This is a genomic window from Roseomonas sp. USHLN139, from assembly GCF_037145735.1.
Lineage (GTDB): Bacteria > Pseudomonadota > Alphaproteobacteria > Acetobacterales > Acetobacteraceae > Pseudoroseomonas.
Genome location: NZ_JBBCWY010000002.1, coordinates 57332 through 167423, shown reverse-complemented (window position 1 = coordinate 167423; position 110092 = coordinate 57332). Strand labels below are relative to the sequence as shown.

105 protein-coding genes (2 of these 105 cut by a window edge) are annotated in these 110092 nt (G+C 72.4%); 55 read left to right on the top strand and 50 right to left on the bottom strand.

The features are described 5' to 3' along the window. Nucleotides 1-500, top strand: partial view of a DUF47 domain-containing protein gene (locus WFI16_RS08085; protein ID WP_419897307.1) — the 3' portion only. It extends 145 nt beyond the left edge of the window; only the last 500 of its 645 coding nucleotides appear in the window; its start codon lies beyond the left edge, outside the window; its stop codon occupies nt 498-500. 5 nt (nt 501-505) lie between these two features. Next, nucleotides 506-1510 carry an inorganic phosphate transporter gene (locus WFI16_RS08080; protein ID WP_419897306.1) on the top strand — a complete coding sequence of 335 codons (1005 nt, stop codon included), beginning with the start codon at nt 506-508 and terminating at the stop codon, nt 1508-1510. Between the two features lie 49 nt (nt 1511-1559). Here WFI16_RS08080 and WFI16_RS08075 read toward each other — a convergent pair whose 3' ends face one another. Together WFI16_RS08075 and WFI16_RS08070 are read right to left on the bottom strand one after the other, a co-directional pair. Further along, a complete protein-coding gene (locus tag WFI16_RS08075) occupies nt 1560-2576 on the bottom strand; it encodes an alpha/beta fold hydrolase (protein WP_419897305.1) in 1017 nt (338 codons plus the stop codon). Next, the gene (locus WFI16_RS08070) at nt 2573-4093 is read right to left on the bottom strand and encodes a M81 family metallopeptidase (protein WP_419897304.1); all 1521 of its coding nucleotides are present in this window, start codon (nt 4091-4093) and stop codon (nt 2573-2575) included. Before WFI16_RS08070 ends, WFI16_RS08075 begins: the two co-directional genes overlap by 4 nt. 90 nt (nt 4094-4183) lie before the next feature. Here WFI16_RS08070 and WFI16_RS08065 point away from each other — a divergent pair, with 90 nt between their 5' ends. After that, on the top strand, nt 4184-4645 hold the full coding sequence (locus tag WFI16_RS08065; RefSeq protein WP_442970659.1) for a YqaA family protein: 462 nt from the start codon (nt 4184-4186) through the stop codon (nt 4643-4645). A 16-nt stretch (nt 4646-4661) separates the two neighbouring features. Here the strand turns inward: WFI16_RS08065 and WFI16_RS08060 are convergent, their stop codons facing one another. From WFI16_RS08060 to WFI16_RS08040, 5 genes are all read right to left on the bottom strand, one after another. Further along, nucleotides 4662-5942: an ArgE/DapE family deacylase gene (locus WFI16_RS08060; RefSeq protein ID WP_419897303.1), complete on the bottom strand. Its 1281-nt coding sequence runs from the start codon at nt 5940-5942 to the stop codon at nt 4662-4664. 199 nt (nt 5943-6141) lie between these two features. Continuing rightward, the gene (locus WFI16_RS08055; protein ID WP_419897302.1) at nt 6142-6858 is read right to left on the bottom strand and encodes a ribonuclease activity regulator RraA; all 717 of its coding nucleotides are present in this window, start codon (nt 6856-6858) and stop codon (nt 6142-6144) included. 75 nt (nt 6859-6933) lie between these two features. After that, entirely contained in the window at nt 6934-8682 is a 1749-nt protein-coding gene (araD, locus tag WFI16_RS08050; protein ID WP_419897301.1) for an L-arabinonate dehydratase, read from the bottom strand. 28 nt (nt 8683-8710) lie between these two features. Continuing rightward, nucleotides 8711-10288, bottom strand: a complete 1578-nt coding sequence (locus WFI16_RS08045; protein ID WP_419897300.1) for an aldehyde dehydrogenase (NADP(+)) — start codon at nt 10286-10288, stop codon at nt 8711-8713. 118 nt (nt 10289-10406) lie between these two features. Beyond that, complete coding sequence (locus WFI16_RS08040) at nt 10407-11390, bottom strand: Bug family tripartite tricarboxylate transporter substrate binding protein (RefSeq protein WP_419897299.1); 984 nt, start codon at nt 11388-11390, stop codon at nt 10407-10409. Nucleotides 11391-11545: 155 nt separating this feature from the next. Here WFI16_RS08040 and WFI16_RS08035 point away from each other — a divergent pair, with 155 nt between their 5' ends. From WFI16_RS08035 to WFI16_RS08020, 4 genes are all read left to right on the top strand, one after another. Beyond that, a complete protein-coding gene (locus WFI16_RS08035) occupies nt 11546-12286 on the top strand; it encodes a GntR family transcriptional regulator (RefSeq protein ID WP_419897298.1) in 741 nt (246 codons plus the stop codon). Between the two features lie 113 nt (nt 12287-12399). Further along, on the top strand, nt 12400-14007 hold the full coding sequence (ggt, locus tag WFI16_RS08030) for a gamma-glutamyltransferase (RefSeq protein ID WP_419897297.1): 1608 nt from the start codon (nt 12400-12402) through the stop codon (nt 14005-14007). 98 nt (nt 14008-14105) lie between these two features. Next, entirely contained in the window at nt 14106-14801 is a 696-nt protein-coding gene (locus WFI16_RS08025) for an SDR family NAD(P)-dependent oxidoreductase (protein ID WP_419897296.1), read from the top strand. Between the two features lie 190 nt (nt 14802-14991). Then, nucleotides 14992-15936: an NAD(P)H-dependent flavin oxidoreductase gene (locus WFI16_RS08020; protein ID WP_419897295.1), complete on the top strand. Its 945-nt coding sequence runs from the start codon at nt 14992-14994 to the stop codon at nt 15934-15936. 146 nt (nt 15937-16082) lie between these two features. Here WFI16_RS08020 and upp read toward each other — a convergent pair whose 3' ends face one another. The 3 genes from upp to WFI16_RS08005 are packed head-to-tail and all read right to left on the bottom strand — an operon-like array spanning nt 16083 to nt 19302. Next, nucleotides 16083-16724: a uracil phosphoribosyltransferase gene (gene upp / locus WFI16_RS08015; RefSeq protein WP_419897294.1), complete on the bottom strand. Its 642-nt coding sequence runs from the start codon at nt 16722-16724 to the stop codon at nt 16083-16085. A gap of 35 nt (nt 16725-16759) precedes the next feature. Beyond that, entirely contained in the window at nt 16760-17998 is a 1239-nt protein-coding gene (locus WFI16_RS08010) for a DUF1688 family protein (protein ID WP_419897293.1), read from the bottom strand. Further along, nucleotides 17995-19302: a GTP cyclohydrolase II gene (locus WFI16_RS08005; RefSeq protein ID WP_419897292.1), complete on the bottom strand. Its 1308-nt coding sequence runs from the start codon at nt 19300-19302 to the stop codon at nt 17995-17997. Before WFI16_RS08005 ends, WFI16_RS08010 begins: the two co-directional genes overlap by 4 nt. A gap of 132 nt (nt 19303-19434) precedes the next feature. On the opposite strand from WFI16_RS08005, the gene WFI16_RS08000 reads away from it, so the two are divergent. After that, entirely contained in the window at nt 19435-20097 is a 663-nt protein-coding gene (locus tag WFI16_RS08000) for a TetR family transcriptional regulator C-terminal domain-containing protein (protein WP_419897291.1), read from the top strand. Here WFI16_RS08000 and WFI16_RS07995 read toward each other — a convergent pair. The 7 genes from WFI16_RS07995 to WFI16_RS07965 all read right to left on the bottom strand — a co-directional run bounded on the left by WFI16_RS07995 (nt 20087) and on the right by WFI16_RS07965 (nt 25341). Then, nucleotides 20087-20413: a nitrile hydratase accessory protein gene (locus WFI16_RS07995; protein WP_419897290.1), complete on the bottom strand. Its 327-nt coding sequence runs from the start codon at nt 20411-20413 to the stop codon at nt 20087-20089. The two genes, WFI16_RS08000 and WFI16_RS07995, sit on opposite strands and share 11 nt — an antisense overlap. Beyond that, the gene (gene nthB / locus WFI16_RS07990) at nt 20400-21056 is read right to left on the bottom strand and encodes a nitrile hydratase subunit beta (protein WP_419897289.1); all 657 of its coding nucleotides are present in this window, start codon (nt 21054-21056) and stop codon (nt 20400-20402) included. Before nthB ends, WFI16_RS07995 begins: the two co-directional genes overlap by 14 nt. Continuing rightward, nucleotides 21053-21715, bottom strand: a complete 663-nt coding sequence (gene nthA, locus WFI16_RS07985) for a nitrile hydratase subunit alpha (protein ID WP_419897288.1) — start codon at nt 21713-21715, stop codon at nt 21053-21055. Before nthA ends, nthB begins: the two co-directional genes overlap by 4 nt. A gap of 181 nt (nt 21716-21896) precedes the next feature. Further along, entirely contained in the window at nt 21897-22193 is a 297-nt protein-coding gene (locus WFI16_RS07980) for an HU family DNA-binding protein (RefSeq protein WP_076959866.1), read from the bottom strand. A 204-nt stretch (nt 22194-22397) separates the two neighbouring features. Further along, nucleotides 22398-23123 carry an acylneuraminate cytidylyltransferase family protein gene (locus tag WFI16_RS07975; RefSeq protein ID WP_419897287.1) on the bottom strand — a complete coding sequence of 242 codons (726 nt, stop codon included), beginning with the start codon at nt 23121-23123 and terminating at the stop codon, nt 22398-22400. A 63-nt stretch (nt 23124-23186) separates the two neighbouring features. Continuing rightward, nucleotides 23187-24692 carry an N-acetylneuraminate synthase family protein gene (locus tag WFI16_RS07970; RefSeq protein WP_419897286.1) on the bottom strand — a complete coding sequence of 502 codons (1506 nt, stop codon included), beginning with the start codon at nt 24690-24692 and terminating at the stop codon, nt 23187-23189. Continuing rightward, nucleotides 24631-25341, bottom strand: coding sequence for an inositol monophosphatase family protein (locus tag WFI16_RS07965; RefSeq protein WP_419897285.1), 711 nt, complete (start codon nt 25339-25341; stop codon nt 24631-24633). Before WFI16_RS07965 ends, WFI16_RS07970 begins: the two co-directional genes overlap by 62 nt. A gap of 296 nt (nt 25342-25637) precedes the next feature. Here WFI16_RS07965 and WFI16_RS07960 point away from each other — a divergent pair, with 296 nt between their 5' ends. The 6 genes from WFI16_RS07960 (at nt 25638) to WFI16_RS07935 (ending at nt 34835) form a co-directional block, all read left to right on the top strand. Then, nucleotides 25638-26639: a KpsF/GutQ family sugar-phosphate isomerase gene (locus tag WFI16_RS07960; protein WP_419897284.1), complete on the top strand. Its 1002-nt coding sequence runs from the start codon at nt 25638-25640 to the stop codon at nt 26637-26639. A 27-nt stretch (nt 26640-26666) separates the two neighbouring features. After that, entirely contained in the window at nt 26667-27515 is an 849-nt protein-coding gene (locus WFI16_RS07955) for a hypothetical protein (RefSeq protein ID WP_419897283.1), read from the top strand. Nucleotides 27516-27520: 5 nt separating this feature from the next. Further along, on the top strand, nt 27521-28723 hold the full coding sequence (locus tag WFI16_RS07950; protein WP_419897282.1) for a glycosyltransferase family 4 protein: 1203 nt from the start codon (nt 27521-27523) through the stop codon (nt 28721-28723). Continuing rightward, nucleotides 28720-31302, top strand: a complete 2583-nt coding sequence (locus WFI16_RS07945) for a glycosyltransferase (protein ID WP_419897281.1) — start codon at nt 28720-28722, stop codon at nt 31300-31302. The genes WFI16_RS07950 and WFI16_RS07945 overlap by 4 nt, the downstream gene beginning before the upstream one ends. After that, complete coding sequence (locus WFI16_RS07940; RefSeq protein ID WP_419897280.1) at nt 31299-34007, top strand: DUF6212 domain-containing protein; 2709 nt, start codon at nt 31299-31301, stop codon at nt 34005-34007. Before WFI16_RS07945 ends, WFI16_RS07940 begins: the two co-directional genes overlap by 4 nt. A 75-nt stretch (nt 34008-34082) precedes the next feature. Further along, nucleotides 34083-34835 (top strand): hypothetical protein, encoded by a 753-nt coding sequence (locus tag WFI16_RS07935; RefSeq protein WP_419897279.1) that lies wholly within the window; start codon nt 34083-34085, stop codon nt 34833-34835. 24 nt (nt 34836-34859) lie between these two features. Here WFI16_RS07935 and WFI16_RS07930 read toward each other — a convergent pair whose 3' ends face one another. Together WFI16_RS07930 and WFI16_RS07925 are read right to left on the bottom strand one after the other, a co-directional pair. Further along, entirely contained in the window at nt 34860-35978 is a 1119-nt protein-coding gene (locus tag WFI16_RS07930) for a hypothetical protein (RefSeq protein WP_419897278.1), read from the bottom strand. Between the two features lie 2 nt (nt 35979-35980). Then, nucleotides 35981-37006: a glycosyltransferase family 4 protein gene (locus WFI16_RS07925; protein WP_419897277.1), complete on the bottom strand. Its 1026-nt coding sequence runs from the start codon at nt 37004-37006 to the stop codon at nt 35981-35983. 156 nt (nt 37007-37162) lie between these two features. Between WFI16_RS07925 and WFI16_RS07920 the strand changes: the two genes are divergently transcribed. The 4 genes from WFI16_RS07920 to WFI16_RS07905 are packed head-to-tail and all read left to right on the top strand — an operon-like array spanning nt 37163 to nt 43244. Next, the gene (locus tag WFI16_RS07920) at nt 37163-39478 is read left to right on the top strand and encodes a glycosyltransferase (RefSeq protein WP_419897276.1); all 2316 of its coding nucleotides are present in this window, start codon (nt 37163-37165) and stop codon (nt 39476-39478) included. 13 nt (nt 39479-39491) lie between these two features. Then, nucleotides 39492-40973, top strand: a complete 1482-nt coding sequence (locus tag WFI16_RS07915) for a hypothetical protein (RefSeq protein WP_419897275.1) — start codon at nt 39492-39494, stop codon at nt 40971-40973. Continuing rightward, nucleotides 40970-42250: a glycosyltransferase gene (locus WFI16_RS07910; RefSeq protein ID WP_419897274.1), complete on the top strand. Its 1281-nt coding sequence runs from the start codon at nt 40970-40972 to the stop codon at nt 42248-42250. The genes WFI16_RS07915 and WFI16_RS07910 overlap by 4 nt, the downstream gene beginning before the upstream one ends. Before the next feature lie 19 nt (nt 42251-42269). Beyond that, on the top strand, nt 42270-43244 hold the full coding sequence (locus tag WFI16_RS07905) for an asparaginase (RefSeq protein ID WP_419897273.1): 975 nt from the start codon (nt 42270-42272) through the stop codon (nt 43242-43244). 14 nt (nt 43245-43258) lie between these two features. Here the strand turns inward: WFI16_RS07905 and WFI16_RS07900 are convergent, their stop codons facing one another. The 4 genes from WFI16_RS07900 to repA all read right to left on the bottom strand — a co-directional run bounded on the left by WFI16_RS07900 (nt 43259) and on the right by repA (nt 48999). After that, on the bottom strand, nt 43259-45241 hold the full coding sequence (locus WFI16_RS07900; protein WP_419897272.1) for an AI-2E family transporter: 1983 nt from the start codon (nt 45239-45241) through the stop codon (nt 43259-43261). A gap of 88 nt (nt 45242-45329) precedes the next feature. Then, nucleotides 45330-46298 (bottom strand): replication protein RepA, encoded by a 969-nt coding sequence (locus WFI16_RS07895; RefSeq protein ID WP_419897271.1) that lies wholly within the window; start codon nt 46296-46298, stop codon nt 45330-45332. Between the two features lie 496 nt (nt 46299-46794). After that, nucleotides 46795-47775 (bottom strand): plasmid partitioning protein RepB, encoded by a 981-nt coding sequence (gene repB, locus WFI16_RS07890; RefSeq protein ID WP_419897270.1) that lies wholly within the window; start codon nt 47773-47775, stop codon nt 46795-46797. After that, nucleotides 47776-48999 (bottom strand): plasmid partitioning protein RepA, encoded by a 1224-nt coding sequence (repA, locus tag WFI16_RS07885; RefSeq protein ID WP_419897269.1) that lies wholly within the window; start codon nt 48997-48999, stop codon nt 47776-47778. It lies immediately after the preceding gene. A 169-nt stretch (nt 49000-49168) separates the two neighbouring features. Here repA and WFI16_RS07880 point away from each other — a divergent pair, with 169 nt between their 5' ends. From WFI16_RS07880 to WFI16_RS07865, 4 genes are read left to right on the top strand one after another with little or no spacing between them, the layout of a single operon-like run. Further along, nucleotides 49169-50194, top strand: coding sequence for an efflux RND transporter periplasmic adaptor subunit (locus tag WFI16_RS07880; RefSeq protein WP_419897268.1), 1026 nt, complete (start codon nt 49169-49171; stop codon nt 50192-50194). After that, on the top strand, nt 50191-51369 hold the full coding sequence (gene devC, locus WFI16_RS07875; RefSeq protein WP_419897267.1) for an ABC transporter permease DevC: 1179 nt from the start codon (nt 50191-50193) through the stop codon (nt 51367-51369). Before WFI16_RS07880 ends, devC begins: the two co-directional genes overlap by 4 nt. Beyond that, entirely contained in the window at nt 51369-52070 is a 702-nt protein-coding gene (locus tag WFI16_RS07870; protein ID WP_419897266.1) for an ATP-binding cassette domain-containing protein, read from the top strand. The genes devC and WFI16_RS07870 overlap by 1 nt, the downstream gene beginning before the upstream one ends. Nucleotides 52071-52085: 15 nt before the next feature. Beyond that, on the top strand, nt 52086-54254 hold the full coding sequence (locus tag WFI16_RS07865; RefSeq protein WP_419897265.1) for a putative bifunctional diguanylate cyclase/phosphodiesterase: 2169 nt from the start codon (nt 52086-52088) through the stop codon (nt 54252-54254). 27 nt (nt 54255-54281) lie between these two features. Here the strand turns inward: WFI16_RS07865 and WFI16_RS07860 are convergent, their stop codons facing one another. Together WFI16_RS07860 and WFI16_RS07855 are read right to left on the bottom strand one after the other, a co-directional pair. Then, nucleotides 54282-55109, bottom strand: coding sequence for an aspartate dehydrogenase (locus tag WFI16_RS07860; protein ID WP_419897264.1), 828 nt, complete (start codon nt 55107-55109; stop codon nt 54282-54284). A gap of 29 nt (nt 55110-55138) precedes the next feature. Beyond that, entirely contained in the window at nt 55139-55567 is a 429-nt protein-coding gene (locus WFI16_RS07855; protein ID WP_419897263.1) for an acyl-CoA thioesterase, read from the bottom strand. A 110-nt stretch (nt 55568-55677) separates the two neighbouring features. Between WFI16_RS07855 and WFI16_RS07850 the strand changes: the two genes are divergently transcribed. Then, the gene (locus tag WFI16_RS07850) at nt 55678-56883 is read left to right on the top strand and encodes an MFS transporter (protein WP_419897262.1); all 1206 of its coding nucleotides are present in this window, start codon (nt 55678-55680) and stop codon (nt 56881-56883) included. Nucleotides 56884-56928: 45 nt separating this feature from the next. Here the strand turns inward: WFI16_RS07850 and WFI16_RS07845 are convergent, their stop codons facing one another. The 3 genes from WFI16_RS07845 to WFI16_RS07835 form a co-directional block, all read right to left on the bottom strand. Further along, entirely contained in the window at nt 56929-57564 is a 636-nt protein-coding gene (locus WFI16_RS07845; RefSeq protein WP_419897261.1) for a hypothetical protein, read from the bottom strand. Continuing rightward, complete coding sequence (locus tag WFI16_RS07840; protein WP_419897260.1) at nt 57561-58277, bottom strand: ParA family protein; 717 nt, start codon at nt 58275-58277, stop codon at nt 57561-57563. Before WFI16_RS07840 ends, WFI16_RS07845 begins: the two co-directional genes overlap by 4 nt. Before the next feature lie 112 nt (nt 58278-58389). Next, a complete protein-coding gene (locus WFI16_RS07835) occupies nt 58390-59166 on the bottom strand; it encodes an IclR family transcriptional regulator domain-containing protein (protein ID WP_419897259.1) in 777 nt (258 codons plus the stop codon). Between the two features lie 186 nt (nt 59167-59352). Between WFI16_RS07835 and WFI16_RS07830 the strand changes: the two genes are divergently transcribed. The 9 genes from WFI16_RS07830 (at nt 59353) to glk (ending at nt 66890) form a co-directional block, all read left to right on the top strand. Beyond that, nucleotides 59353-60480, top strand: coding sequence for an ABC transporter substrate-binding protein (locus WFI16_RS07830; RefSeq protein ID WP_419897258.1), 1128 nt, complete (start codon nt 59353-59355; stop codon nt 60478-60480). After that, nucleotides 60480-61349, top strand: a complete 870-nt coding sequence (locus WFI16_RS07825; protein WP_419897257.1) for a branched-chain amino acid ABC transporter permease — start codon at nt 60480-60482, stop codon at nt 61347-61349. The genes WFI16_RS07830 and WFI16_RS07825 overlap by 1 nt, the downstream gene beginning before the upstream one ends. Beyond that, complete coding sequence (locus tag WFI16_RS07820) at nt 61346-62215, top strand: branched-chain amino acid ABC transporter permease (RefSeq protein ID WP_419897256.1); 870 nt, start codon at nt 61346-61348, stop codon at nt 62213-62215. Before WFI16_RS07825 ends, WFI16_RS07820 begins: the two co-directional genes overlap by 4 nt. Continuing rightward, on the top strand, nt 62215-62961 hold the full coding sequence (locus WFI16_RS07815; protein WP_419897255.1) for an ABC transporter ATP-binding protein: 747 nt from the start codon (nt 62215-62217) through the stop codon (nt 62959-62961). The genes WFI16_RS07820 and WFI16_RS07815 overlap by 1 nt, the downstream gene beginning before the upstream one ends. Continuing rightward, entirely contained in the window at nt 62958-63677 is a 720-nt protein-coding gene (locus WFI16_RS07810) for an ABC transporter ATP-binding protein (protein ID WP_419897254.1), read from the top strand. Before WFI16_RS07815 ends, WFI16_RS07810 begins: the two co-directional genes overlap by 4 nt. A gap of 14 nt (nt 63678-63691) precedes the next feature. Then, on the top strand, nt 63692-63967 hold the full coding sequence (gene catC / locus WFI16_RS07805; RefSeq protein ID WP_419897253.1) for a muconolactone Delta-isomerase: 276 nt from the start codon (nt 63692-63694) through the stop codon (nt 63965-63967). A gap of 12 nt (nt 63968-63979) precedes the next feature. Then, nucleotides 63980-64900 (top strand): SMP-30/gluconolactonase/LRE family protein, encoded by a 921-nt coding sequence (locus WFI16_RS07800; RefSeq protein ID WP_419897252.1) that lies wholly within the window; start codon nt 63980-63982, stop codon nt 64898-64900. A gap of 70 nt (nt 64901-64970) precedes the next feature. Continuing rightward, nucleotides 64971-65855: an MBL fold metallo-hydrolase gene (locus WFI16_RS07795; protein ID WP_419897251.1), complete on the top strand. Its 885-nt coding sequence runs from the start codon at nt 64971-64973 to the stop codon at nt 65853-65855. A gap of 90 nt (nt 65856-65945) precedes the next feature. Then, entirely contained in the window at nt 65946-66890 is a 945-nt protein-coding gene (gene glk / locus WFI16_RS07790; RefSeq protein ID WP_419897250.1) for a glucokinase, read from the top strand. A gap of 63 nt (nt 66891-66953) precedes the next feature. Here glk and WFI16_RS07785 read toward each other — a convergent pair whose 3' ends face one another. Continuing rightward, nucleotides 66954-67331, bottom strand: coding sequence for a hypothetical protein (locus WFI16_RS07785; protein ID WP_419897249.1), 378 nt, complete (start codon nt 67329-67331; stop codon nt 66954-66956). Between the two features lie 252 nt (nt 67332-67583). Between WFI16_RS07785 and WFI16_RS07780 the strand changes: the two genes are divergently transcribed. Beyond that, nucleotides 67584-67976 (top strand): hypothetical protein, encoded by a 393-nt coding sequence (locus WFI16_RS07780; protein WP_419897248.1) that lies wholly within the window; start codon nt 67584-67586, stop codon nt 67974-67976. 25 nt (nt 67977-68001) lie between these two features. Next, entirely contained in the window at nt 68002-68646 is a 645-nt protein-coding gene (locus WFI16_RS07775; RefSeq protein WP_419897247.1) for a general stress protein, read from the top strand. A gap of 99 nt (nt 68647-68745) precedes the next feature. Here the strand turns inward: WFI16_RS07775 and pcaB are convergent, their stop codons facing one another. Together pcaB and WFI16_RS07765 are read right to left on the bottom strand one after the other, a co-directional pair. Then, nucleotides 68746-70098 (bottom strand): 3-carboxy-cis,cis-muconate cycloisomerase, encoded by a 1353-nt coding sequence (pcaB, locus tag WFI16_RS07770; protein ID WP_419897246.1) that lies wholly within the window; start codon nt 70096-70098, stop codon nt 68746-68748. 55 nt (nt 70099-70153) lie between these two features. Beyond that, nucleotides 70154-71080, bottom strand: coding sequence for a LysR family transcriptional regulator (locus WFI16_RS07765; protein ID WP_419897245.1), 927 nt, complete (start codon nt 71078-71080; stop codon nt 70154-70156). A 98-nt stretch (nt 71081-71178) separates the two neighbouring features. On the opposite strand from WFI16_RS07765, the gene WFI16_RS07760 reads away from it, so the two are divergent. Next, nucleotides 71179-72384 carry an MFS transporter gene (locus WFI16_RS07760; RefSeq protein WP_419897244.1) on the top strand — a complete coding sequence of 402 codons (1206 nt, stop codon included), beginning with the start codon at nt 71179-71181 and terminating at the stop codon, nt 72382-72384. Between the two features lie 54 nt (nt 72385-72438). Here WFI16_RS07760 and hemH read toward each other — a convergent pair whose 3' ends face one another. From hemH to WFI16_RS07745, 3 genes are all read right to left on the bottom strand, one after another. Then, entirely contained in the window at nt 72439-73470 is a 1032-nt protein-coding gene (hemH, locus tag WFI16_RS07755) for a ferrochelatase (protein ID WP_419897243.1), read from the bottom strand. Beyond that, the gene (gene hemC, locus WFI16_RS07750) at nt 73467-74516 is read right to left on the bottom strand and encodes a hydroxymethylbilane synthase (protein WP_419897242.1); all 1050 of its coding nucleotides are present in this window, start codon (nt 74514-74516) and stop codon (nt 73467-73469) included. The genes hemH and hemC overlap by 4 nt, the downstream gene beginning before the upstream one ends. Before the next feature lie 126 nt (nt 74517-74642). After that, nucleotides 74643-76142 carry a catalase gene (locus WFI16_RS07745; RefSeq protein ID WP_419897241.1) on the bottom strand — a complete coding sequence of 500 codons (1500 nt, stop codon included), beginning with the start codon at nt 76140-76142 and terminating at the stop codon, nt 74643-74645. A 170-nt stretch (nt 76143-76312) separates the two neighbouring features. On the opposite strand from WFI16_RS07745, the gene WFI16_RS07740 reads away from it, so the two are divergent. The 8 genes from WFI16_RS07740 to WFI16_RS07705 all read left to right on the top strand — a co-directional run bounded on the left by WFI16_RS07740 (nt 76313) and on the right by WFI16_RS07705 (nt 87689). Then, entirely contained in the window at nt 76313-77572 is a 1260-nt protein-coding gene (locus tag WFI16_RS07740) for a M20/M25/M40 family metallo-hydrolase (protein ID WP_419897240.1), read from the top strand. Continuing rightward, a complete protein-coding gene (locus WFI16_RS07735) occupies nt 77569-78306 on the top strand; it encodes a TSUP family transporter (protein ID WP_419897239.1) in 738 nt (245 codons plus the stop codon). Before WFI16_RS07740 ends, WFI16_RS07735 begins: the two co-directional genes overlap by 4 nt. A 76-nt stretch (nt 78307-78382) precedes the next feature. Beyond that, the gene (locus tag WFI16_RS07730) at nt 78383-79312 is read left to right on the top strand and encodes a LysR substrate-binding domain-containing protein (protein WP_419897238.1); all 930 of its coding nucleotides are present in this window, start codon (nt 78383-78385) and stop codon (nt 79310-79312) included. 90 nt (nt 79313-79402) lie between these two features. Further along, complete coding sequence (locus WFI16_RS07725) at nt 79403-80446, top strand: ABC transporter substrate-binding protein (RefSeq protein WP_419897237.1); 1044 nt, start codon at nt 79403-79405, stop codon at nt 80444-80446. Between the two features lie 12 nt (nt 80447-80458). Beyond that, nucleotides 80459-82672, top strand: a complete 2214-nt coding sequence (locus tag WFI16_RS07720; RefSeq protein WP_419897236.1) for an ABC transporter permease — start codon at nt 80459-80461, stop codon at nt 82670-82672. Next, the gene (locus WFI16_RS07715; RefSeq protein ID WP_419897235.1) at nt 82669-83745 is read left to right on the top strand and encodes an ABC transporter ATP-binding protein; all 1077 of its coding nucleotides are present in this window, start codon (nt 82669-82671) and stop codon (nt 83743-83745) included. Before WFI16_RS07720 ends, WFI16_RS07715 begins: the two co-directional genes overlap by 4 nt. Before the next feature lie 57 nt (nt 83746-83802). After that, on the top strand, nt 83803-85956 hold the full coding sequence (locus WFI16_RS07710) for an ATP-binding protein (protein WP_419897234.1): 2154 nt from the start codon (nt 83803-83805) through the stop codon (nt 85954-85956). Beyond that, complete coding sequence (locus tag WFI16_RS07705) at nt 85953-87689, top strand: EAL domain-containing protein (RefSeq protein WP_419897233.1); 1737 nt, start codon at nt 85953-85955, stop codon at nt 87687-87689. Before WFI16_RS07710 ends, WFI16_RS07705 begins: the two co-directional genes overlap by 4 nt. Nucleotides 87690-87734: 45 nt before the next feature. Here the strand turns inward: WFI16_RS07705 and WFI16_RS07700 are convergent, their stop codons facing one another. Then, nucleotides 87735-88349 (bottom strand): cysteine hydrolase family protein, encoded by a 615-nt coding sequence (locus tag WFI16_RS07700; RefSeq protein ID WP_419897232.1) that lies wholly within the window; start codon nt 88347-88349, stop codon nt 87735-87737. Nucleotides 88350-88392: 43 nt separating this feature from the next. Then, the gene (locus WFI16_RS07695; RefSeq protein ID WP_419897231.1) at nt 88393-90435 is read right to left on the bottom strand and encodes an NAD(+) synthase; all 2043 of its coding nucleotides are present in this window, start codon (nt 90433-90435) and stop codon (nt 88393-88395) included. A 131-nt stretch (nt 90436-90566) separates the two neighbouring features. Here WFI16_RS07695 and WFI16_RS07690 point away from each other — a divergent pair, with 131 nt between their 5' ends. From WFI16_RS07690 to WFI16_RS07680, 3 genes are all read left to right on the top strand, one after another. Then, nucleotides 90567-91460 carry a hypothetical protein gene (locus tag WFI16_RS07690; protein WP_419897230.1) on the top strand — a complete coding sequence of 298 codons (894 nt, stop codon included), beginning with the start codon at nt 90567-90569 and terminating at the stop codon, nt 91458-91460. 137 nt (nt 91461-91597) lie between these two features. Continuing rightward, nucleotides 91598-93814, top strand: a complete 2217-nt coding sequence (gene katG, locus WFI16_RS07685; protein ID WP_419897229.1) for a catalase/peroxidase HPI — start codon at nt 91598-91600, stop codon at nt 93812-93814. Nucleotides 93815-93902: 88 nt separating this feature from the next. Further along, complete coding sequence (locus tag WFI16_RS07680) at nt 93903-94190, top strand: hypothetical protein (protein WP_419897228.1); 288 nt, start codon at nt 93903-93905, stop codon at nt 94188-94190. Between the two features lie 39 nt (nt 94191-94229). Here the strand turns inward: WFI16_RS07680 and WFI16_RS07675 are convergent, their stop codons facing one another. The 3 genes from WFI16_RS07675 to WFI16_RS07665 are packed head-to-tail and all read right to left on the bottom strand — an operon-like array spanning nt 94230 to nt 96941. Beyond that, on the bottom strand, nt 94230-94991 hold the full coding sequence (locus WFI16_RS07675; protein WP_419897227.1) for a heme ABC transporter ATP-binding protein: 762 nt from the start codon (nt 94989-94991) through the stop codon (nt 94230-94232). Beyond that, nucleotides 94988-96064, bottom strand: a complete 1077-nt coding sequence (locus WFI16_RS07670; protein ID WP_419897226.1) for a FecCD family ABC transporter permease — start codon at nt 96062-96064, stop codon at nt 94988-94990. The genes WFI16_RS07675 and WFI16_RS07670 overlap by 4 nt, the downstream gene beginning before the upstream one ends. 1 nt (nt 96065) lies before the next feature. Then, complete coding sequence (locus WFI16_RS07665; protein WP_419897225.1) at nt 96066-96941, bottom strand: heme/hemin ABC transporter substrate-binding protein; 876 nt, start codon at nt 96939-96941, stop codon at nt 96066-96068. 183 nt (nt 96942-97124) lie between these two features. Here WFI16_RS07665 and WFI16_RS07660 point away from each other — a divergent pair, with 183 nt between their 5' ends. Continuing rightward, nucleotides 97125-98012 carry an MBL fold metallo-hydrolase gene (locus WFI16_RS07660; RefSeq protein ID WP_419897224.1) on the top strand — a complete coding sequence of 296 codons (888 nt, stop codon included), beginning with the start codon at nt 97125-97127 and terminating at the stop codon, nt 98010-98012. Between the two features lie 66 nt (nt 98013-98078). Here WFI16_RS07660 and WFI16_RS07655 read toward each other — a convergent pair whose 3' ends face one another. Continuing rightward, complete coding sequence (locus WFI16_RS07655) at nt 98079-99605, bottom strand: DegQ family serine endoprotease (RefSeq protein ID WP_419897223.1); 1527 nt, start codon at nt 99603-99605, stop codon at nt 98079-98081. A 230-nt stretch (nt 99606-99835) separates the two neighbouring features. On the opposite strand from WFI16_RS07655, the gene WFI16_RS07650 reads away from it, so the two are divergent. The 7 genes from WFI16_RS07650 to pcl all read left to right on the top strand — a co-directional run bounded on the left by WFI16_RS07650 (nt 99836) and on the right by pcl (nt 104307). Further along, complete coding sequence (locus WFI16_RS07650) at nt 99836-100345, top strand: hypothetical protein (protein WP_419897222.1); 510 nt, start codon at nt 99836-99838, stop codon at nt 100343-100345. 45 nt (nt 100346-100390) lie between these two features. After that, a complete protein-coding gene (gene pyp / locus WFI16_RS07645) occupies nt 100391-100765 on the top strand; it encodes a photoactive yellow protein (protein WP_419897221.1) in 375 nt (124 codons plus the stop codon). A gap of 26 nt (nt 100766-100791) precedes the next feature. After that, nucleotides 100792-101358, top strand: a complete 567-nt coding sequence (locus WFI16_RS07640) for a hypothetical protein (protein WP_419897220.1) — start codon at nt 100792-100794, stop codon at nt 101356-101358. Further along, nucleotides 101355-101858 (top strand): hypothetical protein, encoded by a 504-nt coding sequence (locus WFI16_RS07635; protein WP_419897219.1) that lies wholly within the window; start codon nt 101355-101357, stop codon nt 101856-101858. Before WFI16_RS07640 ends, WFI16_RS07635 begins: the two co-directional genes overlap by 4 nt. A gap of 88 nt (nt 101859-101946) precedes the next feature. Continuing rightward, the gene (gene gvpJ, locus WFI16_RS07630) at nt 101947-102171 is read left to right on the top strand and encodes a gas vesicle protein GvpJ (protein ID WP_419897218.1); all 225 of its coding nucleotides are present in this window, start codon (nt 101947-101949) and stop codon (nt 102169-102171) included. Between the two features lie 125 nt (nt 102172-102296). Further along, entirely contained in the window at nt 102297-103073 is a 777-nt protein-coding gene (locus WFI16_RS07625) for a hypothetical protein (RefSeq protein ID WP_419897217.1), read from the top strand. Nucleotides 103074-103110: 37 nt separating this feature from the next. Continuing rightward, nucleotides 103111-104307 (top strand): 4-coumarate--CoA ligase, encoded by a 1197-nt coding sequence (gene pcl / locus WFI16_RS07620; RefSeq protein ID WP_419897216.1) that lies wholly within the window; start codon nt 103111-103113, stop codon nt 104305-104307. 10 nt (nt 104308-104317) lie between these two features. Here the strand turns inward: pcl and WFI16_RS07615 are convergent, their stop codons facing one another. Genes WFI16_RS07615 through gvpN form a run of 10 tightly spaced genes read right to left on the bottom strand, consistent with a single transcriptional unit; the run spans nt 104318 to nt 109600 of the window. After that, nucleotides 104318-104599: a gas vesicle protein K gene (locus tag WFI16_RS07615; protein WP_419897215.1), complete on the bottom strand. Its 282-nt coding sequence runs from the start codon at nt 104597-104599 to the stop codon at nt 104318-104320. Continuing rightward, nucleotides 104596-104802: a gas vesicle protein gene (locus WFI16_RS07610; protein ID WP_419897214.1), complete on the bottom strand. Its 207-nt coding sequence runs from the start codon at nt 104800-104802 to the stop codon at nt 104596-104598. Before WFI16_RS07610 ends, WFI16_RS07615 begins: the two co-directional genes overlap by 4 nt. Beyond that, nucleotides 104799-105581: a GvpL/GvpF family gas vesicle protein gene (locus tag WFI16_RS07605; protein ID WP_419897213.1), complete on the bottom strand. Its 783-nt coding sequence runs from the start codon at nt 105579-105581 to the stop codon at nt 104799-104801. The genes WFI16_RS07610 and WFI16_RS07605 overlap by 4 nt, the downstream gene beginning before the upstream one ends. Next, nucleotides 105571-106590 (bottom strand): GvpL/GvpF family gas vesicle protein, encoded by a 1020-nt coding sequence (locus tag WFI16_RS07600; RefSeq protein WP_419897212.1) that lies wholly within the window; start codon nt 106588-106590, stop codon nt 105571-105573. Before WFI16_RS07600 ends, WFI16_RS07605 begins: the two co-directional genes overlap by 11 nt. Continuing rightward, nucleotides 106587-106844, bottom strand: coding sequence for a gas vesicle protein GvpG (locus WFI16_RS07595; RefSeq protein WP_419897211.1), 258 nt, complete (start codon nt 106842-106844; stop codon nt 106587-106589). The genes WFI16_RS07600 and WFI16_RS07595 overlap by 4 nt, the downstream gene beginning before the upstream one ends. After that, nucleotides 106844-107611: a GvpL/GvpF family gas vesicle protein gene (locus WFI16_RS07590; protein WP_419897210.1), complete on the bottom strand. Its 768-nt coding sequence runs from the start codon at nt 107609-107611 to the stop codon at nt 106844-106846. The genes WFI16_RS07595 and WFI16_RS07590 overlap by 1 nt, the downstream gene beginning before the upstream one ends. Then, nucleotides 107608-107925, bottom strand: coding sequence for a gas vesicle protein (locus WFI16_RS07585; protein WP_419897209.1), 318 nt, complete (start codon nt 107923-107925; stop codon nt 107608-107610). The genes WFI16_RS07590 and WFI16_RS07585 overlap by 4 nt, the downstream gene beginning before the upstream one ends. Nucleotides 107926-107972: 47 nt before the next feature. Further along, nucleotides 107973-108257, bottom strand: coding sequence for a gas vesicle protein GvpO (gvpO, locus tag WFI16_RS07580; RefSeq protein ID WP_419897208.1), 285 nt, complete (start codon nt 108255-108257; stop codon nt 107973-107975). 3 nt (nt 108258-108260) lie between these two features. After that, nucleotides 108261-108641, bottom strand: a complete 381-nt coding sequence (locus WFI16_RS07575) for a hypothetical protein (protein WP_419897207.1) — start codon at nt 108639-108641, stop codon at nt 108261-108263. Then, nucleotides 108638-109600, bottom strand: coding sequence for a gas vesicle protein GvpN (gvpN, locus tag WFI16_RS07570; protein ID WP_419897206.1), 963 nt, complete (start codon nt 109598-109600; stop codon nt 108638-108640). The genes WFI16_RS07575 and gvpN overlap by 4 nt, the downstream gene beginning before the upstream one ends. A gap of 213 nt (nt 109601-109813) precedes the next feature. Between gvpN and WFI16_RS07565 the strand changes: the two genes are divergently transcribed. Then, nucleotides 109814-110092, top strand: partial view of a methyl-accepting chemotaxis protein gene (locus tag WFI16_RS07565; protein WP_419897205.1) — the start only. Its footprint extends 1236 nt past the window's final position; 279 of the gene's 1515 nt are visible here — the first part of the coding sequence; it begins with the start codon at nt 109814-109816; the stop codon falls past the right edge of the window.

The window sequence follows — 110092 nt, the reverse complement described above, 5'->3', positions numbered from 1 at the left end:
CCGTGCTGGCCGCCGAGGACGAGGCGGATGCGGTGACGCGCGAGGTGGTGCAGGCGGTGCGGCGCACCTTCGTCACCCCCTTCGACCGCGGCGACATCCAGGCGCTGATCGGGCGGATGGACGACACCGTCGACCAGATGAAGAAGACCGCCAAGGCCATCGTCTTCTTCGAGATGACCGAGTTCGACGCCGACTACCAGCGGATGGGCGACCAGGTGCTGCGCGCCGCCCAGCTGATGCGCGAGGCGGTACCGCTGCTGGCGAAGATCAGCGCCAATGCCGGGCAGATCGGCGTGGTCTGCGAGTCCATCCGCCAGGTCGAGGGCGCGGCGGACGACATCCATGATGCCGGCGTCACCGCGCTGTTCCGCCATGCCCAGCCGGACCAGGTGCTGCGCTTCATCGCGGCGCGGGAGGTGTTCGACCTGCTGGAGAAGACGGTCGACCGCTTCGACGATGCGGCGAACGAGATCGAGAACATCGTCGTGGAGCATGTGTGAGCGCGATGGACGCCACCCTTGCGCTGCCACTGCTGATCGGGCTGATCGGCGTGGCGCTGCTGTTCGACTTCCTGAACGGCCTGCATGACGCGGCGAATGCCATCGCCACCATCGTCTCGACCCGGGTGCTGCGGCCGCAATACGCGGTGATGTGGGCCGCCTTCTTCAACTTCATCGCCTTCCTGTTCTTCGGCCTGCATGTGGCCGGCACGATCGGCACCGGGATCGTCGAGGCCGGCATCATCGATCCCGCGGTGATCTTCGCCGCGCTGATGGGCGCCATCGCCTGGAACCTGATCACCTGGGCCTATGGCATCCCCTCCTCCAGCTCGCATGCGCTGGTCGGCGGCATCCTCGGCGCCGGCACCATGAAGGCCGGCTTCAGCGTCATCGTCTGGTCGGGGCTGGGCAAGACCCTGGCGGCGATCGTGCTGTCGCCGCTGGTCGGGCTGCTGCTCTCGCTGCTGCTGGTGCTGATCGTCTCCTGGGTCTTCGTGCGGCAGACACCCTTCGTGGTCGACAGCAGCTTCCGGCTGCTGCAGTTCGTCTCGGCCTCGCTCTATTCGCTGGGGCATGGCGGCAATGACGCGCAGAAGACCATGGGGATCATCGCCGTGCTGCTCTATTCCCAGGGCATGACGGGGGGCGAGTTCCATGTGCCGCTCTGGGTGGTGCTGTCCTGCCACACGGCGATGGGGCTGGGCACGCTGATGGGCGGCTGGCGCATCGTGCACACCATGGGCTCGAAGATCACCCGGCTGACGCCGATGCAGGGGTTCTGCGCCGAGACCGGCGGCGCGATCACGCTGTTCGTCGCGACCGGCCTCGGCGTGCCGGTTTCCACCACGCACACCATCACCGGCGCCATCGTCGGCGTCGGCGCGGCGCGGCGGGCCTCGGCGGTGCGCTGGGGTGTCGCCGGCAATATCGTCATCGCCTGGGTGGTGACGCTGCCCGCCGCGGCGCTGATCGCCGCCGCGACCTATCTGCTGGTCGGCTTCGTGGGATAGAAAGAAGAAGGGGTCCAGGGGAATTCCTTCCCCTGGCCTTGCTTCCCGCTCAGCCGAGCCAGTTGCGCACCGCCGCCCGGATGAAGGCGATATCCTGCGGATTGCCGATCGGATTGCCGGCGCGGTGCCCCCAGATGCTGGGGATGGGGCTGAGCTGCGCGTGCCGCAGGAAGGGCAGCTCGGCCTCGTTGTCGGCGGTGCGGAAGTAGAGGTCGGTCGCCCCCGGCATCAGCAGCACGCGGGCCTCGATGGCGCGCAGCGCCTTCTCCAGGTCGCCCCCGTAGAGCGGATTGGCGCTGATGTCGCCGGCATTCCAGCAGCGCAGCTGGGCATACAGATTGGCAGCGTCGCGCGCCAGGTAGCGCTCCTCCCAGCCGGTCAGGAAGCTCTCGAGGTCCGGCGCGCCGGAGGTCGAGAGATGCAGCCCGGCGCGGTAGAAATCCTGGCTGAGCGCCCAGCCCGCATAGATCCGGCCGAAGGCGCGCAGCGCCGCGACGGGCGGCGCCGAGAAGCGGCCCTGGCCGATATGCTCCGGCGCCGCTTCCAGCACCGCCAGCAGGGAGCGGAGGAACACCTGGTTGTGGATGGCGGTGCGGGCGCTGCCGCAATTGACCACCACGGCGCCGACGGCCTTGGGGAAGCAGGCGGCCCAGTGATAGGCCTGCTGCGCGCCCATCGACCAGCCATAGACGGCGTGCAGCCGCTCGACCCCGAAGACCTCGCCGATCAGCCGCCGCTGGGCGTGGACATTGTCCCAGGCGGTGACCAGCGCGGGATAGTCCGGCGTGTTCGACGGGCTGGAGGAGAGGCCGTTGCCGAACATGTCGACCTGCAGGATGCAGAAGCGGGCCGGGTCGAGGATGCCCTCCGCCCCGATCAGCCATTCGAGCTCGGGATGCTGCGCGCCATAGCTGGTCGGATAGAGCACCAGATTGTCGCGCGCCGCGTTCAGCCTGCCGTGGCGCTTCCAGCCGAGCGTGGCGCCGGCGATGCGGCCGCCCTGCAGCACCGGAAAGTCGCCGAGGGCGAAGCGGCCGGTTTCGCTGCTCACGGTCTCGCCGGTCATGCCATGCCTCCGGTGGTGCTGGACGGATCGCCGGCGCGCAGCCGGAGGCCGGGGCGCAGGTGGCGGAAGGGCAGTGTCGAGGGATCGGCGATCACCGGGCCGGGCGCGGCCGCGACGATGATCCGCTCGGCGATCGGGGCGTAGTCGGCGCGGAAATGCACCGAGGATTTCAGCGCCACGATCGGGCAGCCGGCAGGGTCCACACCCAGATGCCGCAGGATCGCCTGGTCATAGGCCTGGGTCTTGCGGCTGGCGACCATGACGCGGATGCCGGGAGCGAATTCCAGCAGCGTGCAGGGGCCGAGCCGCGCCCGGTTGCCCTGCCCCATCGGCCCGGTCAGGACGAAATCGCCATCGCCCAGCGCCAGCACCCGCGCCCGGCCGCGGAACGGCACCCCGTCCGACTTGCCGCCCAGCGCCAGGTCGAGCTCCGCCCCCTGCCCCGCGGCATGGGCGGCGGCGGCGGAGTCCGCGTCGTTGATCAGGCAGAGCACGGCGCCGCGCGCGCCCTGCGCCACCAGCTCGGCCAGCAGGCCGGTGGTGTCGGCATGGCCGCCGCCACCGGGATTGTCCTGGGTGTCGGCGATGATCACCGGCCGCCGCGCGCCCATCGCCGATTGCAGCGCCAGCGCCACCGCCTGCTTCACCGGCATGGCGTCGGGGGTGAATTTCTTCTCGGAAGCCTCGAGCAGCGCGGCCAGCTCGGCGGTCGCCGCCTCGGCCTGCGCCAGGGTCTCCGCATGGCAGGAGATGGCGACGCCACAGTCAGGAAAATCGGCATAGGGGAAGCCGAAGCAGAAGCCGAGTTCGGCCACGCCATGCTGGTCGGCGATGGCGGCGCGGGCGGCCATGATGCCCTGCATCGGCTCGGCCATGGTGCATTGCGCGCCGAGGCCCATCCAGTAGTCGATCTGGCGGAACACCTTCTCCCACGGCATGCCGCGGGCGATGCGCGCCAGCAGCAGTTCCGCCGTGCGGGCGCCGGTCTCGCGCTTGTCGACATGCGGATAGGTGCGATAGGGCACCACCACATCGCTCGCCGCCACCATCGCCGCGGTCAGGTTGGCATGCGGGTCCAGGCTGATGGCGACCGGCACATCGGGGCCCAGGATGCGGCGCAGCCGGATCAGCAGCTCGCCCTCGACATCGGGGATGCTGTCGGCCAGCGCCGCGCCATGCAGGTCGAGATAGACGCCGTCCAGCGGCCCCTCGAGCAGCGCGTCGGAAACATCGGCCAGCAGCATGGCGGCGATGCGCTCGAAGGCGGCATCCTCGATCGGCCCGGCCGGCATGGCCAGGCACCAGAGCAGCGGGATCTGCGTGGCACCCGCCGCCGCCAGCACCGGCATGGCGCCGGCCAGCGCGGTCTGGGTGCCATCCAGCGCCGCCGGCAGGCCAGGGCCCCGGGTCAGCGGCGGGAAGCCGCCGGGGCGCTGGAAATCGGCGAAGACGGTGGGCTGCGGCGCGAAGGAATGCGTCTCGTGCTGGAAGCCACCGATGGCGATGCGGAGCGGCATGCGGGTTCCTCAGGCTGCAACCCCTCCCATTGAGCAGATCGCGGCGCCCGGGTCGAGGGGGGGGCCGGATCGGCAAGGCTGGCGGCGGCGATGCCAGAGGCTATGCTGCGCGCCATGCCGGACCTCGCCGCCTATGCCGGCCTCTTCCTGGCGGCGCTGCTGGCCGCCTCGCTGCTGCCCGCCCAGTCGGAGGCGGCGCTGGCCGGGCTGCTGCTGACCGGGCGCTATTCCGTGCCGCTGCTGCTGCTGGTGGCGACCGCCGGCAATGTGCTGGGCTCGCTGCTGAACTGGTGGCTGGGGCGGCAGATCACCCGCTTCCAGCACCGCCGCTGGTTCCCGGTCGGCCCCGCGGCGCTGGCGCGGGCGCAGCGCTGGTATCGCCGCGCCGGCCGCTGGTCGCTGCTGCTGAGCTGGCTGCCGCTGGTCGGCGACCCGCTGACGTTGGTCGCCGGCACGCTGCGCGAGCGGCTGCTGCCCTTCCTGATCCTCGTCACCCTGGCCAAGGGCGGCCGCTACCTGGTGCTGGCCTGGGTGACGCTGGGCTGGGGCTGATCCGCCAGCCGGTGGATCAGGCCTCCTCGACGCCGCACCAGCCGGCGACGAAGGCGGCGATGGCGCGGGTGGTGTCGCGGATCGAGGCGATCTCGACTCGCTCGTTGAAGCCGTGGATCTGCTCGGCGCGCGGGCCGTAGCAGAAGGCCGGGATGCCGTAGAAGCGCGTGTAGAAGCGGGCATCGTTAAGCCCGGTGCCGGCGCGGCTGGCCAGCGGCCGGTCGGTCACGGTCGCATGGGCGGCACGCAGCATCTCGACCGGCGCCTCGGCCTTCTCCAGCACATAGCCGTGGCTGAGATAGCCGGACCAGACCAGCTCCGGCGGGTTGTTGGCCAGGAAGGGATCGGTCTGCGCGGCGGCGCGGACGCAGGCCTCGATCTCGCGCTGGCAGGTGGCGACGTCCCAGCCGGGCAGGATGGCGATGCGGCAGTCGAGGTCGCACCAGGCCGGCACGCTGGAGGCCCAGTCGCCACCGCGGATGATGCCCGGGTTGAAGTTGATCGGGCGCGGGATGCTGGCGTAGTGCGGGTCGGATTCGGCGCGCCTGTTCCACTCGGCTTCGAGGCCCTCGAGCCCGCCGATCAACCGATAGGCGGCCTTGATGGCATTCGACCCGGTGCCGGCATAGGCGACATGCACGGGGACGCCGCGCACCTTCAGGCGGAACCAGAGGACGCCGACGCAGACATCGGTGATGGTGCCGGCGCTGGGCTCGGGCAGCAGGGCGCAATCGGCGCGGTAGCCGCGCTGCAGGGTGGAGAGGGCGCCGACGCCGGTGCTCTCCTCCTCGATCACCGACTGGAAATGCAGCCGGCCCTTCAGCTTCAGCCCCGCCGCCTGCAGCGCGTCGACCGCATAGAGCGCGGCGATGGTGCCGGACTTCATGTCGCCGGCGCCCCGGCCATGCATCCAGCCGTCGCGGATGACGGGGGCGAAGGGCGGCGTGTCCCACATTTCCAGCGGGCCGGCGGGGACGACATCGCAATGGCCCTGCAGGATCAGCGAGCGCCCGGTCTCCTGCGCCGGGCGCAGCGTGCCGACGACGGTGCGGGCCCTGGAGAAGTCATGCTCGATGACGCCGCAATCGGGCAGCGGCTTCAAATCCTCCATGTCGATCTGCCAGTCATCGACCGTGTAGCCGCGGGCGCGCAGCAGGTCGGCCATCATGTCCTGCGCCGGGCCCTCGGCGCCGCGGGTCGAGGGGATGGCGGAGAAGCGCAGCGTGGTGTCGATCTGCGCGTCGAAATTCCGATCCACCGCGGCGGCGATGCGGGCGGCAAGGGCGGGGTCGATCATGCGGCAAGCCTCCTGGGATGCAGGAGCCTTGCAGAGTTTCTCCCAGATGATCAGGGGAGGATTGGCCAGCGCCGGCCAAGAGCCTGAAAAATACACCGCTTCCGGCGCGGGGTGGCGCCGGCAGCGGGGCACCGCGCGAGTCGCCGCATCGCTCTGCGATTCCCGGCACCTCGGAAGGAGGTGCCGGGAGGCCAGCGGATCAGCGGTTGTTCGCCTTCCGCCATGCCGCGAAGACTTCCAGATTCGACTCATCCGTCGGCGGATAGAGCCCCAGGATGCTCTGTCCCCCGCGCACCTTCTCAGTAACAAAGTCCTCGAAGGCGGTCATCTCGGTCGCCTCGTCGGCGATCTCGTCCGCCAGATGCGCCGGGATGATGATGACGCCGTCGGAATCGCCCACCACCACGTCGCCCGGGAAGACCGGGGCATCGCCGCAGCCGATCGGCACGTTGATGTCGATCGCCTGGTGCAGGGTCAGGTTGGTCGGCGCCGAGGGGCGGCTGTGATAGGCCGGCATGTCCAGCGTGGCGATCTCGGCCGAATCACGGAAGCCGCCATCGGTGACGACGCCGGCGACGCCGCGCTGCTGCAGCCGGGTGACCAGGATGCCGCCGGCCGAGGCCGCCCGCGCATCCTTGCGGCTGTCCATCACCAGCACGGCGCCGGGCGGGCAGTCCTCGACCGCCTTGCGCTGCGGATGGGCGCGGTCGCGGAACACCGAGAGGTTGTTCAGGTCCTCGCGCGCCGGCATGTAGCGCAGGGTGAAGGCCTCGCCCACCATGCTCTCGCTGCGCTCGCGCAGCGGGCGGACGCCCTGCACCATCTGGTTACGGAAGCCGCGCTTGTAGAGGGCGGTCGCGAGCGTGGCGGTGCTCACCTGCTTCAGCTTGTCACGGGTCTCGGGGCTCAGGGCCATGGTCTTGTCTCGATCTGGCAGCGGTTCGGAGGAGGCGCGCGGCCGGCCTGCGGCCGGCCGCGACAGACAGGAAGATCAGTAGATGGCGGGCTCGGGCACCGGCGCGCCGAAATCGGTGCGCAGGAAGTCGAAGTCGCAGCCCTCGTCGGCCTGCTGGATGTGCTTGGTGAAGACCCAGCCATAGCCGCGCTCGAAGCGGACCGGCGGCGGCACCCAGGCGGCGCGGCGGGCGGCGAGCTCCTCCTCCGAGACGCGCATGTTGATGGTGCGCGCATCGACATCGACCTCGACGATGTCGCCGGTCTTCAGCAGGGCGAGCGGCCCGCCGATATAGCTCTCGGGCGAGACATGCAGGACGCAGGCACCGTAGCTGGTGCCGGACATGCGCGCATCCGACAGCCGCAGCATGTCGCGATGGCCTTCCTTCAGCAGCTTCTTCGGCATCGGCAGCATGCCCCATTCCGGCATGCCCGGCCCGCCCTGGGGGCCGGCGTTGCGCAGCACCAGGACATGGTCGGCGGTGACGTCGAGATTCTCGTCCTCCACCGCCTTCTTCATCGAGGGATAGTCGTCGAAGACCAGCGCCGGCCCGGCATGCTTGAGGAACTTCTGGTCCATCGCCGCCGGCTTGATGACGCAGCCGCTCGGCGCCAGGTTGCCGGTCAGCACGGCGAGCGACCCCTCGCCATAGATCGGCTTGTCCAGCGGGCGGATGACGTCGTCGTTATAGACCTTGGCGTCGGCGATGTTGTCTCCCAGCGTCTTGCCGGTGACGGTGATGCAGCTCAGGTCCAGGTGCTCGCGGATGACGCCCATCAGGCCCTTGATGCCGCCGGCGTAGAAGAAATCCTCCATCAGGTAGGTGCTGCCGGAGGGGCGCACATTGCCGATGACGGGGACCTTGCGGCTGTAGCGCTCGAAATCCTTCAGGCCGATATCCTGGCCGGCGCGGCGGGCCATGGCGATCAAATGGATGATCGCATTGGTCGAGCAGCCCATGGCCATGGCGACGGCAATGGCATTCTCGAAGGCGGCATGGCTCTGGATGCGGGCCGGGGTCAGGTCCTCCCACACCATTTCCACCACCCGCCGGCCGCTCTCGGAGCAGAGGCGGATGTGGTTGGCATCGGCCGCCGGGATCGAGGAGCCGCCCGGCAGCACCATGCCCACCGCCTCGGCGATCGCCGTCATGGTGCTGGCGGTGCCCATGGTCATGCAGGTGCCGTGGCTGCGGGCGATGCCCTTCTCGACGCCCAGCCAGTCCTGCTCGGTGATCTTGCCGGCGCGCAGCTCATCCCAGTACTTCCAGGAATCCGAGCCGGAGCCCAGCACCTTGCCGCCCCAGTTGCCGCGCAGCATCGGCCCGGCGGGCACGAAGATCGCCGGGATGTTCATGCTGGTCGCGCCCAGCAGCAGGCCCGGCGTGGTCTTGTCGCAGCCGCCCATCAGCACGGCGCCATCGACGGGGTGGGAGCGCAGCAGCTCCTCCGTCTCCATCGCCAGCATGTTGCGGTACATCATGGTGGTCGGCTTGACGTAGCTCTCCGAGACCGAGATCGCCGGCAGTTCGACCGGGAAGCCGCCGGCCATCAGGATGCCGCGCTTCACATCCTCCACCCGCTGCTTGAAGTGGGTGTGGCAGGGGTTCAGGTCGGACCAGGTGTTGATGATGGCGATGACCGGCTTGCCGGTCCATTCCTCGGGGGAATAGCCCATCTGCATGGCGCGCGAGCGGTGGCCGAAGGAGCGCAGATCGGCCGGGCCGAACCAGCGGGCCGAGCGCAGCTCGGCCGCCGTCTTGCGGGGCGGGGGAACAGAGGACATGGGCAGGGTCCTTACAGTCTCGCGGATCTCAGTGCCGGCCCAGCGCGCCGTCGAGGCGACGCCAGAGGCCGAGGGGATTGCCGTCGCGCAGCGCCTCGGGCAGCAGGGCCGCGGGCAGGTCCTGGTAGCAGACCGGGCGCAGGAAGCGGCCGATGGCCAGCGTGCCGACCGAGGTGCTGCGGCCGTCCGACGTGGCCGGGAAGGGCCCGCCATGCACCATGGCGTGGCAGACCTCGACGCCGGTGGGCCAGCCATTGGCCAGGATGCGGCCGGCGCGGCGCTCCAGCGTCGGCAGCAGGGCGCGGGCAGCCTCGGTATCGGCCTCGACCAGGTGCAGGGTGGCGGTCAGCTGGCCTTCCAGCTTTTCGGCCAGGGCCTGCATCTCGGCCAGGTCGCGGCAGCGCAGGATCAGGCTGCTGGAGCCAAACACCTCTTCCTGCAGATGCGGATCGGCCAGGAAGTCGGCGGCGCTGGCGCTGAACAGCGCGGCGCTGCCGGTGCAGGCCTTGGCCGCCTGGCCCTCGGCCAGCCTGGTCACGCGGCTGCTGCCGGCGAGCTGGGCGGTGCCGCGCTCATAGGCCTGCAGGATGCCGGGCGTCAGCATGACCTGCGGCGCCGCGGCGCTGACCGCCTCGGAAGCGGCGGCGATGAAGCGCTCCAGCGCCGGGCCCTCGACCGCCAGCACCAGGCCGGGATTGGTGCAGAACTGCCCGGCGCCCATGGTGAGCGAGCCGACGAAGGCCTTGCCCAGGGCCTCGGCCTTCTCTTCGAGGGCGGCCGGCAACAGGAAAACAGGATTGATGCTGGACATCTCGGCATAGACCGGGATGGGCTCCGGGCGCTCGGCCGCGGTCTTCATCAGCGCGGTGCCGCCGGCGCGCGAGCCGGTGAAGCCCACCGCCTTGATGCGCGGATCGGCGACCAGCCCCTGCCCGACCACGGCGCCCGAGCCGAACAGAAGCGAGAAGACGCCCTCGGGCAGGCCGCATTTCGCGACCGCCGATTGCAGCGCGCGGCCGACCAGCTCCGAGGTGCCGGGATGCGCCGAATGCGCCTTGACGATCACCGGGCAGCCGGCGGCGAGCGCCGCCGCCGTGTCGCCGCCGGCCACCGAGAAGGCGAGCGGGAAGTTCGAGGCGCCGAAGACCGCGACCGGGCCGAGCGGGATGTTGCGCAGCCGCAGGTCGGCGCGCGGCAGCGGCTGGCGCTGCGGCAGGGCCGGGTCGATGCGGGCCTCGAGGAAGGAGCCCTCGCGCAGCGTCGCGGCGAAGAGGCGCAGCTGGCCGACGGTGCGGCCACGCTCGCCCTCGATGCGGCCGCGCGGCAGGCCGCTCTCGGCGCAGGCGCGCTCGACCAGCTCGTCGCCGATGGCCAGGATCGCCTCGGCGCAGGCCTCGAGGAAGGCCGCGCGGGTCTCCAGGCTGGTCTCGCGATAGGTGTCGAAGGCGGCCCAGGCGAGCGCGCAGGCGCGCTCCACCTCGGCCGCCGAGCCGCCGCCGAAGCCGGGCTCCAGCTTCTGGCCGGTCGCCGCCTCGACGGCATGGATGGGGCGGTCGCTCCCGCGGAGCGCCGTGGCGCCGATCAGCATTTCGCCGGTGATGGTCATTGGTTTCTCGTCCGTTCCTGGCGGCGCCAGTCTGCCCAGTCGTCGGAGGTCATACAACCTCCCCCACCCACTCGTGCTCGGCCGCGCCGCCCCAGCGAGGGCGGCGCCACCGACAAAACTATTCGATGCGGATCTGGGCCTTGCGGGCGACCTCGCCCCAGCGCGTCGTCTCGGCGGCGACGAAGCTGCGGAAATCATCCGGGGTGCTGCCGACGGCGGTGATGCCGAGCTCGCTCAGCCGCGTCGCCACCTGCGGCGCCTTCAGCGCGGCGACCGCCTCCTGGTGCAGCCGGGCGATGATCGCCGGCGGCACCGCGGCGGGGGCGAAGAAGCCGTGCCAGGACAGGCTCTCGAAGCCGGGCACGCTGTCGGCGATGGCCGGGATCTCGGGGGCGGCGGCGTTGCGCTCCTTCGAGGTGACGCCGAGGATGCGCAGCTTGCCCTCCTTGTGGAAGGGCAGCACCGAGGAGAGGTTGTCGAAGGCCATCGGCACCTCGCCGGTCAGCAGCGCCGTGGTCACCTGGCCGCTGCCGCGATACGGGATGTGCTCGATCGTGGTGCCGGTCATCTGCGCGAAGAGCGAGCCGGCCAGATGCACCGAGGTGCCGACGCCGGAGGTGGCGAAGGAGGTCTCGCCGGGCTTGGCCTTCAGATAGGCGATCAGCTCCGGGATGCTCCTGGCCGGGAAATTGTTGGTCACCGCCAGGGCATTGGGCTGCGCCGCCAGCTGGGTGATCGGCGCGAAGTCCTTCTGCACGTTGTAGGGCAGCGACGGGTAGATCGACGGGTTGATGGCGTGGCTGCTGATGGTGCCGAGGCAGAAGGTATAGCCGTCGGGCGTCGCGCGGGCGCAGGCCTCGCTGCCGATATTGCCGCCGGCGCCGGCGCGGTTCTCGACCACCACGGGCTGGCCCAGGGCCTTGCTCATGCCCTGGCCGACCAGGCGGGCGATGGTGTCGGAGGTGCCGGCGGAGAAGGGCACGATCAGCCGGATCGGCTGGTTCGGGTAGCTGGCCTGGGCGAAGGCGGCGCGGGGCAGCAGGCCAGCGAGGCCGGAACCGGCGAGCAGCGCGGCGGCGCCACGGCGGGAGAGGCGAAGCATGCGAGGGCTTCCTTGATGGTGCCGTTGTCCGGCACGGGCTTGCTTGGACGTCGACGGCACAGGGACCGCCTGGGCGCAAAACTGATATATTAGATTTTTCCAGTCAAGCGGCCGCTTTCCGGTCCCCGCCCCCTTTGCTAAGCAGCGGGACGACGATGCCCGATGCCGAAGCCCCCCCTGTCCTGGAGCGCGACCCCGCTGGCCCGGCGCGGCCGGAAGACGCGCTGCCGAGCTTCGGCCGCCGCCCCTCCGCCGCCGAATTCGCCTATGAATCGCTGCGCGAGGCGGTGATCTCGCTGGCCCTGCCGCCCGGCGCTGCGCTGTCCCGCGCTGCCCTGGCCGCCCGCTTCGGCACCAGCCAGACGCCGGTGCGCGAGGCCATCATCCGGCTGCAGGCGGAAGGCCTGGTCGAGGTGGTGCCGCAATCCGCCACCCGCGTCGCCCGCATCGACCTGGCCAGCGCCCGCGAGGCCAGCTTCCTGCGCCTGGCGCTGGAGCTGGAGATCGTCCGCCGGCTGGCCGCCGCGCCCGAGGCACCGGAGCTGGCCGCCACCTTGCGGCAGGAGCTGGCCCGGATGCGCGACCGCCTGGCGGCCGGCGACCCGCCCGGCTTCACCGCGGCCGACGAGGCCTTCCACGCGGCGCTCTATGCCGCCGCCGGCGTGCCCCGCCTGCACGAGCTGGTGCGCAGCCGCAGCGGCCATCTGGACCGCCTGCGCCGCCTGCACCTGCCGAGCCCGGGCAAGGCCGAGGCGGTGATGCGCCAGCACGAGGCCCTGGCCGAGACGATCCTGGGCGGCGACCCGGCGGCGGCGGCGGCGCATCTGCAGCAGCACCTGTCGGGCACCTTCGCGGAAGTCGAGCGGATCAGGGGGGCGTTCCCGGCGTTCTTCTGAGGGGAAGATTCCGGAGATCGCCCCGGGGGAATTCAATCCCCGAGCCTGTCCCTGCCTTGCCCTCCCCCTTCTCTTCCCCCTGAATGCCCCGGCATGAGGACGAGGAGATCCCGATGAACGGCATGGTGGTCGCCGCCCAGCCCGAGGCGGCGGAAGCGGGTGTCGAGGTATTGCGGCGTGGTGGCAATGCGGTGGATGCCGCGATCGCCTGCGCCTTCAGCCAGGGCGTGGTCGATCCGCAGATGTGCGGCATCGCCGGCTTCGGCGCCATGCAGATCTGCCTGCCGCGGCAGGGCGTGCACACGGTGCTGGAGTTCTTCGCCCGCGCGCCCCTGGCCGCCACGCCCGACATGTGGGCGCGGAAGTTCATCGGGCAGTCTCGCGACGGCTTCGTCTTCCTGCTCGACGACCAGAGCAATGATTGCGGCTATGGCGCCATCGGCGCGCCGGGCAATGTCGCCGGCTATTGCGAGGCGCTGTCGCGCTTCGGCACGCTGCCGCTGGCCGAGGTGATGCGGCCGGCGATCGACCAGGCGCATCGCGGCGTCATGGTGCGGCCCTACATGCACTACTACTGGGCGATGGACCATGGCGGCGACGGCCAGGTCAATGTCGAGGACAAGCTGCGCTTCAGCGAGACCGGGCGGCAGGTGTATTTCCGCCCCGATGGCCGGATGAAGAAGCCGGGCGAGATCCTGCGCAACCCGGAGATGGCGCGCACCCTGGAGCGGCTGGCCGAGGGCGGCGCCGAGAGCTTCTATCGCGGCGCGCTGGCGGCCGAGATGGTCGCCGACCTCGAGCGCGGCGGCAGCCTGCTGCGCGCCGAGGATTTTGCCCAGTACCGCGTCAAGGAGAAGGCGCCGGTCTGGGGGCGCTATCGCGGGCACCGCATTGCCAGCAACCCGCCGCCGGCCGGTGGCGGCTCGCTGCTGGAGCTGCTGCAGATCCTCGAGCATTTCGACCTGGCCAGCCTGCCGCACAATGGCCCGGAGCATCTGCGCATCCTGGCCGAGGCGATGAAGTGGATGACCATCGACCGCGACGCGCATATGGGCGACCCGGATTTCGTCGATGTGCCGCTGGACCGGCTGCTCTCGGCCGAGCACGCGGCGGGGCTGGCGGCGCGCATCCGCGCCGGCGAGAAGGCGCATGTCATCCGCGCGGAAGAACCGAAGGACCCGCCGGACACCACCGTCGTCTGCGTCATCGACCGCGACGGCAATGCGGTCTCGCTGACGCACACGCTGGGCATTCCCTCGGGCGTCATCACCCCGGGACTGGGCTTCATGTACAATGGCTGCATGAGCGGCTTCGACCCGCGGCCGGGGCGCGCCGCCTCGATCGCGCCGGGCAAGAGCCGCGCCAGCGCCATGGCGCCGACCATGCTGTTCGAGGGCGACCGCCCCAGCCTGGTCCTCGGCGCGCCCGGTGGCACCTATATCGTGCCGGCCATCGCCCAGGCGCTGATGAATGTCGTCGATTTCGGCATGAGCATGAGCGACGCGGTGGCGGCGCCGCGCATCGTGGCGCTGAGCGACACCATCGATGTCAGCAACCGCATCCCGCATGGCGTTACCGCCGCGCTGGAGGCGATGGGCTACCCGGTCGCGCGGTCCTACCAGAGCCATGCCTTCGGCGCGGCGCATGGGCTGCTGGTCCGGGACGGCGTCATCACCGGCGGCGCCGATCCGCAGCGCGACGGCATGGCGATGGCCGTCTAGCGCCGCGCTGCCCTTGGCGGGGCGACCGGGCGGCGGCAGGATGGCGGGGCGCGCGCCGCGCCATCCTGCCGGGCGCCTGATCCAGGAACGCCGGAAGCATGCTGAACCCCGAAGGCCGCGTCGTCATGCTCTCCGGCGCCAATCGCGGCATCGGCCGCGCGGTGCTGGACCGCCTGCTGGCCGCCGGCTGCACCGTCAGCGCCGGGCTGCGCGACCCCTCCCGCCTGCCGCAGCATGCCAGTCTGTCGCATGCCCGCTACGACGCCGAGAAGCCCGGCAGCGCCGAGGCCTGGGTCGAGGCCACGCTGCACCGGCACGGCCGCATCGACGCGCTGGTCAATGCCGCCGGCATCAATCCGCGCGGCACGCTGTTCGACACGGATGAGAGCGTCTTCGACACCAGCTGGACGGTCAATGCCAAGGGGCCGATGCGCGTCATCCGCGCCGCTTGGCCGCATCTGGTCGCCTGCGGCAGCGGGCGCGTGGTCAATATCGCCTCGCTATCGGGCAAGCGCGTCAAGAACGACAACCTCGCCTATGCCATGAGCAAGTTCGCCGTCATGGCCCTGACCCAGGAGGTGCGCCGTGCCGGCTGGGACAGCGGCATCCGCGCCACCGCGCTCTGCCCCGGCTTCGTCGACACCGACATGACCGCGCATGTCACCCGGACGCCGCGCAGCGCCATGTCGCGCCCCGAGGACATCGCTGCCCTGGTGGAGACCGTGCTGCACCTGTCCAACAACGCCACCGTGGCCGAGCTGCTGGTCAATTGCCGGCATGAGGAGCTGGTGTGAGGCGGCGGCCGGGCGCCGCCGCCGCGGCGCTTGGCAAGGGCCGCCACCCCGCCTAGGCTCCTCGGCCAAGGACCGGTCGAGAGTCCCCGGGAGCATGCCGTCCATCGCCCTGCCGCCTCGCGCGGCGCCGCGGCCTGGCGCGGGGGCCGGGGGCCCGGCGGGCCACCCACAGCGAAAGGCTGCCCGTGCCATGCCCTTGCCCGCCGCGCTGCAGAACCGCCTGGCCATCCCCGCCGTCGCCGCGCCGATGTTCCTGGTCTCCGGCCCCGATATGGTCGTGGAGACCTGCAAGGCCGGCGTGCTGGGCACCTTCCCGACGCTGAACCAGCGCAGCACGGCGGCCTATGTCGACTGGCTGCAGGAGATTGCCGCCCGGCTGGCGGCGCTGCCGGCCGCGGCGCCTTTCGGCGTCAACCTGATCGTCCACCGCAGCAACAAGCGGCTGGAGGCCGATCTGCAGGCCACCGTCGAGAACCGGGTGCCGCTGGTGATCACCTCGCTCGGCGCGGTGAAGGAGGTGGTGGAAGCGGTGCATGGCTATGGCGGGCTGGTGTTCCACGACGTCATCAACCTGCGCCATGCCGCCAAGGCGGCCGAGGCCGGGGTCGACGGGCTGATCGCCGTCTGCAACGGCGCCGGCGGCCATGCCGGCACGCTGAACCCCTTCGCCTTCCTGACCGAGCTGCGGCAGATCTTCGACGGCACGCTGCTGCTGGGCGGCTCGATCGGGCATGGCCGGCAGGTCGCGGCGGCGCAGCTGATGGGGGCCGACCTGGCCTATATCGGCACCCGCTTCGTCGCCACCGCCGAGAGCATGGCGCCGCCGGACTACAAGCAGATGGTGCTGGAGGCCACGGCCAAGGACATCGTCTATACGGCGGCGATCAGCGGGGTGAAGGCGAACTTCCTGCGCGCCTCGATCGCCGCGGCGGGGCTGGACCCGGACAATCTGGACGAGGGCGCCGGGGTGAACCTGTCCGACCACGAGAAGCGGCCGTGGAAGAACATCTGGTCGGCCGGCCATGGCGTCGGCAGCATCCACGACGTGCCGACCATCGCGGCGCTCTGCGCCCGGCTGATCGAGGAGTATCGCGCCGTCGCCCCGCGCGCCCTGCTGGCCGAGGCCGCCAACTGACCGGGCCGATGGGCCCGTCCCGGCGTCCCGCCGTGATGCCCTGATATCCTGCCTGCAGGGCGCTGGCCCAAAAACCGCCGTTGATCAGAAAAAAGATGGGGGTGCGGGGGAATTCATTCCCCCGCCCTGCCTGTCTTCCCGGCCCCTCACTTCGTCCCGTAGAGCCGATCCCCCGCATCCCCCAGCCCCGGCCGGATATAGGCGTGGTCGTCGAGTTCCCGGTCGATGCTGCAGGTGAAGACCGGCACATCTGGATGCGCCTCGGTCAGCACGTCGAGGCCGACGGGCGCGGCGAGCAGGCAGGCGAAGCGCAGCTGGTCGGCGCCGGCCTGCTTCAGGCGGGAGAGCGCTGCGGCGGCGGAATGGCCGGTGGCCAGCATCGGATCGACCACGATGACCAGGCGGTCGGCGATGTCGTCGGGCAGCTTCAGGTAGTATTCTACCGGCACCAGCGTCGCCGGGTCGCGGTAGAGGCCGATATGGCCGACGCGGGCCGAGGGGACGAGGTCCAGCATGCCCTCCATGATGCCGTCGCCGGCGCGCAGGATGGAGACGATGCAGAGCTTCTTGCCGGCCAGGATCGGCGCCTGCATCGGCTCCAGCGGGGTCTCGATGGCGGTCTCGGCCAGCGGCAGGTCGCGGGTCAGCTCATAGGCCATCAGCAGGCTGATCTCGCGCGCCAGGCGGCGGAACTCGCCGGTCGAGGTCTGCTTCTGCCGCATCAGCGTCAGCTTGTGCTGCACCAGCGGGTGCCGGATGACGGTGACGGCGCGCGGGGCGTCGGGCATGGGCGTTCGGGCTTTCAGGGTCGGAAGAGGCAGGGTCAGAAGACAGTGCCGTCGCTGGCGACGGTCAAAGGTGGGGCGCCGTCGGGGCGCAGCTCGCGGGCGATGCGGCGGCCGGCGGCCCAGCTGCCGCCCTCCAGCACGCGGGCCAGCGGCAGGGAGGCGGCATCCAGGCCGAGCCGGTCGCGCACCGCCCCGGCCAAGCGGTCGAGCAGCGCCACGGTCAGCGCGCGCCATTCAACGATGGCCGGGTGGTCGACGGGCAGGCTTTGCCGCGAGAGGCCCGGGTCGCGCAAGCCCAGCAGGCCAAGATCCAGGAACAGCCCGCCATTGCGGTATTCCGGCAGGCCGGTCAGCGCGTCGAGGGCGAGCACGGGGATGCCGGCCTCCTCCAGCACCTCGGCCAGCGAATAGCTCATCCATTGCGACAGCTTGTGGAACGGCACCAGCCCCTGGCCCGGGCCGCCGGGCGCGGCCAGCGGATGGTGCCAGACATCGCCGAGATTCTCGCCATGCAGGGTCAGGCGCTGCGGCCAGACCGGCGCCAGGGCCTCGAGCAGCAGGGCCAGGATCCGCTCCGCCGGCAGGCCGCGCGGCCGCGCCTCGGCGGCGAGGACATCGAACAGCCCGCCCGGGCGCGGCGCCGTCGCGCCGAAGCAGTCCGGCGCGGCGCGCAGCGCGGCGCCGAGGTTGCGCATCAGCGCGGCGCGGCCCTCCAGCCCGGCCAACGGGTTCCGGTCGGAATGCTGGAAGGCATGGCCCAGCCGCGCGCTATCGAGGCTTTCCAGCGCCTCGGCATCGACGCGCAGCGGGTCGGCGGGATCGGCGGAGAAAAGGCCTTGGGCGAAGGCCTCCAGGCTGGCGACGCCGAGCCCCTCTGAGCGCGCCAGCACCTGCCCGCCGGCGTCGCAATAGCGCCATTGCGGCCCGGCGCCGGCATCCAGCAGCACCGCGACGACGGCCAGGTCGAAGCGGCGCCGCGCGATTTCGGTTGGCGGCTCGCCCGCCAGCCTCGCCGCCAGCATTCCCCAGCGATCGACGCCGCCCGCGGAAAAATGCCGCCAGCGCGCGTGATAGGGGATGCGCAGGTCCGGGTAGTTCTGCCGGATCGTCGCGACGACATAGTCGGCGACCACCTCCATGCGCTCGGGATGCAGGGAGAAATGCGGCAGCGCGTCCTGCTCGGCCAGGGCGAGCAGCGCCTCGCAGCGGCTGCGGATGCAGGCGGGCTGGCGCAACAGGGCGACGGTCGGGTGGCTGCGCGTCGCCAGGCTCACAAGCCGCGCCCCTTGGCGACCGCCAGCTCCGCCGCATCGGGGACGTGGTCCGAGAAATAGCCGGCGGCCTTCTTGGCATCCATCTCGACCTGGGCGTCGGGCGGGATCAGCGCCTCCGGGATGGCGATGCGGTCGATGACGGCGATGCCGCTCTGCACAATCGGGGCGAACTTCATGTTGCTCATCGAGACCAGGCGGTCGATGCGGGTGATCCCCAGCCAGTGCAGCACATCGGGCATCAGCTCCTGGAAGCGCATGTCCTGCACGCCGGCGACGCATTCGGTGCGGGCGAAATAGGCCTCGGCGCGGTCGCCGCCCTCCTGCCGCTTGCGCGCGTTGTAGACCAGGAACTTGGTCACCTCGCCCAGCGCCCGGCCCTCCTTGCGGTTGTAGACGATGACGCCGACGCCGCCTTCCTGCGCCATGCCGATGCAGGCCTCGATGCCATGCGCCAGATAGGGGCGGCAGGTGCAGATGTCGGAGCCGAAGACGTCCGAGCCGTTGCATTCGTCATGGATGCGGCAGGCGATCCGGGTCTCCGCCTGGCCGAGCTTTTCCGTGTCGCCGAACAGGTAGACCGTCATGCCGCCGATCGGCGGCAGGAAGACCTGTAGGTCGGGGCGGGTGACCAGCTCGGGGAACATGCCGCCGGTCTGCTCGAACAGATGGCGGCGCAGCTCGGTCTCGCCGATGCCGAAGCGGGCGGCGACGCCGGGCAGGTACCAGACCGGCTCGATGGCGATCTTGGTGACGCGGGCATCGCCATTCGGCAGCAGCACCTCGCCATCGGCGCGGAGGCGCCCCTCCTGCATCGCCGCGGTCAGCTCGGGCATGTTGATCCGGGCGCGGGTGACGGCGATGCTCGGCCGCACATCCAGGCCGCTGCCGGCGAAGAGCTCCGGCGCCAGATGGCCGAAGGGATCGATCGAGACGATCTTCTGCGGATCGCCCCAGGCGGGGAAAGGACCGATGGCGCTGGCCGGGCGGGTGTTGTGGAAATCCGGCCGGTGATCCGCCTTCAGCTGCCCGGCAGCGACGGCCAGGGCGCGGTACAGCGCATAGGCGCCGGAATGGGTGCCGATGGCGTTGCGCGCCGCCGCGTCCTGCAGCGTCGCCACCACCGGGCCGCGCCGCAGCGGATCGGCCGCCCCCCAGTGCAGCGCCGGCGCCCCCTTCGCCGCCCCCCGCTGCGGATGCGAGGTCAGGATGATCGGCCGCGGGATCGGACCATTGCCGCGCAGCCTGTTGAGCGGCAGGGCGTCGGCGGAGGGAGCGGGCACGCCAGGCGGGGTCAGGCCAGTCATGGTTGCAGGACAACCTCCGGCAGCGCGCCGGGCCGGGATGACCCAGCGGCGGGCTTGGTGCGGCAGCGGAAGAAGGCTAGGGTTATGTTGACCGTCCGGTCAAGCTTTCCTGCGCTGCCTGGAGATGCCTCGATGGACCATCGCCCCCCGGACCATCGCCCCTTGGACCATCGCCTCCTGGGCCGCCGCGCCCAGCAGCGGCAGCAGCGCCGGGCGCAGATCCTGGCGGCCGCCGAGCAGGTCTTCGCCGCCGCCGGCTTCGAAGGCGCCAGCATGGCGGCGATCGCGGGCGCGGCGGGGCTGCCGAAAGCCAATCTGCATTATTATTTCGGCACCAAGGAAGCGCTCTACGCGGCGCTGCTGGAGGAATTGCTGCAGCTCTGGCTCTCGGCCACCGAGGCGATCCGCCCGGAGAGCGAGCCGGCCGCGGCGCTGGAGGCCTATATCCGCGCCAAGATGGCCTGGTCGCGCCGCCGCCCGCAGGCCTCGAAGCTCTTCGCCAACGAGGTGCTGCGTGGCGCGCCACTGCTCTCGGCACATCTGGCGGGCGGCCTGCGCGAGCTGGTCGAGGCGAAATCCGCCGTGCTGCGCGGCTGGATGGCGGAGGGCCGCATGGCCGCCGTCGAGCCGCGCCACCTGTTCTTCGCCATCTGGGCGATGACGCAGACCTATGCCGATTTCGAGACGCAAATCCGGCTGGTGCTCGACGTGCCCGCACTGGGCGAGGCGGAATTCGAGGCGGGCGTCGCCACCGTGCTGCGCCTGGTGCTGGGGGGCTTAGCGCTCAGAGCGTGATCGGCTGACCATGCGGCGTGCGCGCCGCCGCCGCTTCCCAGGCCAGGCGCCGCTGCTCCAGCGCCTCGCCGGCGACGATGTCCTTCTCTGTCACGATGCGTTCCAGCGCCGCCAGCCAGTGCTCGTAATAGGGGCGCTCGGCCGAGGCGATCTCGGCGCCCAGGCATTGCGCCCATTCGCCCCAGGTGAAGCAGCCGGCCTCGTGCAGGGCGAGCGTCATGGCGAAGGCCTGCGCCTCCCAAGGGGCGGCGAAGACCGGGCCCTCCGCATCCTGCGGCAGGCCGGGCAGGTCGCGCGGATTGTCACAGGCCGACAAGATAGGACTCCCAGGCATCGATGGAGACTTCCAGCGTCGGATCGGCGCCCTCGCCCCAGAGTTCCTCGCCGGTGAAGCGGAGGGTGTAGAGCCATTGCGGCGCCTCGCCGCCGCCATGCGCATGGCTGTCGGGGAAGACGAAAACGCCGCGCACCGCCTCGACCACGCCCTCGCGGCCGCGGGCATAGCGCGGCAGCCGGGTGTGATGCGCCGTGTTGAAGCGGCGGGTGCGCACCCGCTCGCCGACGGCGAAGCGCGCCGGCGCGGTGGCGGGGCGGTCATAGGGCGTGCCGCGGGCGAGCGCGGCATCGACCTGGCCGGCGGCCAGCGGCGTCACCGGCTGGCCCGGCCCCTGGGCGCGGCCGTCGCGGATCTCGTCCGGCGTCACCAGACCGGCCTGCAGCAGCAGCTTCTCCAGCCCCTTCACCCAGATCTCGTAGTAGCTGGAGGTCAGGTACTCGCCCGGCGGCAGCGTCTCCCGCGCATGGCGCGAGATGTCGATGTTCCACCGGCCCAGGGCGCCCGCCGCCAGGGTGACGGCCAGTGCCCGCTTCTCCCATTCGCCATGGAAGATCTCCGCCTCGGGTTCCGGAATGACGCGGCCGAAGCCCATCATGCCGCCGAGATCCTGGGCGCCGTTCATGGCGCGGCGTCCTGCGGCGCGCGGGCGAGCGCGGTGCCGATCATGGAATCGCGGCTGACCAGGCTGGCCAGGCGTTCGGCGTCCCAGCCCTCGGTGCCGGCGGGGCGGGCGGGGATCACCAGGTAGCGCGTCTCGGCGGTGGAATCCCAGACGCGGATGCGCGTCGTCTCCGGCAGGGTCAGGCCGAAATCGGCCAGCACGCCGCGCGGGTCGATCACCGCGCGCGAGCGGTAGGCCGGCGCCTTGTACCAGGTCGGCGGCAGGCCGAGCACCGGCCAGGGATAGCAGGAGCAGAGGGTGCAGACGACCAGGTTGTGCGTGTCGGCAGTGTTCTCCACCGCCACCATGTGCTCGCCCTGGCGGCCGCTGAAGCCCATCGAATGGATCGCCGCCGAGGCGTCGCGGCGCAGCCAGGCGGCGAAGTCCGGCTCGGTCCAGGCGCGGGCGACGACGGCAGCGCCGTTGCGCGGCCCGATCCGCTTCTCGTAGGTCTCGATCAGCCGGTCGAGCGCGGCGGGCTCGGCATAGCCCTTCTCGACCAGCAGCGATTCCAGCGCGCGCACGCGCAGCTCGATCGGCGAGAGCTCGCTGCCATGATCGTGCGCGTGATCATGGTGATGTGGCGCATGATCGTGATGATGGTCGTGGTCGTCGTGCATGGCGTCACCCCCCGCTCGATCGGCGAAGGTTCCGCCCTCGCGGCCCGCCGGTCAAGCGGGGGCCGCGCCAGGGCGGGCACGGCGCCCTGGTGGCGCGGCGTGCCGCCGGGGACCGAAAGGTCCCCGGCTCGTCGTCAGCGCGCGCGGTGGACGCCCGTCACAGGCGACCGCGCGCCGGGCGTCACTCGCCCAGCTTTTCCTTGAGGTCCTTGGCCGGCTTGAACTTCACCGACTTGGACGCAGCGATCTCGACCACCGCGCCGGTGGCCGGGTTGCGGCCCTGGCGGGCGGCGCGCTGGCTGACGGCGAAGCTGCCGAAGCCGGCGAGACGGACTTCGCGGCCCTCGCCAAGCGCATCGCCGAGCGTGGCCAGCACGGCCTTCAGCAGGGCGTCAGCCTGGGTCTTGGGCAGGCTGGTGGCGGCGGCAGCGGCGTCGACCAGGTCCTGGCGGCTGAGCGGGCGGGTTTCTTCGGTCAAAAGGCGAACTCCACGAAAACAGGAAGACGGGGCAGCAGAGACACATTCCGCCCGGCCCGGTCAAGCGCGCCGGCGGCACGGCGGCGGCTCTGATAGCGGCAAGGAATGCAAATGGCTACATTGTCATGCGGAAAAGCCGCTGCGGCGCCCTGCATCGCCGCGCCGTCGCACCGCCCGGCGCCTGCCGGGCGGCGCTGCCGGGGTTCAGACGAAGCCGGGCTGCGGCACCTTGTGCTCGCGGATCCAGTTCTCGGTGTGAACGATATCCTCGAGCGAATGGATGTCGAGGCAGCCTTCGGTCAGATAGGGCTTGATGCGCTGGCCCATGCAGACCCAGGGGCCCTGGCCGTCCGGATCGCGGATGGCGCTGGCGCGCAGCGCCCAGATCGAATGGTCGAAGAAGTAGCAGGCCGGCAGGTCCTGGCGGTTGGCCGAGACCCGGTCCATGCCCGGCACGAAGGGCTTCAGGATACCGTCGGCGGTGACACCCTTGCCGCGCAGCGGGTGGTATTCCGCCTTCTCATGGCAGGGCACCACGGCGGAGAGGCTGGGGTCTTCCAGCAGCCCGTCGATGCAGGCATCGATGATCGCCTCGGTGATGGTGCCGACATTGGCATGCTGCACCACGACGATATCGGCCGGGCCGTCCTGCTCGATGATGTCGAAGGCATGGCGGACGGCGTCGCAGCTCTGCGCCGTGGCGCTGGCCAGCGCGTCGGGGCGGCGGATCTGGACGTAGCCGGCCTGGCCGGCGGTCGCCAGGATCTTGTCGTCGTCGCTGCTGATGTAGTAGCGGCCGATATGCCGGCTGCGCACCGCGGCGGCGGCCGCCCAGTGCAGCAGCGGGGCGCCGAGCACCGGCAGGATGTTCTTGTCGGGCAGCGAGCTGCCGCCCCGGCCGATCATCAGGGCCACGATGCGCTTATTCATTGCCTTCCCCTGGCTTTCTCTCAGAGCATCGCCGCGCCCGGTCGCCAGGGCGCGGCGCCGTGCTTACTTGCGGAAGTACTTGTGGTGCTCGCTGGCGTTGACGCGCTTCTCCTCGGTGCCGAGGATCAGCTCGGTCTCGCGGATGGCGTCGACATATTCCTTGAACTTCGGGGTGGTCAGGTCGACCGCCACGGCATCGAAATGCGCCCATTCGGTGTTGCCGAGCTTGACGTGCTTCTCGACCATCCGCGCCCCGGCGGCGACCGCGAGGGACGAGGCCTTGGCGCCGAAATCATGGCTGGAATAGGCCGGCACGATGCGCGGATTGCTGCGCGCCAGCACGTCGTAATGCCGCACCACCGCGACGTTGCAGTCGTTCAGCGGCGTCGGATAGGCCGAGTTCGCCTGCATCAGGTAGAGCTTCTCGCAGCGCGTGAAGGTCTCCAGCACCCATTTCTCGTAGACCGTGTCGGTCATGCCGGTCGAGAGCACGATGCCCTTGTCGTAGTTGCCGGCGACGAAGCCCAGATAGTCGGTGTGCTCGGAAATGGTGGAGGGCAGCTTCACCAGCTCCGGGCTGAACTGCAGCATGAACTCGAAGGAGGGCTGGTCCAGCACCGAGGCGAACCAGCGGATGCCGAGGCTGCGGCAGAGCTGGTCGACATAGGCGAAGTCGTCGGCGGAGAGCTCCAGCGCGTGGCGGTAGTCGCCGAAGGTCTTGCCGAAGGGCGAGCGGTAGGCGCTGGCCAGCTGCTCGGCGCTGTAGAAGCTCTCGACGTCGCGCTTCTGCAGCTTGACATAGTCGGCGCCGGCTGCAGCGGCGGCGCGGATCATCCGTTCCAGCCGGTTGCGGTCGCCGAAATGGTTGGTGGTGATCTCGGCGATGACGGCGACCAGGCTGTCGCGCGGCGCGCCGGAGGTCTCGCCCAGGATCTCGCGGTTCAGCGCATCGGCGGAGAGCGCGCTGAAGGCGCGGTCGCCGACATGCTTCACCGTCAGCGGGCTGTTCTGCAGGAAGTAGAGGGTGTTGAGGAAATAGAATTCCTGCAGCGAGATGCGCGCCTGCCGCTCATCGGCGACATGCGGGGCGAAGTCGGTCGCGATCTGGTGGCTGTAGCCGCGCTCGGCGGCGAAGTCGAAGCCGACCATGTAGACGGTCTGCGGCCGGCCGCGCTGCTCGGCGATCAGCCGCGCCAGCTTCAGCGCCGAGAGGAACAGGATGTCCTCGATGCCGAAATCGTCGGTCATGAAGCGCTGCATGACCAGGTCGGAGGATTCCTGGGTCAGCAGGTAGTGCGGCGCGCGCACCACCTGCCGGCCCGGCGCCGTGAAATCGGTCGAGGTGATGTAGAGCTGCGAGCGGTAGCCCGCCTCGGCGATGCCCTGCTTCACCCAGTCGGCATGGAAGATGCTGATGTCGACGGGCACGATGCGCTCGGCATCGTTCAGCCCGATCACCAGCGAGGAAGACAGCACCTCCGGCCGCACCAGGTCGGCCGAGGGCCCCTTACCCAGGATGAAGATCGTGTCGGTGGAGTATGTCGACGCGATACTTGCGACCGGGCTCAAGAAGGCTTCCATCGAAAATCTCTCCATCGACCTTGACGTCGCAACCATGTTCCAGGGCCAGCATCAGCCCGGGCAGCAGATCCCAGGCATAGGCGCCCTTGGGATTGCTGAAGCGGCGATAGGCACCGCGCACCACATTGTAGAGGTTGTACACCGCGCAGCCCATGATGCGCGATTCCACCTCGCCGCGCATCTGCTCGAGGATCTGCTCGGAGAAGGAGGAGGAGAAGCCGGTGATGCGCGAGCGCACCTTCTGGATCGGCTCGCCGGTGATCATCCGCTCGCCGAGCTCGGGCAGCAGCAGCATCGAGCCCAGATGCTGCCCCGCCCGCCACAGCCCGAAGGAGACGCCCCATTCCTTCAGCCCGGAACAGAAATTCTCGGTGCCGTCGATCGGGTCGAGCAGCGCCATGTAGGTGCCGTTGCCTAGCGTGGCCGGGTCGAAGCTTTCCTCGCCGACGAAGGTCAGGTCGTCGATGCGCTCTTTCACGTAAGCGTGAATGAGCTGCTCCAGCATGATGTCGGCCTGGGTCACCGGGCTGCCATCGGGCTTCAGGGTGATGTCGTAGCGCCGTGCCTGGATCTGCGGCATCTCGGCGGCGACGAGCGCGGCAATCCCGTGCAGCAACTCGCGTGTCTGAGGCTCCATGCCGATCCCACTCATGATGACGGGGCAGGGACAGGCCGAGCCGCCGGCGCCTTCGCGCCGCGATCCCCGCCCGTTTACCTGCCCTCTGCGTTGGGCGTGATTGTGCGGGGGCCGGGGGTCCGGCACAAGGGGGGCCATCCGCCGGGGGATGTCCGCCCGGGATGCGGCCCGGCCTTGCTGGGCAAGCCCGGCGCCATGCGCTAATGCCGCGGCAAAGGGCCCGGCGCGGCCCGGATGACGCGATCCTTTCACGAAACACCCCCGGGAGGCGCTGCCCCCCTGCCTGGAGAGACCGGATGGCCCTGGCCCCCCCTAGCCCTGGCGACAGCCTCGCCGCGGCGGCACTGACCGCCGCCCGCCGCACCCTGACCCTGGAGATCGAGGGCCTGGCCGCGCTGCAGGCGGCGCTGGATGGCGAGCTCGGCGCCCGGCTGGCCGAGGCCATCGCGCTGATCCGCGCCAGCCAGGGCCGGGTGATCCTGACCGGCATGGGCAAGTCCGGCCATGTCGGCCGCAAGATTGCCGCGACCCTGACCTCGACCGGCACGCCCTCCTATTTCGTGCATCCCGGCGAGGCCAGCCATGGCGACCTCGGCATGATCCAGGCGGCCGACATCGTCGTCGCCCTGTCCTGGTCGGGGGAGGCGCCGGAGCTCTCCGACATCGTCGCCTATTGCCGCCGCTTCGGGGTCAAGCTGATCGCCATCACCTCGCGCGCCAGCGGCACGCTGGGGCTGGCGGCGGATATCCCGCTGATCCTGCCGGCGATGCCGGAGGCCTGCCCGAACGGGCTGGCGCCGACCACCTCGACCACCATGCAGATCGCGCTGGGCGATGCGCTGGCGGTGGCCCTGCTGTCGCTGCACGGCTTCACCGCCGTCGATTTCCGCAAGTTCCACCCGGGCGGCAAGCTGGGCGCCCAGCTGCGCCGCGCCCGCGACCTGATGCATGCCGGCACCAGCGTGCCGATGGTGCCGCAGAGCGCCAGCCTGGCCGAGGCCATCGTCGAGATGACCGGCAAGCGCTTCGGCATCACCGCCGTGGTCGATGCCGAGGGCCGGCTGGTCGGCGTGGTGACCGACGGCGACATCCGCCGCGCCTTCGAGCACGGCTTCGTCGACCGCCCCGTCGCCGAGGTGATGAGCCGCCGGCCGCGCACCATCGGCCCCGACCTGCTGGCGCTGGAGGCGCTCGGCCTGATGAACGACCTGCGCATCACCAGCCTCTTCGTGCTGGAGGAGGGCCGGCCGGCCGGCATCCTGCACATGCACGACCTGCTGCGCGCCGGCGTCGCCTGACGAGCGCCGGAAGGACGCCGCGCCGCCATGACCATCCTGGCCGTCACCGTCTGGCACCAGCATCCGGACCGGCTGTTCGAGCAGCTGCAGAACTACAACCAGGCCTTCGACGGCGACGTGATGCATTATGTCAACATCAACGCCGAATTCGCCGACAGCTTCGCCTATGCCACCCGCAAGCGCGGCGTCGATTTCTCGCAGATCCCCAATCTGCGCTTCGTGACGCCGCCGCTGCGCACCGCCTGGGCGGTCGTCCTGCATGCCTATCTACAGGCGGTGCTGCAGGCGATGCAGGATCGCGTCGCCTTCGACTATGTCTATTTCCACACCTCCGCCGACCTGATGATCCGCCGCGGCGCCGCGCAGCACATCCGGCAGTTCGATGCCGGGCTCGGCAAGTCCTGGCGCATCCCGGGCAGGCTCGAGGATGGCGAGCTCCGCTTCGAGCGCGAGGGCAGCGACCAGCTGGAGGCGATCCGGCAGGACCCGGCGATGCCGGGCTTCATGGCGGCGAACGGCTTCAAGTCGCTCTACAAATGCCGCGCCGAGGGCAGCTTCTTCCGCCGCGCGCTGTTCTTCGAGGCGATCGCGCCGATGCTGGCGCATTGGAGCCTGGCCGACATGACCCGCCTGCCGGCGGTCTATCCGCAGGAGGAATACCTCCTCGCCACCTGCCTGGAGCACTATGCCCAGCGCAACAGGATCGCCCGCGCGCGCCACCTGGTGCTGACCTCGAAGAACGAGAAGCAGCACGCCACCGTCGAGGAGATCGACGAGGCGCTGCAGGACGCCCAGGTCTTCGGCATCAAGCGCTTCGACCAGAAGGCCGACACCCCGGCGCGCCGTCACGCCCTCGGCCTGGTGGCGGCGGGCTGAGCGGCATGCGGGCGGCAGGCTTCGACCCGGCGCCGCTGGCCGCGCAACGCCTGCGCCGGCTGCTGCTGCTGCTGCCCTCGGCGGCGCATGGCGGGACCGAGCGGCATGCCCTGGCGCTGGCCCGCATGCTGGACGCCGCCGGCGTCGCGGTCACCATCCTGGCCGATCCCGAGCGCCACCCGGCGCTGGCCCGCGATGCCGGGCCGCGGCTCGCCGCCTGCCTGCGCGGCGCCCGCATCGCCTGGGACGCGGCGGAATCACCCGAGGAGAACATCCGCCGCCAGCGCCAGGTGCTGGAGGCGCTGCTGCCCGAGCTGCCGGCGGAGGCCGCGCTGCTGCCGCTGCCCTGGCCGAATGCCGGGCTCGGCCTGCAGGCGGTGCTGGCCGAGCGCGGCCTGCCCAGCCTGGTCATCGGCCATCTGGCCCCCCCGGAGACCCCGCCCGGCATCGACGCCGCCGCCCGTGCCGTGGCGCAGCGCCTGCCCGGCCTCTGGGCCGCCGTCTCCGCGCCGATCGCCGGCCGGCTGGAGGCGGGCTTCGGCCTGCCCGCCGGCCGCGTCCAGGTGGTGCCGAACGGCGTCCCGCTGCCCCCCGGCATCGATGCCGGCCGGCGCCGCGCCCTGCGGGCCGAGCTGCGCGCCAGCCTCGATTTGCCGCCGGACGGGCTGGTCGCGCTGTTCCTCGGCCGGCTGGAGCCGGTGAAGGGCGCCGAACTGCTGCCGCATCTCGCCCAGGCCTTCGCCCGCCGCGGCGGCGCGGCGCTGGTCGCCGCCGGCACCGGCCCGCTGGCGGCGCGGCTGCAGGCGGCGCTGCCCGGCGGCCGCTCTCCCCTGCGGCTGCTCGGCCACCAGGACGATCCGGGGCGGCTGCTGCTGGCCGCCGACGCGCTGGTGCTGCCCTCGCGCCTGGAAGGCTTTCCCCTCGTCTTCCTCGAAGCCGCCGGCCGCCGCTGCCCGGTCGTCGCCAGCCCGGCCGCGCTGGAAGGCCTGGGCGATGCCGCGACGGACTATGCCGCGCTGGCCGAGGCCGAGGATGTCGCCGCCATGGCCGAGGCGCTGGTCACCGCCGCCACCCAGGCCGGCGCGACGCCGGCGCGGCTCGCCGCCGCCGCGGCGCTGGCCCGCCGCCAGGACGAGGCCGCCATGCTCGACCGCTACCGCGACCTGCTGCGCACCCTGCCCGCCCTCTCCAGGGCCGCCGCCGCATGAGCGACGATCCCGAGCTCGCCGTCATCATCCCGGTCTTCCGCCAGCCCGGCCTGCTGGCCGAGGCGCTGGAGGACGTGCTGGCGCAGCAGGGCGCGCCGCGCTGCGCCGCCGTGGTGGTGGATGACGGCTGCCCGCTGCCGGAGACGGCGGCCACCGCGCTGGCCTATGCCCGCCGCCATCCCGGCCGCGTGCTGCTGCTGCGCCGGCCGAATGGCGGGCTGCCGGCGGCGCGCAACAGTGGCATCGATTTCGCCCTGAAGGCCTGGCCCGGCTGCCGCGCCCTGCTGATGCTGGATGCGGACAACCGGCTGCGCCCGCATTTCCTGGCCCGCGCCGCCGCCGCGCTGGACGCGGCGCCGCCGCAGATCGGCTGGGTCTTCCCCGATCTCGACAGCTTCGGCCTGCCGCAGAATTTCTCCCTGGGCGGCGACTATTCCGCCTTTCTGCACCTGCACGAGAATCTCTGCGACGCCGGCAGCCTGATCGCCCGCCGCGTCTTCGAGCACGGCCTGCGCTTCGACCCGCGGCTGCGCGACGGCTTCGAGGACTGGGATTTCTGGCTGCGCGCCGCCGAGGCCGGCTTCCGGGGCCGCCACCTGCCCGAGGCCGGTTTCCTGTACAGGAAACGCCCCGAAAGCATGCTGACCCATGCCGAGCGGGCGCGCGACGCGATCCTGGGCGGCATGCGGCTGCAGGCGCGGCACAGCCTCTCCGCCCGCCGCCTGCTGCGGCTGGAGGCCGAGGAGCTGCCGCGCTTCGTCCTGACCCGCCTCGGCCGGGACGAGGCGCAGCTTCTGACCGACCCGCTCGCCCCACGCCATCCGCCCGAGCCCGCCGCCGCGCTGCGCCGCCGGGCGGTGCAGGCGGCGCTGGCCCCCTCGGCCCAGGCCTTCCCGCCCTTCTGGACCTTCGCCAGCGAGGCCGGCCTCGCCGCGCTGACCGGGGCGAAGCTGCTGCACAACGTCTTCTGGCAGGCGCAGCAGATCCTGCAGGCCAGGCCCGCCCTCGGCTTCCTGCTGGTCGAGCTGCTGCCCGGCGCGCCCGGCCATCGCGGCCTGCGCCTGCCGCCCGGCGCGGTGCCGCATGCGCCGCGCGCCCAGCTGATCATCGCCCGCAGCGACCGCCTGCTGCGCGCCGCGCGCGAGCCGGATTTCGCCTGGGCCGCGCCGCTCGGCGAGGCCGCCAGCCCGGCAGCGCCGACGCTGAAGGTCGACCTGCCCGACGCCGATCCGGGGCTGTCCGAGGATCCCGGCATCTTCGCCCGGCTCGCTGAGGAGGTCGCGGCGCTGCGCGCGACCATGGCCGGGCGCTCGGCGCTGCGCGACGAGTGGCGCGACGACTGGCGCGCCGGCCGGCTGCGCACGCCGGGGCTGCACCAGGCGCTGAACGGCTGCGGCGCGGTGCTGCCCTGGATCCCGTCACAGCCTGGAAAGCAGATCGGCTTCGTCCTGCCGGTCTTCGCCTTTGGCGGCGTCGAGAAGGTGGTGCTGAACCAGGCCGCGGTGCTGCGCCGGCGCGGCTGGACGCCGCATCTCTTCCTGACCGGCACCGACCAGGCGGCGATCCCCGCCGGCTTCGCCGATGTCTTCGAGACGGTGCAGTTCTTCCCGCTGCCGGCGCTGGAGCGCGCCGCGCCGGGCCAGCATTATTTCGGCGCCCCGCTGGCCGCCGCGCCGACGCCGGCCGGCCAGGCCGACCGGCTCGGCCTGCTGGCGGCGATGGATGTCGTGGTCAATACCCATGCGCTGGCCGGCCAGGGGCTGATGGGGCTGTTGCGCCGGCAGGGCGTGCGCACCTATCTCGGCCTGCACCTGAATGAGCGCGGCCCGCATGGCGCGCCGGTCGGCAATCCGCTGACCGGCCTCGCCTACGAGGCCGGCTATGACGGCTTCCTCTGCGTGTCGCGCGCGCTGCGCGACTGGTGCATCGGCCAGGGCGTGCCGGCCGGGAAGATCGTCGTGCTGCCGAACGCCGCCTCCTATGCCGCCGATCCAGCGCGGATCGCGGCGGCCTGCGCCGCGCGGCAGTCGCGTGCGCCGGCGGCGCCGCTGCGCGTGCTCTTCCTCGGCCGCCTGGACCACCAGAAGGGCCCCGACCGGCTGCGCCCGATCATCCTGGGCCTGGCCGGCAGCGGCATCGAATGGCGCGTCGTCGGCCATCCGGTGCTGGAGGCCGATCCGCCCGACCTGTCCGGCACCGGCATCGTCATCGAGCCGCCGGCGGAAGAGGGGGCGGCGCTCGACGCGCTCTATGCCTGGGCCGATGTCGTGCTGCTGCCCTCGCGCTTCGAGGGCGCGCCGCTGACCATCGCGGAGGCGCAGCGCTTCGGCTGCATTCTGCTCGCCACCGACACCGGCGCCGTCGCCGAGGCGGTGCAGCACGGCGTCGACGGGCTGCTGGTGCCGGCCGCGGAGGAGGCCGTCGTCGCGGCCTGCATCGCGCAGCTGCGGCGGCTGGCGGCCGATCCGGACCTGTGCCGGGCGCTGGCCGCCCGGGCGGCGGCGCGCGGCGCCGCGACCGATTGGGAGACGAGCATGGCGGGCTGGATCCGCCTGCTGGAGCCGGAGCACGCGGCATGATGCTTTTCTACGTTGCCCCCACCGATCTGGCGGCCCTCGCCGGCGGCGGCCCTGGCCTGGTCCTGCCGGCCGGCCTGCCGCAGGCGGAGACGCTGCGCCTCGCCGGGCTGGTGCTGTGGTGGGCGGCGCCGCTGCCGGGCAACGGCATCTGGCTGCGGCGCGACGGCGGCCCGGCGACGGTGCCCGACGACCTGGTGCCCCTCGACCTGCCGCCCGCCGGGATGCTGGCCGTGGTCGCGCGCGACGCCGGGCGCCTGGACGAGTGGGGCGGCTGGTGGCGCGCCCAGGAGCAGGAGCCGCCACGGCTGATCCGCGCGGACAGCGCCGCCGAGGCCTGGCCGGATCTCGCCGAGGCGCTGCTGGCCGCGCTGGCCGCCGCGAGCGACCGCGCGGCGACCCTGCAGCAGGCCCAGGTGGCGCTGCGCCAGGACCATGAGGAGACCCGCACGGCGCTCGGCGCGCTCGCCCGCCAGATGGCGCACCGCCCGCCGGCGGCGCCGCGTCTGGTGCTGTCCACCGAGCCCGGCGCCGAGGCGCTGGCGGCGCAGGAGGGCGCGCTGCGGCTGCGCCAGCCGCTCGGGCTGCGGCTGGAGGCGCTGACCCGCATCGGGCTGCATCTGACCGGCGCGCGCCAGGGCTTCCTGCGGATCCGCCTGATCGGCGCGGAGAGCGACCGGGTGCAGGGCGCCTGGCTGGTGCCGCTGGAGGGCCTCGCCCCCGGCTGGCTGCTGCTCGACCTGCCGGCGCCGCTGCCGGCGCTGGCCGAGGGCGCGCTGCTCGCCCTGCAGGCCGAGGGGGCCGAGGGGCTGGCGCTGTCGCTCGATGCCGGCTGGACCGGCGCCGCCGGCGCGCTGCGCCCCGAGGGCGTGGCGGCCCCGGGCGATCGCGCCCTGGCGCTGCGCGCCTGGACCGCCGAGCCCGGCAGCCGCTTCACCGCCCCCGCCCATTGGCGCTGGGACGAGCCCGGCCTGACCCTGCCCGCGCCCGGCCTGCCGCATGCGCTGTCCGAGAGCGGCTGGCCGCTGGCCCGCGCCCTTTCCGGCACGGTCAGCCTGCTCGGCCTGGGCGAGGAGGCGCCGCGCGCCCTGCTGCGCACCCCGGACGACGCCCCGGGCCTGGCCGTGCTGCAGCTGCCGCAGCTGCACACGGCCGGCCTCGGCGTGCTGCGCCTCGGCGCCGTGCTGCGCCAGGGGAAGGCCGCGGAGCTGGCGCTCGCCGCCTGGGTCCTGCCCTGCGAGCAGAACGTCGCCAGCCTGGAGGCGCTGGCGCCGCGCGACGCCGCCGGCCGCTGCTCCGGCTGGCGCGGCTTCGCCGCGGACGGATCGCTGCAGCTGGCGCTGACCCTGCCGGTGGCGCTCGGCCTGCACGGCCAGCTGGTGGTGGCGCTGGCCGCGCGCGACGGCAGCCCCGCCCCCGCCGGCTGCGCCGTCGAGCTGACCGAGCTCGCCCTGCTGGCCGCCGGGGAGGACGGGCAGCTGGCGCTGCGCATCGCCGCCGCGCGCCCCCTGCCGCCGGCCCCGCCACCCCCGCCTGCTGCCCCGGCGCCCCTGATCGCCGAGCCGCCCGCCGCCGAGCTGCCCGCCATCGCCAGCCTGGAGGCGGTGATGCTGAACCAGTACTATCCGCCGCGCGGCAGCAATCCCTATCGCCACCTGGACATGACGGTGATGAGCCTGGCCACCGGCGCGCGGCGCTGGCCGGGGGTACGGCTGAAGCTCTCGGTCTCCGGCGACGGGCCGCGCGCCGAGTTCCGCCAGGGCGCCGGCCATCCCGACGCCTTCCTGCAGTGGCGGCCCAATGGCGAGGACCGCTTCGGCGCCTTCCTGCGCCTCGGCCCGGGCGAGCTGCCCGCCTACCTGGCCAGGCCGGACACCGCGCCGGAGGACCGGCTGCTGCTGCGCACGCTGCTGCAGGTGATGCCGGCGGCGACCGCCCGGGCGGCCAGCGCCGCCGGCCTGCCGCCGGACGAGATGCTGGGCTGGCTGGAGGCCGCCCGCGCGCTGGCCGCCGCCCTGCCCGACGAGACCGCCGAGGCGGCGGCGACCCGCCTGGGCGGCGTGCCGGCAGCGCGGCATCCGGCGGTGGAGGGAAGCAGCCTGCCGGCGCCGCCGGCAGCCCCGCCGCTGCCGCCGGCCGCGGCGGTCCCCTCCCCGCCTTCCGCCCCGCTTCCCCTGGCGCCGCCAGCCCCCCCGCCCGCCCCGCCCCCTTCCCCTGCCCCTGCCCCTGCCCCCGCGCCGGCAGCCGGACCGCCGGCCGGGGTGGCCGGCGACGCCGCCGCGCCGCGCGTGGAGAAGCTGCTGCTGAACCAGTATTTCGCCGGCACCGGCGACTACCGGCATCTCGACGTCACGCTGCTGGCACTGACCGCCGGCGCTGCCCACTGGCCGCTGGTCCGGGTCAAGCTGGGCCGCACCAGCCGCGGCGAGACGCTGGAATTCCGCCAGAGCCAGGGCTGGCCGCGACCGTTCACGGGCTGGAAGCCGACCGGCGAGGACAAGTTCGGCGCCTTCGCCCGCCTCGGCGCCGACAATCTGGCGGCCTATCACGCCGGGCTGGAGCCGGCCGACCGCGCCCTGCTGGCCGCCCTGCTGGCCGCGCTGCCGGCGCTGATGGCCGAGGCCGGCACCGCCGCCGGCTTCGACCCGGCCGGCATCGCCGACTGGCAGGCCGCCAGCCGCCGCCTGGCCGGGCTGCTGCCCGGCTGAGCGGGGGCCGGATTGCCGGGCCGGGGCGCTGTGATAACCTTGGCCCGGCCAGATTTCCCAGCACGGAGCGCCGCCTTGTCCGCTGATACCCCTGCCTTGCCCGCGGCGCTCGACCTGGCCGGGCTGAAGCGCGCCGATGCCCTGGTGGCCGAGACCGGCTTGCGGCTGCGCGCCGAGCCGATCCTGGCCCGCCTCGCCCCGGTGCTGAAAGGGCTCGACCCGTCGCTGCAGGCGCTCGGCCGCCAGCTGGCGGAAGAGATCGCGCGCCTCGGCCTGGCCAATGAGGCGCTGCGCCAGGATGTCGCCGCCACCCGGCGCAGCCGCGAGGACTGGGTGAAGCTCGACCCGCTGAGCTATATCCCGGGCTCGCGCCGCGCGGAGGCGCCGCCGCCGCCCGACCAGGTGGTGATGACGCCGGACGCCGACAATTTCACCGGCGCCGGCTGGCACGGGCCGGAGACCGATGGCCGGCGCGCATGGCGCTGGAGCGGCCGCAACGGCGATTGCGCGACCCTGCTGCTGCCCGGCCTCGGCGCCGGCCGGCTGCGGCTGACGCTGCACATGATCATGCCCTTCGGCGCCCGCTGGAACAGCGAACGCTCGACGGCGGTGATCAACGCGATGCCGGTCGCGCTGAAGCCCGTCTCGCCGCCGGACAGCGGCCAGCCGGTGCTGCAGGCGGAGTTCGAGCTGGTCGAGGACGCGGCGCTCGGCCCGATCTCGCTGGTGCTGGTGATGCCGCGCTACACCGCGCCGGCCGGCGGCGACACCCGGGCACTCGGCCCCGGCTTCATGCGGCTCGAGCTCGCCCGCCTGCCGCCCGGCTGACGGCGCCCCACCAGGCCACCCCGGTCAGGGGTGGATCTTGGTGGACTGGTAGAGCTGCACCGGGAAATCGGTGCTGAGCTCGTTGAAGCCCCAGAAATTGCGCAGCGAGATGCGCAGGCTGTTGGGCGGCAGCGGGAAGCGCCAGCCATCCTTCGGCGTCACCGCCAGCCGCGGCGCCAGCACGTCGCGCCAGAAATCGGCATCGGTGACCCGCTCGACCAGGCTGAGATGCTGGCGCTCGCCGGCCTGCTGCCGGCTGCCCGCCAGGTCGAATGGCGAGCGGTGCAGGAAGCGGGCGCGCTTGCCGAAATAGGGCGCCTCGGCGATCAGGCTGGAGCTGACGCCGACCACCTCCTGCAGCGCGTCCTGCGCCAGCAGCGCATAGGCATTGGCCTTGACCATCTGCACCCGGCGGTATGGCAGGCCGGCGGTGAACAGCCCGAAATCGCCCGGATTGTAGGGATGCGGCTTGAAGGCCAGCCGGCCCTCGCGCAGCAGCAGCGCCTCGAGGTCGCCGGCGAAATCGGTGAAGTCGAGCAGCCGGCCGTCACGCACCAGCGAGCGGTCGACCCGCGTCTGCCCGACCAGCAGCACCGGCGACTCCAGCACCAGTTCCGGCGCGAACTTCACCGTCGTCGCCGCCAGCAGGTCGGCCCAGCCGTAGAAGCTGTCGGGATCGCTGTGATGCCGCAGCAGCGCCGCGAAGATCTCCGGATCATTGGTCTGCGCGGCGAAGAAGACGTCGGGCAGGAAGCGGATCGGGTGGATGTTCAGGTCGATGAAGGGAATGCCGAGGCAGGTGAAGGCCAGCTTGCACCATTCCGCCAGCTCGAACCCCACCACCAGGCTGCCGCCGAAGCGCGCCGCCAGCGCGTCCAGCACCGCCGCCGGGGCGCGGTCGCTGGTGTAGAAGGCGGCCCAGCCCGACGCGGAAGGCTCCGCCCCGAAGGCCTCGAAGAAGGGCTCGGCCTCGACCCCCTCGCCCCAGTGCAGGCACTGCACCGGCAGGCCGCTGGCGCGCGCCAGATGGCCGCGCAGCAGCCGGTGCAGCCAGCGGATGTTCTCGTTCTGCGAGGGCCGGAAATGCCGGTCGACCGGGCGCAGGAAGTCGCCGGTGACGATGATCCGCTCGATCGCGCGCATGCTCAGCGATCCTGCCGCAGGAAGGACAGGAAGCGGCGCGCCGCCGCCTGGATCGCCGGCACGCCGTGAGTCGCCTCGACATGGGCGCGGGCGGCGCGGCCCATCCGCTCGACCAGCGCCGGATCGCCCAGCAGCCGCCGCACCGTGGACGGCATCTCCTCGGGCGTCACCAGGAAGCCCTGCACCCCGTGCGTGAGCCCGCCGCGCACCGTGTCGCGATAGGCCACCACCGGCAGGCCGCAGGCCATGCCCTCGACCATGGCGCGCGGCAGCCCGTCCATGGTCGAGCTGTGCACCATGATCCGGCTGCGGTGCAGCAGCGCGAACAGCGCCGCATGGTCCAGCCGCCCCGGGCAATGCACCCGGCCGGCGGCGATGGCCGCGCCGAACACCGCCTTGTCCGGCTTGCCGCCGCCGGCCAGCAGCAGCCGGAACTCCTCGGCCAGCGGCAGCAGCGCCTGCTGGTTCTTCCGCTTCTCGTAGAAATTACCGACATTGGCGATGTCGTAGTCGATCACCGCCGGGCGCGGCGGCCGCGACAGCTCGAGGTCGATGTATTTCGGCAGCACGAAGCCGCGGCCCTCGGCCAGGAAGCCCGCGAAATGCGTCGACAGCTGCTCGTCATATTCGCCGAAGACGAAGCGCGCGCCGGCCAGGACCTTGTCGGTCACCGCGCCGCCGACGATGAAGCCATAGCGCTGGCCGGGCATCCGCGCCGCGACGAAGGCATTGATCGCGTAGTTCAGCCCCTTGAAGATCACGACATCCGGGGCGTAGCCGCGCAGCGTCTCGACCAGCGCGGTCGAGACCTTGCGGTGCGGCACGGGCTCGGCCGGCAGGTCCTCCGGCAGGAAGGTCGTCGTCACCGCGCCGTCGAGATAGTCCTCCTCCTCGATGTCGGCGCCGGCATGGATGCGGAAGGCGGCGACCTCGGCGCCCTGCTCGCGCAGCGTGCGCAGGAAATGCAGCTCGCGCGTCGCACCGCCCATGGCACGGTCGGCATGGCTCATGATCAGGGCGATACGCATCGGCGGCGGGCGGCCTCGGCTCGGGTCGGGGTCCACCCAGTATGGCGCGGCGGGCGTCGCGCAGCCAGCCCCGCCCTCGCCCATACCCCTGCCCCCTGGCTGGGACAGCGGCGCCCGACCTGCTAGCATGGCCGCGCCTCTCCCGAAGGTCCTCCGATGCGTTGCCTGGTCATCTCGCCCACACCCAGCCATCCCGCCAATGCCGGCAACCGCCAGCGCATCCAGGCGCTGCTGCGGCGGCTGAAGGCCCAGGGGCACGAGGTGCATTTCTGCTTCGTGGCGCGCGAGGCGGTGGGCCCGGGCGATATCGAGGCGATGCGCGCCGCCTGGGACCGGCTGACCGTGCTGCCCTATGACCGGTCGCAGGAGCGCCGCAGCAAGGGCGAGGTCTTCGGCATCGACGACTGGTTCCCGCCCTCGCTGGAGGCCGCCATCGCCGGCCTCGCCGAGGAGGAGGTCTACCACCTCGTCCTGGTCGAATACGTCTTCCTGAGCCGCGCGCTGGAGCTGTTCCCGGCCGGCACCCTGAAGCTGATCGACACGCATGACGTCTTCGCCGGCCGCGACCGCCGGCTGCGCGCCATCGGGCTGCAGCCCGCCTTCTTCTACACCACGGCGGAGGAGGAGGGCCGCGGCCTCGACCGCGCCGACCTGGTGCTGGCCATCCAGGACGAGGAGCGCGCCGAGCTGGAGGAGCGCACCCGCGCCGTGGTCGTCACCCTGGGCCATGTGCCGCCCGTCGCCCCGCTGCCGCCGCGCGACACCGGGGCGCCGCCGGTGATCGGCTATGTCGGCAGCGGCAATCCGATCAACCAGGCGGCGCTGGCCGCGCTGCTGGCGGCGGCCGACCTGCCGGCGCTGGCCGCCGCCGGCGCCGAGTGGCGCATCGCCGGCGGCGCCGCGCGGGGCCTGCCGGCGGCGACCCCGCCGCTGGTGCCGCTCGGCGAGGTCGAGGATCTCGAGGGCTTCTATGCCGGCATCGATCTCGCCGTGAACCCGCACCAGGGCGGCACCGGGCTGAAGATCAAGACGGTGGAGGCGCTGGCGCATGGCCGCGCGGTGATCGGCACGGCCGATGCCTTCCTCGGCCTCGATCCCGAGGCGCCGTTCCACGGGGCCGCCAGCGCCGCTGCCCTGGCGCCGCTGCTGCAGCGCCACGCCACCGATGCCGGCTTCCGCGCCGAGGTCGCCGCCGCCAGCCGCAGCCTGTTCCGCCGCTACGCCGCCGAGGTCGACCGCCAGGCGGCGATCCTGCGCGACCGGCAGACGCTGGACCATGTGCTGCGCCGGCCGCGCGCGCTGCTGATCACCGACATCCCGTTCTGGGAGGAGAGCCTCGGCAACCATGCCCGGATCGCCGAGATGCTGCGCGTCGGCCGCCCCCTGCTCGATGTCGACCTGCTCTATCTGAAGACCATGAGCCCGGACGAGCGGGCCGCGGCGGGCCGGATCCTGGGCGGCCGTGGCCGCGTCTTCGCCTATAATGACTATCCCTCGGCGGCAACGATGCCCGCCCCGCCGGCGGAATCTGCCCGGCTGCTCGAACCCTTCGAGCGCAAGCAGTTCTCGCGGCAGCTGTTCGCCGTCGTCGAGGCGCATCTGGCGCAGCACCGCTATGCCATCGGCATCGTCGAATACATCCGCCTCAGCTATCTCCGCCATGCCCGCGGCTTCCCGCCCACCAGCGTGCTCGACACGCATGACGTGATGTCGCTGCGGGCGCAGAACTTCGCGCATTTCGGGCTGGAACATCACATCCGCATCGACGTGCCGGAGGAGCTGAAGATCCTCGACGGCTTCGACCTGCTGCTGGCCATCCAGGCCAGCGAGCATCGCTTCCTGCAGCGCAGCCTGCCCGGCAAGTCGCTCTACCTGCCGCACAGCATGCCGCCCGCCCCGCCGATCGATGCCAGCCGCCCCGCCCGCCGCGTGGTCTTCGTCGGCGGCGACAGCCCGATGAACCGCGACGGGCTGCGCTGGTTCGTCGACCAGGTCTGGCCCTGCTTCGAGGCGCGCGGCGATGTCGCGCTGCATGTCGCCGGCGGCGTCTGCGACAGCCTGGGCGAGCGGCCAACGGCCGGCCGCAACATCGTGCTGCATGGCCGGGTGGCCGACCTGGCGGGCTTCCTCGACCAGGCCGATATCGGCATCAACCCGGTCTATTATGGCGGCGGCCTGAAGATCAAGACGGTGGAATACCTCGCCCGCGGCATCCCCTCGGTGCTGACGGAAGAAGCGGTCTTCGGCATCGAGGGCGGCGCCGGCACCGCCTATCGCCTGGCGCGCTCGCGCAGCGAATTCGTCGGCCACCTGCTGGCGCTGATCGAGGATCCCGCCGGCCGCGCCCGCTGCGCCGCCGCCGCCTTCGCCTTCGGCCGCCAGCAGTTCGGCCGCGCCGTCTCGCGCCGCGCGCTGCAGGCGATCGCCGATTTCGGCCGCGCCGCCACCGCCCTGCCGCGCCGCGCGGCCTGAGGCGGCCGCGGCGGTGATCTATTTCGCCGAGCAGCTGCAGCTGGCGGTCGAGGGGCTGGCACCGCTCGGCCCGCGCCGCCTGCTGCTCTGCGGCTGGATGCTGACGCCGCGCGGCGCGCCGCCGCAGCTGCGGGTGCTGCTCGGCGGCCAGCCGCTGCTGCCGACGCGGCACTGCGCGCCGGCGCGTCCCGACATCCCCCTGGCGCAGCCCGACCGCGCCCAGGTCCAGGGCTTCCTGCTGCTGCTGGACGGGGTTCCCGACGGCGCCCCCCTGGTGCTGAGCCTGGCCGCCGGCGGGCTCGCCGGCCGCGTCAACCTGCGGGCGCCCGGCATCGGCCGCGACCTCCGCCAGGCCTTCGCCGGGCTGCCGCCAGGGCTGGGCTTCCGCCTGCTGCGGGAGGCGCGCGACGATCCCGCCTGGCGGCCGCTGCTGACCCATGGCTATCGCGCGCAGGGCGCCTTTGGCGGCTGGCTCGACACCCTGCCGCAGCTCGGCGACCGGCCCTTCGCCGATCCGGACGGCCTGCTGCGCCAGGCCACCACGGCCGCGACCGGCGGCGGCGAGGTCATGCTGGGCCTGCGCTTCGCCGGCCGGCCGGCGCGCGCCCTGGAGGTCGAGGTGGTGGCACTGGCCCGCCTGGCCGCGGCGGATGGCGGCGGCGACGAGATCGTCTGCGCGGCGCTGCAGGAGGCGCATCTGGCCTCGGCGGCGAACAGCGCCTGCCTGCATGCCCGCCTCCCCGCCTCGCTGCTGCCGCGGCTGCTCGGGCTGGAGCTGGTGGCCGAGATCCGCTTCGACGACGAACGCCTCTGGCTGCGCGGCCGGCCGGCGCTGCGGCCGCCGCCCGCCTTCCTCGATGCCATCGCGGCGGTGCCGGGGCCGGAGGCCGAGAGCAGCTTTGTCGAGGCCCTGCTGCAGCCGCTGCTGGCCCGCCGCGAGGCGGCGCTGGCGCCGCCCCCCGCCGTCCCGCACGTCGCCGCGACCGGGCCACGGCTCGCCCTCGTCACCGGCTGCGACGAGCCGGCGGTGCTGCCGCTGCTGGAGATCGTCGCCGCCCGGCTGGAACAGGGCTGCGACCGGCTGGTCCTGCTGGGCCGCCAGGCCGAGGCCGCGGCGCAGATCTTCGCCCGCCGCGGCCGCCGCCCGGCCGAGGCGGCCCGCCTGGCCGGCCCGGCCCTCGCCGCGGCGGCGTCCGAGGACCGGCCGGTGCTGCTGCTGACGGCGCAGCAGCTCGCCGAGGCGGTGATCGGCAACGGTCTGGACGCGCTGTTGGCGACCGCCCTGCCGGGGACGGCGCTGGCCCGGCTGCAGGCGCTGCACGACCTCGCCGGCGAGGGCGATCTGCCGGACAGCCTGGCGCGGCTGCGGCGCGACCCGGGGCTCGGCGCGCCGCCACCCGCCCAGGAGTGGTGCCGGCCGGTCGCCGGGCGGCTGATCGGCGAGCATCTGGAACGGCTCTGGGCGCTGGCGCCGCGCCACGGGATCACCGCATGAGCGCGCTCTGCGTCATCGCCCATGCGCATCCCGACCTGTCGCGCGGCGGCGGCGAGGTCGCGGCCTATCGCCAGGTGCAGACGATGCGCGGCGCCGGCCAGCGCGTCATCCTGGTCGCCGCCTCCGCCTCCCCTCCTGGTACCGGGCTCGCGGCCGGGTCGCCGCCGGAGCCGCTGATCCCGCATGCCGCGGACGAATTCCTCTACGAGGTCGCCGGCATGGAGCCGGACCGGCTGTGGTGGGCCGATCCGCCGCGGCGGCGGGCGCTGGTGCGCCGCCTCGCCGCGCTGCCGGTCACGGCCTACCATTTCCACCATTACTGGCGCGTCGGCGTTGACCTGATCGCCGAGCTGATGGAGGCCAGGCCCGACGCCCGCTTCGCCATCACCCTGCACGAGATGCTGGCCATCTGCATCAACCACGGCCAGATGATCCGCACCCAGGGGCGCGAGCTCTGCGACCGGGAGACGCCGCTGCGCTGCCTCGGCTGCTTTCCCGGCCGGAGCATCCCCGGGCTGCTGCTGCGCAAGGCGGCGCTGCTGGAGGTGCTGCGCCGCTTCGACCATCGCTTCTACCCCTCCGAATTCATCCGCGCCCGCTACGCCGCCTGGGGCCTGGCGGGGACCGCCGGCTCGGTGCTGGAGAACTATCTGGGCGACGAGCTGCTGGCCCTGCCGCGGCGCCCGCTCCCCAAACCGGTTGCCAATCCGGCTGGCGATCCGGCGGTGGCGCGGCATTTCGGCTTCTTCGGCCAGCCGACCCCCTTCAAGGGCCTCGACATCCTGGTGCAGGGCTTCGGCCTGGCGCTGCGGCACATCCCCGATGCGCGGCTGACCGTCTTCGGCGCCGGGCGCGCCGACCTGCTGCGCGACTTCCCCGATCTCCTGCCGGTGCTGGAGCAGGCCGGCGACAGCATCCGCTTCGCCGGGCGCTACGATCCCGCCGAGGTGGCGACGCTGATGGGCTCGGTCGGCTGGGTCGTCATCCCCTCGATCTGGTGGGAGAATTCGCCCGTCGTCATCCAGGAGGCGCGGCGGACCGGCACGCCGCTGATCGCCTCCGACATCGGCGGCATGGCGGAGAAGGTGCTCGACGGCGTCGACGGGCTGCATTTCCGCCGCGCCGCCCCGGCCGATCTCGCCCGCGTGCTGGCCGAGGCGGCGCGCCCTGAGACCCATGCGCGGCTGGCCGCCAGCATCCGCGACGTCATCGGCAGGACCGAATTCCTGGCCGCCCTCGACACCGTCTTCAGCACGGGGCGCCCCCCCGCCAGATAGCGAAACAGGGAACAGAAAAATGCAGATCGAGGTCACGCGCGGCGGGCGGGTCGAATCCCGCCATGCCATCGCCTTCGCCGTCAGCGACGCGACCGGCGCGCTGCGGCTCTCGGCCGGCGATGTCGCCGCCCCGGTCTTCCCGCGCTCGGCGGTGAAGGTGATCCAGGCGCTGCCGCTGGTGGAGAGCGGCGCCGCCGACCGCTTCGGGCTGGATGACGAGGCGCTGGCGCTGGCCTGCGCCTCGCACAATGGCGAGGCGGCCCATGCCGCGGTGGCCGCCCGCACCCTCGCCCGCCTCGGTCTGGAAGCCACGGCACTGGAATGCGGCGCCCACTGGCCGAGCCTGCCGGAGGCCGCCCGCGGCCTGGCCTGCGAAGCCGCGGCACCCAGCGCCCTGCACAACAACTGCTCCGGCAAGCATGCCGGTTTCCTGTGCCTCGCCTGCGGCCTGGGGGTCGATCCGCGCGGCTATATCCAGCCGGAGCATGCCGTGCAGCGCGCGGTGAAGCAGGCGCTGGAGGCGGTGACCGGCGTCACCCTGCCCGAGGGCAGCCACGGCATCGATGGCTGCTCGATCCCGACCTATGCGTTGCCGCTGGCCGCGCTGGCCCAGGGCTTCGCCCGGCTCGGCACCGGCGAGGGCCTCTCCGCCGGCCATGCCGCCGCCGCCGCGCGGCTGCGCGCCGCGGTCGCCGCGCATCCCTTCATGGTCGGCGGCAGCGGCCGCTTCGACACCACGGTGATGGCGGCCCTCGGCGCCCGCGCCTTCACCAAGGTCGGCGCCGAGGGCGTGTTCTGCGCCATCCTGCCGGAGCAGGGGCTGGGCATCGCGCTGAAATGCGCCGACGGCGCCACCCGCGCCGCCGAGGTCGCCATGGCTGCCCTGCTGCAGCGCCTGCTGCCGGATCTCCCGGCAGAGGTCGCTGCCTTGGCCGCCCCGGTGATGCACAACTGGAACGGCCTCGAGGTCGGCCGGATGCGGGCAGTGTTCTGAGCGGCCGGGGGGCCTCAGCCCCCCGCAGCCTGGGCCTTTTCCGGCTTTCCTTCCGTCGCGATCCTGGCCACCGTCAGCACCGCCTCGCGCAGGCTGGGCACCAGGTGCGGCACGCCGATCGACTGGCGCAGCGCCTCGTCGAGCTGCCCTTCCTCCGCCGTCCAGAGCCCCAGCACCACCGGCACGCCCGGCAGCCGCTGGCCGAGCCGCCGCGCCAGGTAGCGCAGGTGCGACGGCGCGCTGCGCATCTGCACCGCGCAGATCACCACCAGCCGGGTGCCCGGGGCCTCGAAGCGGTCAACATTGTGGCGCGACACCTCGGCATGCGGCACCACCCGGGCGCCGATGCCGTGCTTGCGCAGGATCTGCGCCAGCATCAGCGCCGAGACCTCGTCGAAGGCGCCCCGGCCGGCGATGCAGAGCACCGCGCCCTCGGCCCGCCAGGGCTCCGGGATGGTGCCCGCGTCGGGCAGGCCGGGCAGGGTCGGGCGCGGCAGGCGACGCTCGGCGGCGGAGAGGCGGAAGCGCAGCGACTGCTTCTCGCCCGGCGCCGGCGGCGGCGGCGGGTCGATATCGTCATGCTCATCCAGCGCCTCGGCTAGCTCGGCGATGGAATCATGGATCCGCTCGAGCTGGTCCGGCGTCACCAGGCCGCGGCGCACATCGGCGGTGGCCAGGGCCAGGCCCTTCAGCGCCACCTCGTCGTAATAGGAGCAGAGCGAGCGGTCGCGCAGCAGCAGCTCGGCCTGTTCCTGCGCCTCGTCCGGGTCGCCGGCCAGGCTGCGCTGGTAGAAATTCTCGACCGGGGTCAGCGCCGGGCGGTCGCCGAGCAGCACGTCGAGGAATTCCAGCCGGTCGACATGGCGGCCCAGCACCACCAGGCAGAGCGTCACTGGCGTCGCGATGATCAGGCCGATCGGGCCCCAGATCCAGCTCCAGAAGATCGCCGCGACCACCACCGAGACCGGCGACATGCCGCTCGAATGGCCATAGGCCAGCGGCTCGACCACATAGGCGGCGATCGGCTCGACCGCCAGGAACAGCGCCGCCGTCCAGACCACCATGGTCCAGCCCGGATCGACCGCCGCCGCCAGCCCGATCGGCAGCACCGCGCCCAGGATGCCGCCGATATAGGGGACGAAGCGCAACAGCGCCGCGACCAGGCCCCAGAGCAGCGGGCTCGGCAGGCCGATCAGCAGCAGGCCCAGGCCGATCACCGCACCGAAGGCCATGTTGATGCAGAGCTGCGCCAGGAAGAAGCGGCTGAGGCGATAGACCGCGTCGTCCATCGCGACGGTGGTGCGGTGCAGGTCGGTCGAGCCGAACAGCCGGATCATGCGGTCGCGCAGATCCTCGCGCTGCAGCAGCACGAAGGCGGTGACCACCAGGATGATGCCGGCCTGGGCCATCGGCCCGGCCAGCGGCGCCAGGATGCGCCCGGCCATCTGCATCGGCGTCGGATCCGGGGTGTGCAGCTCGACCGGCAACGGCGGCACCGGCGTCGCCGAGGCGGGACCGGCGCTGGGCGGCGCGACGCTGGGCACCGGGGTGCGTCCCCCCAGATCCTCGCCGAGCCGGCCCAGCAGCGACCCCATCCGGCCGACCGTCGCCTCGCGCAGCCATTCCAGCTTGCGCATCACCGTGTGCTGGTAGATCGGCGCGTTCTGCGCCAGCTCGGCCAGCTGCGCGCCGATCAGCGCCGCCGCCGCCAGGATGATGCCGACCGCCACCAGCACCGCCAGCAGCACCGACAGCACCCGCCCCAGCCTGGCCCGGCGCAGCAGCCGCACCAGCGGCGACAGCACCATGCTGAGCAGGATCGCCAGCACCACGGGGATCAGCACGTCGCGGCCGAGATAGAGGCCGGCCACGATCACCACGCCGCCGGCCAGGGTGGTCAGGCTGCGCAGGTCCGGCATCTCGGCCGCCGCCACCTTGGCGCGCAAGGGTGCCGCGGGCGCGGGTGGAGGGACCATCCGGAAGGGGGTATCGGGCATGGGGGCGGTCTTCTCCGGCGGCGAGGCAAGGGCGATTGCTGCCCCTAACGCCCGAGCTGCCGAAAAAGTCGCGCCGCTTTGATGCGCCTTAGCGGATCAGGCCGTGGACTTTGCCGACCGAGCCGGCGGCGGCCTGCAGCTTGCGCACCGGCGGCGCCGAGGGGTGCAGCAGCAGCCCGTCCGGCGTCAGCTCGACCTTGGCGTCGCGATACACCGCCTGGGCCAGCTGGAGGTTCTCGGTGAAGGCGGCCTTGAAGTGCTTGCGCAGCCGGATACCGGCGCCGAACTGGGTCGCCAGCGCCGTCCAGCTGATCATCTTGTCATCGGTCAGCGCGTGCAGCCGGTAGGCCAGCCAGCAATAGACGTCGAGCGCCATCGAGGAGTTGCGGATATGCCGGATCGCCGCCTCGTCCAGCGGCACCGCATGCTGCTTCAGCTGTTGGAAGAAGCTCTCCGAGAGCCGGGCATTCTCGACGAAGAGGTCGCCCTGGCCCGCCGGCCCGGCCGGGTCGTCGACGAACATCGCGATGTCGACGATGTTCTGGTTGACGAGGATCGAGGCGCCATTGCGGGTGAAGTGGAAGGACAGCCGGCAGCGGCTGATGCGGTCGGCCTGTTCGCGGACCAGCTTGGTGGTCTTGCCACCGACCGAGACGCCGAGCCGCCCCAGGAAGTCGCGCAGCGAGCGGCCGAGCTGCACGTCGCGCGAGCCGGTGCGCAGCGCCTCCGACTGCAGGTAGATCAGGATCAGCCGGGCGATGGCGCCGAAGGGCACGCCGACATGCGCCGGCTGCCCGTCCGGCCCCAGCCGCAGGCCGGGTTCGACCAGCAGCGTCATGCTGTCGGTCTCGAGCTTCCAGATCGCGGCATTGTCCTCCGGCCGGCGATGCGGCAGGGCGGTCTGGCACCAGCCGGAATGGATATAGCCGATCCCGATGTCTTCGTCGGCCGCCCAGGAGGCGGCCGCCTCGACGATGCGCGGTCCCCGCCGGCCCTCGACCAGCTCGCGGCTGGCCTGGCGCCCGTGGGTCTCGATGAGGGTATGGACCGTTCCCATGATCTTCCGAGGCAAGCCGTGCTGCGAAGTGTCTGTCGTCATCCGACGCTGAGGAACCTGACCCAGTGCCCCGCCGCTGTCGACGTGGACTCTGCCGACCGAAAGCTAATTGCAGATAGTTGTTTCTACTATTTGCTTTGCGACGGCAGAGTCCCCGGGATGATTCCCGCAAGCCCTTGATTTTCCGTCACCGGCTGCCGGCAAAGTCCACGATATGGCCGCCAGGGTCCACGCCGGCCGCTGTGGCCGACTCCGTGCGGCGCTGTCGCCCCGCCGCCGTGGACTTTGCCGACCGCGGCCCGCGACTCCCGGCCGTGCTGGTCCGCCTCCCGAAGAGCCTTGCAGAACAAGGCGGTCGCCAGAGTCCACGGCCCTGCATCGCGCGCCCTCCCCTGCCCCGCAGCCCGGACGCCCCGCAAAAGGCGGTCGCCAAAGTCCACGCCGCTTCCTGCCCGGCAGGACGGTCCGCGCAGCGCAGGCGTGGACTGGCGCGACCTCACCGCGCGGCGCGCCAGGCGGCGTAGAGCTCGTCCAGCTGCTCGACCAGGAAGCGGCTGAACTCCGGCGCCATGCGGTCGTTCACCGTCAGCCGCATCCCCTGCGGCCCGGGTTCCACCTTGACCACCGGGTCGCCCTGCGGGTTGCGCCACCAGAGATCGGCCTCCGGCGCCTGCCGCCCGTCGCGGAGCGCCGCGAAGATCCGCTGGAAGCGGGCATCGCTGTTCAGCGCGCGGAAGCCGGGGCTGGCCATGGCGCGCTCGGCCAGCGCCGGCGCGTCCTCGGCGGCGAACAGCCGCTGCAACTCCAGCCAGCGCGGCCGGCCGGTGCGCGGCGCCGCGCCGATCGCCAGGATCACCGGGCGGGGGATGCTGCGCACCACCTGCAGGTAGCGCGTCATCTCCGCCGACTGCACGGCCAGCGCCGCGTGCAGGGTCGGCCGGTCGAAGCCGCGCGCCTCCAGGTGGCTGGCGAACAGCGCCCGCTCGATGAAGGTGAGGTTGCGGCGCTCGATATTTTCCTTGCCCTGCGCCACCACCAGCTCGGCATCGGAGAGCGGCCGGATGATCGCCTGCAGGGTGATGCCCAGCCGCTTCACCGCCAGCAGCCGGCGATGGCCATAGGCCATCTGGTAATGCCCGGGCTTCTCGGGGTGCGGCCGCACCAGCACCGGCACCTGCTGGCCGGAGCTGGCAATGGACTGCACCAGCTCCGACAGCTCGGCCTCGCTGTCGCCGGCCATGCGGTCGGCGACGAATGAGGTGTCGACCACCGCCGGGTCCAGCGTCACCACCGTCTCGCCGCCCTCGATGCGGGCGCGCAGCGCCTCCGCCTCCTCGCGCAGCTGGCCGAGGCTCACCCCCATGGCGCGCACCGCGCCGGAGGGGACGCGGCTGGCGGCAGGCGCCTCGGGGGGCAGAGCGCCGGCCTCGTCGGTCTCGCCGCCGAGCAGGCGGCGCAGCGTGTCCTTGCGGCTCATTTACTTGGCGCTCCTGCCCCAGGCGCGGGTGACCAGGCCCTGGATCTCGGCATTCACCGCGTCCAGCGCCTCGGTCGCGCGGTTGTAGGTCTCGCGGGAGAAGTTCTGCGGCCCCACCTCATAGAGGGTCTGCTTGGTCAGGCCGGCATCGGAGATGGCGGTGGACTTCACCATCGGGTTGGTCAGCACCCGGTCGCCGAACAGGCTGCGCAGGAAGCCGACCACCTGGGTCTGCGGCCCGTCCTGCGGCTCGTAGCGGGTGACCAGGTAGCGCAGGAAATCGTAGTCCAGCCGCCCGCCCGCCTCGCGCACCACCGAGAGCAGGTCGGCGGTCATCAGCAGGAACTGGCACATGCTGGCGATGTCGAGCATCTGCGGATGCACGGTGATCAGCACGCCGGTCGCGGCGCAGAGCGCGGCGAGCGTCAGGAAGCCCAGCTGCGGCGGGCAGTCGATGACCACGATGTCGTAGTCGGCGGCGACGCTCTCCAGCGCCTCGGTCAGCCGGGTGAAGAACAGCGTCTCGCGCTGGCCCTCCTGCCGGGCCAGCAGCCGCGGCGTGTCGTGCTCGAACTCGTGCAGCTCCAGATTGGCCGGCACCAGGTCGAGCCCGGGGATGTAGCTCGGCCGGATCACCTCCTTCAGCGGCCGCCGCGCCTTGTCGTAGCGCAGCGCGGCATAGAGCGTCTCGTTCTCGCCGATATCCAGCTCCGGCTGGTAGCCGAACAGCGCCGAGAGGCTGGCCTGCGGATCGAGGTCGAGCGCCAGCACCCGGTGGCCCTGGAAGGCCAGGTACTGCGCCAGATGCGCGGTGGTGGTGGTCTTGCCGGAACCGCCCTTGAAATTCGCCACCGCGATGACCTGCAGATGCTCGCCCTCGGCGCGGCGCGGCGAGGCCGGGCGGCCCTTGCCCTTCAACAGCCCGCGCAGCGCGTGGATCTGCTCCAGCGTGTAGGCGCGCCGCCCGCCCGCACCTTTTTCTGGCACCGGCCCTTCCCCTGCCAGGGCCAGCTGGCGCAGATAGCTGTCGCTGATCTGCAGCAGCGCGGCCGCCTCGCCGCTGGAGAATCGGCGCAGGGTTTTCTGGGCGGCAGGGGGAAAGATGCGGTTGCGCAGAAGGGCGAGCTGGGCACTGAGCGCCCGCGCATCGGCACCGATCCGCTGGTCGATCGGTTCGGCGAGGGCGGCTGCGGCAGCATCCGGACTGGTGGGGCGGGCGGGCATGACCGACGCTTTTCTCCGCGAATGAGGCGTTTCGGCGTTAGGATAGCAGCATGGCGTTGGCTTGTGGCCCCACCGTTTCGTCGCTCTTTCATGGTTTTTGCGCCTTCTCCTTCCGGGGGCGCCCGCCATTGACAGCTGTCAATGGCCGGGCGGCGGAAGGGCCGGCGGCATGAAGCGGCTGGTCCTGGGGCTGGTGGTGGCAGGTGCCCTGGCCGGCGGCGGCTATTACCTGATGAATCAACAGGATCCGCCGCCGCCGCGGGCGGCGCTGCCGGTGGCAAGCCTGGGCGTGGGCGCGCTGGGCCGGGTGGAACCGATGTCGCGCATCCGCCGCCTGGGCGCGCCGGGCGGGATGAACGTGACCCGGCTGGACCGGCTGCTGGTCGAGGAAGGCGCCACGGTGGAGGCGGATCAGCTGCTGGCCGAGCTGGCCGATGCCGCGCAGAAGGACGCCCAGACCGCCCGCGCCGCCGCCGCTCTGGCCGAGGCGGAAGCCCGCCTGGCGCTGACCCGCGCCGCCGGCCGGGCCGAGGAGCGCCGCGCCCAGCAGGCCCGTCTGACGGCCTTGCGGGCCGCCGAGGAAAGCGCCCGCCGCGAGGCCGACCGCGCCGACCGCCTGGTGCCCAGCGGCGCCGGCGGCGCCGCCGAGGCCGAGCGGCGCCGCTTCGCCGCCATCCGCGCCACCGCCGAGGTGGCCGAGGCCGAGGCCGAGCTTGCCCGCCTGCAGAGTCCACGCCCCGAGGACCTTGCCGTCGCCGAGGCGCAGCGCGACGCCGCCCGCGCCGCCCATGCCGCCGCCGCGGCCGAGGCCGAGCTTTCCCGGATCCGCGCCCCGATCGCCGGCACCATTCTGCATCTCTATGCCCGCCCCGGTGACCTGCTGGGCAATGACGGGCTGCTCGACATGGCCGACCTGACCCGCATCGACGTGGTCGCCGACGTCTATGAGACCGACCTGCCCCGCCTGCGCCTGGGCCAAGCGGCCGAGATCCAGATCCCCGGCAATCCGCAGCGGCTGACGGCGACCGTGCGGGAGATCGGCTGGCAGGTCCGCCGCACCACCCAGGCCGGCACCGACCCGGTCGCCGCCGTGGATGCGCGCACCGTCCCGGTCCGGCTGGCGCTGGATGCCGAGGGCGTCGCCCTGCTCGGCCGCCGGTCCAACATGCAGGTGCAGGTGGCGATCCGGCCATGAAGCTCGCCGACCGGGTCTTCCTGCCGCTGCGCCTGGCCTGGCGGCAGCTGCGCGCCGAGAAGGCGCGGCTGGCCTCGGCCATTGCCGGCGTGATGTTCGCCTGCGTGCTGGTCTTCATGCAGCTCGGTTTCCGCGCCGCGCTCTTCGATTCGGCCACCTCGCTGATCTCGGCGATGCGCGCCGAGGTCTTCCTGCTGCATCCGCTGACCATGGCGAGCTTCCGCCCGGAGCCGTTGCCGCGGGCGCGGGCCGGCCAGGCCCTGGCGCTGCCCGAGGTGGTGCAGGCGACGCCGGTCTATCTGGCGCAATCCACCTGGCGGAACCCCGAGGATGGCAGCCGCCGCACCATCCAGCTGATCGGCTTCGACGTCGAGGCCGGCGCCATGGCCTTCACCGGCCTGGCCGAGGTGGCCGCCGCGCTGAAGCAGCCCGACAGCGCCGCCTTCGACCTGCGCTCCCGCCCGGAATTCGGCGCCGTGCAGCCGATGCTGGAGGCGCTGGGCGGCCGCCCGCTGCCGGTCCAGGTCGGCAACCGCCGCCTCGACGTGGTGGGGCTGGTGGAGATCGGCCCTTCCTTCGGCGCCGACGGCAACCTGGTGCTCAACGAGACGAATTTCCGCCGCCTGGTGCCCGACCGGCCTTTCAGCAACACCGACCTGGTGGCGATCCGGCTGCGGCCGGGCAGCGATATCGGCGCCGTCCAGGCGCAGCTGCGCGCCCTGCTACCGGGCGACGTGGCGGTGCTGACCCATCCCGAGCTGGTCGCCTGGGAGCGCCGCTACTGGGAGACGGCGACCCCGATCGGCTTCATCTTCGGCTTCGGCAGCCTGATGGGCCTGATCGTCGGCATGGTCATCGTCTACCAGATCCTGTTCAGCGACATTGCCAACCACCTGCGCGAATACGCCACGCTGAAGGCGATCGGCTATGGCAACGGCTATCTGGCGCGCAGCGTCCTCGGCTCGGCCTTCATCCTGGCGCTGCTCGGCTTCGTCCCCGGCGCCATCGCCTCGGCGCTGCTCTACGACGTGATCGGCAAGGCCACCTTCCTGCCGCTTGGCATGACGCTGGAGCGCGGGCTGACTGTCTTCGGCCTGATCTTCGGCATGTGCGCCGTGGCGGGCCTGCTGGCGATGCGCAAGCTGCGCGACGCCGATCCGGCGGACATGTTCTGATGCACCCGGTCGTGCTGGAGGGTGTCACCTATTCCTATGGCAGCGGCGAGCTGCGCCGCGCCGTTCTGCGCGACGTCTCGCTGAGCGTGGCGGAAGGCGAGATCGTGCTGCTGACCGGCCCCTCCGGCTCCGGCAAGACGACGCTGCTGACCCTGATCGGCGCGCTGCGCGCCATGCAGCAGGGCTCGGCCCGGGTGCTGGGGCGCGAGCTGCAGGGGGCGTCGGAGGCGGCGCGGGTGGAACTCCGCCGCCGCATCGGCTTCATCTTCCAGGCGCACAACCTGCTGGGCTTCCTCTCCGCCCGCCAGAACGTCGCCATGGCGCTGGAGACCGAGGCGAAGCTGGGGGAGACGGCGCGGCTGGCCGAGGCCGACCGCATGCTGGCCGCCGTCGGCCTGGCCGAGCATGTCCACAAGCCGCCCGGCCAGCTGTCCGGGGGGCAGCGCCAGCGCGTGGCCGTGGCCCGCGCCCTGGTCGCCAGCCCGGGCCTGGTGCTGGCGGACGAGCCCACCGCCGCCCTCGACAAGGCCAGTGGCCAGGAGGTGGTGCGCCAGCTGCGCGATCTGGCGCGCAGCCGCGGCGTCGCTATTCTGCTGGTCACCCATGATCCGCGCATCCTGGACATTGCCGACCGCGTGGTCAGCATGGAGGATGGGCGGATCGTCTCTGCCAACCGCCCGGCTGAAGGCCCAGCCGTCTAGGATCGCGCTTTCCTAATGTCTGTCTCGTCTGCGTCCGATCCTGACTCCGCGCGCCTCGCCGTGCTTTACCGCCTGGGCCTGCTGGATGGTCCCGACAGCGCCGATTTCGACGCGCTGGTCGATCTGGCCGCCGCGCGCTTCGCCTGCCCCATCGTCCTGCTGGTGCTGCTCGACCGCGACCGGCTCTGGTTCCAGGCAATGCATGGCCTGGGGGTGCGGCAGATCCCGCGGGCGGAAGCCTTCTGCGACCAGACCATCCGCGGCGATCAGCCCCTGGTCGTCGGCGATGCGCTGCGCGACCCGCGGTTCCGGGGCAATGCCCTGGTCACCGGGGAGCTGGGCATCCGCTTCTATGCTGGCATGCCCCTGGCGGTGGCGGGGCAGAAAGTGGCCACCCTGGCGCTGCTCGACCGCGTCGCGCGCGACCTCTCGGCCGAGCAGCTCGCCGCCCTGCGCCAGTTCGGCCTGATCGCCGAGACGCTGCTGCAATCCCGCGCCCTGCGCCAGGAGGCAGCGGACCAGGCCCGGCTGCTGCAGCACGCCGGGCGGCTGTCCGGCTTCGGCGCCTGGGAGCTCGACCTGCGCAGAGGCTTCCCCCTCCACCCGGACGCGTTGCCCCGCCCGGACGGTCATTCGCCGGGGCGGGCAATGGTGCCGGTGCCGGACCTCGAACGCTATGCGCGGCCCGACCGCGACCGTCTGCAGGCGGCGATCGACCATTGTGCCGCCACCGGCGCACCGATGGAGCTCGAGGCGGATGTCCTGACCGCCGGGGGCGAGGCGCGCCGCGTCCGCCTCCGTGCCGAGGCCGAGCAAGAAGACGGCCGGCCGGTGCGCCTGGTCGGCAGCCTGGAGGACATCACCGAGACCTGGGCGATGCGCCAGCAGCTGCAACAGCTGCTGCAGCAGGACGCGCTGACCGGGCTGGCCAATCGCAGCCTGCTGCAGCACCGGCTCGACGCGGCCCTGGCCGCGCCGCCGCCGCCCGGCCAGGCGGTCGCCCTGCTGCTGCTCGATCTCGACAATTTCCAGGAACTCAACGACCGGCATGGCCACGCCCTGGGCGACGCCGTGCTGCGGGAGGTGGGCCGCCGGCTGCAGCAGGCGGTGGGCGGCAGCGGCCTCGCCGCGCGGACCGGCAGCGATGAATTCGCGGTCCTCGTGCCGGCCCTGGAGCCGGGGCGGCTGGCCACCCTCGCCGAGGGCCTCGCCGTGCTGCTGCGCCAGCCGATGGCGCTGCCGGAGGGGCTGGTCATTTCCCTGACCGTCAGCCTCGGCGCCGCACTAGGGCCGCAGCAGGGCCGCGATGGCGAGGCGCTGATGCGCCATGCCGACATCGCCCTGTCGCATGGGCGGCGCAGCGGGCGGGGCCAGACCACGCTGTTCTCGAGCCAGATCGCCGAGCGTTTCGAACAGCGGCGCGACGCCATCCAGCTCGTCTCCGAGGCCCTGGCCGGCGGCTGGCTGCGCCCCTTCTACCAGCCGAAATACCGCCTGTCCGACCGCCACCTGCAAGGCTTCGAGGCGCTGGCCCGCATCGTCACGCCGGAGGGCCGCGTCATCGGTCCGGCGCAGTTCTGGCCGGCGCTGCAGGACCCGCAGACCGCCCGCCGCGTCGGCACCCGCATGCTGGCCGACATCACCGAGGACCTGCGCCACTGGCGGGCGGCCGGGCTGCCGGAGACCCGGGTCGCCCTGAACGTGACCGAGGCGGATTTCACCGGCGGCGATCTGGCGGCCCGCGTGCTGGCCCGGCTGGATGCCTGCGGCGTGCCGCCCACCGCGCTGACGATCGAAGTGACCGAGACCGTCTTCCTGGCCGATGCCTCCCCCATGATCGCCGAGACGCTGGAGGAAATGGCCGGCGCCGGCATCGACATCTCGCTGGATGATTTCGGCACCGGCTATGCCTCGCTCACCCATCTCCGCGACTTCCCGATCCAGGAGCTGAAGATCGACAAGAGCTTCACCGACCGGCTGGAGGATGATGCCGGCAGCGCGCTGATCGTCGAGACGATGATCCGGCTGGCGCATGGCCTGGGCATGCGGGTGGTGGCCGAGGGGGTGGAGCATGCCGAGCAGCATGACCGGCTGACCCGGATGGGCTGCGACCTGGGCCAGGGCTTCCTCTATGGCAGGCCCGCGCCGGCTGCCGAGGCGGCGGCGCGGCTGGCCCTCGCCTGACGCCGCCGGCCGGGTTGCGCGGCGGTCCTAGATGACCAGGCCGCCGCTGCGGTTCAGGATCTCCCGCGCCAGGCTGAGACCGGCGGTCAGCGAGGTCTTCGGATTGGCCGGCGAGGGCCGCCCCTCCAGCCGGATGGTGAAATCGGCGGCGGCGGAGCGGACGCTGACTTCATGCACGTTGCGGGTGATGCTGGGGTCGGCCACCAGCCGCACGCGGGTCGCCTCGAAGCCCAGCCCGGCCAGGGCGACCGTCGCCGCCACATTGGCGTTCTGCGGGTAGAGCCGGGCCGCCTCGCGCGCGCTGCCCTCGTAGAACACCGCCGGCTCGCGCAGCTGCGCCAGATCCACCAGCGGCTCGGCCGCGGTGCCGCGCCAGGCCTGCGGGGGCTTGCGGCCGGTATAGGTCACCGCCTCCAGCCCGGCGAGGCGGGCGGCGGCCAGGGCGTCGATGCCGCCGACTGCCCCGGCGGGGAGGATCAGCGGCGCCTTCCCCGCCTCGGCGGCAGCAAGCAGGCGGGTCTGCAACGCCGCATCCGCCAGGGCGCCGATGGCGATGATGGCCAGCGGCACGCCCGCCCGCAGCACGGCTTCCGCATGATCCTGCACGGCCGCATGACCGGCGCATTCGGCGACGAAATCAGGCTGCGTGGCAAGCAGCGTTGCCAGCGAGGTGAAGACCGCCGACTGCTCGGATAAGCCTGGAGCCAGGCGACCGAGCAGGGCGCTGGCCTTGGCCTCGCTCCCCGGACGGGCCAGGATGGACAGCCGCTCCAGCGGGCGCGGCAGGCGGCCGGACAGGGCCTGCAGGGTGGTTTCCGCCATGCCGCCGGCGCCGATCAGGGCAAGGTGCCGCATCGATCAATCTCTCATCTGAGCAGAGGGAATCAGGCCCCGGCGGGCGCCAGCGCCTCGAGCTGCCGCCGCAGCGCCTCGGGCAGCGGCATGGGCCGGCGGGTGGCGGCTTCGACCAGCACGACCACCCCCTCCGCGGTGGCGGCGCAGAGCTCGCCCTGGAACACCGCCTGGCCGGTGGTAAAGGAGGTGCGGCCGATGCCGGTGACGGCGGTGCCGATGTCGATCGGGCCGAGATCGCGCAGCTCGGCGCGGAAGTCGATGGCGATGCGGGCGATGACGAAATAGCTGTCGGGGCCGGCCAGCACCTGCTCCATCAGCTCGACCCGGGCGGTCTCGAAATAGGTGGCGTATTTGGCGTTATTGACATGGCCGAGGCGGTCGGTGTCGCCGAAGCGGACGCGGTCCTGCGCCCAGAGATGGTAGCTGGCGCGGCGCAGCAGGCGGGGGTCGTTGGCCATGGACGAGGCTCCCTGATCACCCTCCGGTCCTATGCCGGCGGGGCGCCCTTGGGAAGGGCGATTGCCGCGCCGCCGCGCCCGCGCCACAAGCAGCGCCGGGGAGGATGAACATGTCCGAGAAAGACGAGGCCGCCGGACGGCAGGCGATGCTGCTGGCGCTGTGCGGCTGCGTGGTGCTGTGCATGACCACCTGGTTTTCGGCCGCCGCGGTGCTGCCGCAGCTCCGCGCGCTGTGGTCGCTGTCGGATGCGGCGGCCGGCTGGATGACGATCGGGGTGCAGATCGGCTTCGTGCTGGGCGCCGTCGCCGCGGCGGTCACCGGCCTGCCGGACCGGGTGGCGCCGCGCCGGCTGATGGCGGTCTCGGCGACGGGGGCGGCGGCGGCGAACCTGGCGCTGATCTGGGCGCCGGGGCCGGAGGCGGCGCTCGGCCTGCGGGTGCTGACCGGCGTGCTGATGGCGGGCATCTATCCCCCCGCCCTGAAGCTGGTCGCCACCTGGTTCCGGCGCGGCCGCGGCGTGGCGCTGGGCAGCGTGATCGGCGCGCTGACCCTGGGCTCGGCGCTGCCGCATGCGGTGAACGCGGTCGGCGGCGTGGCCTGGCAGGGCGTCCTGGCGGTCGCCAGCCTGGCGACGCTGGCGGGCGGGATCGGCGTGCTGTTCCTGCGCGAGGGGCCCTATCCCTTTCCGCGCTCCAGCTTCGATGCGCGGCGGCTCGGCCAGGCGCTCTCGGCGCGGCCGGTGCTGCTGGCGACCGGCGGCTATCTCGGCCACATGTGGGAGCTCTATGCCATGTGGGCCTGGATGCTGTCCTTCCTGCGCGACCGGCTGGGGGAGGGCAGCGGCGCGCTGGCCTCCTGGCTCTGCTTCCTGGTGGTGGCGGTGGGGGCGCCGGCCTGCGTGGCGGCGGGCGCCCTGGCGGATCGCTGGGGGCGGAGGGCGGTGACCATGGGGCTGATGGCGGCCTCCGGCGGCTGTGCCGCGCTGATGGGGCTGGCCTATGCCGGGCCGCTCTGGCTGGTGGTGGCGGTCGGGCTGCTCTGGGGTGCCACGGTGATCGCCGATTCCGCCCAGTTCTCGGCGGTGGTCACCGAGGTCGGCGATCCCGCGCTGGTCGGCACCGCGCTGACGGCGCAGCTGGGCATGGGCTTTGGCCTGACCGCGCTGGCGATCTGGGTGGTGCCGCTGGTGGCCGGCCTGGTCGGCTGGCAATGGGCCTTCGCCGTGCTGGTACCCGGGCCGCTGCTGGGCATCTGGGCGATGGGCGCGCTGCGCCGCCGGCCGGAGGCGCAGCGGATCGCCGGCGGCCGGCGCTGACGCCGGCGGCAGGCGCCGGGGGCCACCAGGACCCCCGGCCGCTGTTCAGCCGCCCAGTTCCTTCTCGACGTATTTGAGCTCGGCGATGGCCTGCTCCAAACTTTCCGACAGCCGGGCGACCCTGGCCTTCAGTGCCGCCTGCTGCTGCAGCAGCAGCGCACGCCGGCCCAGCGCCTCCTGCCGCTGCCGTTCCAGCGCCTTCTTGAAGGCCTCGATCTCGCGCCGCCGGACGTCCGGATGGACCAGGCCTTCCTGGCGGGCCTGGTCGAGCGCCTCGTCGCCCAGCGTGGTCAGCAGATAGGCGGCCGAATAGGTGCGCGGCAGTTCGCCCGACTGGAAGGTGCCGGCATCGACGGCGCGGGCGACGGTGGCCAGCTGATAGGCGACCTGCCGGCCGAAGGGCAGGCGGTCGACCACCTCGCGCTCATAGGCCTTGGGGAAGCGGCGCTTGGCCTCGACCAGATAGCGGCCGATGGCCAGGAACTTGTCCTGCGCCTCCTTCCAGAGGCGGGCGATATGCTCGACCGCCTGGTCGGCCGAGCGCAGCGGCACCAGGGCATTGGCGACGAGGGCCACGCGCTCGTCATGCATCTCGGCGAAGGCGGCGGCGGGCGCCTCCCCGGCCTCGAGGTCGTCGCGGCGCTTCTGCAACTGGCGGCGGGAATAGGCCATGGCGGTCACAGCCCCATCATGTTGCGGACGAAATCCCAGGCGGCCTCGAAATCCTCGGCCCCCTTGGCGCCCGAGATCTCGCAGACGCCGACCCCGTAGCCATGGGTGTTCTGGATGTCTTCCAATTGCCGCACCGGCAGCGGGCAGAGGAGGCCGGCCTTGTTCAGCCGGCGCTGCGCGTCGCGGAAGGACAGCGTGCCCGCGGCCGGCTCGGCGCCTTTCGACCGGGCCGGCAGGGTCACCCGGCTGGCGCGGTTGATCAGGAAGGCGGAGCGGATGCGGCGCTCCTTCAGCAGCGCCATCCAGCCAATGACGGAATCCACGTCGGGCTTGCCAGTGGTGGCGGGCACCAGCACGAAATCCGAGCGTTCGAGCAGGATCGATGTCTGCTGCGGCAGGTATTCGATGGCCGGCGGGGTATCGACCAGGACGATGTCGAGGTCGGGCGTCGCATCGATCTCGGCGATCGCCGCCTCGATCTCGGTCAGGGGCCGGGAGAACAGGCGGATCGGCGCCGCATCGGCCGGGCGCAGCCGGTGCCAGGCGGAGAGCGAGCGCTGCATGTCGGTGTCGAGGATGGCGGTGCGCAGCCCGTCGCGCGCGGCGAAGGTGGCGAGGTTCAGCACCGAGGTGGTCTTGCCGGTGCCGCCCTTCGGGCTCTGGCAGGACAGCCAGCGGGCCTGGTTCTTCGCTGCAGTGGTTGCGCGCTTGGCAGGAGGCACCGAACATTCCCCGGGATCGACGAGCGGGGCAGTTTAGGGCAGGGGGCGCGAATGTCTAACCCGGTTAGACTTTCGCGCTCGCCGGCGAGCAGGAATGGAACCGGTCCCTTTGCTACCAGCCGGTGAAGCCGGGAGCGATCTCGGCGGCCGCGGCGCGGAGCACTGGCAGGAACTGGCGGCGCAGCTGGTCGAGTGGCGCGCGGGCGGCGGAGGTGCCGATGTTCAGCGCCGCCAGGGTACGGCCGGCGGCATCCTGCACCGGCACGGCGATCGAGCGGGAGCCGAGCTCCAGCTCGCTATCGAGGATGGCGTAGCGCTGCCGCCGCGCCTCGACGATGCGGGCGCGCAGCTGCCCGGGATCGGTGATGGTGCGCGCCGTCCAGGGCTGCGCCGGGTGCCGCGCCAGCCATTCATCCAGCGCCGCGTCCGGCAGCCCCGCCAGCAGCACCCGCCCGAGCGAGGAGGCATGCGCCGGCAGGCGGGAGCCGACATCGATGCGCGAGGAATAGACGCGCCGCGCCTCGACCCGGGCGATATAGACGACATCGGCGCCGTCGAGCACCGCCATCGAGCAGCTTTCGTTCAGCTGCTCGGAGACCGCGCGGATCACCGGCTTGACCATCTCGGCGCGGCCGAAGCTGGCGAGGTAGCCATGGCTGAAGCGCAGCACCCGCGGGGTCAGCCAGAACAGCTTGCCGTCGCTGGCCAGGTAGTCGAGGGCGGCGAGGGTGAGCAGGAAGCGCCGCGCGGTGCCGCGGCTGAGGCCGGTCAGGGCGGCAACCTGCGACAGCGTCTGGCGCTCCCGGCCGGGGCCGAAGCATTCCAGCACGGCCAGGCCGCGGCCGAGCGCGGCGACGAAGTCCGGCACTGGGCTGTCGGGCATCGACATGCCTGCTTTCACTCCTCCCCGTTGCGGAACCGTGCCTGTTCTCCCGCCGAAGCTTACGGCGAAGAGGCTTGACAGCGCGGCCCGCCCGGTCTGACCTAACGGCAAAAGCGGACATATGTCCATCTGGCGGACAACGACCGGGGTCCAAGACCGGTCCGCCAGCACGAGAGTGACGGGAGAAGAGAGATGTTGCACCGCCGCAGCCTGTTGGCGGCCACGGCCCTTGGCCTGGCCGCCCCGCTTGCCGCCCCCCGCCTGGCGCGCGCGCAGTCGGGATCGCATGTCATCGGCACGCTGTTCCCGATGGCCGGGCCGAATGCCGAATATGGCGGCATCTTCACCAGCGGCATCCAGCTGGCGATCGAGCATATCACCGCCGACAAGTGGCTGCAGAAGCCGATCGAGCTGCGCGCCCAGGACAGCCAGGGCACGCCGCAGGGCGGTGCCGTCGGCATGACCAAGCTCGCCAATGTCGACCGCGCGCCCTACGTCCTGCTGGGCTTCACCGGTGTCTCCAAGGCGGCGGCACCCATCGGGACGCGCAACAAGGTCGTCATGATCAATGGCGGCGGCGTGGGGCCCGACCTCGCCGGGCTGTCGCCCTATTTCTGGAATGTCATCCCCCTGGTCAACCAGGAGGTGCAGGCCATGCTGCCCTGGCTGAAGGCGCAGAAGCTGCTGCGGATCGCGCTGATCTATGTCGACGACCCGCTCGGCACCGGCGTGCTGGGCGAACTGAAGGAGGGCCTGCCCGGCATCGGCGGCGAGCTGGTCGGCAGCTTCAGCATCCCGCCGGCGACACAGCAATTCGCCGCCATCGCCGCCCGCGTGCGCGACAGCAAGCCGGATGCGGTGTACTTCGCCAGCTACGGCGCGCAGCAGTCGCAGATCGTCAAGCAGCTGCGCGACAATGGCGTCAGCCAGCCGCTGGTGACCTATTCGGGCGGCTCGATCCCCTCGGTGCAGGCGCTGCCCGAGGCGGAAGGCCTGGTGCTCAGCGGCCAGGCGGCCGACTGGACCCGCAGCGACCCGGTGACCCAGCGCTTCGTCACCGACTGGCGCGCCAAGCACAACAGCGAGCCGACCGCCTATCACCAGAACTACTACAACGGCATGCGGCTGTTCGGCCTGCTGGCCCAGGGTCTGGAGAAGGCGGGCAAGCCGGTCGATGGCGAGAATCTCCGCGATGAATGGCTGCGGGTGAAGCGCTTCGAGCTGGTCGGCGGCGAGGGCGTCTTCGAGGAGCGCGGCACCATGAGCATGCCGATGCAGATCAACCAGGTGCGCGGCGGCCGCTCGCAGAAGATCGGCTGATGCTGTTCCTGCAGCTGCTGGTCAGCGGCATCCAGACGGGCGCCATCTATGCGCTGACGGCAGCGGGTTTCGCCCTCATCTTCGGCGCGACCCGCGTCTTCCACGTGGCGCATGGCGCGACCTTCGCGCTCGCCGGCTACACCTTCCTGGCGCTCAGCCAGGCAGGCTTTCCCTGGTTCGTGGGGGCAGGGGCGGCGCTGGCCGTTGCCGTCGCCTTCGGCCTGTTCATGGACTTCTTCGTCTATCGCCCGATCCAGCGGCACGAGGGCTCGTTCTTCACGGTCTTCGTCGCGGCCTTCGGCATGACGATCGTGGTGCAGAGCCTGATCGAGCTCGGCTTCGGCCGTGGCTTCGCGGTGGTCGGCTCCAGCCTGACGCGGGCACACGAGGTGCTGCCCGGCCTCTACCTGGCAGATATCTTCTGGGTGGCGGTGGGCGTGGCGCTGGTGCTGTTCGGGGCCGTCACCCTGTTCCTGGAGCGGACGCGGCTCGGCATCGGGCTGCGCGCGCTGTCGGAAAATCCCGAGCTGCTGCGCGCCTTCGGCCTGTCCTCGCGCCGGCTGTCGATGGTGGCCTTCGGGCTGGGCTCGGCGCTGGCGGTGCCGGGGGCGGTGCTGACCGCGGTGACCTCCGGCCTGCAGCCGGCGATCGCGGCGCAGGTGATGCTGGTCAGCCTCGCCGCCGCGGTGGTCGGCGGCATCGGCAGCCTGCGCGGCGCGGCGCTGGCCGGGCTGCTGCTGGGCGTCGTGGAGAATCTCGTGGTCTCGGTGCTGGATACGCAATGGAGCGCGGCCGCCGGCTTCGTCGTGCTCTTCGCCTTCATCCTGTTCAAGCCCAGCGGCCTGTTCGGCCAGGCGGTGGCGCGGTGACCGCCTATCTTCTCAACCTGGCAACGCTCGCCACCATCTTCGGCATCCTGGCCGCCAGCCTGAACGTGCTGATCGGCTATGCCGGTATTTTCTCCATCGCCCATGCGGTGTTCTTCGGGCTGGGCGCCTATGCGGGCGCGCAGCTGGCCCTGCAGTTCATCCCCGATGTGCTGCTGGCCTGCCTGGCCGGCGGCGCCATCTCGGCGGCGCTGTCGCTCTGCCTGGCCCTGCCGGCGCTGCGGGTGCGCGGCGAGTATTTCGTCGCCGCCAGCCTCGGCCTGCAGATGATGGCGGTGACCGTCTTCTCCGAGGCGCATGTGCTGACCGGCGGGCATGGCGGGCTGGTGGGCATCCCGCCGGCGACGCTGTTCGGCGCCGATATCTCGAGCCCGGCGCCGTTCCTGGCCTTCGCGCTGGCGGTGCTGGGGCTGTTGCTGCTGGCGGTGCGGCTGCTGATGCGCGGCAGCTTCGGCCGCGCGCTGATGGCGATCCGCGACAGCGAGAGCGCGGCCGAGGCCTTCGGCAAGGATGTGCGCGCGCTGAAGACCCTGGCGGTCGGGCTCGGCTGTGCCATGGCCGGGGTCGCCGGCGCGCTCTTCGCCTTCTACATGGCCTTCGTCAATGTCGAGAGCTTCACGCTCGAGCAGTCGATCCTGGTCATGGCGATGGTCATCATCGGGGGCACGGCGACGCTGGCGGGGCCGCTGATCGGCGTGCTGCTGCTGCTGCTGCTGCCGGCCGGGCTTTCCTTCCTGCCCTTCATCCCGCCGACGCAGATCGGCGCGGTGCAGCAGCTGATCTACGGGCTGGCCATGACCCTGCTGATGATCTTCCGACCGGCCGGCATCGCGGGGGGGCGCCGCTGATGGGCGTTCCCTTCTCGATCCGCGGGCTGGACAAGAAGTTCGGCGGCCTGGCGGCGGTGCAGAATGTCGACCTTGACCTGCAGGAAGGCGTGACCACCGCGCTGGTCGGGCCGAACGGCGCCGGCAAGACCACGCTGTTCAACCTGGCCACCGGCCACATCATCCCCGATGGCGGCGAGGTGCTGCTGGACGGGAAGTCGATCCTCGGCCAGTCGCCGCATCTGATCGCGCGGCTGGGTGTCGCGCGCAGCTTCCAGGACCTGCGGCTGTTCGGCCGGATGTCGGTGCGCGACAATGTCCGCGCCGCCATCGAGCCCACCGCCTGGCTGTGGCAGCCGGGCGGCGGCGCCGCGGCGCGCAAGCGGGAGGCGGCGGTCGATGCCGCGCTCGACCGCTGCGGGCTGACCAGGCAGGCCGATGCCCGCGCCGTCGATCTTGCCTATGCGGAGAGAAAGTTCCTCTCCGTCGCGCGCATCCTGGCGACGGGGGCGCGGATCTGGCTGCTGGACGAGCCGGCCTCCGGTCTCGACCCGCATTCGCGGGCGCGTTTCGTGCAGCTGGTGCGCGACGCGGTGGCGTCCGGCGTCACCATCTGCCTGATCGAGCACAACCTGGACATCGTCACCGAGCTCGCCGACCGCATCGCCTTCCTCGACCGTGGCGCCAAGCTGGCCGAGGGCGCGCCGCAGGAGATCCTGCGCGATCCCAAGCTGATCGGCATCTATTTCGGGGAGCAGCGGACATGAGCGGGCATCAGGCGCCGGCACTGTCCGGCAAGGGCCTTGGCGCCGGCTATGGCGGGCGCGAGGTCTTCTCTCAGTTTGACTTCGCGCTGCCGCAGGGGGAGGTGCTTTGCCTCGTCGGGCATAACGGCGCCGGGAAATCCACCCTGCTGAAGACGCTGTTCGGGCTGCATCCGGCGAGCAGCGGCGAGATCCGGCTGCGCGGGCAGGTGCTGAAGCCACGGCCGGAGGCCATGGCGCGCGAGGGCGTCGCCTATGTGCCCGAGGGGCGCGGCGTCTTCCCCGGCCTGCAGGTGCGCGAGATCTTCCAGCTCGCCCTATGGTCGGCCAAGCTGGACGGCGCGGAGGCCGAGAAGCGCACCGAGGAAGTGCTGGAGGTGCTGCCGCGCATCCGCGAGTTCTGGACGCGGCGGGCCGGGACGCTCTCGGGCGGGCAGCAGCAGATGGTCTCGGTGGGGCGGGCGCTGCTGTCGCGGCCCTCGATCCTGCTGCTGGACGAGCCCTCGATCGGGCTCGCGCCGAAGACCTTCCAGGATCTGATGGCGCCGATCCGGGCGCTGCAGCAGCGGCTGGGCATGTCGATCCTGCTGGTCGAGCAGAATGTCGGCGAGGCCTTCGCCGTTTCCGACCGCGTGGCGGTCATGAAGTCCGGCCGGATGATCTTCGAGGGCGTCCCCGACGACCTTTCCGATCATGCGAAGCTGATGGACATGTTCTGAGGGGAAGCCAGGAAATGCTGTTTCACGTGGCGATGGAGGTGAAGCTGCCGCCGGACATGCCGGCGCAGCAGGCGGACGACCTGAAGACGCGCGAGAAGGCCATGGCGCAGGAGATCCAGCGTTCCGGCAAGTGGCCGCATCTGTGGCGGGTCGCCGGGCGCTACGCCAATATCTCGATCTTCGATGTCAAGGACGCCGACGAGCTGCACACGCTGCTCTCGGGTCTGCCGCTGTTTCCCTACATGGATGTGCGGGTGACGGCGCTGGCCCGCCACCCCTCGGCGATCTGAGGGGGCGTTCCGATGACCGAGATGAAGATCCTCGCCGAAGGGCTGCGCTTCCCGGAAGGGCCGGTGGCGATGCCGGACGGCTCGGTGGTGCTGGTGGAGCTGGCGGCGCAGGTGGTCAGCCGCATCGCCGCCGACGGCACGCGCAGCGTCATCGCCCAGGTGGGCGGCTCGCCGAACGGGCTGGCGGTGGGGCCGGGCGGGCTGTTCTACCTCTGCAACAATGGCGGCTTCTCCTGGCATGAGGAGGATGGGCTGCTACGGCCCTCCGGCCAGTCGGCCGACTATTCGGGCGGGCGGATCGAGACGATCGATCCGAAGACCGGCGCGGTGAAGGTGCTCTACGACCAGGTCGATGGCGTGAAGCTGAAGGGGCCGAACGACATCGTCTTCGACGGCCAGGACGGCTTCTGGTTCAGCGACCTGGGCAAGGTGCGGGCGCGCGACCGCGACCATGGCGGCATCTACTGGGCGGCCAGCGACGGCTCGAAGATCGTCGAGGCGGCCTTCCCAGTGCCGGGCGGCGCGAATGGCATCGGCCTGTCGCCGGACGGCAAGGTGGTCTATGCCGCCGAGACCGAGACGGGCCGGCTCTGGGCCTGGGACATCATCGGCCCGGGGCAGGTGAAGAAGGCGCCCTGGCCGAGCCCGCATGGCGGCCGCCTGGTCTGCCAGTTTCCCGGCTTCCGGCGGCTCGACAGCCTGGCCGTGGCGGCCAGCGGCAACATCGTCGTGGCCACCCTGGTCGAGGGCGAGATCACCACGGTGAGCCCGGAGGGCGAGATCGTCGATGTGGTGAAGATGCCCGAGCGGATGCCGACCAATATCTGCTTCGGCGGCGCCGACCTGAAGACGGCCTATGTCACGCTGTCGACGACCGGCAAGCTGGCGGTGCTGCCCTGGCGCGAGCCCGGCTTGAAGCTGGCCCACTCTTAACTGATAAAAATAGAAGGGGGATTCGGGGGAATACTTTCCCCCGATCTTTCTTTCTGTCTTGGAGGCTTCGATGGTCGCTGTCCCTGAGTTCCAGGTCCCTGGCCTGCATCACCGGCGTGTCGGCGACATCGTGGTCACCGCGGTCAGCGACGGCTACCTGAACGGCTCGAATGCCGCGCTGCAGAACATGGAGCAGGATCGCATCGCCGAGCTGCTGGTCGATGCCTTCCGCCCGACGCCGCGGCGGGGTTCGGTGAACACCTTCCTGATCTGGTCGCAGGGCCGGATCGCGCTGATCGACACCGGCTGCGGGCCGCATATGCAGCCCACGGCCGGCAAGCTTTTCGCCAATCTGGCGGCGGCGCAGGTGCCGCCCGAGGCGATCGACACGGTGCTGCTGACGCATCTGCATCCCGACCATTCCAACGGTCTGGCGGATGTGCATGGCGAGGCGCTGTTCCCGCAGGCCGAGCTCGGGCTGCACGCGGCCGAGCTGGCCTATTGGCAGGACCCCGAGGCGGCGCGGGTGGCGGCCGAGACCAAGCAGGGCGTGCTGTACTTCACCCATGCCCCGGCGCAGCTGGCGCCGTATCGCGACCGGCTGAAGCCTTTCACCGACGGCGCCGAGGTGTTCCCCGGCGTCACGGCGGTGCATCTGCCGGGGCACACGCCGGGGCATAGCGGATACCGCATCGCATCCGGCGACGAGCAGCTGCTGATCTGGGGCGACATCATCCATGTGCCGGAGGTGCAGGTGCCGCATCCGGAGGTGACGATGCAGTTCGACGTCGACCCGGCGCAGGCCATCGCCACCCGGAAGCGCACCTTCGACATGGTGGCGGCGGAGCGGATGCTGGTGGCCGGGATGCATGTGCATTTCCCGGGCTATGCGCATCTGCGGCGCCGGGGGGAGGGGGTGGAATTGATCCAGGAGGCCTGGACGCTGCCCTTCTGAGGCGGTTGCGCCGGCGGTCGCGAAGACCAACAACAGGCAGGTCCGGTGCCATGGCGCCGGGCCTTTCGCGTTTCTGGAGGGAATGCCTGGATGACCGACGCCCCGCTGCGCCTGATCGGCGATATTGGCGGCACCAATGCCCGCTTCGCGCTCTGCCGGCCGGGCGGGCTGCCGGAGGCGGAACGCAAGCTGCCGGTCGCCGAGCATGCGGGCCTGGTCGAGGCGGCACGGGCCTATCTGGCCGGGCAGCCGGTCGAGGAGGCGGTGCTGGCGGTGGCGACGCCGGTGCTGGGGGATGCTGTCTCCTTCACCAACAGCCCGTGGCGGTTCTCGATCCGGGAAGCGGAGCAGGCGCTGGGGCTGCGCAAGCTGACCGTGATCAACGACTTCGTGGCGCAGGCGGCGGCGGTGCCGCTGCTGGCGCCGCGCGACACGGTGGTGCTGCAGCCCGGCGAGGCGCGGCCGCGACGGCCGCGGCTGGTGATCGGGCCGGGCACCGGGCTCGGGGTCGCCTTCCTGCAGGAGGATTCCAGCGGGCGGCACCAGATCCTGCCGAGCGAGGGCGGGCATGCCTCCTTCGCGCCGCAGGACGCGCTGCAGGCGGAGCTGCTGAAGCGGATGCGCCAGCTCCATGGCGGGCATGTCTCGCAGGAGCGGCTGGTCTGCGGGCCCGGGCTGCTGGAGGTGGCCCGCATCCTGGCCGAGATGGAAGGCGCCGTGCTGCGGCTGGAGACGTCGCGGGATGTCTCGGACCAGGCGCAGAAGGGCGAGCCGGTCTGCGCCCAGGCGGTGACGCTGTTCTGCGAGATGCTCGGCGCGGTGGCGGGCAATCTGGCGCTCAGCCTGCTGACCGAAGGCGGCGTCTATGTCGCCGGCGGGCTGTGCCGGACATTGGGGCCGCTGCTGGATGGCGCCGCGATCCGCCGCGGCTTCACCGCCAAGGGGCGGTTCAGCGGCTATCTGCAGGCGCTGCCGATCTGGCAGGTGCTGCGGCCGCATACCGGCCTGCTCGGCGCCGCCGCCTATCACCACTGACCGGCGCCTGACCGGCCGGCGTCTGGTCGCGGCCGGCGCCTGGTGCCGTGCGGCCACCCCGGCTCAGGGCGGCGGCGGCACCAGGGCGCGATGGGCGATCTCGGTGCCCCAGAGCGCCCGGGTGAGCGGCCCATAGAGCGGCTGGCGGTAGGTCAGGGCATAGGCGGCCCCGGGGGCAGGGGTGATGGAGAGGCGCCCGCCCTGCAGCAGCGGCGCCTCGTCCAGCAGGGCGCGGCGCAGGCCGAGCGGGGTGTCGGGCTCGGCCGCCGCCGCGGCGCGGTCCAGGGCGGTGGCGATGCTGATCTGCCAGCCGAGCTCGACCGTGCTGGCCAGCAGCAGCAGGCCGAGGCCGGCATAGAGCAGCTTCTCGGGCCGCCGCAGCAGCGCCGGAAGGGGGAGGGGGGCGGCCTGCGATGGCAGGGCAGGTTTTGCTGCGCTCATTGCCGCAGTTGAGCGCAGGAGCAGTTAATTTTGTCTCTGCGGCCCTGGCCGGCGGGGCACGGGCCCGGCGCCGGCATCGCGCGGAAAGCGACAGCTCCCCGGAAACTTTCCGCTTGGCCCTTTGCTGCGCGCCCTAGCGAAGCCCTGGCATTTTTTCTTGTGCGATTGTTGTAAACGCGACGCCGTTTCTGTCGTTATCCCCCCGAAGGCCGCGCTTGAACTGGGCGCGGCAAGAAGAAGGGAGAGATATAGATGCGCGGCACCACCCCGGCCCTGGCTCTTGTTGTCGCCTTGCTGGCAGCCCCCGCTGCCATGGCGCAAGGCGCTGCTGCCCCGGCGCCCGGCGCCAACCCGGCCCCGCCCGAGCGCACCGCCGTTCCGCCGGTGCCGGCCACCCCCGGCGAGCGCCCGGCGGAGCGCACCGATGCCCCGGCCGTGGGCAGCGTTCCCGTCGCCGGCGCCAACAGCTTCACCGAGGCGCAGGCGCGCGGCCGTATCGAGGAAGCCGGCTTCACCCAGGTCGAAGGGCTGAAGAAGGACGATCAGGGCGTCTGGCGCGGCCAGGCGATGCGCGACGGCAAGCCGGTACAGGTCGGCCTGGACTTCAAGGGCCAGGTCATCTCCGGCACGGCCGCGGCGCGCTGAACCGAGCAGCAGAGGAGGACATCCCATGAGCCAGATCACCATCACCCGTCTTTTCGACACCCGCGACCATGCGCTGCAGGCGGTCCGCGCGCTGGAGGCCGCCGGCTTCTCGCCGCAGGATGTCGGCATCGTGGCGCATGGCGCCGAACCGCTGGATCACGGCCATGCCGTGCATGACAGCACCACCACGCACGAGGCCAAGGAAGGCGGTAAGTCCGGTGCCGGCATCGGCGCCACGCTGGGCACCGTGGTCGGCGGCGGCGCCGGCCTGGCGGCCGGCCTGGGCGCCCTGGCCATTCCCGGCATCGGCCCGATCGTCGCGGCCGGCGCGCTGGTGGCGGCACTGACCGGCGCCGGTGCGGGCGCGGCGGCGGGTGGCCTGATCGGCAGCCTGACCGGCGCAGGCGTCAGCGAGGCGGAAGCCCCGGTCTATGCCGAGGGCATGCGGCGCGGCGGCAGCATGGTTTCGCTGCGCACCGAAGAGACGCGCCGGCTGGAGGCGGAGACCATTCTCGACCGCCACAGCCCGGTGAACCTGCGCGAGCGCGAGGCCGAGTATCGCGCCGCCGGCTGGGACGGCCAGGTCGAGCCGGTGGACCCGGTCACCGGCACCCCGCGCGGGATGGCCAGCCCGGGGACCGGCGCCAGCCTGCCCGACCGCCGGATCTGATCATCGCGGGACTGCCATGGAAGCTTGGCGAAGCGTCGCATGGCGGCAAGGGGGCGCGGTCCGGAAGGATCGCGCCCTTTCCTGTGAGGCGGTGCCCGCTCAGCCCTGCGCGCGCGAGGCGGCCAGCGCCCGGTCGACCATCGCCGGCGCCAGGCCCAGGTAATTGGCCGGATCGGTCAGGCGGTCGATGGCGGCGCGGTCGAGATGGCGGGTGACCTCCGGGTGGCGGCCCAGCGCCTCGGCCAGGCTGCCGCCCTGCTCGTTCACGCTGCGGCAGACGTCATAGACGATGTCGTGCGCCGCATCGCGGCCAGTGAAGCGGGCTAAGCCCATCATCACCGCCTCGGCGACGATCAGCCCGCGGCTGAGCCCCAGATTCTGCTGCATCCGGCCGGCATCGACGATCAGCCCGCCCAGCGCGAACTTCGCCTGGTGCAGCGCGCCGGCAGTGTGCAGGAAGGCGTCCGGGATGGCGATCCACTCGGCATGCCAGGGGCCGGTGGCGCGTTCCAGATCCTGCACCATGGCATCCAGCATCAGTCCGGCCTGCTGCCGCACCGCCTTGGCGGCCGCCAGCATCAGCTCGGCCGAGATCGGGTTGCGCTTCTGCGGCATGGTCGAGGAGGCGCCGCGGCCTTTGACGAAAGGCTCGTAGAGTTCGGCGAATTCGGTCGAGGCCAGCAGCATGATGTCGAGCGCGATCTTGCCCAGCGATCCTGCGATCAGCGCCAGCAGGTTGACGGTTTCCGCGAAGGCATCCCGCGCCACATGCCAGGTGGTGACGGGCTGGCCGAGGCCGAGCTCGCGGCAGAATTCGGCCTGCACGGCGAGACCCTGCTCGCCGAGCGAGGCCAGCGTGCCGGCAGCACCGGCGAACTGCCCGACCAGCAGGCGGGGTTTGAGCTGGCGCAGCCGCTCGGCATGGCGGTCGAGGCCGGCCAGCCAGATCGCCGCCTTGTAGCCGAAGGTGACCGGCAGCGCCTGCTGCAGATGCGTGCGCCCGGCCATCGGCGTGTCGCGATGCCGTTCTGCCAGCGCCGCCAGGATCTGCCGCAGCGTGGCGACATCGGCCTCGACCAGGGCGAGGCCGTCGCGCAGGCGGAGAACATCGGCGGTGTCCATGATGTCCTGGGTGGTGGCGCCCCAGTGCAGCCAGCGGCCCGCCTCGCCGCATTGCCCGACCAGCTGGTGCACCAGCGGCAGGATCGGATAGCCGACATTGTCGGTCTCCTCCCGCAGCCGGTCGAAGTCGAGATCCTCCAGGCTGCAGCGCGCGGCGATCTCCTCGGCCGCGGACGCCGGGATGATGCCGAGCCGGGCCTCGGCGCGGGCCAGGGCGATCTCCACCTCGATATAGCGGGCGATCAGGGCGCGGTCGGCGAAGACGGCGCGCATGGCGGGCGTCGAGAAGGCGTCGCGGAACAGCAGGGAATCAAGGACGGTGGAGGCCATTTGTTTCGGTGTTCTCCCTGGACGGGAGGCAGCTTTCGGCCGCGCGCCGGCGCTGTCAACGCGGCGTCAGCCCGGCGATGCCGGGCAGGCGGGCGCGGATCAGGGCGATGAATTCTCTCAGCCGCGCGGGCTGCAGCCGGCCGGCGGGGTAGATCAGGTAGACGGGCAGGGGGGCGGCCTGCCAGCCGGGGGCCAGGCGGACCAGGCGGCCGGCAGACAGGTCCTCGGCCACCACCCAGGCCGAGAGCACCGCCGCGCCCAGCCCGGCCAGCGCCGCGGCGCGCAGCGCGTAGAGGCTGTCGGTCGCCAGGCGCGGGCGCAGCGCCAGGCGGTGCGTGCCCTCGGTCGCATGGGTCAGCAGCAGCTCGTCCCGGTAGTAGGTGGTCAGCGCCAGCCAGGGCAGCGGGGCCAGCGCGGCGGCGGTCTCGGGCGGCGGGCCGGCGCCCCAGAGGGCCGGGGCGGCGACGGCGATGCGCGGCACCTCGGCCAGCAGCACGGCGACCACCGAGGGGTCCTCCACCCAGCCGACGCGGATGGCGCAGTCGACGGCGCCGCCGATGAAATCCGGCGCGCGGTCGTTCAGCCGCCATTCCACCTGCGCCTCCGGCCAGGCGCGCAGATAGTCGGCCAGCGGCGCGATCAGCTGGTCCTGGCCGAAGGCATGCGGCACCTGGACGCGCAGCAGCCCGCGCGGCGCGTCGCGGGCGCCGCGCAGCGAGGCCTCCAGCGCCTCCCAGCCGTCGAGCAGGTCGCGGGCCTGGGCGAGGGCGCGCTCGCCCTCGGCGGTCAGCGACAATCCATGGGTGGAGCGGCGCAGCAGGCGCAGGCCGAGCAGCCGCTCGAGCTGCTGCAGCCGGCGGCTGACGGTCGGCTGGCTGACGCCGAGCCGCCGCGCCGCCGCCGAGAGGCTGCCCGCCTCGGCCACCGCCAGGAAGCTGCGCATCAGTTCGAGGCGATCGGTGCCGTCGCGGGGCTCGGTCATACGCCGGACGTATCATGCTTCTGCGGGGGCGGCCACTACAGCGGCGGCGCATCACCGGATATCTGGAAGGCCATCCTTGTTCCGGAGGCTTTCCGCCGATGTCTGCCCTGAACCTCACCCATACGGATGATGCATTGAGCGAAGCCGGGCCGAGCCCCGGCCTGGTGCTACTGCTGGCCAGCGGCGCCGGCTTCAGCGTGGCGTCCCTCTATTATGTCCAGCCGATCCTGGGCCTGCTGCAGGACGCCTTCCCCGGCGCCGGCGCGGTCGGGCTGGCGCCGATGCTGGCCCAGCTCGGCTATGCGCTGGGCATCCTGCTGCTGGCGCCGCTGGGCGACCGGATCGACCGGCGCCGGCTGATCCTCGCCAAGGCGGCGCTGCTGGTGCTGGCGCTGGCGGGCACCGGCCTGGCGCCGGGCCTGCCGATGCTGCTGGCCGGCAGCCTAGCGATCGGGCTGACCGCGACGGTGGCGCAGGACATCGTGCCGGCGGCGGCCATCCTGGCGCCGCCGGCGCAGCGCGGGCGGCTGGTGGGGACGGTGATGACCGGGCTGCTGCTGGGCATCCTGCTGTCGCGCGTCGCCAGCGGGATCATCGCCGAGCATTTCGGCTGGCGCGCGGTCTTCCTGGCGGCCGCCCTGGCCGAGGCGGGCATCCTGGCCGCCGCCCTCGCCTGGCTGCCGCGCTTCGCGCCGACGACGCGGCTGCCCTATGGCGGGCTGCTGCTGTCGCTGCTGCGGCTGTGGCGGGGGCAGCCGGTGCTGCGGCGGGCGGCGCTGGCGCAGGGCGCGCTGGCGCTCGGCTTCTCCGCCTTCTGGTCGGGGCTGGCGCTGATGCTGCACCAGCAATACGGGCTGGGCAGCGCGGCGGCGGGCGCCTTCGGCCTTGCGGGCGCGGCGGGGACGCTGGCGGCGCCGCTCGCGGGCCGGCTGGCCGACCGTCGCGGCCCCGCCATGGTGACGCGGCTGGGGGCGGCGATCTCGGCGGCGGCCTTCGCGCTGCTGCTGGGCACGGCGCTGGCCGGTACGCTGCCCCTGCCGCTGGCGCTCGGCCTGCTGGCGGCCGGCGCGGTCGGCTTCGACTTCGGCGTGCAGGCGGCGCTGGTGGCGCACCAGACCATCGTCTACGGGCTGCAGCCGGAGGCGCGCAGCCGGCTGAACGCGCTGCTCTTCACCGGCGTCTTCATCGGCATGGCGGGCGGCGCCGGGCTCGGCGCCCTGGTGCAGGGGCTGGCCGGCTGGGCCGGCGTGATGGCGCTGTCCCTCGCGGCCTCCCTGGTGGCCCTCGCCCTGCGCTGGCGGTGAGGGCGGCGCCGGCGCGGCGGGCGGCACCGCCCCCCGCGCCGTCCGCCGGCCGGCTCAGCGCCAGCCGGAGAGCTCGGTCTCGACGATCTCCTGCAGCAGCGCGATGGCGGCGGGGGAATCGTTCAGGCAGGGGATGACGGTCATCTCCTGGCCGCCGGCATGCTCGAACTCCTCGCGCAGCTCGTTGCCGATCTCGTCGAGGGTCTCGATGCAATCGGCCAGGAAGCCCGGGGTGATCACCGCGATGCGGGTGATGCCCTGGGCCGGCAGCGCGGTGACGAATTCGTCCGTATAGGGCTCCAGCCAGGGCTCGCGGCCGAAGCGGGACTGGAAGGTCAGCGGCATGGTCTCGGCGTCGTAGCCGAGGGCGGCGCGCAGCGCGGCGATGGTGCGCTCGCACTCGGCGACATAGGGGTCGCCCTTGCGCACATAGCGCAGCGGCAGCCCGTGGAAGGAGACCACGATGCGCTGCGGCGGCTCGGGCAGCGCGGCCAGCGCGTCGCGCACCGACTGGGCGAGGCCCGCGATGTAGCGGGGATGGTCGGGGAAGGGCGGCACGATCCGCAGCACCGGCTGCCGCCGCATCTTCAGCAGCGCCCGGAAGGCGGCATCGTTCACCGTGGCGGTGGTCGGCGCGCTGTATTGCGGATAGAGCGGCAGCAGCAGGATGCGGTCGCAGCCGGCCTCCTGCAGCGCCAGCATCCGCTCCTTCACCGAGGGCTTGCCGTAGCGCATCGCCCAGTCGATCACCGGGCCGCCCTCGCCGACCGCGGCGCGCAGCTTCTCCGCCTGGGCGCGGGTATAGGTGCGCAGCGGCGATTCATTCAGCGCCTCGTTCCAGATACGGCGGTAGTTGGCGCCGCTCTTCTGCGGGCGGGTGTTCAGGATGATCGCCTGCAGCAGCGTCTGCCACAGGAAGGGGCAGAGCTCGATCACCCGGCGGTCGGAGAGGAATTCCTTCAGGTAGCGCCGGACGTCGCAGAAGCCGGTGGAATCCGGCGTGCCGAGATTGACCAGCAGCACCCCGGTGCGGGTGCCATAGGCGGCGGGCAGGGCGCCGTCGGCCGGTGGATTGATGAAACTCATGCGAAAAGATCCGCGGGGCTGTCGGCGCGCAGCAATTCGCCGAGGGTCAGGCCCAGCCGGGCAGCATCGGCCGGGGCGCCGGAGAGGCTGCGGCGCAGCAGGAAACTGCCATCGGCACGGGCCACCAGTCCAGTGAGGCAGAGCCGCCCATCCGGCAGCCGCCGCGCCAGCGCGCCGATCGGCGTGCGGCAGGAGCCGTCGAGCGCGGCCAGCAGGGCGCGCTCGGCGGTTGCCGCCAGCCGGGCCTCCGGGTCGTCGAGCCGGGCCAGCGCCGCCAGGGTGGCGGTGTCGCCGGCGCGGGCGGTCACCGCGATGATGCCCTGCCCGACGGCGGGCAGCATCGCCTCGGGCGCCAGCGCCACCGCCTCGCGGCCCGCCAGCGCCAGGTTGTTCAGCGCCAGGCGGTTCAGCCCGGCCATGGCCAGCAGGGTGGCGCCGAAATCGCCGGCGGCCAGGCGCGCCAGCCGGGTCTGCACATTGCCGCGCAGCAGGCCGAAGCGCAGGTCCGGCCGGGCGTGGCGCAGCTGCGCCATCCGCCGCGCCGAGGCGGTGCCGATGCGGGCGCCGACCGGCAGGGTGGGGAAGGGCCGCGCATGCTCCTCCGGTGGCGTGCCGGGGGCGAGCACCAGGGCATCGCGCACATCCTCGCGCGGCAGGTGGGCGGCGATCACCAGGCCGGGCGGCAGCTCGGTCTCCAGGTCCTTCAGGCTGTGGACGGCAAAGTCCACACGCCCGTCGAGCAGCGCCTCATGGATCTCCTTGGCGAAGAGCCCCTTGCCGCCCAGCGCCGCCAGCGACCGGCGCTGCTCGGCATCGCCGCTGGTGGCGAGCGGCACGGCCAGACCGGCCTGCTGCGGCGCCAGCCCGGCGGCCTGGCCCAGCGCCTGCAGCACCAGCCGGGTCTGCACCAGGGCCAGCGGCGAGGCGCGGGTGCCGGCGCGCCGCAGCGGCGCCTGCCCGCCGCCGGCATGCGCCAGGCTGGCGCGGGCCAGGGCAGCGTCGAGCAGGGTGGCGGTCGGCGGGCGGGGCTGCAGGGCGGCGGACATCGGGCAGGCTCCATCAGGCAGGAAGGTCCCGCCGCGGTGCCCCTTCGCGGGGGAGGGGGCAGGCCGGGCACCGCGGCGGGCAGCGTCGCGGCCGGGCGGCGGCCGCGACATTCGGGCGGAGGGGCGCTATTCGGCCGCCTGCCCGGTCTCGTTGCTGGTGGGGGCCGAGCCGGGGACGCCGTGCAGCCGCTCGATCGCCGCGGCGACACCGGCGCCATAGGCGGGGTCAGCGCGGGAGAAATGCGCCAGCTGGCGGTCGATGATGGCGCGCGGCACGCCCTGCATGGCGGCGGCGATGTTGCGGAACAGCCGCTGCTGCTGCGCCGCGTCCATCAGCCGGAACAGGTTGCCGGGCTGGGTGTAATCGTCATTGCCGGCGCGGTGGTCGTGATGGTCGGCATCCCCCGCGAGGCGCAGCGGCGGCTCCTGCGCGGCGGGCGCCTCGACCGGCCCGCCGAAGGAATTCGGCTCGTAATAGGCGTCGCCGCCCACCGGCGCGTCGAAGCGCATGGCGCCATCGGCATGGTAGTGGTGCACCGGGCAGCGCGGGCGGTTGACCGGCAGCGCCTCGTAATGCGTTCCCACCCGGTAGCGATGCGCGTCGGCATAGGCGAAGAGCCGGCCCTGCAGCACCTTGTCGGGCGAGAAGCCGATGCCGGGGACGATGTTGGAAGGCGAGAAGGAGGCCTGCTCGACCTCGGCGAAATAGTGGCGCGGGTTGCGGTTCAGCGCCAGCACGCCGACCTCGATCAGCGGATAGTCGGCATGCGGCCAGACTTTCGTGAGATCGAAGGGGTTGTAGGGGGTCCGCTCGGCGTCGCCCTCCGGCATCACCTGGACGCAGACGCGCCAGCGCGGGAAGTCGCCCTGCTCGATGGCATCGTAGAGGTCGCGCTGCGCGCTCTCGCGGTCGGTCGCGATGACGGCATTGGCCTCGTCATTGGTCCAGGTCCTGATCCCCTGCAGCGACTTGAAGTGGAACTTGACCCAGAAGCGCTCATTCGCCGCGTTGAGGAAGGAATAGGTGTGGCTGCCGTAGCCGTTCATGAAGCGGTAGCCCTGCGGCAGGCCGCGGTCGCCGAACAGGATGGTCACCTGGTGCAGGCTCTCGGGCGAGAGCGACCAGAAATCCCACATGGCGGTGGGCGAGCGCAGGTTGGTGGCCGGGTGGCGCTTCTGGGTGCGGATGAAGTCGGGGAACTTCATCGGGTCGCGGATGAAGAAGACCGGCGTGTTGTTGCCGACCAGGTCCCAGTTGCCTTCCTCGGTGTAGAATTTCAGCGCGAAGCCGCGCACGTCGCGTTCGGCATCCGCCGCACCCCGCTCGCCGGCAACGGTGGAGAAGCGCAGCAGCGTCTCGGTCACCGCGCCGGGGCGGAACAGCGCCGCCCGGGTGAAGCGGGTGATGTCCTGCGTCACCGTCAGCGTGCCATAGGCGCCGGAGCCCTTGGCATGCACCACGCGCTCGGGGATGCGCTCGCGGTTCTGGTGCGCCAGCTTCTCGATCAGCCGGTAGTCCTGCATCAGCAGCGGCCCGCGCGGCCCCGCCGACAGGCTGTTCTGGTTGTCGGGGACCGGGGCGCCGGCTGTGGTGGTCAGCACGGGGGGGCGGGGGGTGTCGGACATGGGCAGCAGCTCCAGAAGCGGATGGAGCCTGACTAGCAGCCGGCCTTCGATCGGATAAATCGATCTTTTCTCAGGCTGCGATAGGTTTTGCCGAATGATCCGTGCGCGGGCTTGCCAGCCCCGCCGGCCGGTGCCACCCCATGGCAAAACGCCATCCGAGGGGACGGGCCTTGGCCACCACTTCCGCGCTGCGCGACGCCATCAACGCGCGCATCGACGCCGACCGCGACGAGCTCATCGCCACCCTGCAGCAGTTCCTGCGCATCCACAGCGTCAACCCGCCCGGCGACACGCGCGAGGCCGCCGCCTTCGTCCGCGGCATCCTGGACCGCTTCGGCGTGCCGCACCGCACCCTGTCGGCGGTAGAGGAGATGCCCAATATCGTCGGCCGCTGGGACGGCGCGCGGCCGGGGCGGCACCTGGTGCTGAACGGCCACATGGATGTCTTCCCGGTGCAGAACGAGGCGCTGTGGGAGGCCGAGATCCGCGACGGGCTGCTCTATGGCCGCGGCGCCTCGGACATGAAGACCGGCACGCTGGCCGGCATCATGGCCTATTGCTACCTGCATGCGCATCGAGACGCGCTGGCCGGCGCGCTGTCGCTGACCGTGGTCTCGGACGAGCAGTCGGGCGGCCGCCACGGCACCCGCTTCCTGTTCGAGCGGCATCCCGAGGTCGTGGAAGCGGATTGCTGCCTCAATGGCGAGCCCAGCGGACTGGGAAATATCCGCTTCATGGAGAAGGGGACGCTGCGCTTCTCGCTCTCCTCGACGGGGATCGGCGGGCATGGCGGCTATCCGCACCAGGCGCCCAACCCGATCGAGCGCATCGTCTGGCTGACCCACGCCATCTACGAGCGCTTCCACCTGAAGCTCGGCGCCATGGACCCGGCGATCGACGCGCTGCTGACGGCCCCCGCGACGGTGGCCACCGCCGACCGCCTGCTGGGCGAGGGCGCGGCCGAGAATGCGCGGCGCATCACCGTCAATATCGGCATCATCCAGGGCGGGCAGAAGGCGACGCAGATCCCGACCGCCTGCAGCGCGCATCTCGACATCCGCCTGCCCTATGGCACCGACCGCGACGCCGTCCGCGCCGAGCTGGAGGCGATGGCGGCGGCCGGCCATTGCTCGATGGTGGTCAACGAGGACCATTCCTACCCCGCCAGCATGACCGACCCGGATGGCGAGATGGCGCAGATCCTGCGGCGCCACACCCGCGACCTGCTGGGCCTCGACGCCGCGCCGGTCTGCAGCCTGGGCGGCACCGATGCGCGCTACTGGCGCTGGCGCGGCATCCCGGCGGTGATCTGCGGCCCCTCCAACCTCAGCATGGGCACCGACCAGGAGCATGTCGCGCTGGAGGAGGCCATCGCGGTGATCCGGCTGCAGGCGCTCTGCGCCGCCGACTATCTCGGGGCGGCGGCATGATGGAGGCGGTCGGCGCCGCTGGCCTGGCCCTGATGGGGGCGGCGGTGCTGGTCGGCGCGGCGACGCAGCGGCTGACCGGCATCGGCTTCTCGCTGGTGGCGGCGCCGCTGCTGGTGCTCGCCACCGGGCCGCATCTGGGCGTGCTGCTGGCCAATGCCCTGGCCTTCTGCACCAACCTGCTGCTGCTGGCCCAGGTCTGGCGCGACGTGCAGCCGCGGCGCGTGGCGCTGCTCGCGGTGCCGGCGCTGCTGGCCTTCCCGCTTGGCCTCTGGACGGCGGCGGTGGTGCCGGCGCCGGCGCTGATGGTGGGCATCGGCGCGCTGTCGGTGGCGGCGCTGCTGGCGGTGCAGCATGCCCGCAAGCTCGGCATCTTCCATGGCTGGGGCGGCGCGGTCGGGGCGGGGGCGGTCAGCGGCTTCATGACGGTGACCGCCGGCATCGGCGGGCCGGCGGTGACCATCTATGCCCTGGGCAGCGGCTGGGGGCACCGCGCCTTCGTCGGCTCCATCCAGCTCTACTTCGCCATCGTCAATGGCAGCTCGGTGCTGGCCAAGGGCCTGCCGCCGATCGGCCTGGCCGAGGCCGCGCTGCTGCTCGGCGCGCTCGGCGCCGGGCTGCTGCTGGGCCAGCGCCTAGCGCCGCATGTGCCGGCCGAGCGCGGCCGCCAGGCGGCGCTGGCGCTGGCCATCGCCGGCTCGCTGGCGACCATCGCCAAGGGGCTCTCGGGCGGCTGAGCCAGGCGCGAGATTGTCGCCGCACCCCCGGCATGGCACTCTGCCGCTCCATTGCGTGGGGCGGACTGACCGGAAGATGGCGCCGCAGACTTTGGCCGGGCTGTCGCTGCGCGACCTCGAATATGCCGTGGCGGTGGCCGAGCTGCGGCATTTCGGCCGCGCCGCCGAGCGCTGCGGCGTCAGCCAGCCGGCGCTGTCCGAGCAGATCCGCAAGCTCGAGGGGCTGCTCGGCGTCACGCTGTTCGAGCGGCAGGCGCGCCGCATCACGGTGACCGCGCAGGGCGCGGTGCTGCTGGCCCAGGCCCGCGCGGTGATGCGCGAGGCGCGCGGCCTGCTCGACCTGGCGCAGCAGCAGGCGGCGCCGCTTTGCGGCCCGCTGCGGCTCGGGGTGATTGCGACGCTCGGTCCCTACTACCTGCCGCGGGTGCTGCGCGACGTGCGCGCCCGCTTCCCGGCGCTGGTGCTGCGGCTGCAGGAAGGCCGCACCGCCGGGCTGGTGGCGGCGCTGGAGCAGGGCGAGCTGGACGCCGCGCTGATCGCCCTGCCGCCGCCCGCCGGCAGCCTCGCCGCCGAGCTCCTGTTCTTCGAGCCCTTCCTGCTGGCCTGTCCGTCGGGGCATCCACTGCTGGCGCGGCGCCGGCTGACCCTGCAGGCGCTGCAGGGCGCCGAGGAGGCCGACCGGCTGCTGCTGCTGGAGGAGGGGCATTGCCTGCGCGACCAGGCCCTCTCCCTCTGCGCGCTGCCGCGCGGCGACCGCGAGGAACGCTTCGCCAGCAGCCTGGAGATGCTGCGCCACATGATCGCCGCCGGCGAGGGTTTCTCCCTGCTGCCGGCGCTGGCGGGGCAGGCGGGCGGCGGCGAGCTGGACGGGCTGGTCGCCACCCGGGCGCTGGACGAGGAGGGCATCGGCCGGCAGATCGGCCTGGTCTGGCGCGGCACCGATCCGCGCGGCGACAGCTTCCGCCAGCTGGCCGCCTTCCTGAAGGAAACGGCGCCGCTGCCCTAGCGGTGCCGGCGGCAGGCCGCCATTGCAAATGTGACAGTTCTATTTCATTCCTCCCCGCAGCCGCGCCAGTGCCGGCCCCAGGGGGAAACCATGCGCTCAACGACCTTCCGCCGCGCCCTTGGCGCGACCGCTTTCGCGCTGCTCGGCCTCGGCCTGGCCGTGGCGCCGGCCGCCGCCCAGGGCAGCCTGAACCTCTACTGCTCGGCCCAGGTCGAATGGTGCCAGGCCGCCGCCAATGCCTTCTCCAAGGAAACCGGCATCCGCGTCAGCATGTCCCAGAAGGGCAGCGGCGAGGTGCTGGCGCAGATCCGCGCCGAGGCGCAGAACCCGCGCGGCGACATCTGGTATGGCGGCACCGGCGACCCGCATCTGCAGGCGGCCGAGGACAATCTGACCGCCGAATACCGCTCGCCGATGCTCGACCAGCTGTATGACTGGGCGCAGAAGCAGGCGCGGGATTCGCAGTATCGCACGGTCGGCATCTATGCCGGTGCGCTGGGCTTCGGCTTCAACACCGAGCTGCTGGCGCGGCGCAACATCACGCCGCCGGCCTGCTGGCGCGACCTGCTGACGCCGCCCTTCCGCAACGAGATCCAGATGGCCAATCCGCAGTCCAGCGGCACCGCCTATGTGATGATCGCCACCATGGTGCAGGTGATGGGCGAGGAGGCGGCCTTCGACTACCTGAAGCAGCTGCACCGCAACATCAACGCCTATCCGCGCAGCGGCACGGCCCCGGTCAAGGCGGTGGCGCGCGGCGAGACCGGCGTCTCGATCTCCTTCGTGCATGACGTGGTGACCGAGCGGCTGGGCGGCTTCCCGGCGCAGTTCGCGCTGCCCTGCGAGGGCACCGGCTATGAGATCGGCTCGATGTCGATCATCCGCGGCAGCCGCAACGAGCGCAACGCGCGCCGCTTCTACGACTGGGCGCTGACCCCCGCCGCCCAGCAGATCGGCGCCGAGGCCAAGTCGTTCCAGACGCCGTCGAACCGCAACACCCCGGTCCCGGCCGAGGCGCCGCAGATGAGCCAGATCCGGCTGATCGACTATGACTTCGCCAAGTATGGCACCAGCGCCGAGCGCCGCCGCCTGATCGAACGCTGGGACCGCGAGGTCAACAGCCTGCCGCGCTGATCGAACCCCGCCATGCGCGCCGCCGGCCTCGCCGGGGCCGCGATCGCCCTGATCGCCGCCCTGTTCTTCCCATGGTACCTCGCCCAGGACGGGGTGCTGACCGCGCTCCGGGAGATTCCCGGCTGGTGGCGGGAGGCGGATTTCGCCCCCGCCGTGCTGCAGGCGGCCAGCCAGGGCCGCTGGTGGCTGTGGCCGGCGGTGCTGGCCCCGGCGGTCGCGCTGGCGGCCGGGATCGCCCCGCTGCCGCGCCGTGCCCAGGCCACCGGTTTCCTGCTGGCCGGCGGGATCGGCCTGGCGCTGCTGGTGATCCAGGGCCTGGCGATCGGCGTGCAGGGCTGGGCCTGGCCCGGGCTGGAGGGCATCTTCGGCGTCCTCGATGACCGGCAATACGGCATCGGCTGGGGCGGCAGCCTGGTGGCCATGGGCTTGGCGCTGACCGCCTCGGCGGGGCTGGCCGGGCGCGGCGCCTTCCGCGGCGACGCCTTCACCGCCGGCTGCGCGACCGCGATCGGCCTCGGCGTGCTGCTCTTCACCTTCCTGCCGCTCGCCGCCCTGCTGGGCGATGCCTTCCGCGATGCCGGCGGCGCGCTCAGCCCGCTCTCGGCGGTGACGCGGCTGGCGGATGACCGGCTCTGGGGGCTGGGCTGCCTGGCCGGCGGGCCGCGCTGCGGCGTGGTCTGGAACACCCTGCTGGTGGCGACGCTGGTCGGCTTCGGCACCACCGTGCTGGGCCTGGCCTTCGCGCTGCTGGTGACGCGCGGCCGGCTCGGCGTGGCCATGGCGAAGCCGCTGCGCTGGCTGACGGTGCTGCCGATCGTCACGCCCCCCTTCATCCTGGGCCTTGGGCTGATCCTGATCTTCGGCCGCTCGGGGGTGGTGTCGCAGCTGGCGGCCGACTGGTTCGGGCTGGAGCTGGGGCGCTGGATCTACGGGTTGCCGGGCATCCTGCTGGCGCAGTTGTTCGCCTTCACGCCCATCGCCTTCCTGGTCCTGATCGGCGTGGTGGAGGGGCTTTCCCCCACCTTGGAAGAGGCCGCCTCCATGCTGCGCGCCTCGCCCGAAAAGATCTTCCGGACGGTGACGCTGCCGCTGCTGATGCCGGGCTTGGCCAATGCCTTCCTGCTCGGCTTCATCGAGAGCATCGCCGATTTCGGCAATGCCGTGGTGCTGGGCGGCAGCTTCAACGTCCTCGCCACCGAGATCTTCTTCGCCGTCGTCGGCGCCCAGGCGGATCCGGGCCGGGCGGCGACGCTGTCGCTGGTGCTGCTGCTGATCGCCTGCCTGGTCTTCGTCATCCAGCAGCGGCTGACCGGCGGGAAGAAGTCCTTCGTCTCGATCGGCGGCAAGGGCGATGGCGGGCTGCCGCCGGCGCTTCCCCCGCGGGTGCGCAAGCTCTGCCTCGGCCTGGCGCTGCCCTGGGCGGGGCTGACCATCGGCCTCTATGTGCTGGCGGTCAGCGGCGCCTTCGTCGAGATCTGGGGCCGCGACAACACGCCGACGCTGCGCCACCTGGTGAAGGCCTTCGACTTTGAGTGGACCCAGGGGCTGCAGCTGACCGGCCTCGCCTGGAACAGCGTGCTGACCACGCTGGAGCTGGCCGCCATCGCGGCGCCGATCACCGCCGGCTTCGGCATCCTGGCCGCCTGGCTGTTCAGCCGCGCCAAGTTCGCCGGGCGCGGGCTGCTGGAATTCGCCACCCTGCTGTCCTTCGCGGTGCCGGGCACGGTGATCGGCGTCGCCTATCTGCGCGCCTTCAACCTGCCGCCGCTGGAGCTCGCCGGGACCGGCGCCATCATCGTCGTCTGCTTCATCTTCCGGAACCTGCCCGTGGGCCTGCGCTCCGGCATGGCGGCGATGGCGCAGATCGACCGTTCGCTCGATGAAGCCTCCTCGACGCTGGGGGGCAATGGCATGGACGCCTTCCGCCGGGTGCTGATGCCGCTGCTGCGGCCGGCGATCATCGCCGGGCTGACCTATGCCTTCGTCCGCGCCATGACGACGATCAGCGCGGTGATCTTCCTGGTCACCGCCGAGACCGAGCTGGCCACCGTCTTCATCGTCAACCGTGTCATCAACGGCGATTACGGCCTGGCCATCGCGGTGGCGGTGGTGCTGATCGTGCTGATGCTGGCGGTGCTCGGCCTGGCGCAGCTGGCGGTCGGCCGCCGCCGCATCGGCCGCCGCGCCGCCATCCCCCTCTCGACCGAGCCCGGAGCCGCCGCATGACCCGCGCCGCCGATATCCGCTTCGAGCACGTGGTCAAGCGCTTCGGCGCCTCCACCGCCGTGCGCGATGTTTCCTTCCACATCCCGGCCGGGGAGCTCTGCACGCTGCTCGGCCCCTCCGGCTGCGGCAAGACCACCATCCTGCGCATGGTGGCGGGGCTCGAATACCCGACCGAGGGCCGCGTGCTGATCGGCGGCCGCGACGTCTCCACCCTGCCGCCCTCCGAGCGCGACGTCTCGATGGTGTTCCAGTCCTATGCGCTGTTCCCGCATATGACGGTGCTGGAGAATGTTTCTTACGGTTTGGCGGTGTCGGGGAAGCCGAAGCGAGCGGCGGCGGAGGCCGCGCGCGCTGCATTGGCCAGCGTGGGCCTGGCCGGCTTCGACGCGCGGCTGCCCTCCGAGCTGTCGGGCGGGCAGCAGCAGCGCGTCGCGGTCGCCCGTGCCCTGGTGCTGGAGCCCTCGGTGCTGCTGTTCGACGAGCCGCTGTCCAATCTCGACGCCCGGCTGCGGCGGCACATGCGTGAGGAGATCCGCGAGCTGCAGCAGCGCCTCGGCGTCACCGTGCTCTATGTCACGCATGACCAGAGCGAGGCGCTGGCGATCAGCGACCGCATCATCGTCATGAACAACGCGGTGATCGCGCAGGAGGGGACGCCGGCGGAGCTCTACGAGGCGCCGCGCACCGCCTTCGTCGCCGGCTTCATCGGCGATGCCAACCGGCTGCCGGCGCAGCTCGCCCGGCTGGATGCGGAACGCGCCGAGGTGACGCTGGGCGAGGCCCGGCTGGTGCTGCCGCATCATGGCTGCGTCGACGGCCCGGTCGAGGTCGCGCTGCGGCCGGAGGCGGTCCGGCTGCTGCCGGCGGGCATGCCGGGGGCGGCGATGCAGGGGCGCGTGGCCAAGGCGGCCTATCTCGGCGGCATCATGGAATATTCCATCGAGACGCCGCTCGGCGCCGTCTTTGCGACCGGTCCGGTCGGCGAGGCCCGGCTGGCGGTGGGCGCGGCGGTCGGGCTCGGGCTGGCCGACCGCGGCATCGCGGTGCTGGCGGGGCCGGCGGCGGGCGCCTGAGGCGGCGGGCCGCGCCGCGCTGGACTTGTCGGCGGCAGAAGGCACAAGCTGGGTTCGATGGCGACACGGAATCCGGCAAGGCAGGGTGATCAGGCGGGCGCAGCGTCGCCCGTCCGGCCCCTCGCCGGGCGGCCGCTGGCGCTGGCGCTGCTGGCCTGGGCCATCATCAGCCTGCTCGCCATCGAGCTGACCCAGCGCTACCTTCGCTATGCCGAAGGCGTGGTCGTGGCGCAGATCGGCGAGGACCTGCTGAGCAGCGCCAAGGCGCAGCAGCAGAACCTGCTCCGCACGCTCGAGGCGGTGGTCGGGCTGCACGCGCTGGTGCAGACCCGCCGCGAGCTGGCGCTGCAGGACAACGAGGCCGGCGCGGCGGCGCTGGGCGCGCGGATCATCAGCGCCGCCGAGGAAGAGCGCTTCGGCATCATCCAGATCGCCGAGATCGACCGCGACGGGATGCTGGCCTGGAGCACGGTGCCGGACTGGAAGCCGGTTGATCTCAGCGACCGCGAACATTTCCAGCTGCACCGGCAGGGCCAGCGCGCGCCCTTCGTCAGCACGCCGCTGGTCGGCCGGACGAGCGGCCGCTGGAGCGTGCAGATCACCCTGCCGCTGATCGAGGAGGGCCGCTTCGCCGGGGTCTTCGTCGCCTCGCTCGATCCGCTGCTGCTCTCGCGCACCCTGGCCGAGATCCACCAGCGGTCGCAGGAGATCGTCAGCGTCATCCGCAGCCTCGACGGCGCGATAATGGCCCGCAGCGAAGGCCTCGGCGAATACCTGCAGAACCAGAGCCCGCGATACGGGGCCCTGCTGGAACGGGCAAGGCGCGCGGATTCCGGCTATTTCCGTGCTGTCAGCGCCGATGACCACCGCGACAGCATCATCGCCTTCCAGCGCCTCGCGGAGGCGCCGATCATCGTCGTGGTGCGCCAGCCCTGGCAGGTGGGCGGGCAGAATTTCCAGAACATGCGCCGCTGGGCGCAGGGCTCGCTGGCCAGTGGCGTGCTGTTCGGGCTGGTCGCCGTCCTGCTGACGCTGCAGATCCATGGCAGCCGGCGCATGACCGCCCTGCTGCGCGCGACCCGGGCCGAGGCGGAGGCGACGCGCGCCGCCTGGAGCCGGCTCGACCAGCTGATGGCCAATGCGCCGGCGGTGATCTACCTGGCCACCGTCGGCCCGCAGGCGACCGTGATGCGCGAGCCGGTCTTCACCCGCAACCTGCGCGACATCGCCGGCTGGGACGAGGCGGCGCTGACCGCGCCCGGCGGCTTCACCGCGCAGCTGGATGCGGCGGGGCGGTTGGCGCGGCGGCGCTTCCTCGGCGAGGTGCTGCGCGACGGCCACAGTCGGGTGGAATACCGCTTCCGCCGGGCCGATGGGCAGTGGGTCTGGCTGCGCGAGGAGGCCAATGTGGTGCGCCGGCTGGAGGATGCGGTGCAGATCTGCGGCTATTTCACCGATGCGACGCAGGAACGCATGCTGGAGGCGCAGGCCATCGCCGCCGCGAAGCTGGCCACGCTCGGCGAGATGGCGGCCGGCATCGCGCATGAGTTGAACCAGCCGCTGCTGGTGATCGCGCTGGCGGCCGGCAATTCGCGCGAGGAGCTGCAGGAAGGCGGCGCCGAGGCGGTGCCGGCGGCGGTCGAGACGCTGTCGCTGATCGGCCGCCAGACCCGGCGCTGCAAGGAGATCGTCGAGCATCTGCGGCATTTTGCCCGGCCCGACAGCAGCGAGGAGCTGGTGCCGGTGGCGCTGGCCGAGGTGCTGGAGGGCGCGCTGCTGCTGACCGAGGCGGTGCTGCGCGAGGCGGGGATCACGCTGACGCTGGCGGTGCCGCAGGAATTGCCGCGCTTCCTGGGCCGCATGGTGGCGGCCGAGCAGGTGCTGGTGAACCTGCTGCTGAACGCCCGCGACGTGCTGGCCGCGCAGCCGGCGGCGCGGCCGCGCCACATCCGGCTGGCGGCCGAGGCGACGCCGGAGGCGGTGCTGGTCAGCGTCACCGACAGCGGCGGCGGGATCGCGCCCGAGCTGCTCGACCGCATCTTCGAGCCCTTCTTCACCACCAAGGGCCCTGACAAGGGGACCGGCCTCGGCCTCTCGATCTGCCACGGCATCATGACATCCTTCGGCGGCACGATCTCCGCCGGCAATGCCGCGGAGGGGGCCAGCTTCCTGCTGCGCTTCCGCCGCGCGCCCGGGAGCACCCCCGCATGACCGCGCAAGACCCGCTGGCCGAGGCCGCGCCCCTGCAGGTGCTGGTGGTCGATGACGAGCCGCTGATCCAGCAGCAGATCGCCCGCACGCTGCGGCGGCGGGGCCTGGTGGTGCACACCGCCGGCTCGGCGGCCGAGGGCGAGGCGCTGCTGCGCGACGGTCCGGCGATCGGCGCCGTCGTCTCGGACATCCGCATGCCGGGCGAGGATGGGCTGCGCTTTAGCGCCCGGCTGCTCGCCGAGCAGCCCGAGGCGCAGCGGGTCGAGGTCGTGCTGATCACCGGCCATGCCAGCATCGAGGCCGCCTCCGCCGCCGTGCGCAGCGGCGCCTTTGACTTCCTGCAGAAGCCCTTCGATGTGGTCGAGCTGCAGGAGACGGTGGCGCGGGCGCTGCGGCGGGCCGAGACGCGGCGGGCCGCCGCGCGCGAGGTGGCCTCGGCCCGCGCCGCCGCCCGGCCGGAGGGAGGCGCCGCGCCGGGTGGCGCCGCGGTCCTGGCGGCCCGGCTGGCGGCGCTGCCGCCCGGGCTGCCCGTGGCGCTGATCAAGACCGAGCTGTTCCGCATGGACCAGCTGGCCCGCCAGCTCGGGCAGCCGGCGGCCGAGGCGATCCTGGCCAAGGTGGCGCAATGGCTGCGCGACCGGGCCGGGCCGCAGGACACGGTGGTCCGCCTCGGCCCCTACCGGCTCGGCTGGCTGCGGGCCGGGGTGGAGGCGGCGGCGCTGCCGGCCCTGGTGGCGGAATGGGCGCGCCAGCTGGCAGCGCCGGTGCACTACCAGCGCGCGGGGGCGATGCTGCAGGCCGGGATCGGCGCGGCGCATGCGGCCGCCATCGGCGAGGCCGGCCTGCTGCAGGCCGCCGGCGCCGCCCTGGCCGGCGCGCATGGCAGCCGCGAACCGGAGATCTTCAGCACCGCGCGGCATGGCCGCTTCCTGCATGGCGCGGCCCTGGCCGAGGAGATCATGGAGGCCATCGGTGCCGGCCAGCTCGAGCTGCATTACCAGCCGGTGGTCGATTGCCGGCAGGGCGGGCTGCGCGGCTTCGAGGCGCTGCTGCGCTGGCGGCATCCGGAACGCGGCATGGTGGGGCCGGGCGAGTTCCTCGGCATCGCCGCCGACCTGAACCTGATGGAGGAGCTGGACCGGCACTGCATCGCCGCCGGCATCCGCCAGCGTGCCGCCTGGCGCGACCTGGCGCCGCCCTCGCTGGTGCTGAACCTGAATGTCTCGGTCGGCACCGTCAGCGGGCCGGGCTTCGCCGACTTCGTGCTGGCCGAGATCGACCGGGCCGGGGTGGCGCCGGGCAGCCTGTGCCTGGAGGTGACCGAGAGCGAGGCGCATGACCCGCGCAGCGGCGACGTGCTGGCGGAGCTGCGCGAGGCCGGGCTGAAGCTGGCGATCGACGATTTCGGGACCGGCTATTCCTCGCTGGCGCGGCTGCAGGAGATCGCCGCCGACAGCCTGAAGCTGGATCGCAGCTTCCTGCGCGGGCTGGCGAGCGATGCGGCGGAAGGGGCGCTGGAGAGCGGCCTGGTCGGCCGCATCATCGCGCTGGCGCAGGCCATGGGGCTGCAGGTGGTGGCCGAGGGGGTGGAGACCGCCGAGCAGCTCCGGTGGCTGCGGCAGCTGCGCTGCGACAGCGTCCAGGGCTTCTTCTTCGCCCCCGCCCTGCCTGGCGCCGCGGCCGAGCGCCTGCTGCGCGACGGTCCCGACTGGGCGCCGCTGCCGCCGCTCTGAGGCCTGCGGCGGAGACGCCCGCCGCGGCCGCCATCGCGCCACTCGTCAGGGACGCCAGGCGGCGAGGATCTCCTCGGTGGTGGCGGTCTCCACCTGCTGGCCGAAGCGGCGGGTATAGAGCTCCAGCAGCGCGTCATGCGAGGCGTCCGAGGAGCTGCAGATCGCATCCACCGGCACCACCACGCGATAGCCGCGATCCACCGCCCCGAGCACGGCGGCGAGGACGCAGACATCGGTCTCGGCGCCGCTGATCACCAGGCTGTCGACGCCGCGCTCGCGCAGCAGCGCGTCGAGCCCGGTGCCCTCCCAGGGCGAATAGACCTTCTTGTCCACCACGATGCCCGGCGGCACGAAGCGCTGCAGCGGCGCCACCAGCTCCACCGCGTCCGGCGGCAGGGCTTCCAGCGTCATCTCGCTCCAGCGCTCATAGTAGCGGCGCCAGGTGCCCTCGCCTTGGCCGGACCGTTCGACCGGCACGAAGCGGGTGAAGATGCCGGCCTCCGGATGCGCCGCCGCCAGCCGTTCCACCACCGGCAGCACCCGCCGCAGCCAGGGCGTCTCCCAGGGCGAGCCGGTGTCGAACAGCTTCTGCATGTCGACGCAGAGATGGGCGCAGCCGGCGCCCAGCGGACCGTGTCGCAAAGCTTCTTTGTCACGCATGGCAACTTCCTCCGACGTCGTTAACGACGCCGGGAGAGCCCGGTTACTTCTCCGGCACGTTGCGCCGCAATTCCTCGAGCCAGGCCACGGCATTGCCGTCCGACGGCGCGCGCCAGTCGCCGCGCGGCGAGAGCGAGCCGCCGGCCGAGACCTTCGGCCCGTTCGGCATGGCCGAGCGCTTGAACTGGGCGAAGCCGAAGAAGCGGGACAGGAAGACCTCGAGCCAATGGCGGATGGTCGGCAGGTCGTATTGGTTCCGCCGCGCTTCCGGGAAACCGGTCGGCCAATGGCCCTGCGCCGCATCGCCCCAGGCCTGCAAGGCCAGGAAGGCAATCTTCGACGGGCGGAACCCGTAGCGCAACGTATAGAACAGCGAGAAATCCTGCAGGGCATAGGGGCCGATCTTGGCCTCGGTGCTCTGCAGCCCTGCGCCGCCCTCGGCCCCGGCCGGGATCAGCTCCGGCGAGATCTCGGTGTTGAGGATGGCGTCGAGGATGCGGCCGACCTCGTCGCTGAACTGGCCGGAGCCGATCACCCAGCGGATCAGGTGCTGGATCAGCGTCTTCGGCACGCCGCCATTGACGTTGTAATGCGACATCTGGTCACCGACGCCATAGGTGCACCAGCCCAGCGCCAGCTCGGACAGGTCGCCGGTGCCCAGCACCATGCCGCCATGCCGGTTGGCGGCGCGGAACAGGTAGTCGGTGCGCAGCCCGGCCTGGACGTTCTCGAAGGTCACGTCATAGACCGGCTCGCCATCGGCGAAGGGATGCTCGAGATCGGCCAGCATCTGCCGCGCCGCCGGGCGGATGTCGAGCTCCCGTGCGGTGACGCCGAGCGCCGCCATCAGCGCATGGGCATTGGTCTTCGTCCCGTCGCTGGTGCCGAAGCCGGGCATGGTGAAGGCCAGGATGTCGCTGCGCGGCCGCTGCATCAGGTCCATGGCATGCGCCGCCACGATCAGCGCCTGGGTGGAATCCAGCCCGCCGGAGACGCCGATGATGATCCTGCCATTGCCCGTCGCCTGGACGCGCTGCACCAGCCCGGCGACCTGGATGTTGTAGGCCTCGTAGCAGTCCTGGTGCAGCCGCGCCGGATCGGCGGGGACGAAGGGGAAGCGCTCGATCGGGCGGCGGAAGCCGATCTCCTCGGCGGGAGGGGCCAGGGTGAAGGAAACCTGGCGGAAGGGAGGGGCGAAGCCGCGGCGGTTGTCGTCGAAGGTGCCCTGGCGGGCGCGCTCCTGGCGCAGCAGGTCGAGGTCGATATCGGCCAGCACCAGCTGCGCGCCGGAGGGGAAGCGCTCGCTCTCGGCCAGCACCGCGCCATTCTCGAAGATCGAGACCTGGCCGTCCCAGGCGAGATCGGTGGTGCTCTCGCCCGGCCCGGCGGCGGCATAGAGATAGGCCGCCAGGCAGCGCGCCGATTGCGACTGGCAGAGCAGCCGCCGCGTCTCCGCCTTGCCCACGGTGATGTTGCTGGCCGAGAGATTGGCCAGCACCGTGGCGCCGGCCAACGCGCCGATGGCGCTCGGCGGCACCGGTACCCAGAGATCCTCGCAGATCTCGGCATGCAGCACGAAGCCGGGCAGGTCGCTGGCCGCGAAGAGCAGGTCGGGGCCGAAGGGCGCCTCCTGGCCGGCGAGGCGGATCGCCTGCCCCTCGGTGCCGGCGCCGGAGGCGAAATGCCGCCGCTCGTAGAATTCGCGATAGTTCGGCAGATGCTGCTTCGGCACCACGCCGAGGATGCGCCCGGCCTGCAGCGCGACGGCGCAGTTGTAGACGCGGCCCGCATGGCGCAGCGGCGCGCCGACCAGCAGCAGCGGCCGCAGCGCCGCGCTGTCGCGCGCCAGCGCCGCCAGCGCGGTCTCGACCGCGTCGAGCAGCGTGTCCTGCAGCAGCAGGTCGTCGATCGCATAGCCGGACAGGCCGAGCTCCGGGAAGACCGCGGTGGCGGCGCCGGCGGCATGGGCCTCGCGCGCCGCCTCGAGGATGGCCGCGGCATTGGCCGCCGGGTTGGCCGGCGAGATCCGGGTGGTGCAGGCCGCGACCCGGGCGAAGCCGTGGCGGTAGATCGACGAGAAGCTCATGCCACCTAGCATGGTGTCGCGGCGGCGCTTCGTCCAGCGGGCGGGGCGGCCTTGACGGTCCGTTCGATCCGGGGTGGAGAGGATCGGCCCGGGCATCCCCGGGCCGTGCCTGATCCCTGGAGTGCCTGGCCATGCCTGCGACAACCACCGTGAACCGCTACGACCCCGTCACCGGCGCGCTGCGCCTCAGCTACGTGACCGATGGCGAGAATGTCTACAGCCGCACCGCCTATGATGTGGACGACACGCATTCCTGGCAGTCCTACACGATCAACACCGACTATTGGGGCGCTGGCCAGGCCGTGACCTCCAGCATCGTCGCGCTGCTGGACGATGGCGGCAGCGTCACCACGCGGTACGGCTACTTCAGTGCGCTGGCGAACTACCCGATCCGGTATCTGGAGACATGGACGAAGCGGGACAGCGCCGGCCAGGTGCTCTTCGTCGAGGAGAACTGGGAGCAGGAGATCGGCCGCGGCCTCTATACCGACATCCGCAACAAGGTGATGGTCTATGATGCCGGGACCGGCGCGCTGACCTACCAGTCCATCGCCAGGTATGATGGCCCGCGCGAGAGCACCGTCTTCGACCTGGCCAGCGGCAACCGCGACTATGTCGTCACCGAAGCGGCCGGTGGCCGGGTGAAGGCCGAGGATTACGATCCCGCGACCGGCCTGCTGGACTATGTGATCACCCGCGACGCCAGCGGCTGGCGCCTGGCCGAGGACCATGACGCGCAGGGGCGGCTGGCCTATGCCATCGAGACCTTCGCCGATGGCCGCCAGGTGGCGCGCGACCATGACCCGGCGACCGGCCTGCTGGACTATGTCATCACCACGGACGGGCAGGGCGGCCTGCTGGCCGAGGATTACGACGCGGCCGGCCGGCTCGACTACGTCATCCAGCGCTCGGCGGATGGCCGCCTGGTGGCGACCGATTACGACCTGGAGGGCCAGCACCCCTGGCAGGTCTATACCATCGCCTACAACGCGGCCGGGCAGATCGAGAGCGCGATCGGGATCTGACCCCTGCCGGGGGTGGCGGCTCTCCGGCAGGACGATCGATTTTCTCAATCTCTTTGATCGGGAAAAATCGTTTCCCCCAATGATGCCCGCCCCTCTACCCTCCCAGGGTTCGTAGAAGACACCCTGGGAGGTTCATGATGGACACCAATGCAACGGGTCCGCTCAGCTGCCCGATGAAGAAGCCCGGTGCCACCCGCGCGCTGCTGGGGCGCACCAACCGCGACTGGTGGCCGAACCAGCTGTCGCTGGACATCCTCCACCAGAAGGGCCTGACCGGGAACCCGATGGGGGATGACTTCGACTACCGGAAGGAATTCCTCTCCCTCGACTATGCCGCGGTGAAGCGCGACCTGACCGCGCTGATGACCGACAGCCAGCCCTGGTGGCCGGCCGATTACGGGCATTACGGCCCCTTCTTCATCCGCATGGCCTGGCACAGCGCCGGCACCTACCGCACCGGCGACGGGCGCGGCGGCTCCTCCTCCGGCTCGCAGCGCTTCGCGCCGCTGAACTCCTGGCCGGACAATGCCAATCTGGACAAGGCGCGCCGGCTGCTCTGGCCGATCAAGCAGAAATACGGCCGCAAGCTGTCCTGGGCCGATCTGATGATCCTGGCCGGCAATGTCGCCATCGAATCGATGGGCGGCCCCGTCTTCGGCTTCGGCGGCGGCCGCGAGGACATCTTCGAGCCCGAGAAGGACATCTACTGGGGCACCGAGGAGGAATGGCTCGGCCAGACCCGCATCGACCCGGCCAAGGAGATGGTGCTGGAAAGCCCGCTGGCCGCCATCCAGATGGGGCTGATCTACGTCAACCCGGAAGGCCCGGGCGGCGTGCCCGACCCGGTGCAGTCCGGCCGCGACATCCGCGAGACCTTCGCCCGCATGGGCATGAACGACGAGGAGACGGTGGCGCTGACCGCCGGCGGCCATACCTTCGGCAAGTGCCACGGCGCCGGCGATGCCGCCAAGGTCGGCTCGAACCCCGAGGGCTCCGACATCGCCCAGCAGGGGCTGGGCTGGCAGAGCGGGCATGAGAGCGGCTTCGGCGACCACACCATCACCAGCGGGCTGGAGGGCGCCTGGACGCCCAATCCGATCCAGTGGGACAACGGCTATTTCCACATGCTGCTCGACTACGAGTACGAGCTGGTGCGCAGCCCGGCCGGGGCGCAACAGTGGCAGCCGATCAACCAGAAGCCCGAGGACATGGCGCCCGGCGCGCACAGCCCGGAGCGCCGCCTGCCGACCATGATGACGACGGCCGACATGGCGATGCGCGAGGACCCGGCCTATCGGAAGATCTCCGAGAGCTTCCGCGCCGATCCGCGGAAATTCGCCGATGCCTTCGCCCGCGCCTGGTTCAAGCTGTGCCATCGCGACATGGGGCCGAAGGTCCGCTACCTGGGCCCCGAGGTGCCGGCCGAGGACCTGATCTGGCAGGACCCGATCCCCAAGGCGGATTATGCGCCGATCGACGCGGCGGATGTCGCGGCGCTGGAGAAGCAGATCCTGGACTCGGGGCTGAGCACCGCCGAGCTGGTGGCGACCGCCTGGGCCTCGGCCTCGACCTATCGCGGCTCGGACCATCGCGGCGGCGCCAATGGCGCGCGCATCCGCCTGGCGCCGCAGAAGGACTGGGACGTCAACCAGCCCGACCGGCTGGCCAGGGTGCTCGCCGTCTATGAGGGCATCAAGGCCGGGTTCGACGCTTCGGCCAAGGGCGGCAAGAAGGTGTCGATCGCCGACCTGATCGTGCTCGGCGGCAGCGCGGCGGTGGAGCAGGCGGCGAAGGCGGCCGGTCATGCGGTCAGCGTGCCCTTCTCCCCCGGCCGCACCGACGCCACCGCCGAGCAGACCGACATCGAGAACATCTCGGTCCTCGAGCCGAAGGCGGATGGCTTCCGCAACTACCTGCAGGTGCCCTTCAACGTGCCGACCGAGGAGCTGCTGCTGGACCGCGCCCAGCTGCTCGGCCTCTCGGCGCCGGAGATGACGGTGCTGGTCGGCGGCTTGCGCGTGCTGGGCGCCAACCACAACGGGGAAAAACATGGCGTGCTGACCGAGCGTCCCGGCCAGCTGACCAACGACTTCTTCGTCAACCTGCTGGACATGAACACCGCCTGGAAGCTGGTGGATGGCGCGGCCGATGAGAGCTTCGCCGGCACCGACCGCCGGACGCACCAGCAGAAATGGACGGCGACGCGGACCGACCTGGTCTTCGGCTCCAACTCGCAGCTGCGGGCGCTCTCCGAGGTCTATGCCGCCGCGGATGCCGGGAAGAAGTTCGTCGACGACTTCGTCGCCGCCTGGGTGAAGGTGATGAACGCCGACCGCTACGACCTGCGCGCCTGACGTTTTTCGGTTCGGCCCGCCCTCGTCGGGGCGGGCCGGCTCTCTGCTGACTGGCCTGCCCACAACGAAGAAAAACGGGGAGGAAGGAATGCACAGGCGCGATGTCGACCGGCTGGACCCGGCGCGCGACTACTGGGTGCCGGCCGTGGTCTCGCCACGGCGCGACTGGACGGCCGCCCCCGGCTGCCGCCGCGGCGCCCGCTACCTGGTGGACAGCCGCACGCGGGCGGTGACCCGCGAGGAATTCGAGACCTTCGACTGCGAGTTCAGCTGCCGCCGCTGGATCCGGCAGAATCAGGCCGCCCTGGCCCGCGACCTGCCGGGGGCGGAGGTGCGCGCGGTGCCGCTGGGGCGCTGGCTGCTGGGGCTGGAGTGATCGCCCGGCCCTGAGGGCGCCGTGGAAGGCCGGGCTGCCTCAATACTCCGCCAGCAGCCCGCCGCCCTCGACGGCGCGGAAGCCGACCCCATAGACGGCCGCCAGCCGCGCCGGCTGCAGCACCGCCTCCGGCGCGCCCGCGTCCAGCAGCTGGCCTCCGGCCAGCAGCGCGACCCGGTCGGCCACGAAGCGCGCCTCGTTCAGGTCGTGCAGCACGATGGCGATGGCCACCCCCTCGGCGGCCAGGGCGCGCAGCAGCCGCAGCAGGGCAGCGCGGTGGCCGGGATCGAGGCTGGCGGTGGGCTCGTCCAGCAGCAGCGCCGCCGGGCGCGGCATGGCCTCCAGCTGGGCAAGCGCGCGGGCGATCTGCACCCGCTGCTGCTCGCCGCCCGAGAGCAGCGCATAGGGCCGCTCGGCCAGCGCCGCCACGCCGGCGCGCGCCATCGCCCCGGCCACGGCAGCGCGGTCGCGCGGCATGGCGGCGGTGCCGTGCCAGGGCAGGCGGCCGAGGGCCGCGACCTCGGCCGCGCGCATCGGGAAGCTCAGCGCCACCTTCTGGCTGACCACGGCGCGGCGCCGTGCGAGCGCCAGCGGATCCCAGCCGGCGAGGGGCCGTCCCTCGAACATCGCCTCCCCGTCATCCGTCCGAAATTCCCCGGTGCAGAGCTTCAGCAGGCTCGACTTGCCGGCGCCATTGGGGCCGACGATGGCCAGGACCTCGCCGGGGTGGAGCGCCAGGGAGACCCGGTCCAGCAGGACCCGCCCGCCACGCCGCAGCGTCGCCCGCTCCAGCCGGATCACGACGCACCGCCGCGGCGCAGCAGCCACAGGAAGAAGGGCGCGCCGAGCAGGGCGGTGACCACCCCGACCGGCAGCTCGGCCGGCGCCGCCAGCGAGCGCGCGGCGAGGTCGGCCAGCACCAGCAGCGCCGCCCCGAGCAGCGCCGAGAGCGGCAGCACCAGCCGGTGGTCGGCGCCGCCCGCCAGCCGCACCAGATGCGGCACCACCAGGCCGACGAAGCCGATCAGCCCGGTGAAGGCGACCCCGGCCGAGACGGCGATGGCCGCCAGCAGGGTGGCCTGGCGCTTCACCCGCTCGACCCGGAGGCCGAGATGGAAGGCCTCCGCCTCGCCGAGCACCAGGGCGTTCAGCGGACGCGCCAGGCGCAGCAGCGCCAGGGTCGGGGCCAGCACCAGGGCGGCCGCCACCGGCAGCTGCGACCAGCGCGCCCCGGCGAGGCTGCCCAGCGTCCAGAAGGTGATGTCGCGCGCCTGCCGTTCATCGGCCAGGAAGATCAGCAGCCCGGTCAGCGCCCCGGCCAGCGCGTTCACCGCGACGCCGGCCAGCAGCAGGGTGGCGACCGCGGTGACGCCCTCGCGCTGCGCCAGGCGGGTGATCAGCAGGGTGGCGCCCAGCCCGCCGGCAAAGGCGGCCAGCGGCATCAGCCAGAGGCCGAGCGCGCCGCCGGCCAGCGCCAGCAGCGGCCCGGCAAAGACGATGCTGGTGACGGCGCCGAGGCCCGCCCCGGCGGAGACGCCGATCAGCCCCGGATCGGCCAGCGGGTTGCGGAACAGGCCCTGCATCACGGCGCCGGCCGCGCCCAGCCCGCCGCCGATCAGGGCGGCCAGCAGGCTGCGCGGCAGGCGGATGACGGTCAGCACCGCCGCCTCGCGCTGCAGCGCGGCCGGCAGGGGGGCGATGCCCAGCACGTCGAGCCCGACCGCGAGCACGGCGCGGCTGCTGACCGCCGCCGGGCCGAACAGCAGCCCGGCCAGCAGTGCCGCCAGCAGGATGCCGGCGCCGAGCAGCAGCGCGGCGGCGAAGGGATGGTGGCGGGCGGTGCGGGGCAGGGCCAGGGGGAGGCCGGTCGTCATGTCAGCCGCGATACCAGGCGCGCTCGGGCAGGGCGGGCAGGGCGAGGCCCGGATGCAGCTCGGCGAACAGCGCGCGGCGGGCGAGGGGCGCGCGCGGGCCGAAGGTCAGGTGGCCGGGGTCGATGGCGACCAGCCGGCCCTGCGCCGCCGCCGGGGTCAGGGCGAGGGCCGGGCTCTCCAGCACCGCGGCCCGCCCGCCCGCCTCGCCCAGGGCATGCTGCATCATCAGCAGGACATCGGGGGCGGCGATGGCGGCGGCCTCGGCGGAAAGCGGCCGGTAGCCCTGGAAGCCGGCCATCGGGTTGCTGCCGCCGGCGGCCTCGATCAGCGCCTGCGCATGGGTGCCGGCGCCGGCGACCAGCGGCGCGCCGCGGCCGGTCGACAGCAGGAACAGCACCCGCGGCCGCGGCGCGGCGGCAATGGCCGCGTCCATCGCCTGCCAGTCGGCGGCGACGGCGGCGGCGAGCGCGGTGCCGTCCTGGTCCAGCGCCCGCGCCGCGGCCAGGATCTTGCGCGACACCGCCTCGGGGCCGGCGCCATCGGCAATGACCGCCACCGGTAGGCCGGAGGCGCGCAGCACCTCGACCGCCTGGACCGGGCCGGCCTGGTCGGAGAGCAGCAGCAGGTCGGGCGCCAGGCCGACAATGCCCTCGGTGGGCAGCTGCCGCAGATAGCCGACCTGCGGCAGGCGGGTCACCGCGGGTGGGAAGAGGCTGCTGTTGTCGACCGCAACCAGCGCCGCCTGCAAGCCGAGGGCGCAGACCGTCTCGACCAGCGCCGGGCCGATGGCGACGATGCGGCGCGGGACGGCGGCCCGGGCCAGGCCGGGCGCCGCGAGCAGCGCCGTGGCCTGCAGCAGGGAGCGGCGGGAGATCATGCGACGGCCTCCAGGAAGGCAGGGGGGAAGGGGAAGGCGCTGGTCGAGGCGCGGCTGTTTCTGATATTAATAATCGTTCGCAAAATCGCAAGCGCTGCCTGCGGCCCGCCGGCCCGGTCGCGGCGAAGGCTGCTGCGGGGCGGTGGCTTGACGGGCCGGAAACGGCGCCCGAGGCTGCGGCGCATGACCCAGATCCGCCCCGAGATCGCCGGCTTCCACGACCCGCGGACCGGCAGCATCCAGTATATCGTCTCCGACCCCGGCAGCGGGCGGGCCGCGGTGATCGACCCAGTGCTGGATTTCGACCCGGCCTCGGGGGCGACGGCCACGGCCTCGGCCGATGTGCTGCTGGCGCATCTGGCGGCGCGGGGGCTGACGCTGGACTGGATCATCGACACGCATCCGCATGCCGACCATTTCTCCGCCGCCGGCTATCTGCAGGAACGCACGGGCAAGCCGATCGTCACCGGCGGGCGGGTGGTCGAGGTGCAGGCGCTGTGGAAGCGCATCTACAATCTGGGCGAGGGCTTCGCCGCCGACGGGTCGCAATGGGACCGGCTGCTGGAGGAAGGCGAGAGCCTGCCGCTGGGCGGGCTGTCGCTGACGGCGATGCACAGCCCCGGGCATACCCTGGCCTCGATGACGCTGAGCTGCGGCGATGCGGCCTTCATCCACGACACGCTGTTCATGCCGGACAGCGGCTCGGCGCGGGCGGATTTTCCGGGAGGCAGCGCGGCGGCGCTGTGGCGGTCGATCCAGCGGATCATGGCGCTGCCGGAGACCACGCGGCTGTTCACCGGCCACGACTACCGGCCGAAGGGGCGGGAGGCGGTCTGGGAGAGCACGGTCGCCGAGCAGCGGGCGACCAACATCCACCTGACCAGGGCATCCTGCGAGGCGGAGTTCGTGGCGATCCGCGAGGCGCGGGACCGGACCCTGCCGATGCCGAAGCTGATCCTGGCGGCGCTGCAGGTGAACATCGCGGGAGGCCGGTTGCCGGCGCCCGAAGCCTCCGGCCAGCGTTTCCTGAAGATCCCGCTGAACGGCCTGCCCGGTGCCGTCTGGGGCTGACCGGCTTTCCTGAAAAAATAGAAGGAGGGCTGGGGGGATATCTCCCCCCAGCCCTGCCGGCTTCGATTACCCGTGCTGCGGCCCCTGCACCGCCACGAAGGCCTGCTGCCCGTCGCGCAGCAGATGCAGCGCGACCGCGCCATCATTGTTCTTCATGGCGCTGCGGATCGCCTCCATCGCCTGCTGCGGGCTGGCGACGCGGGTATTGCCGACGGCGGTGATGACATCGCCCGGCTTCAGCCCCGCTTCCGCGGCGGGGCTGTCCGGCCGGACGCCGACGATGGCCGCCCCTTCGGTGCCGCGCGGCAGCTCGAGCCCGGCGCGGGCGGCCTCGCGCAGCGGGGCGAGGGCGATGCCGAGCTGGCCGCGCTGGCTGTCCTCCTGGTTCTCACCGGCATTGGTCGCCTCGCGGTCCTGCAGCGCGGCGACATTGAGGGAGAGACGCTGCTCGGCCTGGTCGCGGCGCAGGGTCAGGGTGGTGGCGGTGCCGGGGTGCAGCTCGCCGATGGCGCGGGCCAGGTCGCGCGGCGACTTCACCGGCGTGGCATCGACCGCGGTGACGACATCGCCGGGCTTCAGGCCGGCACGGGCGGCGGGGCTGTCCTTCTCGACCTCGGCGACCAGGGCGCCCTCGGGCTTCGGCAGGTGCAGGGCGCGGGCCATGGTGGCGTCGACCGGCTGGGTGCTGGCGCCGATGAAGCCGCGCTCGACCCGGCCATGGTCGCGCAGCTGCGCGACGACGGTGGCGACCAGGTTGGAGGGGATGGCGAAGCCGATGCCGATCGAGCCGCCGGAGGGGCTGTAGATCGCCGTGTTGACGCCGATCACCGAACCATCCAGGCCGAACAGCGGGCCGCCGGAATTGCCGCGGTTGATCGGCGCGTCGATCTGCAGGAAGTCGTCATAGGGGCCGCTGTGGATGTCGCGGCCGCGCGCCGAGACGATGCCGGCGGTCACCGTGCCGCCCAGCCCATAGGGATTGCCGACGGCCACCACCCAGTCGCCGGGCCGCGCCGCATCCGAGTTGCCGAGCTTCAGGAAGGGCAGCGGCGTGTCGCTCTTCACCTGCAGCAGCGCCAGGTCGGTGCGCGGGTCGCGGCCGACGATGCGGGCCGGCAGCTCGCGGCCATCGTCGAGGGTCACCTTCACCTCGGTGGCGCCGTTGACGACATGGTTGTTGGTGACGATGTGGCCCTCGGCATCGACGATGAAGCCGGAGCCGAGCGCCTGCATGCGCTGGGCCGGCGCATTGCCGCCCTTGCCGCCGCTCTCATTGCCGAAATAGCGGCGGAACATGCGGTCCTGCGGCGAGCCCTCGGGGAAGGGGCTCTCGACCTGCTCGGGCTGGGCGCGCTCGGTGGCGGTGATGGTGACGACCGCCGGGCGGACGCGCGCGACCAGGTCGCCGAAGCCGGGCAGCGCGATGGGGGCGCCGGTCGTCGACGTGGTCTGGTTGATGGCGGGGGCGGGGTTCTGCGGCGCCTGGGCGAAGGCGGGCCAGAGGCCGGCGGCGCCGCCCAGCGTGGTGCCGGCCAGCAGCAGGGCGGCGAAGGTGGCGCGGCGGCGGCGGGTGGCGGGGGAGGGCGTGGACATGGCAGCGATCCTCTTGGCTGGCGACGGGGCGGGGGCCCCTTGGCGTCAGGAGGGAGGATGCGGCGGCGGCGGTGGAGGGCCGCCGACCGGAGTGTGAAAGAGTTTTCAGGGAAGCCGGCGGCCCTGGCCAGGGCGGAAAATGCGCCCGCCCCGGTGAGAGGCCCGCGTGATTCACGGGATCTTATGAGCGCCGCCCGATAGTGGACAAGCTTCCGATTGGGATGGTTTCCATGGCGCGTCGCCAGACAGCATCGAAGCCCGGCAAACGGACCGGCGATTTGGCCGGCCTCGGCATGGCCAGCCTGGCCCCCAGCTTGGCCCCGGGCCTGACCCCGGGTCGCGACCGGCCTGCGGCCGAGCGTGCCGCCACCGCCCAGGCCTGCAAGCTGGCGGAAGCCGGCACCCTGCCGCGGCGCGGGGCCGATGGCCACCAGGCCAGCCTGTGGCGCCGCGCCGATGGCGGCATCCTGCTGACCCTGCGCCTGTTCCGGCGCGGCCAGCCGGTGTCGGGCGGCTGCGAGGCGCTCGCCTTCGCCAATATCGAGCAGGCCATCCGCTGGCTCGAGGCCTACGACCCGCTGCGCGATCTGCAGCCGGCCTTCGACGCGCTGGACCCGTCGATGAGCCTGGTCGACCTGACCTTGCGGACGGCCGCGCTGCGCCACCGCACCGAGAAGCTGCTGATCGACTGGCGCGCCATGCTCGGCGAGCTGCTCTTTGCCCTGCCGCAGCGGGCCTGATCCGCCAAGGCGCCTTTCCCCCTCCCCCCCGGAAGGCCATCCAAAATGGAACTGCTGAAATTCGGTACCGACGACATCGACAACCTCGTCGCCCGCGATCCGTCGCGGCTGGAGCGCCTGCCCTTCGGGGCGGTGCTGCTCGACCGCAGCGGCCGCGTCACCAAGTACAATGCGGGCGAGGTGGCGATTTCCGGCCGCACCGCCGATCAGGTGCTGGGCAAGAACTTCTTCAACGACATCGCCCCCTGCACCAAGGGCCACCAGTTCATGGGCCGCTTCAACCAGGCCCTGGCCCAGGGCAGCATCAACACGATGTTCGAATACTCCTTCGACTACAAGATGAAGCCGGCGAAGGTGCGCGTGCACATGAAGTCGGTCTCGATCGACCAGGGCATCTGGGTCTTCATCAAGCGCCTCTGAGGCGATGCCCGAGGAGACGACGCATCATGGCCTCTCTCTCGATCGCCACCCGCCTGGGCAATGCGGGCGCGCCGCCGCCGCCGCCATCCCCGCCGCCGGAGCGGCCGGCCGGCGACACGGTCTCCGTGCAGAAGGACATGTTCAGCTGGACGGTGCTGCCGCGGCATGGCCAGCGGCCGCTGCAGCTGCCGGCGCGGCTGCTGCTCGAGGCCAATAGCGAGGCCGGCGGCTGCGACATCTGGTCCGAGATCGCCGTGCTCGAAACCAAGGGCGGCGATTACGTGGCGGTGCTGTGCCACCGGCGCGAGCGCCGCGGCCTGCCCAGCTTCCAGCACGCCGAGATCTGCCCCGACGCAGAGAGCCTCCGCGAGGTCTTCGAGGGGCACGACCCGGTGGCCAGCCTGCCGGTGGAGGCGCTGGTCGGCCCGCTGCCCGACCATGCCGTGCCGGAGGATCTGATCGCCCTGGCCGAGCGGGAGGCCAGCTTCCAGCGGGCGCGCTGGAAGGAATTGCTGCGCGCCGTTTTCGGGGCGCCGCGCGGCGTCCCCGCTTCCCCTCGCGCCAGCGGCGCAGCCACAGGAGCCATGCCATGAAATTCGTCAACAGCCTGGACACGGCGGAAGAACGCGGCAGCCCGATGCCTGCCGCCACCGCCATGACGGAGCCCCGCCTGCTGGGCCGCAGCGGGGTGATCACGCTGCGCCAGTCCGGTGCGCGGCCGGTCTCCTTCTCCGGCCGCCAGCTCGGCGCGCAGAATGGCTACCGCCTCGGCACGGCGCTCTGGCACGAGCTGAATCTCTACGAGACCGATGACGGCCGCTATGTCGCCGACATCCGCGTCTTCACCAAGGCCGAGGGCGCCAAGGATCAGTTCCATGTCCAGGTGGCCGACACGCTGGAGGATGCGATCCGCTTCTTCGAGACCTATGACCCGCGCGCCGATGTCGTGGCCGATTTCGACCTCGACGATCCCGAGCTGACATCGGCCGAGCTGATGGTGCAGGCGGCCGCGCTGAAATACCGCGTCGCCGATGCCGTCAGCCAGTATCGCGCCCTGGTCGGCAACTTCCTGAACGAGCTGAACGGCGACTGACGGAAGCCCGCGCCGCGCGGCGCCGGTAGGCAGCCAGAAGGCTGGATGGACGAAAACCTCCCCTCATTTCCATGAATGGAACTGACCCATGACCATCAACAAGAGCCTCGCCTCCAGCAGCCTGGCGGAAGTGATCGACCGGATCCTGGACAAGGGCATCGTCATCGACGCCTTCGTGCGGATCGCGCTGGTCGGCATCGAGCTGATCGCGGTCGAGGCGCGCGTCGTCGTCGCCTCGGTCGAGACCTATCTGCGCTATGCCGAGGCGGTGGGCCTGACCACGGACCCGACGGCGGTGACGGCCGTGGCCTGAGCGGCCTCGGCCCGCCTCGCTTCCCCCGGGGCGCCGGCCGCGGCGCCCCACCCTGAGCCCGCTGCGCAGGACAGATGATGCCGGAGCCTCCCCCTCTGCCCCCCCGACGGCCGGTGCCGCGTGGCGTGGAGACCATCGCGGCCTTCCGCGCGGAGCGTCTGGCCCGCCGCCAGGTCCGGCGCGACGCCGCCCCGGCCGGGGTGGCCGGGCCGGTGTCGGGTGGCGCGCATTCGCCATCCTTGGCGGAAACGAGGGAGGAAGAACCCGCCGCGCTCGCCGCACCGGTGGCGCCGGCGGCTGGCGACGCGGTGGACACCCTGCCGGAACCGCCCGGGATGACGGCCGCTGCGGTTCCGCCGCACCCCGCCGCGCCCGAACCGGCCGAGCCGGAAGCCCCGCCGGAGGAGCCGCAAGGAAGCGACGGTGCGCCGCCACCGGCCGTTCCGCCCGGCCCGGTCGCGGCCTTGGCGCCGGTCCGGGAGGAGGCTCTTGGCCAGGAGGCGGCTGGGGAGCCGCCCGCCCAGCCGGATGCTGCCCAGGAGGAGCCCGCCCAACGGATGCCCGTCGCGGACGAAACCGCGCCGGAAAAGCCGACATCGGCGGAAACGGCCTCGGTGGAAACCCTGCCCGAGGATAGCGTATCGGAAGAACCCCTGCCGGAAGCAGCCGCGCCGCCACCGGCCCTGGCCGCGCCGTCCGGGGCCGCTGGGACCGAACCGCATCGCGGCCCGATGCTGGGCTTTGGCCCGGGCATCACGCTGCGCCTGCAGCAACTCGGCTTCCAGTCGATCGACGAACTGGTCAAGGCCGACCCGCAGCAGCTAAAGGAAGCCCTCGGCGATCTCGGCCAGCTGATCGACATCAATGCCTGGGTCGACAGCGCCCGCCGGATGCGCGGCTGATCCCGCAAGCCTTTCTCTCTCCCTGGCGAGGCCGTCCATGCTCTCCACCCTGTCGCGTGCGGCCATCCTGCGCGTGTTGCGCTCCCTCCTGGCGGCCGAGCTGGCCAGCCTGTCGCGCCGGCAGATCGCCCCCGCCACCGCGGCCGGCTGGGGCGCGGATCTCGCCCTCGGCGCCGAGGGGCTGGCGCTGGACAGCCTGGAAAAGGTCGGCGTCGGCACCGCCGTCAACCGCCTGTTCCACATCCATGAGGTCGGGGTGGAGGACATGCTGCTCTCCCTGACCCGGCTCGGCGAATGGGCCGAGCTGGTCGAGCGGGTGCTGCAGGAAGGCACCAGCGGCCTCAGCTTCCTCAGCTCCGGCAGCACCGGCGAGCCGCACGCCCATACCCATGCGGCGGCCGCGCTGGCCGCCGAGACCGCCTTCTGGGCCGAGCGCTTCGCCGGCTGCCGGCGGATCATCCACCTGGTGCCGGCGCACCACATCTACGGCTTTCTCTTCAGCGTGGCACTGCCGGAGGCGCTGGGCGTGCCGGTGCTGGATGGCCGGGCCCTGTCGCCCGCCGCGCTGCGCCAGGCGCTGGAGCCCGGCAGCCTGCTGGTCGGCTTCCCGCTTGGCTTCCGCCGGCTGCTGGGCGAGCTGGGCCGAGTGCCGCCCGGAATCCAGGCCACCAGCTCGACCGGCCCGCTGCCGGAAGCGCTGCACCGCGCCCTGCTGGAGGCCGGGATGGAGGCGGTGCATGTCGTCTATGGCAGCAGCGAGACCGCCGGGATCGGCGTCAGCGCCGCGCCGGAGGATCCCTTCACCCTGCTGCCGCGCTGGCGCCCCGGCGGGGCGGGGGAGGCGGCCAGCCTGGTGGAGGTGGCGACCGGCGCCGAATGGCCGCTGCCGGACCGCGTCGACTGGCTGCCGGAAGGCCGCTTCCGGCTGCAAGGCCGCAAGGACGAGGCGGTGCAGGTGGCGGGGGTGAATGTCTACCCCACCGAGGTGGCGCGCCAGCTGGAGCAGCATCCCGGCGTCGCGGCCTGCGCAGTGCGGCTCGACACCACCCTGCCGGAGCCCCGGCTGAAGGCCTTCATCGTGCCGGCGGGGCAGGCCGATTTGGCGGCGCTGTCGGAGGCGCTGGACCTCTGGTCGCGGCACAACCTGGCCGCGCCCAGCCGGCCGGTGCATTTCAGCTTCGGCCCGGCCCTGCCGGTATCGCCCCTGGGCAAGCCGGCCGATTGGGCGGCCTGAGGCAGCGGCGTCACAGCAGCCGCCCGAGCGGCCCCAGATCCAGGTTCAACTCGCCGGGCGCCACGCCCAGCCGCTCGCACATCGCCTGGATCGCCGCGGCCGAGGCGGCCAGCGTGGCGCCCAGCCGCTCGGCCTCCGCCTCGGTCAGGCTGCCTTCCTCCAGCCGGCGCAGCGCCTGCTGCTCCATCAGCCGGCGGATGAACTCGACCAGCGTCAGCACCAGCCGGGCCAGATCCTGTTCCAGCCGGGCGGGGTCCAGCTCCAGCCGGACGGGGGCGGCGGGCGCGCTCATGCCCCGGGCGGCCTGACGGCCGAGAGCATGGCGCGCAGGTCGAGCCGCACCAGGTCCACCCCGGCCACGGCCAGCTGCACATGGCCATCGGCCACCACGCCGATCTCCAGCAGCCGGCCCAGCACCTCGACCAGGCTCTCCTGCGGCGAGTCCAGCTGGCCTGGCCAGGGCGGGCGCGGCAGGGGTGGCGGCGGGGCGCTCATGGCCGCGCCTCCGCCGCTGCATCCTGCGCCAGCAGGGCGCGGGCGAAGCCATAGGCGGGCCAGGGGCCGGAAAGCCGCAGCCCCAGCCCGGTGCCGGCCAGCCCGGCATTGAAGGCCTCCAGCGCGGGGCGCAGCCCGGCCAGGGCGGCGTCCTCGGCGAGGAAGCTCAGGCGGCCCGGCATCGCCTCGGGCAGTTGTTCCAGCCCGGCCTCCTCCAGCAGGGCGGCCAGCGCCTCCAGCCGGCCGGCCAGATGGGCGTGCCGGGCGCCGGGCAGCAGCTGTTCCAGCCGGCGGCGCAGCAGGAAGGCAGTGCCGGGGCCGGCCCCCTCCGCCCGCTGCCGCAGCGCGGCGAGCGCCGGCTCGGTGGCGCAGAGATGCGCATCCTGCGCCTCGGGCTCGGCCTCCAGCAGCAGGCTCCATTCGGCGCGGCCGTCGAGCCGCTCCAGCGCCTCGGCCAGATCCCCGCTGCGTTGCGCCGCCCAGTCGAGCAGCGGCGCCGTGCCGCTGAACAGCGCGCCGAAGGCGAAGGGCAGGCAGGGGGCGGCGGCCATGATCACGGCGTGATGCGCCGCCGCGCGTGCCGCCAGCCAGGCCGGGTCGCGCGCATGGTCGCGCGCGGCCTCCTCGGCGAAGGCGGCGCGCGGCACCGGGCTGGCCAGCACCGCCACCGCGCCGGCCGGCAGGCTTACCAGCCCGGCCTCCGGCAGGATGCCGGGCAGGCGGGGGGTGGGCGCCGCCGCTGGCAGCACGGCATAGGCATACCAGGCGTCATCGGTCATCCCAGGCTCCTTCCGGGGTCTCGGCCGGCACCAGGCGGGGGCCGGCCTGGCGCAGCAGGCCCGGCAGGTCGGTACCGGCCTCGCGCAGCAGGGGGGCGAGCAGGCGATAGGCGTCGCGCGCGCTGGCCATGGCGGCGCCATCGGCGGCGGCCCGGCTGGCATCCGGGTGCAGCGCCGCGGCCCGCCGGCGCCAGGAGCGGCGCAGGCTGGCGGCATCGGCGCCCTCGCCCAGGCCGAGCAGGCTCCAGGCCTGGCGCAGCGCGTCCGGCCGGCACTCGGCCACCCGCCAGGCGGCGAAATGCACCGGCGGCATCGGCCCGCGCAGATCGGCCGAGGCGGCCTCGGCCAGCGCCGGCGGCAGGCCCTGCAGCGCGGCCTCCAGCCCGGCCATGCCGTCACGCTCGATCAGCAGCAGGAAGCTGGCCTCGTGCGGGGTGGCGGCGGGCTGGCGGCGCCATTGCCGCGTCACCCCGGCCAGCGCGGCCTCGACCGCCGCGATGCGCGCGGCCATCTCCGCCGCCACCAGCCGGCCGATCTCCGCCGCCAGCGCGGCGGGCGCCGCCCCCTGCCAGGGCTGCAGCGCGGCGCGGTGCGGCGCCAGCAGCTGCGCGGGCGGCCAGCCCAGCGTCAATTGCCATTCCTGCGAGGCGCCGTCCCGCGCCAGGGCGGCTGCCAGGGCGGTGGCCGAGGCCTCCAGCACGGGCGCCCAGGCGGTGGTGGGCAGCAGGGCGGCGGCCGGGTCGGCGGGCAGAAAGGGGCCGATCTGGCAGGCGGCCTCCAGCCGCTGCTGCCAGCCCGCCAGCAGCCGCAGCCGGGCCTTCTGGCCGCCCAGCAGGCGATCCGGCGGCTCGGGCTGCAGGAAGGCGACGATCTCGCCCAGCGGCGTGCTGGACAGGGGCGGCCCGGCGATCCGCGCCATGGCCTGCTGCATCGCCGCCGCCAGCGGCTGGGGGGCGACGCCAAGCAGCCGCTGCACCGCGCCGCCAGGGCGGGGGGCGATCAGGTTCATGCCCCGCCCTCCTGCCGCGCGCGGCGCGCGGCGCGCAGTGCCTGCAATTCCTCCAGCAGCGGCGCCTCGGCCGCGTCATAGGCGGCCTCGTCGATCTCGCCCGCCTCCAGCCGGCGTTCCAGCGCCAGCAGCGCCGCCTCGACCCGCGCCGGATCGGACTGCTCGTCATCGACCAGGGTGGCGATGCGCTGGGCGATCCAGACCAGGCCGGAGATCGGCCCGCTGGCCGGCAGCGTCAGCAACTTGCCCAGCATCAGGCCTTCTCCCAACCGAACAGCGCCGCCTGCAGGGCGACGAAATTGTAGGGGGGCACGGGGCCGACATAGCGGAAGCTCAACCGCTCGCCCTGGGCTTCCGCCAGCGCGGCCATGACAGCGTCGAACTCGGCTTCGCGTGCACGGCGCACCAGGAAGGCGTGGTTCAGCAGCATGGTGTCCTCGGCCAGCGGCAGCGCCGTGCTGCGCTCGGCCAGCGGCGCCAGCGTGTCGAGCAGCCGGCGCGCCTCGGCCGCGCGCCGCGCCGCCAGCGCCGCCTCGACCCGCCGGCCCAGCTCGATGCGCTCGGCATAGGTCTCGACCGCCGGGCGGTCGCGCAGGCGGTCGCGCATCCGGCGCAGCCCGGCATCCTGTTCCAGCAGCTGGGTGAAGACGATCTCCGGCTGCCAATGCACCTTGACGCCGAGCTCGACCCGGCCGGCGACCTCCCGCAGGCCGGCGCGGAACTGCGGCGCGTGCCGCGCCAGGCAGGCGGCCACGGCGGCGGCGTCCGGCGCCACCGTGCCGAAGCGCAGCGGCAGCAGGCTGGCCTCCGCCAGAGCGCGTTCCAGCACCGCGGTATGCGCCAGCATGTTGCGGCGCGAGGCCGGCACCTCCGCCCCCGTCACCGGGCTGACCAGGGCGGCGAGGCCGGCGGCCTCCACCCAGTCCGGCGCGGCGCCGCCCAGGCCGGGGCCGAGCGTGTCGGCGGCGGGCAGCGCGCCCGGCTCGGCGATGCCGTAGAAGTACAGGCCGTCGCCGCTCATGCCCCGGCCTCCAGCCGGTGTTCCAGCCGGGCCAGCCGCTCGGCCAGCAGGCGGTTTTCCTCGCGCAGCCGCGCGGCCTCGTCCGCCAAGGGAGGCGGGGCGCCGCCGCGATAGGCGGTGTCGCTCTCCCACCAGCGGATGCCCATCTCGGTGGCGCGGTCGACCGAGGCGATGACCAGCCGCAGCCGCACCGTCAGCAGCTCGACGCCGACGAGATTGACCGAGATGTCGCCGGCGACGACGATTCCCTTGTCGAGGATGCGCTCCAGGATATCGGCGAGGCTGGAGCCGCCGACGCTGTGCTGCAGGGACATTCTGTCTCCTCCTCCAGCCTCGGGCTGGGGTCGCGGGCCTTGCGGGCTCAGGTTTCGTCCAGCAGCTGGCCGCGCTGGCCGCGGCTGGTGCGCTTCCAGCGGCGCAGCCCGCCCTGCGGGTCGAGCGCCACCTCGTATCGGGCGATCAGGTCATGCGTGCGCGGGATGGCGCTGTGTTCCAGCACATCCAGGTGCATCAGCCAGCCGTCATCGGTGCGCTCGAAACGGCTCACCGTCTCGGTGGGCTGGCTGAGCAGGGCCTCGAGCTGCTGGCGCGCCTGGCTGACCAGGGTGGCGGGGTCCATGCCGGCTTTCTCCGAAGCGGGGTCCATCGGTCAGTACTCATGCGTGACGCCGCCGCGCGGCGCGGGGCGGCGGCGCGGGGCGGCGGGTGGCGCCGTGGCCGGTGCCGGGAGCGGGGCGCTGTCGGGCCCGGCCTCGGCCGCGGCCCAGGCCGGCAGGGGCGGGGGGGCGACCGCCTCGGCCGGCAGGGAGAGGCGATGGGCCAGCTGGGCCATGCGCCGGCTGAGCTGGGCGAAGCCGGCCCCGGCGGCCGCGCGCTGGCGATCCAGCAATTCGATCTGCCGCGCCAGGCGGGAGCGGCGCTGCGCCAGCATGGCATATTCCGCCGCCGCCGATTCCAGCAGCAGGTGCCGGGCCCCGCGCTGCACCAGCCGGCTGCCGGGCGGGCGCTGGCGGGGGGCGGGAGGGCTCATGCGGCGGCCTCCAGGGTGCAGGCGCGGTCGATCATCGCAGCGAGGGCCTGGCGCGGATCGGGCTGTCCCTCGGCGGCGGGGCGCAGGCGGCTGGCCAGGATATCGCCGCAGAGCTGGCGGAAGCGCGGCTCCGCGGCATCCGCGGCCAGGCCCTCGCGCGCGGCCACCTGGGCGATCATCAGCGCGGCGCGCATGCTGGGGCGCTGGCTGAAGGCGCCGGCCTGCCGCACGGCGCGCACCAGGTCGACGATGCGCGCCGCCGCCGTTGCCTCGATGCCGGAGCGGGCGGCGATGATCGCCAGCTCCGTCTCCCGGTCGTGATCCTCGAGGTCGAGCGTCACCACCCGGTCCATCAGCGCGTTCTGCGCGTCATGGGTGCCGACATGGTCGGTCGGGTTGGAGGTCAGCAGCAGGCGGAAATCGGGATGCACCCGCCGGTAGCTCTCGCCGCCGCCGATGGCGGGCAGGATCAGCAGCTTCTCCTCCAGCACCGTCAGCAGCACGTTGTTGGCGGCGGGCGGGGCGCGGTTGAACTCGTCATAGATCAGCGTGGCGCCCTCGGCGCAGGCGATCGAGAGCGCGCGGTCGACCCAGACGGCGCTGGTCTCGCTTTCCACCTTGGTGACGCTGCTGATGTAGCGGTCGATCACGCGGCGGGTGCGGTGGCGCCCCTCCTGGCCGACCAGCCGGCTGGTGTCGAAGGTGGCATCGCCGACGATCAGCACCACGGGGCGGCCGATCCGCTCGGCCAGGTGCAAGGCGAGGGTGGTCTTGCCGCTGCCGGCGGGCCCGCGAAAATGCACTGGCAGGCCGGTGTCCAGATAGCGCCCCGCTCGTTCCGCCAGGGCGGCGATCGAGCCGGTGCGCACGAAATCCGCCCGGGGGCGCAGACGCAGCCACGGTTCCTCAGGCGGGAGATCCTGGTCCGTGTGGTCAGGCTTGCGGAAGCGTGGGGCCATGCGGGAAGCGCCTTTTGCGGAGCGTCAGCGGGGCCGATCCTATGCGAAAAACATCCAGGTTCAAGCGAAATCCGGAGACCCCCGGCCGCTGAACGGTCAAGCTTTACCCGGCATTATCGAGAGGCCGGGTTTACTGCGGCGCGTCCAGGCTCCGGCCGCCACCCTGCCGGCCGGGTCCTGCGGCCGCCCCCAGCCTGCCAATAGGAAGCGAAGATGCATTCACGGCCACAGCCGTCATCGGCGCCCGGCGCCGAATCCCGGGCCGGCGCCTGGATCGGCTTCATCTCCGCCCTCGCCGCCCTGGCCGTGGCGGGCGGGCTGCTGGTGGCCTGGGCCGGCGCCTGGATCGGGGTGCCCTGCCTGCTGCTGGCCCTGCTGCTCGGCGGCGGCACGGTGGCGTGGCAGGCGGGTCGCCTCGCCGCCTGGGCGGGACGGCCGCAGGGCGCGCCGCCGGCCCTGTGGCTGCCCGGCGCGGCGGCGCTGGCGGCGCGT

Excerpts from the sequence above, each read along its gene's own strand:
- gvpJ (WP_419897218.1), top strand. The coding sequence starts at position 101,947 with ATGACCATCAACAAGAGCCTCGCCTCCAGCAGCCTGGCGGAAGTGATC.
- WFI16_RS07655 (WP_419897223.1), bottom strand. The coding sequence starts at position 99,605 with ATGTCCACGCCCTCCCCCGCCACCCGCCGCCGCCGCGCCACCTTCGCC.
- gvpN (WP_419897206.1), bottom strand. The coding sequence starts at position 109,600 with ATGGCCCCACGCTTCCGCAAGCCTGACCACACGGACCAGGATCTCCCG.
- WFI16_RS08000 (WP_419897291.1), top strand. The coding sequence starts at position 19,435 with ATGGACCATCGCCCCCCGGACCATCGCCCCTTGGACCATCGCCTCCTG.
- WFI16_RS07865 (WP_419897265.1), top strand. The coding sequence starts at position 52,086 with ATGTCTGTCTCGTCTGCGTCCGATCCTGACTCCGCGCGCCTCGCCGTG.
- nthB (WP_419897289.1), bottom strand. The coding sequence starts at position 21,056 with ATGAACGGCGCCCAGGATCTCGGCGGCATGATGGGCTTCGGCCGCGTC.
- WFI16_RS07785 (WP_419897249.1), bottom strand. The coding sequence starts at position 67,331 with ATGAGCGCAGCAAAACCTGCCCTGCCATCGCAGGCCGCCCCCCTCCCC.
- WFI16_RS07650 (WP_419897222.1), top strand. The coding sequence starts at position 99,836 with ATGGCGCGTCGCCAGACAGCATCGAAGCCCGGCAAACGGACCGGCGAT.
- WFI16_RS07605 (WP_419897213.1), bottom strand. The coding sequence starts at position 105,581 with ATGACCGATGACGCCTGGTATGCCTATGCCGTGCTGCCAGCGGCGGCG.
- WFI16_RS07835 (WP_419897259.1), bottom strand. The coding sequence starts at position 59,166 with ATGTCGATGCCCGACAGCCCAGTGCCGGACTTCGTCGCCGCGCTCGGC.
- WFI16_RS07930 (WP_419897278.1), bottom strand. The coding sequence starts at position 35,978 with ATGCGCGCGATCGAGCGGATCATCGTCACCGGCGACTTCCTGCGCCCG.
- WFI16_RS07575 (WP_419897207.1), bottom strand. The coding sequence starts at position 108,641 with ATGAGCCCTCCCGCCCCCCGCCAGCGCCCGCCCGGCAGCCGGCTGGTG.
- WFI16_RS08065 (WP_442970659.1), top strand. The coding sequence starts at position 4,184 with ATGCCAGAGGCTATGCTGCGCGCCATGCCGGACCTCGCCGCCTATGCC.
- WFI16_RS07715 (WP_419897235.1), top strand. The coding sequence starts at position 82,669 with ATGACCCGCGCCGCCGATATCCGCTTCGAGCACGTGGTCAAGCGCTTC.
- devC (WP_419897267.1), top strand. The coding sequence starts at position 50,191 with ATGAAGCTCGCCGACCGGGTCTTCCTGCCGCTGCGCCTGGCCTGGCGG.
- WFI16_RS07920 (WP_419897276.1), top strand. The coding sequence starts at position 37,163 with ATGCGTTGCCTGGTCATCTCGCCCACACCCAGCCATCCCGCCAATGCC.
- WFI16_RS07795 (WP_419897251.1), top strand. The coding sequence starts at position 64,971 with ATGGTCGCTGTCCCTGAGTTCCAGGTCCCTGGCCTGCATCACCGGCGT.
- WFI16_RS07880 (WP_419897268.1), top strand. The coding sequence starts at position 49,169 with ATGAAGCGGCTGGTCCTGGGGCTGGTGGTGGCAGGTGCCCTGGCCGGC.
- WFI16_RS07950 (WP_419897282.1), top strand. The coding sequence starts at position 27,521 with ATGCGGGCGGCAGGCTTCGACCCGGCGCCGCTGGCCGCGCAACGCCTG.
- WFI16_RS07825 (WP_419897257.1), top strand. The coding sequence starts at position 60,480 with ATGCTGTTCCTGCAGCTGCTGGTCAGCGGCATCCAGACGGGCGCCATC.
- WFI16_RS07640 (WP_419897220.1), top strand. The coding sequence starts at position 100,792 with ATGGCCTCTCTCTCGATCGCCACCCGCCTGGGCAATGCGGGCGCGCCG.
- WFI16_RS07810 (WP_419897254.1), top strand. The coding sequence starts at position 62,958 with ATGAGCGGGCATCAGGCGCCGGCACTGTCCGGCAAGGGCCTTGGCGCC.
- WFI16_RS07720 (WP_419897236.1), top strand. The coding sequence starts at position 80,459 with ATGCGCGCCGCCGGCCTCGCCGGGGCCGCGATCGCCCTGATCGCCGCC.
- WFI16_RS07940 (WP_419897280.1), top strand. The coding sequence starts at position 31,299 with ATGATGCTTTTCTACGTTGCCCCCACCGATCTGGCGGCCCTCGCCGGC.
- WFI16_RS07700 (WP_419897232.1), bottom strand. The coding sequence starts at position 88,349 with ATGCGTGACAAAGAAGCTTTGCGACACGGTCCGCTGGGCGCCGGCTGC.
- WFI16_RS07855 (WP_419897263.1), bottom strand. The coding sequence starts at position 55,567 with ATGGCCAACGACCCCCGCCTGCTGCGCCGCGCCAGCTACCATCTCTGG.
- WFI16_RS07705 (WP_419897233.1), top strand. The coding sequence starts at position 85,953 with ATGACCGCGCAAGACCCGCTGGCCGAGGCCGCGCCCCTGCAGGTGCTG.
- WFI16_RS07710 (WP_419897234.1), top strand. The coding sequence starts at position 83,803 with ATGGCGACACGGAATCCGGCAAGGCAGGGTGATCAGGCGGGCGCAGCG.
- pcl (WP_419897216.1), top strand. The coding sequence starts at position 103,111 with ATGCTCTCCACCCTGTCGCGTGCGGCCATCCTGCGCGTGTTGCGCTCC.
- WFI16_RS08020 (WP_419897295.1), top strand. The coding sequence starts at position 14,992 with ATGCCCTTGCCCGCCGCGCTGCAGAACCGCCTGGCCATCCCCGCCGTC.
- WFI16_RS07595 (WP_419897211.1), bottom strand. The coding sequence starts at position 106,844 with ATGCTGGGCAAGTTGCTGACGCTGCCGGCCAGCGGGCCGATCTCCGGC.
- ggt (WP_419897297.1), top strand. The coding sequence starts at position 12,400 with ATGAACGGCATGGTGGTCGCCGCCCAGCCCGAGGCGGCGGAAGCGGGT.
- WFI16_RS07610 (WP_419897214.1), bottom strand. The coding sequence starts at position 104,802 with ATGAGCGCCCCGCCGCCACCCCTGCCGCGCCCGCCCTGGCCAGGCCAG.
- glk (WP_419897250.1), top strand. The coding sequence starts at position 65,946 with ATGACCGACGCCCCGCTGCGCCTGATCGGCGATATTGGCGGCACCAAT.
- WFI16_RS07905 (WP_419897273.1), top strand. The coding sequence starts at position 42,270 with ATGCAGATCGAGGTCACGCGCGGCGGGCGGGTCGAATCCCGCCATGCC.
- hemC (WP_419897242.1), bottom strand. The coding sequence starts at position 74,516 with ATGTCCGCCGCCCTGCAGCCCCGCCCGCCGACCGCCACCCTGCTCGAC.
- WFI16_RS07925 (WP_419897277.1), bottom strand. The coding sequence starts at position 37,006 with ATGCGTATCGCCCTGATCATGAGCCATGCCGACCGTGCCATGGGCGGT.
- WFI16_RS07760 (WP_419897244.1), top strand. The coding sequence starts at position 71,179 with ATGTCTGCCCTGAACCTCACCCATACGGATGATGCATTGAGCGAAGCC.
- WFI16_RS07945 (WP_419897281.1), top strand. The coding sequence starts at position 28,720 with ATGAGCGACGATCCCGAGCTCGCCGTCATCATCCCGGTCTTCCGCCAG.
- nthA (WP_419897288.1), bottom strand. The coding sequence starts at position 21,715 with ATGCACGACGACCACGACCATCATCACGATCATGCGCCACATCACCAT.
- WFI16_RS07615 (WP_419897215.1), bottom strand. The coding sequence starts at position 104,599 with ATGAGCGCGCCCGCCGCCCCCGTCCGGCTGGAGCTGGACCCCGCCCGG.
- WFI16_RS08005 (WP_419897292.1), bottom strand. The coding sequence starts at position 19,302 with ATGACTGGCCTGACCCCGCCTGGCGTGCCCGCTCCCTCCGCCGACGCC.
- WFI16_RS08055 (WP_419897302.1), bottom strand. The coding sequence starts at position 6,858 with ATGGCCCTGAGCCCCGAGACCCGTGACAAGCTGAAGCAGGTGAGCACC.
- WFI16_RS08060 (WP_419897303.1), bottom strand. The coding sequence starts at position 5,942 with ATGATCGACCCCGCCCTTGCCGCCCGCATCGCCGCCGCGGTGGATCGG.
- WFI16_RS07695 (WP_419897231.1), bottom strand. The coding sequence starts at position 90,435 with ATGAGCTTCTCGTCGATCTACCGCCACGGCTTCGCCCGGGTCGCGGCC.
- WFI16_RS07965 (WP_419897285.1), bottom strand. The coding sequence starts at position 25,341 with ATGGAGCCTCAGACACGCGAGTTGCTGCACGGGATTGCCGCGCTCGTC.
- repA (WP_419897269.1), bottom strand. The coding sequence starts at position 48,999 with ATGCCCGCCCGCCCCACCAGTCCGGATGCTGCCGCAGCCGCCCTCGCC.
- pyp (WP_419897221.1), top strand. The coding sequence starts at position 100,391 with ATGGAACTGCTGAAATTCGGTACCGACGACATCGACAACCTCGTCGCC.
- WFI16_RS07635 (WP_419897219.1), top strand. The coding sequence starts at position 101,355 with ATGAAATTCGTCAACAGCCTGGACACGGCGGAAGAACGCGGCAGCCCG.
- WFI16_RS07745 (WP_419897241.1), bottom strand. The coding sequence starts at position 76,142 with ATGTCCGACACCCCCCGCCCCCCCGTGCTGACCACCACAGCCGGCGCC.
- gvpO (WP_419897208.1), bottom strand. The coding sequence starts at position 108,257 with ATGGACCCCGCTTCGGAGAAAGCCGGCATGGACCCCGCCACCCTGGTC.
- hemH (WP_419897243.1), bottom strand. The coding sequence starts at position 73,470 with ATGAGTTTCATCAATCCACCGGCCGACGGCGCCCTGCCCGCCGCCTAT.
- WFI16_RS08035 (WP_419897298.1), top strand. The coding sequence starts at position 11,546 with ATGCCCGATGCCGAAGCCCCCCCTGTCCTGGAGCGCGACCCCGCTGGC.
- WFI16_RS07735 (WP_419897239.1), top strand. The coding sequence starts at position 77,569 with ATGATGGAGGCGGTCGGCGCCGCTGGCCTGGCCCTGATGGGGGCGGCG.
- WFI16_RS07975 (WP_419897287.1), bottom strand. The coding sequence starts at position 23,123 with ATGAATAAGCGCATCGTGGCCCTGATGATCGGCCGGGGCGGCAGCTCG.
- WFI16_RS07660 (WP_419897224.1), top strand. The coding sequence starts at position 97,125 with ATGACCCAGATCCGCCCCGAGATCGCCGGCTTCCACGACCCGCGGACC.
- WFI16_RS08075 (WP_419897305.1), bottom strand. The coding sequence starts at position 2,576 with ATGACCGGCGAGACCGTGAGCAGCGAAACCGGCCGCTTCGCCCTCGGC.
- catC (WP_419897253.1), top strand. The coding sequence starts at position 63,692 with ATGCTGTTTCACGTGGCGATGGAGGTGAAGCTGCCGCCGGACATGCCG.
- WFI16_RS07860 (WP_419897264.1), bottom strand. The coding sequence starts at position 55,109 with ATGCGGCACCTTGCCCTGATCGGCGCCGGCGGCATGGCGGAAACCACC.
- WFI16_RS07725 (WP_419897237.1), top strand. The coding sequence starts at position 79,403 with ATGCGCTCAACGACCTTCCGCCGCGCCCTTGGCGCGACCGCTTTCGCG.
- WFI16_RS07780 (WP_419897248.1), top strand. The coding sequence starts at position 67,584 with ATGCGCGGCACCACCCCGGCCCTGGCTCTTGTTGTCGCCTTGCTGGCA.
- WFI16_RS08045 (WP_419897300.1), bottom strand. The coding sequence starts at position 10,288 with ATGACCATCACCGGCGAAATGCTGATCGGCGCCACGGCGCTCCGCGGG.
- WFI16_RS08080 (WP_419897306.1), top strand. The coding sequence starts at position 506 with ATGGACGCCACCCTTGCGCTGCCACTGCTGATCGGGCTGATCGGCGTG.
- WFI16_RS07680 (WP_419897228.1), top strand. The coding sequence starts at position 93,903 with ATGCACAGGCGCGATGTCGACCGGCTGGACCCGGCGCGCGACTACTGG.
- repB (WP_419897270.1), bottom strand. The coding sequence starts at position 47,775 with ATGAGCCGCAAGGACACGCTGCGCCGCCTGCTCGGCGGCGAGACCGAC.
- WFI16_RS07815 (WP_419897255.1), top strand. The coding sequence starts at position 62,215 with ATGGGCGTTCCCTTCTCGATCCGCGGGCTGGACAAGAAGTTCGGCGGC.
- WFI16_RS07960 (WP_419897284.1), top strand. The coding sequence starts at position 25,638 with ATGGCCCTGGCCCCCCCTAGCCCTGGCGACAGCCTCGCCGCGGCGGCA.
- WFI16_RS07665 (WP_419897225.1), bottom strand. The coding sequence starts at position 96,941 with ATGATCTCCCGCCGCTCCCTGCTGCAGGCCACGGCGCTGCTCGCGGCG.
- WFI16_RS07670 (WP_419897226.1), bottom strand. The coding sequence starts at position 96,064 with ATGACGACCGGCCTCCCCCTGGCCCTGCCCCGCACCGCCCGCCACCAT.
- WFI16_RS07600 (WP_419897212.1), bottom strand. The coding sequence starts at position 106,590 with ATGAACCTGATCGCCCCCCGCCCTGGCGGCGCGGTGCAGCGGCTGCTT.
- WFI16_RS07800 (WP_419897252.1), top strand. The coding sequence starts at position 63,980 with ATGACCGAGATGAAGATCCTCGCCGAAGGGCTGCGCTTCCCGGAAGGG.
- WFI16_RS08040 (WP_419897299.1), bottom strand. The coding sequence starts at position 11,390 with ATGCTTCGCCTCTCCCGCCGTGGCGCCGCCGCGCTGCTCGCCGGTTCC.
- WFI16_RS08070 (WP_419897304.1), bottom strand. The coding sequence starts at position 4,093 with ATGCCGCTCCGCATCGCCATCGGTGGCTTCCAGCACGAGACGCATTCC.
- WFI16_RS07590 (WP_419897210.1), bottom strand. The coding sequence starts at position 107,611 with ATGAGCGGCGACGGCCTGTACTTCTACGGCATCGCCGAGCCGGGCGCG.
- WFI16_RS07690 (WP_419897230.1), top strand. The coding sequence starts at position 90,567 with ATGCCTGCGACAACCACCGTGAACCGCTACGACCCCGTCACCGGCGCG.
- araD (WP_419897301.1), bottom strand. The coding sequence starts at position 8,682 with ATGTCCTCTGTTCCCCCGCCCCGCAAGACGGCGGCCGAGCTGCGCTCG.
- WFI16_RS07775 (WP_419897247.1), top strand. The coding sequence starts at position 68,002 with ATGAGCCAGATCACCATCACCCGTCTTTTCGACACCCGCGACCATGCG.
- WFI16_RS07900 (WP_419897272.1), bottom strand. The coding sequence starts at position 45,241 with ATGCCCGATACCCCCTTCCGGATGGTCCCTCCACCCGCGCCCGCGGCA.
- WFI16_RS07765 (WP_419897245.1), bottom strand. The coding sequence starts at position 71,080 with ATGACCGAGCCCCGCGACGGCACCGATCGCCTCGAACTGATGCGCAGC.
- pcaB (WP_419897246.1), bottom strand. The coding sequence starts at position 70,098 with ATGGCCTCCACCGTCCTTGATTCCCTGCTGTTCCGCGACGCCTTCTCG.
- WFI16_RS07955 (WP_419897283.1), top strand. The coding sequence starts at position 26,667 with ATGACCATCCTGGCCGTCACCGTCTGGCACCAGCATCCGGACCGGCTG.
- WFI16_RS07910 (WP_419897274.1), top strand. The coding sequence starts at position 40,970 with ATGAGCGCGCTCTGCGTCATCGCCCATGCGCATCCCGACCTGTCGCGC.
- WFI16_RS07870 (WP_419897266.1), top strand. The coding sequence starts at position 51,369 with ATGCACCCGGTCGTGCTGGAGGGTGTCACCTATTCCTATGGCAGCGGC.
- katG (WP_419897229.1), top strand. The coding sequence starts at position 91,598 with ATGGACACCAATGCAACGGGTCCGCTCAGCTGCCCGATGAAGAAGCCC.
- upp (WP_419897294.1), bottom strand. The coding sequence starts at position 16,724 with ATGCCCGACGCCCCGCGCGCCGTCACCGTCATCCGGCACCCGCTGGTG.
- WFI16_RS07895 (WP_419897271.1), bottom strand. The coding sequence starts at position 46,298 with ATGGGAACGGTCCATACCCTCATCGAGACCCACGGGCGCCAGGCCAGC.
- WFI16_RS07730 (WP_419897238.1), top strand. The coding sequence starts at position 78,383 with ATGGCGCCGCAGACTTTGGCCGGGCTGTCGCTGCGCGACCTCGAATAT.
- WFI16_RS08025 (WP_419897296.1), top strand. The coding sequence starts at position 14,106 with ATGCTGAACCCCGAAGGCCGCGTCGTCATGCTCTCCGGCGCCAATCGC.
- WFI16_RS07585 (WP_419897209.1), bottom strand. The coding sequence starts at position 107,925 with ATGTCCCTGCAGCACAGCGTCGGCGGCTCCAGCCTCGCCGATATCCTG.
- WFI16_RS07850 (WP_419897262.1), top strand. The coding sequence starts at position 55,678 with ATGTCCGAGAAAGACGAGGCCGCCGGACGGCAGGCGATGCTGCTGGCG.
- WFI16_RS07830 (WP_419897258.1), top strand. The coding sequence starts at position 59,353 with ATGTTGCACCGCCGCAGCCTGTTGGCGGCCACGGCCCTTGGCCTGGCC.